We start from the raw sequence: 111,879 nt of genomic DNA, 5'->3' as shown, positions 1-111,879 counted from the left end.
GGCGACTTCGGTGATGCCACCGAGTCGGCGGTGCGTGATTACCAACGAAAAGTTGGCTTGGTAATTGATGGTATCGCGGGCTCGAAAACCGCCTTGGCATTGGCCGGCGCGGATTGTTCGAACCTGCTGCAGCACGCCTTGTTGGTGAGCGCCGCCGCACGTCTGGGCGTTGAGCTCGCCGCGATCATGGCCGTCAACGAAGTTGAGAGCCAGGGCAGCGGTTTCCTGGACAACGGCAAGCCGAAGATTCTTTTCGAACGCCACATCATGTATCGCCAGCTGGGCACGCCTCGCCTGCCAGGTGATGACGCAGCCGAGCTGAAGGCCCACGCCGATCAATTGGCAGCTGAGCAGCCCAGCCTGGTCAACCCAATACCCGGTGGTTATGCGGGCGGCACGGCTGAGCACCAGCGCTTGGCCAACGCTCGATTGATCGATGACCTTTGCGCATTGGAGTCGGCTAGCTGGGGCGCTTTCCAAGTGATGGGCTATCACGCTGAGCGCCTCGGCTACACGAGCGTGACGGATTTTGCCGATCGAATGGCCCGCGACGAAAATGAGCAATTCGAAGCGTTCGTGCGCTTTATCGAAGCGGATCCCGCGCTGCTGAAGTCGCTGAAGGGTAAAAAATGGGCAGCGTTCGCAAAAGCCTATAACGGCCCCAACTTCGCCCGCAATTTGTACGACATCAAGCTGGAGCGTGCCTATCAGCGTCACGCTGAAGGCTATCCTGTGCCGGAGGCGTCATGATTGATCAAGAGCAAATCCGAAAATTCAGACCCGCCGATGGCGATCTTTTCGTCGTACCCGAAGATACTCCAATCGATCTGGTGAAAGCCTTGGCAGAGGCGATCGCTGTCGCGGCCCCCGGCGTCAAAGCCATGGTATTCCGGGGCGACTTACAGCGGCTCTCGCTAGCGGAGATGAACGCCGCAGGCTGGTACCGCGCATGAGCACGTTGCGCCAGGCGCTCTACGGGTTCGCCTTGCTCGCCTCGATCGCACTTCTTATCTGGGGCCAGTCGAAGCGGATCGAGGTCGCCGATATGAAGGCTGATCTGGCCGATCAAGCGGCCTCGACCGCCCGCGATCGAGCGACGCGAAGCGAGGAGACGGCCGCTCAACTCCAGACCTCCCTGCAAGAAGAGCGGGCCGTTCAGGCCATGTTGCGCAGCGCGCAAGACCAACTGCGCCAAGGGCTGACCGCCCGTCAACGAATGATCGAGGACTTGAAATATGAGAATGCCGACCTTCGCCTGTGGGCTGACCAGCATCTGCCTGACGCTGCTCGCCGGATGCGCGAGCGCCCCGCCATCACCGGAGCTGCAGCTTATCGCGAATGGCTGTCCGGCCGTGGTGCCCTGTACCCTGTCGGCGACCAAACCGGAAAAGAATGGAGCCCTGCTCAACGACCAAGAGCTGATCGAGAATGATTGGGCCCAATGTGCTGCCCAAGTAGACATGGTCTACCAGTATCAGCAGGCACAGGCGCGTAAACCATGAATAAACCAGAGTCGCTACGCGCTCACCTGCTTGCCTCGGTACCGGAATTAAAGAAAAACCCCGACCGCCTGATGGTGTTCATCGACAACGGCACCATGCGCAGTACCGCTGCCTTTGGCCTGTCATTCGAATACAGCTACACGCTGAATCTGATTTTCACGGATTACGCTGGCCACCCCGATGCGATCGCCATTCCGCTGTTCGCATGGATCCTGGTGAATCAGCGTGAGCTGATGGAAAACGTCGAGCGCAGCAAAACCGCCGTCGCTTTCGAGGCAGATGTCTTGGACAACAGCAAAGTCGACCTGTCGATCAAGTTGCCGCTCACCGAGCGGGTTATCGTCAAGCGCCAAGACGACGGCAAACTGGTCGTCAGCCATCCGCCAGAGCCTGTGGTCGACGACGATCCGTTCACCATGCCCGGGCTCGAGTTATGGACCGCCGACGGCGAGTTCATTACACGGTGGGAGTCGCCATGAGCAACGACCTGCAGGTCTTGGAAACTTGGGTCGCAGCATTGCTCGCGAAACTCGATGAGGGCGAACGCCGCAAGCTGCTCGGTGCTGTCGCCCGGGACTTGCGCCGTAGCCAGTCGAAGCGCATCACGACACAGCGCAATCCGGACGGCTCCGCGTTCGCGCCGCGCAAACCGAAAGACCTGCGGGGGAAGAAGGGTCGGATCAAGGGGAAAATGTTCGCCAAATTGAAGACAGCCCGCTACCTGCGCACCGAAAGCACAGCAAATGGTATGTCTGTAGGATTCGTTGGCCGGGTGAGTCGCATAGCTCGGGTTCACCAGTACGGCCTCAAGGACCGACCAGAACGCGGCCAAGCGGACGTGCAGTACGAAAAACGCCAGTTACTGGGATTCAGCGGCGACGAGCTGGAGAACATCCGAAACCTGCTCATCGACCACCTCGCTGGCTAACTCTCCCCTGTACAAACACGCCTTACAGCCCACCGTCGATGCACCTCGCACGCGCGACCTGCAACATCGGCGGCATGGACTCTCTTACTGAACTGACCCGACGCCTCGAAAACCTGATCCGTGCCGGCACTATCGCCGAGCTCGATCCGGGAAAACCGCGTTGCCGTGTGAAAACCGGCGGCCTGCTTACCGACTGGCTGCCGTTCTTCGCCCTGCGTGCCGGCGAGGATAGCGACTGGGATCCGCCCTGCGTGGACGAGCAGTGCCTGGTGCTTTCGCCATCAGGCAACCCGGCTCACGGTTTTGTCATTTTCGGTCTGTACAGCGATCGCTTCCCGGCTCCAGACAACGTGCCAACTCGACGCCGGCGCAAGTACCGCGACGGGGCGATTGTCGACTATGACACCGCTAGCCACACGCTGACCGCCACGCTGCCTGGGGGCGGCAAAGCCAATCTCATTGCACCAGGTGGCGTACATGTCACCGGTGATGTCGTGATTGATGGCCTGGTGACCGTCACTGTGGACGTCGTCGCGGGCGCCCAGAAAATCAGCCTGGTGAATCACCGCACATCTGGCGTTCAGGCAGGTAACGGCACCTCACAGGGGCCTGTCCCATGATCGGCATGAACAGCAAGAACGGCCGCAGCGTCGTTGGGAACAATCACCTGGTGCAATCGATCGCCGACATTCTGACTACCCCCATCGGCACGCGCGTTATGCGGCGTGAATACGGCAGCCAGCTTGCCGACCTGATTGATTGGCCGCTTAACAACGCAACCCGCCTGCAGGCGTATGCGGCGACCACCATCGCGCTCATGCGCTGGGAGCCGCGGATACGCTTGAGTCGTGTCCAGCTCACGCTCGGCGATATCGCTGGCCAGGCGATGCTCGATATCGAGGGCAGCCTGGTGGACACGAATGAACCATTGAGCCTTCGCGTTCCGCTGAGCTTGGGAGCAACAGCATGAAAACTTTCACTCCCATCGACCTGGCCCAGCTTCCGGATCCGGACGTCGTCGAGCAGATCGATTACGAGCAAATCCTCGCCGAACGCAAGGCGTACGCGGTCAGCCTCTGGCCGGTAGAACAGCAAGCCGAAATCGCCGCCACATTGGCCCTAGAGTCGGAACCTCTGACAAAGCTCCTGCAGGAGAACGCCTATCGCGAAATGCTGCTGCGTCAACGCGTGAACGAAGCATCGCTGGCCAACATGCTGGCCAAAGCCAAGGGCAAAGACCTCGAGCAGCTCGCAGCCAATGTCAACGTCGAACGCTTGGTTGTGACCCCGGGTAACAGTGCCGCTATTCCGCCGATCGTCGCAGTGATGGAATCGGATGAATCATTGCGTGAACGTGCGCAGATGGCATGGGAAGGCCTTTCCACGGCTGGCCCTCGCAACAGCTACATCCTGCACGCCCGCAGCGCAGACGGCCGCATCGCCGATGCGACGGCGGAGAGCCCGTCGCCGGCGGTGGTGGTCGTCACTGTTCAAGGCTTGACCGGAGATGGAAGCGTCGACCAGGCGTTACTGAACATCGTCAGCCAATACCTCAGCGACGATGACCGTCGTCCGGTCGCCGATCGGCTCACGGTGCAGTCGGCAACTGTGCTGCCCTACCAGGTCGACGCCGTTCTCTATCTCGCCACGACGGGGCCAGAAGCGGAGCCCATACGCGAAGCGGCGCAAGCGCGCCTGGTCACGTTCATCAACCAGCGCCGGCGCCTCGGCGTGGAGATCTCCGAGTCAGCTATTCACGCTGCACTTCACGTCGAGGGCGTGCGAAAAGTGGTGCTGCACGACTGGGCAGATATCACCCCCAGTGAGGCCGAGGCCGCGTTTTGCACCAGGTATAGCGTCACCATCGGTGCACTGACATGACGGTCCTGCTGCCGCCGAACGCACAGCCGCTCGAGCAACTGGCGGCCGAGGCACTGGCCCAGATCGAGCGGGTGCCGGTACCGATCAGGGATTTGCTGAATCCCGATCGGTGTCCGGTCCTTATGCTGCCCTATCTGGCTTGGGCATTTTCGGTCGACCGCTGGGATAGCGAGTGGTCAGAAGCCACGAAGCGGCAGGTCATCAAAGGCTCTTACTTCATCCACTCTCGCAAAGGAACGATCGGAGCTCTGAGACGCGTAGTCGAGCCGCTGGGGTATTTGATCGAGATTGTCGAGTGGTTCAAGACCGTGCCTGAAGGCGTGCCGGGCACCTTCGCGTTGAAGGTCGGCGTTCTCGACACCGGCATCACCGAAGAAATGTATCAGGAGCTTGAGCGCCTGATTGACGACGCCAAGCCCGTCAGTCGGCACCTGACCGGGCTGGCGATCAGCTTGGAGTCACAAGGCGACTTGAATATCGCCGTGTCCCTCTACGAAGGCGACGAAATCGACGTTTACCCGCCCGTCCTGCGTGACATTGAAGTCACTGGCAACTTCGGCGTGGTCGGTCGCGAACACACCATAGACACTCTGGACGTTTATTATGATTGATGCGAATTCGCAGTTTTTCGCGATCCTCACGAACGTGGGGATGGCCAAGCAGGCGAACGCCGACGCGCTCGGCATTGCCTGGAAGATCACCGAAATGGGGGTGGGTGATGCGAACCCAGGCGGGTTGGCCGACCCGCCGAATCCAATCCCGTCGGCCACTCAGACCAAGTTGCTCAAGGAGTGGCGCCGCAAGCCGTTGAATCAGCTTCGCGTTGACCCGGTGAACCCGGCGGTGATCATCGCCGAGCAAATCATTCCGGCCGACGAGGGCGGTAATTGGATTCGCGAAATCGGCCTCTACGACGCGGACGGGGATCTGGTGGCGGTGGCTAACTGTGCGCCGAGCTTCAAGCCGCTGCTGTCGCAAGGCTCCGGTCGCACGCAAGTGGTGCGGATGAACTTCGTGGTCAGCAACACGGGCAACATCACACTCAAGATTGACCCGGCCGTGGTGCTGGCTACTCGTGAGTTTGTCGAGCAACGGATCATGGAGGAGCTTTACAAGCTCGATAGCAAACAGTCAGTGCGGGCGGCTACCACGGCCACCATCGCGTTGACGGGCTTGCAGACAATCGACGGTGTTGTGTTAGCGGCTGGTGATCGGGTGCTGGTGAAAAACCAGACCGTGGCAAAGGACAATGGTCTGTACGTCGCGGCGGCGGGTGCGTGGGCGAGGACGGCGGATGCTGACAGCAATGCGGAAGTGACATCTGCGCTTTTGGTATCGGTTGAGCAGGGAGCCGCCCAGGCGGACACCCGATGGCAACTGATTACAGACGGCGCGATCGTGCTAGGGACGACGGCGCTGACGTTTCAGAACGTCACGCAAGGCTTTGCGCCGATCAATTCGCCGGCGCTGATCAACCCTACAGCGAACACTCCGGCTCAGTTCGACAGCAGCAAAGCATTGGCGACTACTGAATTCGTCCAGCGAGCGCTGGGCAGCTATGCGGATCTGGTGACGTACCCCGGGAGCGTTGATTTGACGCCGTCCGATGTCGGGCGGCTGGTGTCGGTTGGCGGGTCGGGGTCAACAATTACCCTGCCGGACGCGAGCATGGTTCCACAGGGGTCTGTCATTACGGTTCTCGCAGGGCTGAATGGGGCTACCTTCAAGGCGAAAAGCGCGCAATCGTTAATTGCGATCAATGGCGCCTTGGGGCCTTTCACGCAGCCTCAATCGACAATATCGGCTTTCCGTCGCTTGAATAATGGCCTCGGTTGGGCGCTAGAGGGCGGAGACGGTGCGCTGAAGTATTCGCCGATTTTGCGGGGGGCGCATTGGGAGACGCAGCCGCAATTCGACAGCAGCAAGTCATTGGCGACTACCGAGTTTGTGCAGCGTGCGGCGGGTAGTTTGGCCGGTTACGTGACCTACTCAGCAAATACGGTTTTGACGGCTGCCGATGTCGGCAAGTACGTCTATGCCAACGCCCCGGTAATTACTCTTACGCTGCCTGATGCGTCGCTGTTGCCTGCTGGGAGCCGCTTTTACATTCAAGCGTCAGCCACGGCCACCTGCACTGTAAGGTCGATAAACGGCAACTTTGCCGGGCCTAATGGCAATGCGATTGTTTCGTCCAGCGTCGTTCTGGGGAACGCCGTTGCGAGTGAATTTATCTCCACGGGTTTGAACTGGCTGGCCGTTGGCGGTTCTGGACTCGCCGGGCTTTTTGCCAATGGCTATCAACGGTATCCGTCGGGTCTGATCGAGCAGTGGGGTACCGTTACGATCAATGACAACACTGAGTCGTACATTACGCTGCCCATCGCATTCCCTGCGGCAATTCTCGGGGCGATGGCGTCAGTGTCCAACTCATTGGCGATCTCTGGTGGTGAGTTCGCGATTGCCGGCGCGAGAAAGAACGGTGCCAGCCTGAGCACCATTGCTATCAACGCAAACACGGGGCCTCAGACCTCGGTAAGTCAACTCGTAACTTGGCGCGCGTGGGGGTATTGATCATGATTTTTTTTAGTGCTTCTGAGTGTGGTTTTTACGATGACGCCATTAACAGTCGCGTACCTGATGACGGGGTCGAGGTCTCCGATGAGCAGCGTCGCGCGATTCTGGAGGGTCAGTCTGCCGGAATGGTTGTCGCTGCTGACGAGTTCGGCGGCCCTATCCTTGTCGAGCGGCCGGCGCCTAGCGCTGAGGTGCTGGCCGCCGCTGAGCGTGTTTGGCGTGACCGGCAGCTGGCGGCTACCGATCCTTTGGTTTCGCGCCATCGCGACGAGATCGAGGAGGGCGGGTCGACCACGGTCACCGCTGAGCAATATGCCGAGCTGCAAGGATATCGCCGCCTGTTGCGCGACTGGCCGCAAGGCGAGCAATTCCCGCTGAGCGATCACCGCCCGATCGCGCCGCCTTGGCTAATCGATCAGATCTAAACGCTCCTGCAATCGGCCGCGCTCAATAGATCCTTTTGTGGGGCTTCGCCTTACAAGCCTCTGTTCTCGCGGATTTAGCACGCGCGCGGCAGCCTGTGCAGTGTCATTCAACTACTGCACAGGCACTTTCCCATGGCCACCGATTACCATCACGGCGTACGCGTCCTCGAGATTAACGAGGGCTCCCGCCCAATCCGTACCGTCGCAACCGCCGTCGTCGGCATGGTCTGCACCGCCGAAGATGCGGACCCGGTGGCATTCCCACTCAATCGACCTGTTCTGTTGACCGACGTACTTACCGCCAGTGGCAAAGCTGGTGTGAAAGGCACGCTTGCAAAAAGTCTCGACGCCATCGCTGACCAGGCTAGCCCGGTTACCGTCGTCGTTCGTGTTGCCGAAGGGCAGGACGCCGCTCAGACCACTACGAACGTGATTGGTGGTGTAACCGCCGGTGGTCAGTACACGGGCATGAAAGCTCTGTTGGCCGCAGAAGCGCAGCTGGGAGTGCGGCCGCGCATCCTCGGTGTGCCTGGCCTGGACTCGTTGCCGGTGGCAACTGAACTGGTACTCACCGCACAAAAGCTGCGCGGCTTCGCATATGCCAGCGCCTGGGATTGCAGCACCGTCTCCGAGGCCACCGCCTACCGAGAAAACTTTGGCGCGCGCGAGCTGATGACCATCTGGCCCGACTTCGTGAACTGGGACACCACCCTGAATGCCGATGCGCCGGCGTCGGCGATCGCCCGCGCATTGGGTCTGCGCGCCAAGCTCGATGAGCAGGTGGGCTGGCACAAAACACTGTCCAACGTGGCCGTTAACGGCGTGTCCGGACTGAGCCGCGATATCTACTGGGATCTGCAGAATCCGGCTACCGATGCGGGCCTACTGAACGCGGCGGACGTCACCACGCTGATTCGTCGCGACGGTTTCCGCTTCTGGGGCTCGCGCACCTGCAGCGACGACCCATTGTTCGCCTTTGAAAACTACACCCGTACCGCCCAGGTGCTGGCTGACACCATGGCAGAGGGGCAATTCTGGGCGATCGATAAGCCGATGCACCCGAGCCTGGTACGCGACATTGTCGAGGGTATCAATGCGAAATTCCGCGAGCTGGTACGCCTTGGCTACCTGATCGGTGGCGAGTGCTGGTACGACGAAGCCGCCAACGACAAGGACACCCTCAAGGCCGGCAAGCTGTACCTCGATTACGACTACACGCCAGTGCCGCCACTGGAGAATTTGGGGCTTCGCCAGCGCATCACCGACCGTTACCTGGTCGACTTCGCAAGCCGCGTAAACGCCTGATCATTCATCCGCGCGGCAATGGCCGCGCCTTTAGGAGAGCGCCCATATGGCTCTGCCCAAAAAACTCAAGAACATGAATTTGTACAACGACGGCGTCAGCTACGTCGGTGAGTGCAAGAGCGTCACCCTGCCCAAGCTCGCCCGTAAGCTTGAGGCATTCCGGGGCGGCGGTATGGACGGTGCGGTGAAGGTCGACCTCGGTCATGGCGACGACGGGATTCAGCTCGAATGGACTCTCGGTGGCTGGGATCTGACGGCGCTGCGTCAATACGGCGCGGTATCGGCCAGCGGCGTGATGCTGCGCTGGGCGGGATCGATCCAGCGAGACGACACCGCCGAGGTTTCGGCTGTCGAGGTGGTTGTGCGCGGCCGGCATGAAGAGATCGACATGGGCGACTCGGAAAGCGGTGAAGACACCGAGCACAAGTTCACCACCACCTGCAGCTATTACAAGCTGACCATTGATGGCAATGAAGAGATAGAGATCGACTTGCTCAACTTCATTTTCAAGGTCAACGGCAAAGACATGCTGGAAGAACATCGTAAGGCGATCGGCCTGTAATCCCTCCCCTTCCCGCCGGCTCCGCCGACCCCCATTTCATTGTAGGAATTCAACATGAGCACCAACCAAAAGAACGAAGCTGCAGAAGCACCATTAGTGAAGAACCCAAACCGCCCAGTCATCACCCTGGACACGCCGATCATCCGAGGCTCGACCGAAATCACCGAGGTGACACTTCGCAAACCCGTCTCAGGTGAACTGCGCGGCGTTTCGCTGACCGATCTGCTGCAGATGGACGTGCTCGCGTTGCGTAAGGTGCTGCCGCGAATCACCACACCGACCCTGACCGATCACGATATCGGCCAAATGGATCCGGCTGACCTGGTGCAGATGGCCACCGAGGTTGCCGGTTTTTTGCTGCCGAAGTCGGCGAAGGTGGATGCATCCCTCGTTGCGTAGATGACGCCATGGCGGACATCGCCGTGATTTTCCACTGGGGGCCAGTGGAGATGGATCCGCTCCCCCTGACCGAACTGATGGAATGGCGCGAACGCGCTCGCAAGCGAAGTGGGGCGAAAGATGACTGACAAGCTGCGGCTGGAATTTATGCTGTCGGCGATCGACAAGGTCACCGCGCCTCTCAAGCAAATCAGCGCTGGGAGCAATGCGACGTCTCGTGCATTGAAGGCGGCGCGGGATCAGCTGAAAGAGCTCAACGCCCAGCAGTCCAATATTTCCAGCTACACCCGCCAGCGCGAAGCCGTCCGCCAGTCCTCTGAGGAACTGGCAAAGGCGCAGGACAAGTTGCGCGGCCTGCGTGAGCAGCTGCAGAAGATGGACGCCCCCACCGCGGCCTTTCAGAAGGCGTTCGTTAATGCCTCCGCCTCGGTGGAAAAGCTGACAAACAAACACACAGCGCAGCGATCGGAGCTGCAGCGCCTGATCCCCCTCATGAAATCGACCGGTGCGGACACCCGCGACCTCGGTACCACCGAGCGCCGGTTGAAGACCGAGATCGAGGCGGCGAACAAAGCCATCCAAACTCAGCGGGAACGCCTCGCTGCCCTTGCCAAACAGCAGGAACGGGTCTCGAAAGCACAGCGAAACTATTCCAAGGGAAGAGAGTTCGCTGGCAATGCCGCCGTCGCCGGCGCAAGTGCTGGAGCAGTGGGAGCTGCGACAGGCATGCCCATCCTCGGGATGATCAAGAACTACTCTCGCTTCGAAGACGCAATGGCAGGCGTAGCGAAGCAAGTTGCCGGCGCCCGTGACGATAACGGTCAACTCACCCAGACGTATTACGAAATGGGGGACGCGATCAAGAAGATGTCCGAAACAATCCCGATGGCTACTACCGACATCGCCGCCCTGGTAGAAGGCGGCGCGCGAATGGGCATCCAGGGTAAAGATGACTTGCTGGAATTTGCGCGCGTCGCGGCAACTGCAGCGACCGCGTTTGAACTGCCGGCAGATCAGGTCGGTGAAAGCCTGGCGCGCATCGCCAACCTCTATAAATTGCCAATCAAAAACGTAAGCCAGCTCGGGGACGCGATCAACTACCTTGACGATAATGCGATGTCGAAAGGCGGCGACATCATCGACGTCATGCAGCGCACAGCAGGCATCACTGCGTCGGTAGGTATGTCGTTTAAGGACGCCGCTGCGCTGGGCTCGACATTCCTGACACTCGGGGCTTCATCAGAAATCGCCGCCACCGCGACCAACGCAATGATTCGAGAATTGGCAATCGCTACTCAGCAACCAAAGCGATTTGTCACAGGCCTGAAATCGATCGGATTGGAGGCCAAAGCGGTTCAGGACGGCATGAGCAAGGACGCCACGGGCACCATTCAGAAAGTGCTCGAGGCTGTGAACAAACTGCCGAAGAACCAACAGCTCGGTGTGATGACCCAGCTCTTTGGCAAAGAATATGGCGATGACGCGGCAAAGCTCGCGTCTAACATCGAGGAGTATCGTCGACAGCTTGACCTGGTAAACGGCGCCGATAACGCTCCGAAGCGCGAAGGCTCGATGCAGCGCGAAGGAGACATCCGTGCGGACCAGTTGTCAGCTCGATGGGAGATGTCCCAGAACCGCATGTTCAACCTGAGCAGCGCACTTGGCGCCACTCTGCGGCCCGCCCTGATACAGCTCGTCACTGGATTAAACGGTGTCCTGGAGCGAGTTAATGCTTGGGCGACCGCGAACCCGGGTTTAGTGTTGGGCATTCTCAAAGTTGCTGCCGGCATCGCGGCACTGTCGATCGGCTTCAGCACTGTCGCTTTGGCGCTGGCCACCACCCTTGGCCCCTTCCTCGCCGTTCGGTACGGACTTTCCCTGATAGGCATCCGTCTGCCATCTGTAATCGGCCTGCTGTTCAACCTGGGCTCCAAGGTATTGCCCTTCGTCGGTCAGGCGTTTATGTGGTTGGGAAGATTGTTCCTGACCAATCCAATCGGCTTGGCTATTACGGCGATCGCAGCGGCGGCTTATCTGATCTACGCAAATTGGGACAAGGTGAAGGCTTACTTCGTCAGCGCCTGGGCAGAGATAAAACTTGGCTTCAGTGGTGGCATAAGCGACATCCTGCGCACGATCGTCAACTTCAGCCCCATTGGACTGTTCTACCAAGCGTTCTCGGCCGTGATGAATTACATGGGCATTGAGCTTCCGAGCAGGTTCACCGAGTTCGGCGGGATGATCATTTCAGGGCTCGTCAATGGCATCACCGGGGGGATGGGCGCGGTTAAGACCGCGATCTCAGATGCTGGCAGCAGCACTGTGGACTGGTTCAAGGAAAAGCTCGGTATCCACAGCCCCTCCCGTGTCTTTGCCGAGCTAGGCGGCTTCACGATGGCCGGCCTGGCACAGGGTGTAAATGACGGCCAAAGCGGCCCGATGGAAGCCGTCAAAGCCGTGGGCGAGCTTATGACCCAGGCGGGAACAGTGACTATTGGTGCCATTACCAACGCTGGAGCGTTGCTAAACCCAGCCTCTGATGTGCCTGGAGTGACTGCTTCGGCGCTGACACCCGCCGCATCCGTGGCGGGAGCGAAGCCTGAAAGTGGCGGCATGCTCGAATCAATTCTCGGAATGGGCAAAAAACTGGCTCAAGCAGGCGCAATGGCTGTCGGTATCGGCGGCGCTCAGCAAGCGATCGCTATCGATAACCGTCCACCTATCGCTACCGCTGCAGCTCCTGCAGCGGTGCAGATGGCCCCTCAGCAAATCGTCATCAATATTCACCCAGCCCCGGGGATGGACGCAGCGGCGATCGCACGTGCGGTGTCTGCCGAACTGGACAAACGCCAACATGCAAAACAAGCCAAGGGGCGCAGTGCCCTCTTTGACCAGGAGTAAACGGCAATGATGATGGCTCTCGGCATGTTCATCTTCAGTCTGGAAAGCTTGGCGTACCAGGAGCTGCAGCGACAGACAGAATGGCGTCACAGCTCGACGTCGCGTATAGGCACCAACCCATCCCGCCAGTTTCTTGGCCGTGGTGAAGACTCAATCAGCATGCCAGGCATTCTCTTGCCGGCACTCGCAGGCACCCCGCTGAGCCTGGACACACTCCGCGCTATGGCCGATACCGGCAAGGCATGGCCGTTGATCGAAGGCACCGGCAGGATCTTGGGCATATGGGTGATCGACAACATTACCGAGAACAAAACTTTGTTCTTTTCGGATGGCGCAGCACGCCGTATCGAATTCACCATCGCGCTCAAACGGATTGATGACGGTCGGGTTGATCTGCTCGGCGCCGGTGTGAGCACAGCCGGCAATATCCTGAGGAAAATCCTTTGATCGACCAAGCACTCAGCCGGGTCGACGGCTATCTGAACGACGCGCAGGCCTCCATCCGCGAAGCGAGGGCCTACCCTCGTCCGATCTGTCGGCTGGAGGTCGACGGACGCGACATCACAGCGGCGATCGAGAAGCGCCTGATGAGCATCGAGCTCACCGACAACCGCGGACTCACAGCGGACCAGCTCGACGTCACCCTGTCGGACCATGACGGTCGCCTGGCAATCCCACCGAAAGGCGCGACCCTGCGGCTGTGGCTTGGCTGGAGCGATACCGGGCTGGTCGACAAAGGCACATACACGGTCGATGAAACCGAGCACAGCGGGGCGCCAGATCAGCTGAGCATCCGGGCTCGCAGCGTGGATCTGACTGCAGGGTTGAAAGCAAAACGGGAGCGAAGCTGGCACGACGAGACGATCGACACCGTTGTGCAAGCCATCGCCGGTGCCTATGGTCTTGGTCCTTTGGTTAGCGCCGCGCTGAGTGCCATCCAGGTGGTTCACCTTGATCAGGCCAACGAATCAGACGCGAACCTGCTTTCACGCTTGGGACAAGAGCACGATGCGATCGCAACGGTGAAAGCGGGCAAGCTGCTGTTCATGCCGATCGGCAATGGCACTAGTGCCAGCGGCCTGGCACTGCCACACATCACTCTGACCCGCCGGGATGGCGACCAGCATCGATTCCTGCAGGCGAACCGTGACAGCTACACGGGTGTGCGAGCGTTCTATTACGACGTCAACAGTGCTCAGAAAAAGGAGGCAATCTCTGGAGGCGGCGACAACATCAAGGACTTGCGTCATTCGTACACGGATCAGCAAAGCGCCCTGGTGGCTGCCCGGGCCGAGTGGAACAAGCTGCAGCGTGGAAGCGCGACGCTCAGTTACTCGCTGGCGCGCGGCCGTCCAGACCTCACACCGGAGCTCACCTATTCGCTGATCGGCATCAAGCAGGAAATAGCGGACGTCATCTGGTTGGGCGGCAACGTGAAACACAGCTTCACTTCGGATTCGTTCACCACGAGTCTTGAACTCGAATCGATGCTGCCAGACGGTGACGAGGTAGCCGAACTGGCAGACGATAGCGGCGAGTACACAGGAGTTTTGGCGTGGTATCGAGACGCGAAAAGCGGTAAGCAGCAGAAGTTGAGCGAGGGTGATCAGAGCAATCCTAAGCGGTTGACCCACCTTTATGAGAGCAAGGCTTCGGCACAACGGGCGGTGGATAGGGAATACAAGCGGCTGCAGGCCAAGAATGGGGCAGATGCTCCAGGCACCCCGACATGATGAGCCGGGGTGAGGTGAAAGGGTCGGAGGTCAATCCGTCTGGGCCATCATCTCCGCGATACGAAGGATATGGCTTTGATCGGCCTGCGACATTTTCCGGTACAAGCTCAACAGAATGCATTCCAACTGCGTCAGCTGAGAAGCGGCAGACTCCACGGCCCGAACGTCCTGCTCAAGTTGCTCCAAAACGCCTCGATCCAACATGCTCACTACTCCTAAAAGCCGCAGAGGATCGTCTAAATCGCGACTTTCCGAAGCCCCAAGCGAGCACTCCTTCATTTGGCTGTGCTGCCTCGTCCTACGAGAGGTCATTCCAGTGGGAGGTTGTCCTGCGACTTTTTCGCAGCAGCTTCGGCCAAGCCTGTAGCGACTCGGTGAACCACGATCTGATCGCCTGGACTCAGCGAACGAAAGCAGTTCAAAACCTCATTTTCGACAGTGGTTTGCGTTCCAGCCACCGTGTCCCTCCGGCCGAAAAGAACATACATCACGTCCACGCCAATCTTCGAAATTGCCAACAGGTAAGCCGTGTCCGGTCTCTGTCGATCGTTCTCGTAATTGCCTTGGGAGTTCCGTTTCACACCGCCTATATCTGCGAAATCGTTTTGATTGATTCCAAGCCGGTCGCGCTCTTCCCGGAGCCGCTCGCCCAAAGTTTTTTCCAAGGATTCTCCGGTTACACAAATTTTTGGCATGCATCGCTTTACACAGCCAATTTCTTGGGCATAATGATGGCACACACAACACGATTGAACACACATGAACACTATGCCCGTCCTCCTTACAGCCGAGCAAGCCCGCGCAGAACTTGACCGCAACGGGATAACCATTGCGCATTTCTGCCGCGAACACGGCCTGAACAAAAATTTGGTCAGCGATTTGTTGAACGGTCGCAAGAAGGGGGTTCGAGGCGAAGCCCGACGAGCAGCTGTGCTTCTCAAAATCAAAGACGGTGTGATTTCAAATTAATGGCATTAGGCCAGGCGAGAAACCAGAAGATGAAACGCACCGTTCTAGAAACCCGTCGGCAGGTCGTAAGCGCAGTGATTTGTGCGTATCCAGGCGGACGTGATTGCGCGGCTCCACGCTTGGGTATGTCGGTGAAGAAGTTCGACAACCATGCCTATGAGAACGCAGGCAGCCGGCCGCTTACTGACGAGCAGATTTGCTTACTGGAGTCACAGACCGGGACCACTCACCTACCCGACTTCGTCTGCAACCTGTACGGCGGCGTTTTCGTTCCGGTTGCCGAAGCCGAGCAGTTGGACAACCTCGACCTCTACGCCCGCTCGATCAACACAGCGGTGAAGCGCGGCATGGTCGACGCGATCATTTCCAAAGCACTCCAAGACGGCGTCATCGACGACGAAGAAGTGCAAGCCATTCTTGCGGCTCACCGTGCGCACGTTGCAGCCAGACATGAAGAGATCACCGCCGTGATCGTTCTGCATCGGGAAAATCCGGGCAGCTAGAAATCGAAATAGGCGCTGGAAGCGTCGCCATTTTTCGGCGTCAGCCGAGGGCCGCGATTAGCGGCGGGGAGAAAAAAGTGAGCACTTATAAGCTGGTATGTCCGCACTGCCGTGAGCGAATGCGTATCCGGACCAGTGAGGGCACGCATATCTTTTTGCGTATTGCCTACCTGCAATGCATCAACGAGGCCTGCGGTTGGTCGGTCCGGGCTGAGTTTGAAATGACTCACGAAATGAGCCCATCAGGCATGCCGAACCCGGCTGTTTGTTTGCCAGTGGCTCCCGTCGCTATTCGCCGGCAGGCAATGAAAAAGGAAGGCGAGCAGCAAATGGACCTACTTGGATTGGAGACGGCCTGATGAACACATTGATCAGCGAACAAAACCCCGAGCGTGAGTACCGCGCCTCCATGCAAGACGCCGCGCTCTGCTACATGCAGCGCCACCAGGCAGAGCACCTTGGCAACGATCAGCAGCTCTTTACCCGAACGGTCGCCCATCTGCAGACAACTCTGGAGGTACCCACTTTCCTTGCCGAGAATCTGACGGGCTTGGCATACGGACAACTGCGCGCAGGCGCTGGCCAGCGACGCCTTGATCTGAAAAACAGCAGTGAATCGGTTGCAGTCTTTGCCGACCCAGCCAGCGGCAAATCTTACGCCATCCCCGTCGCGCTGATCTTCCAGTACCTGGTCGAGGCCTCGGAGCCCCGACCGAAAGCCCTCAACAACTGACCGAATCGCTCCACCGTCTGCGTGTGGGTTTGGGTGAATTGCGCCCGGAATAAGGGAAAAAGCCATGAACACAGCACTTTCCATACAAATGAGCCTGAGCGAAAGCCTCGCCGAAGCCTTGTTGCAGGAGCTCCGAGAGCGGCTGCGCCTGGGCATTCAGGAGCACTGGTACTCGGATCGGTTTCGCTGCGTTCCTGATGGTCTGCGCACCGGCGCCATTCTCTCGGCCTACCCCGCACTGGCGGCTCAAAAGACAACTCTCGGCGCCCTCCGGGTCGCTATCAAAAAGCAGGCATGAAGATGGAAGAGAAAATCCGGGCCGACGTATTGACCCGACTTGAGTTCGATTACGGCCTGAAACACCGGGTCGGCACCGATTTCATGCGAGGTGGCACCTGCCCGGCCTGCAACAAGAAAGAGCTGTACTCCAGCTTTGCAAACCCGTTCTTCATCAAGTGCGGCCGCGAGAGCAAGTGTGGTCAACAGTGGCATGTCAAAGAGTTGTATGCCGATCTGTTTGATGACTGGAGCAAACGTGCGCCGGCAACAGATGACCAACCGACCGCTAGCGCACGCGCCTACATGGAGTTCGCTCGCGGATTCAAGATTGATCTAGTCGCGGGTCTGTTCACCCAGGAGAACTACTTCGATCGCACTTTGAATATCGGCTCGGCCACAGTGCGGTTTGCGCTCGAGCACGGCGGCTATTGGGAGCGCCTGATCGACCAGCCTCAGCGCTTCGGTAAAAAGAAGGCACGCTTCAAGCCGGGCGAATCCTACAAGGGCTATTGGTGGTGCTCCCCCTACGTCGACCTCACACAGACCTCGGAGCTTTGGATCGTTGAGGGGATCTTCGACGCGATCGCTCTGCAGCACAACGAGATCGACGCGGTAGCAGCGATGTCGTCAAACGCCTTTCCCGAGGCCTCACTCAAAGCACTTGCCGCTGATCGGGCCGGCAACTTGCCAAGATTGGTCTGGGCTCTGGACAACGAGCCTGGCGCACACCGCTACACGCGTAAATGGGTCGTCATGGCTAGAGCCATGGGCTTTGAATGCACCGCTGCACAAATACCGCAGCGCGACGCGCGGAAAGTCGATTGGAACGACCTGCATCAGCGATGGGCCTTTATTGGTGACGAAGCCGAACGACGCAAGCGCACAGAAGCGGATCTGAATGAGGCTCGCCACCATGGCGCCCTGCTGATCGCTGAAAGCGCCTCAGAGAAAGCGCTGCTGATGTACAACTGGCGCGAGCGCGAAGAATTTCACTTCGGGTTTGAGTCTCGCCTGTACTGGTGGAAGCTGGACATCAGCAAGTTCAACAATGCCATGCAGGCGCTCGAAACGAGCGAGAACCACGAAGAGCAGCAGTTGAACAACAAGGCGATGCGAGAAAAAGCGTTGCGCATGTCCGGCTGTGTTGTTGAGATCGCCAACTGCTATCCCCAAGCGCTGTACTTCCAACGCAATGAGATCACGGACGAGTCCTGGTACTTCTTCCGCGTCGACTTCCCACACGACGGCGGCTCAGTGAAGAACACCTTCACCGGTGGCCAGGTCGCGGCCGCGAGCGAATTCAAAAAACGGCTGCTCGGCATGGCCGCCGGCGCCGTGTTCACCGGCAGCGGTCAGCAGCTCGACAAAATCATGAAGGACCAACTGTTCGCGATCAAAACGGTCCAGACGATCGACTTTGTCGGGTACAGCAAGGAGTACGCCTGCTACGTGTACGGCGACCTAGCCGTAAAAGATGGTCAGGTGGTCGACGTCAACGATGAAGAATTTTTCGAGTTCGGCAAGCTGCGCCTGAAAACCCTGCAACGTGCCGTGCCGGTGCGGATCCAGCGCGACCCGAAGGAATACAGCGACGAGTGGATAAAACTGCTGTGGACGTGCTTTGGCGCGCAGGGCGTTGTCGCGCTGACATTCTGGTTCGGTTCGCTGTTCGCCGAGCAGATCCGGGCACGCTATCAGTCCTTTCCCTTCCTTGAAGCGACCGGCGAGGCCGGAGCCGGTAAGACCACTCTGCTCAACCTGCTTTGGAAGTTGCTCGGCCGCGCCGGCTACGAAGGATTCGACCCGTCCAAATCCACCAAAGCCGGCCGCAGCCGGTTGATGGGCCAGGTATCCGGCATGCCTGTGGTTTTGCTTGAGTCGGATCGGAGCGGCGACGACAAATCACACGCAAAAAACTTTGAATGGGACGAACTGAAGGACTACTTCGGCGGCGGCACACTGGCGACCAAAGGCGTTAAAACCGCCGGCAACGAAACCTACGAGCCACCGTTCAGAGGCACGATCGCCATCAGCCAAAACGCGCCCGTGATTGCGTCAGAAGCCATCATGACGAGGATCGTGAAACTGCATTTTGTGCGGCCTAACGTGACACCAGAAAGCCGAGCGGCAGCTGATCGACTGACAGCCTTTGATGGCTCCAAGTTGAGCTACTTCCTGCTGCAGGCGGTGAAGCGCGAGAGCGACGTCATGTCCACCCTCGCCGATAAGATCCCGGCCCACGAAGCGCGCCTGCGCCGGCTACACACCCACTGCGTCACCTGCGACAACGAATACCCAGCGAATAACGAAAAAGCGGCATGCCAGCACTGCGGAAATCAGTTGCGAGGCTACATCCGCGTTGAGCGCATCGTGAAAAACCACGCACAGCTGCTCGGCCTGGTGGACTGCATTCGCTCGCTGGTACCGCTGAGCGATGCCCAGATCAGCGCAACCCAGCGCTGCATTGTCTCGATGGCCATCGAGCGCCAGAGCTCGATCAGCGCAGACCATCCGGTTGTCGCGGAGTTCTGGGAAGTCTACGAGTACCTGCAGGGCCTTGATGCCGAAGGGCCGGTGGTCAATCACAGCAAGAAAGACAACGTCATCGCTATCAACCTCAACGAGTTTGTCGAGCGCGCCGCAGAACACCGCCAGAAGCTGGCCGACGTCAGCGAATTGCGCGATCGCCTGAAGGAATCTCGCTGCCGCAAATTTCTGGAATCGAACAAAGCCGTCGACAGCGCGGTGCGCGCCTACCAGGCCACGCGCAATAACAACACGATCACCAAGTCACCCACGGTCAAGTGCTGGATGTTCCAGGCGTAGGGCTGCAACCCGCGTCGACAGCCAGGAAAGGAGAGAACCATGCAGATTCAAGTCGTCGCCGGCACCGATCGTAGCGGTACGCAAAGCCTGCAGGATCGCATCACCCAACTGCTCAATGAGTTTGGGAACACGGTGCAGGCGGAAGCCTACGGTGCGAACGGGTTGGTCGACATTTTGGAGGTACGGGCTACGGATGGTCAGCGCGAGATCTTGGTGCTGAATTGTTCCCGACTGCAAATCCAAGCGGTTTTGGACTGGCAGTCATGTAGCGAAGACACGAACGAATTCGAAGACCTGGTGCTGCACCTGGTGCGATCGCCAGACAGCCACCAATAACGCCGGCTGCAACCGGCACATTTGAAAGGAGAGAACCATGCGCAACACAGAGCAGCTTGAACAAACCGAACGCGGAGCACTGATTGGGCAGTTGATAGGCGCCCTCGTGACGGTGGTGTTGATTGCCATCGTCGCGGTGCAGGTACCGGATTTGATGATTTGGATTCTCAGCTAAGCGACCGAGAAGTCGGTGCCATGGGGCTGCAACCCCATGGCACCTGCCACCCCTGAAAGGAGAGAACCATGCAAGACCAATCCCACAACGGCAGCGTCGCCGAGGCTAACGCACCTCGTCTACGGCCGACAATGGCCAGCCACCGGCTCGATCTGCCGAGCATCTGCGATATCTGCGGAAAAGCGCGATCGACGCGCACTCATCGAAGCTGTAGCCGCATTCGACAGAAACGGAAAGCTGAGGAATGGGCCGCGTTAATGGCGGAAAGAATTGCTGCACGGATGTCGCGAGGAAAGCGCTACTCACGCTGAAGCACTGCTAGTAGATGGACAGCAATGTTCTAACCACAACGCCTCAGCGCAAGAACTACACTGGCTAAGGCGTCACCAAACCGAAGGATGACCATGTCGAGCAATGTCTTGATATTTGAAGACCTGCAGCGCATCACCGGATACCAGCGCCGATCGGACGTAGAGAAGACGCTGATCGAACAAGGTGTCCGGCTTTTTCGCGGCCGCACAGGGCCGTGGACGACGCTAGATCTAATCAACCAAGCTGCCGGCATGAAGTCGGTCGCAGCAGAGCGATACGAAGCCGATATCCTATGAGGAAAGCTCGGAAGCGGAAGCACAATCCGCATATACCCACCCACATCGACCAGGCCGCTCTTCCAGCGGCCGTTTACTTCGATCACCGAAAAGGTCGAGTCTGGTACACGTTGCACTATGACGAGACGGGAAAACAACGCCGGCGCAACATCGCGCCGGCAGACGTTTCGCTGGCCGAGCTGCACCAGATCATGGACGAGGCATCCAACGTCGACCGTGGCACGCTGCGCTACGTTTGCAGCCAGTTTCATGAGAGTGACCGGTATAAGAAGCTCAGTCCGAAAACCCACGATGACTACTGCTACTCGCGTGATGTTCTGCTGAAACTGCCCACAAAGCTGGGAAAGCCGCTCGGAGACTTGGCGGTGCGCAAGTTCTCTTCTGCCCTAGTGCAGCGCATCGTTGATCGGCTCGCAGACGAGGGTACTCCGTCGAAGGCTGCGCACGCTCTCCGCTACTTGCGGCGCGTATTGCAGTGGGGTCGCAACCGGGGGTTTCTGGATGTGAATCCCGCGCTGGGCATCGAAGCCCCTGTTGAACGAAAACAACGTCGCCTGCCAAATCACCTAGTCATGGATACGCTCATTGATCGAGCAATTGCCCGAGGCTTGCTGATTAGGGGTGAAAAAGGCGGCTGTCCGGAGTACCTCGGCTACGTGATGGAGCTGGCATATCTCTGCAGGCTACGCGGAATCGAAGTGGTCACTCTGACCGACGCGAACGAGCTGGAAAGTGGCGTTCTCACCAACCGCCGCAAAGGCAGCCGTGACAACATCGTTCGCTGGACACCGCGACTGCGCAAAGCCTGGGATCACGCCAAAGCCTATCGAGCCAAGGTATGGGCCAAACGCAAAACGGCGATACCGATCGCACCGTCACGACGGCCCATCATCGTGGCCAGTCACGGCGGGCCGCTACGCAAGTCGAGCTTGGACACGGCGTGGCAACGATTTATCACATTGGCTTTGGCAGACGAGATCATCACACCCGAACAACGGTTTGCGCTTCACGACTTGAAACGACGTGGCATCACCGACACGGCAGGTACGCGAGCGGATAAACAGGAGGCGAGCGGCCACCGCGACCCGAAGATGATGGACGTCTACGACCACAGTGTGCCGACCGTTTCTCCTTCTGCAGAATGAGCAAACCGGACGTAACAAGCGAAACAAGGCCCGCTATTCACGCGGGCCTTGGCGTATCTGGACGTAACAAGGAATCGCATAAGTGCTTGATTTCTATGCTTGAAGCACCTTCCTTGTAATCAGTAGGTCCCGGGTTCGACTCCTGGTGCCGGCACCATATATAAATCAAAGGCTTGCAGCGATGCAGGCCTTTGTTATTTTTGCTGGACGTAAAAAGGGGCGTGATAAGCCCATCATTTCCAGCATCAGCGGCATGCGAGGGAAGCGCCGTGGAGTGGATCGACAAAGCTTTGCACTTTTTTGGACTGGGCTGGCTGAACGGCATGATTGCGGTTGGCAGCGTAGCCTTTGCCGTTCTCGCTTATGTTTGGGCCCGAAAGCGCACCAAAATCTCCCACGTCTATTTAGGCGAGCATTTATTAGGCAGTGCATCTGATTCGCTGCCGCCTGCAATCGTCGTTCAGTACAACGGACATAGCATTCCTCGCTTGACCAAATCACTTTTGGTTATCTGGAACAGTGGCGAAAACACTATTACTGGCGACGCCATCGTCGAAAAGGATCCGCTTCGTGTCCAAGTAGGCGAGGATGGGAAAATACTTTCGGTCTCAGTGCTGAAGAGCAGTCGGGCCGTGAACGATTTTAGAATCGTTCCCTACGTCAATAAACAAGCGAATGAGGCTATCTTATCGTTTGATTTCCTAGACTCGAACGACGGAGCAGTGATTGAAATCCTTCACACAAGCACCGATCGGAAACCACGTCTAAAGGGTACGTTGAGAGGTCTTCCAAAAGGTTTTAGTAACTACGGTCAGTTCACACGTCCGAAGCCTCAGAAGAAATCCAAGACCGGGAAACTGGTCGATGTGATTTTTTCACCGCTCGTTTTAGGAGCAGCAGGTTTCCTATTCGCCATGTACGGTCCCCGACCGATCTTTCTGACTCCTGATGGTGCGAACTCCTTTATCCCAGGCCTGCTCGGTGGTTTTTTTGGCATGTGGGCCGTCCATGCGTATAGCTCTCGGCGTAAGTATCCGAGGGTGCTTCACTTGGAAGCGCTCGAATAGAGCCACCACTACGTAAGCAGGAGCGGCCGCGCGCTGGTAAGCGGCGATGAGAAATTAAGGGATAGACCCGTTTATAACCTGGCTCAACTTTCACTACTTGCACCACGCAAAGCAAAGCCCCTGCATAAATGCAGGGGCTTTGCTATTTCTAGATTGTAGTAGATGCTTCTGTGCCTGAGACTTACTCCCTGTACGTAAACAATCTCAGGCAGGGTACAAATCCCGCAACGCTTCAGGATGCTGACTGGCAACCCTCAGGAGAGTTTGCGCTGCACCCGTCGGCTGCCGGCGACCCTGCTCCCAATCCTGCAAAGTCCGCAGACTCACACCGATAAGTTTGGCAAACGCACTTTGTGAAACGCCCACCTTGGCACGCGCTTCTGCTGCCGCAGAAAGCGGCACCTGCGTTACGCGCGCGGCCTTTCCGGCCTTCATCTGACGTACAGATTCCAGCAAGTCCTGCTGGAATTGCTCCAGTTCATCGACCATCGCTGATTTCCTCCTTCAGTTGCTTAAGGAAGGCTATGGGTAAATCGTCAAACTTTGCCTTGGTGTAGGCAATGAGTAACCAGATCGAGCCTTCAGAAAGCGTATTGTAATAAATGACCCGTGCGCCGCCTCGTTTACCCATGCAGCTACGAGTCCAGCGCACCTTGCGCATACCACCACTGCCAGGCACGACATCACCATCCAACGGATTTGCAGCAAGCCAATTTATGAATTCATCGCGCTCACCCTCTTCCCATATGGCTTCGGCATAGCGCTTGAAAATGTCCGTTTCGATAATTGTATACATGAATCGCACTGTACGGCCATGCCGTATAAACAAACGATAAACGTTTTCCAGGAAAATGCGACGAAATATGTAGCGGGAAATCCTGAGAAATCTGCTGTAACGAGAAGCCAAGCAAAGCCACTACTGGCCACGATTGTGCATCGGCTTTTCCTCAAGCTACCGTCAAACCCGTCGCTGCCAATTCAGCGACCGGGCCTGATAACCCGCGTAAGATACAGGCGCACTAGCGCCCCAACTCACGTTTGCCGGCGCATTTTTTGTGTCTGCATTACCGTGCAATGGCGGCTGTGCGTGGGAGACCTTCGGGTCTGCCGGGTTCCTGTATCTCCGGTTTATCAGCCCGCGCATAGCTGCCACCCATTCGCCTGATAACGAATCGGCAGCTCTCATTTGATACAGGGAGTTCACAAATGAATGCCATCGATCCATCCGTAATCCGCCGCGCTGCCACACCGGTTACCTCACTCCACGCCTTACGTACGGCAGGTGAAGCGATATGACCGACTACCTCGATTTGAAAACCCCAGGCCTTACGCACTTTTCCTTCCAGGCCAATCAAGCGCTGTTCCGCACCAATCGTGGTGTTCCAGTGATGGCCGCCCTCTCGCACGCCTCACACTTGCTTCACATCTCCAAGCTACTGACCACCGACTCCACAGTTTCTCGCGATCCTGACCTTCACTCTTATGCCTCTCAGTATCTGCAGGAGTTGAGCAAGGCGCTGATCGACGATGTGGTGAAAGTGCTGGATGCGCCAACAGCAAGCCATTGACGTTAACTACCAATAAGAGGCCCTCGCCATACAGCGAGGGCTTCTTGCGATTCACACCTGACTGATCTCAAACACAAATGAAATCCTTCTCTGACTCGCACTCCACACATAACGCAAATGCTTACCCTGCTTCGGAACCGACACCGCTGGCGGGCGGAACGCAGCAACACATTCGTGACCCGGCAGGCGAACACTGTTGTAGAGCAGTCCCCAGGATGCAGACTCACGCAGTTGTCGAGCAAACGCCTGGGATGGGCCATAGGCGTCTGGATCGGGTTGATGCAAATCGGGAAAGTCATCACGAACATCATGCAGCGGCTTAACCACACGATTGACGTAAGTACGCATGGTCAACTCAAGATCCGCCTCGTTGGTGGCCGCGAGGAAACGTTCCTGGTGATAGCAGGTTTCGGCGATGGCCGCGGCCTGGCTGCTGGCGGCGTAGTAGACGCCGAAGGCGCCATCGGTGAAGCGGCTGCTTTTGCCGATGTGGGTAAACGCCGCCATCACCGGAGTTGAACCGGGGCCGGAGAGCCGGTCTTCGGGACGCACGCGGGCGAGGACGCCGGCCTGCTCGATCAGGCGATCGTTGGTCAGCGCTTCCAGCGCGTAGGCGATTTCCAGGTCTTCGGGGTCGAGCACGTCTTCGAACAACGCAATCGGCGGGAAGCTGCTGTTGACGATCCGGTAGGCCTTCGGCCATTGCGGCTCAGCCAGCGGCGGGGCCTTCAACCGCGCACCCCATCGAGGTAGCGGCGCACGTCGGCGATATCGACCACCCTCCCCGCCAGCATGTAATCCAGCGCGGTCCGGCCATTGAATGGCGCAGCCGTGTTGGGGCTGCTGACCCACGTATAAGCGCGCTCGCGGCTGTTGCTGAAGATGATGCTCAAGGCCTTGTGAATACCCATCAGATACGAGATTCGCTCCAGCGTGTCGTGTGGCAGGCGAATGTTCGGCGGCAGGTGTTTGTACTTGTAGAACGTGGTGTTGCCGACGCCGCCCAGCAAAGTGCGCTGCTGTTCGGCGTTGCAACCCCAGCGCTCCATGAGATTGAAGAAAAACTTCAGCGCGACGCGCCCGGCCTCGGGGACGTCGAGTTGTTCACGCGGGGTGAGGGCTGGGGATGAGGTAGGCATGATTGTCCTTCTAAGCGGGTCCGCAAGATGAGCGTAGTACACATATGAATTTTTTACATGAAATTATTCGCATACGAATAAACGCCTAAGAATTTCCAAGTTGACACGTTAATGTTCCGTGGCAGAGGATCTGCCTCAAGAGCGCGAAACCGACTGCCATCAGGTGGCGATAGTCGGCGTTAGGAACCCCGTTGATGACCTGAAGATCAGCGCTCGGGTGAGACCTCTACCCTTGTTCAAGGGAGCAAAAAGCCGACAGCAATGTCGGTTTTTTATTGCCTGGTTTATTTGAGCATTTCGCTTGCCTAGTCGAAGTGCTGGCGAACTTTGCCTATGTGCATTCACATGCGGACGCTCTTCAGCGCCCCGTGAATGGCGGCTCTAGAGTCGCAACAAACTGGTGAAGACGAAATTGGAAAGCATCCCTGATGCTAAGGGCACTCGCGCTCAAAGCTGAAAAATATGCGCATATCTCGCCGGGGGAAATTACAGGAGCCATAAGCCGTTTCTCCTCGAAAAACCCTCCCTGCGCACCAAAACCACGCACTTTTCTTGACCCCAATCACCCCCACGTCATCAAAAATCCCGATCCTGTGTCAGCTTCCAGCCATCGGCGGGGACATCAATTCGCTACTAAACCCGCGACAACTATGCTCAGGTGCTGGAATATAGCCGGCATATGACGCCGGATCGGCAGTCTCGTAAACAACAATACCCAGCCCACTTCAGAGGGCATTACCCATGGATAGCAGAACCTTACGCAACCTCATGCGCATCGTGCAGACCGGCTCGTTGTCGGCCGCAGCCGAGCATTCGTGCCTGACTGTGCAGGCCCTGGCCGCGCAGTTGAACAAGGTCGAAGAGCAGTTCGGTTTCCGCTTGTTTCGACGTTCCAACAAAGGGCTGACGCTGACGCCGCAAGGCACGGAGCTGACGCCTTACATGGACAAAGTGCTGATTGCCACGCGACAGATGGAAGAAAAGGTCGAGGCGCTCAAGGTGCCGGGACAGCGCACATTGAAGGTCGCGTTGAACAACACGTTGTCGTCTGACTTCAACCGGCGAATGATCGGACGCCTGATCGAGGTGTTTCCCGATTACCAGATGGAATTCAGCTACGCCGAGTCGATGGAGAACCTCAGCAAGCTGAAGAATGAAGACTTTGATCTTGCGGTGTTGATCGGCCCGCAGCGGCCGGGTCTGCCGAGCATTGTTTTGCCGGATGTGCAGGTGCAGGTAGTCGGTGCCCATTGCGGGCAGGAAAACGATCCACTGACGTTGCTGGGCAACAAGTTTCAGGTGCGTCCTGCGGAAGATTGTCCGTATTCCCACAGTTTCCTGCGTTTTCTCGACGCCGGACTGGGCAATCACGAGAACGGTCAACGCATGGTCTATTCCTGCAGCGAAACCCTGACCCTGTCGCTGATCACGCAGATGGACGCGGTGGGCATGGTTTCTCGTGAGGCCGCGCAAAAGAACGGCCTGACGATTTTCCCCGGATTCGAGGATTTCCTCGAAGTGCGTCTGGCGGTGAACAACCCGAACCTGTCGGGGCAGGCCCTGAATGACGTGGTCGATCTGCCGCTACATGAACGAGCCGAGCGCAATGTACGCAGCCGTCCCAACCGCCACACTGAGAAAGAGGTTTTTGCTGAAATACGCACATAACAACGTCGGAATGGCTGCATAAAATTCCGGGCGATCGAGCTGTAGGTGCTGATCCTTGATCAACAAGGGTGTCAGGCTGATCGCAGCGACGATCGCCACCGGCAGGTATTCCAGCGCCCGCGCAACGAACGGCGGCCAGTGCTCGGTGTTGACTTGCAGCGGCAGCGCGCGTGGCAGGAAGGTCACGGCCATCATCAGCGCGACCACCAGAATCAGGAACGTTTGGTCAGGCATACACCCACTCCGCAGCCCACGAACGTGGCGATGAAAACGTTGAACGGCGAAGTACCGACCAGGCTCAGCGCGCCCATGCAGACGACGGCAGCCGCGGCGGCGATGAGTTTGTTGCGGGTGTTGCACAGCGACACCAGCACGTAGAGCATCATCGCGGTCAGTGCGTAGTCGAGCTGATATTTGATCAGGTGCGATGCATATTGCGCGCAGACAGCGCCCAACAATCCGCCCAGCACCCAAGAGGTGTGGCAGAACAGGTTGAAGCCGATCAGGTAACGAATGTTGACCGGCGCGCCGGTACCCAGTTTGACGCTGTGGAACGCGAAGGACTCGTCGGTCAGGCCACCGGCGTAAGCCCAGCGTTCCATGCGGCTGAGCCCCAATGCGCGCAAGGCCTTGGCCATGTACACCGACATCAGCATGTGCCGCGCATTGATCAGGAAGGTGGTCAGCACGATGGTGGTCAGCGAAGCGCCGCTGGAGATCAGCGCCAGTGCGGCGAATTGCGAAGCGCCGGCGTAGACGAACAAGCACATCGCCACCGGCAGCCACATCGGCAGCCCGGCGTTGACCGCCATCAGCCCGAACACGAACGACACCGTGAAGTAACCGGCCACCACCGGGCTGGCTTCGGCAAACGTGCGCGATGGCTGATGAGCAGCCATCAGCGGCGCACTGCCGGACGTTTCATTCATAGATCCCTCTCAAATGTCCGCTCGCCGTGGGGTTCGCAAAAACCCTGGGCAGTCCAGAATCGCTTGCCCGCGAGGTTAGCATCGTCGACGAACAGAAACATCCGTAATACACCGACCCGTTTCATGTCGGATGACGCCGCTTCCACCAACCGCTGGCCGACGCCCTGACTGCGATAGCGTGGGCTGACCGCCAAGTGGTTGATGGTGCCGCGACTACCGAGCATGCCGCCGAGCACCGCACCGACGATTTCGCCTTCGACGTCGAAGGCCAGATAGGCCGTGGTGGTCTTCTGGATCAATACACCGCGCAGGCATTTGGCGTCCTGCCATTCGCAGAACGACACTTCGTCGAACTGCCGGAAGAAGCGCTCCATGCGCTGCGCGTCCTTGGCGGTGGCGCGTCGCAGCACCACCGGCGTCGAGCACTCGACGCCATCGATTGGGGTGATCTGATTAGCGAACAATGTCGAAAGCGGTCCCGGGCCGCGAGAAGGAAATCGCCAGAATCTGCCGGTACGCCATGGCATGCGTGTGGGTGTTGCGCGCCGGAGTCACGTAATGGCGCATGTCGCGATCAAGGAAGTACGTGGTGTCGAGGATTTCCTTGTAGGTGGTCGACGCCAGTTGATGCTCGTGAACATCGTACAAACGGCTTTCCGCGCCCTCGACATTGTTGCGCCCCCAGAAGTGCACACCGCTGAACGGATAGCCGTCGCAGTGAATCCCTTCCGGGGTGATTTCCAGTTGCTTGCCGGGTTTGATCTCGATGCGGATCTGATGAATCTGGCACTGCCAAATCTCATCGTGCAATTCTTCCGGCAACACGCTTTTGTACACTTCAAAATCGGTGTCGATCAGGCTGCGCATTACCGGCGAAGTGATCACTTCATCAGAGAAGTCCTGAAAGTGCCGCACAACACCGCCCACGTAGGCGTTGTTCTCTTTCGACTGCACGTAGGCGCGATGCTCGAGTTGCTTCAATTCACGTGTTTTCGGGTTGTACTCAAAGTCGCTGTAACGACGGTAACGCATGCCGGCTTCGGCCTGACCGTAGTAACTGTCTGGCTCCATGTTTTCCCAACTTTTGGTCAGTCTGACGAAGTCGGCAAAATGACCGTAGAGATTGAAGTCACCACCCTGGACGTTGACATATTTGTCGCGCCGTAGCGATTCGCCCACTTCTCTGTTCAAAACGATCATTACCAAATTCTCCGCTGCGTTGAGCGGCCTAATCTATTAGGTGGAGAATTTGCGTCCATGAGAAAGAATTTCAGGCATTTAAAGCCCTGCTTGAAACGGTACTTGAAGACGCTTCAAAACAACTTTTACGTGACAAAAACACGGGTTTTTTACGGTTTTTGCGAAAAAGACGTCGAAAAAAAACCCCGAGCCAGTCGGGGTTTTCTCATGTTTCTTACACCGGATCGTTCATCAGAAGATGTTGATCGGGTAGTCCACGAACACACGCACTTCGTTGCCGCTGCTGTTGTAGTCGGCGGATTTCTGCGACACGCGCAGAATCGAGCTGCGCAGTTTCACGCTAAGGTCTTTCGCCGGACCGCTTTGCACGACGTATTTGACCTGGTTGAAGATCTCACGCTCGGTGCCACCACTGCTGGTGTCGGTGGTGATGTTGTCGCCACGCACGTAAGCAAAGTTGTAGCTCAGGCCAGGTACGCCAAAGGCACCGAAGTCCAGGCCGTAGCCCAGTTGCCAGCTGCGCTCGTCTTCAGCGTTGAAGTCCGACCAGTACGAGTTGGCCAGGTAAATGGTGTTGCCACCGTCGCCCTGACGACGACCATCGTTCTGATAACCGCCGTACGGATAACCCAGGTTGCTGTCACCGGTACTGCGCTGGTGCGCCACGGTGAACGAGTGCGGGCCGGTGGCGAATGTGGCCGCCAGGCTCCAGATCTTGTTGTCCTGGCCGCCGGTGTTCTTGATGTCGGCATAAGACTTGTCGAGCTTGGTGCGATAGCCGTTGAAGTCCAGGGTCAGGGACTGATCCTTGTCGATCGGGAACACGTAGTTGGCGTTCACGTACTGCTTCTTCATGACGTCTTCAACGTCGGAAGCGTACAACGCCGCCTTGAACTGTTCGGTGAACTGGTAGCTACCGCCCAACACGTTGATCGACTTCAGACCACCGCTGTCACGGCCTTCAGCGCTTTTACGCGATTCGGCAGTGAAACGACCGGCGTCCAGTTGCAGGCCTTTGATCTCTTTGGAGGTGATCAAGGTACCGGTGTAGCTTTCCGGCAGCAGACGCGAGTTGTCGTAGTTCAGCACCGGCAGGGCCGGCATCTGGTCGCCGTACGTCAGCACGGTGTTGGACACGCGGAATTTGACCGCAGCGCCACCCTTGGACAGGTCGTCAGCCGCATTGCCGCTGTCACCCTGTTTGAAGAAGTCGATACCACCGGCGCCGCTGCGGCCCTTGCCGCCATCCAGACGCAGTGCGTAAAGACCGAAAGCATCGACACCCACACCAACGGTGCCTTGGGTGAAGCCGGAAGAGAACGTACCGATGGCCGCCTGGCCCCACTCGGCTTTGTCCGGGTTGCCGTCTTTGTAATCACGATTGATGTAGGCATTGCGCAGCAGCACTTTCAGGCTGCTGTCTTCAACAAAACCCTTGGATTCGGCCTGGCCGTCAGCCATTGCCGAAGTGGCACTCAACATCCCCAGTGCGATCAGACTGATTCGCTTGTTCAACATTTTGTTTTCCTTATTACGGGTTGAAACGCGCTGTGTCGAACGGCTGAAACGGCGCTATTGCACTCTTTTTTCACCCCGAAACAAAAAGACCCGCCCACGGCAAAACCGTGTCGGGCCCTTTTATTATTTTTGAGTCATGGCGGTTGGCCACAGGCGTTGGGCCGAATCGTAGCCGCGCCCTCAATAATGTGTCAATTTCAAGAATCGTCTTTAAATAGGTAAAAATCGTCTAAGAATCGTAGATTTTGCGATAGCGCATTGCTCGGAAATGCGCTCAACCAGTGAATCCAGTGCGATTACGCGCAACCGTCGAGACCGCATTGCGCGGCGGATTGCCCCGGCTCAACCGCGACCACCGCTTGCCCCAACCAGTCGGCGAAAGCCTGAGGATTGCCAAGCCATGGGCTGATGTCGATCAAGGTGAACTGCCCGTCCTGCTCCAGCGCCAATGTCGGAAAACCTTGGCCACCCAGTTGCGCCAAGAGTGCGCGGCTGGCCTTTACATGCGCTGTCGTATCAGCGGACTTAAACGCAGCCGCGAAGATGTCACGGGTGTAGCCCAACTCACGGGCGAGTTCGAAAAGTACGGATTCATCGGCAATCCGCCGTCCTTCCACGTAATGCGCCGTCTGCAAACGTCCGAGCATCTGCAAACCGCGACCGTCGATGGACTCTGCCGCCATCACCGCCGCAATCGGCGGCGTCGAATCGAAAACCGCCGAGTGATCACGCAGCAGACCCTCGAAATACGCTTCGCCAAAGGGTTGTCCGGTGTATTCGGCAATGCGCCGATCGTGGGGCATGACGTAATCGCGCAATTGCGGCGAAACTTGCTGGCGATTCGCACCGCTCATCATTCCGCCCGCATGGACAACGACCGGCAACACTTGCTGCGCCGCTTGCACCAGCGGTTTGGCGCCGTAGCACCAGCCGCACAATGGATCGTAAATGTAGTGAAGGATCATGGGAGAACTCCGGCAACAAAGTAGAAATATTCGATGCCGGCAGACTATTCCTACGCGTGTTGGGGAAAAACGCCGGAATGGCTCTCAGACTGTTTCGAGAATCGGTCGAATGGATCGACCGGTCAGGATGTATCGAAATCGACATAAATTGAAACAATCTGACAGGGGAACTTCTCAGGAATAAATTACGGGAGCAAATGCAAAGCATTACCATTTGCGCGTTTGAATTTCCTCACCCTTTCGGATGCGCTTTTCCATGCCTGCCCCGTTCCGCCTCACGCCTGTCACCCTTGGATTGTCTGCCTTTCTGTCCAGCGGTTTTGCTTACTCCGCCACCGCACTGCCCGCCACCGCGATCAGCGCCGAAGAACAAGCCGAGGACCCGCGCGTCAAGATCAGCAACACCGCGACTCGCACCTCCACCCCGGTGCGTTACGTGCCGCAGGCCATCGACTCGATCAAGACCGCGAACGTCGCCGACTACGGCACCAATGACATCGGTGATGCCCTGAGCGGGATTCCCAACGTCAGCAGCAGCGCCGACACGCGCTTCGACAGTCTGCGTATCCGCGGCTTCGACGCCAGCAACGACTTCTATCTGGACGGCATCCGCGACGACAGCCAGTACAAGCGTGACCTGCACAACATCGAGCGGGTCGAAGTGCTCAAAGGTCCGGCGGCGGTACTTTACGGCCGTGGCAGCCAGGGCGGGATCGTCAACCGCGTGAGCAAGCTGCCCGAGTTCGGTCGTCGTTCGACCATCGAGGCCCAGGGCGGCAGCGACGATCTGCGCAGCCTGTACGCCGACCTCAGCACCGACCACAGCGAAAACCTCAGCCTGCGCCTGAACATGGGCAACATGGATGAAAACAGCTTCCGCGACGGCGTCAGCGGCAACCGCCAGCTGTTCGCGCCGTCGATGAGCTGGCAACTGACCCCAGACTTGAACTGGCTGGTGCAATACGAATACAGCCGCTACAACCGCACACCGGATCGCGGCATTCCCGGTGTGAATGGCCGCCCGGCGGATGTCGGTCGCGACACCACCTACGGTAACGATCACGATTTCATCGACGACAAGGCGCAGTCCCTGCGCTCGAAACTCACCTACGAGATCAACGACAACTGGCAGCTGCGCCAGACCCTCGGCGTGTTCAAGCTCGACAGCGATTTCGACAACACCTACCTGACCAGCTTCGATCCGAAAACCAACAAGGTCGCGCGCCAGCACTGGCAGCAGGATCTGACCACCCGCAACGTCTACAACAACCTCGAACTGGAAGGTGGTTTCGATACCTTTGGCCTTGAGCATCGCCTGTTGACCGGCGTCGAGATCGGCAGCCAGCGCCGCGATCCGAAGTTGTACAACGCCGCGACTGGCAAGACCCCAGGCGCACAACCGGTGCCATCGCTCGACCTGTTCAACCCCAACCGCGAGCTCCGTCACACCGGCAGCATGCAGGTGTTCAGCGACAGCCACACCGAAGTCGAAAGCCGCGCGGTCTACGTGCAGGATCAGTTGCGTCTGAACGATCAATGGCAACTTCTGGCCGGCTTGCGCTACGACACGTTCGATATCGAGTCGACCAACCAGCTCAAGAACCTCACTGAGGATCGTGACAGCCACAGCACCAGCCCGCGCTTCGGGATTGTCTGGACGCCACTGCAGGATCATTCGTTCTATGCCTCGTGGTCGAAGACCTTCTCGCCCGTTGGCGGCGGCCTGATCGGCATCACCCCGGGGGCTGCCGGCAATAGCAACGACTTGAGTCCGGAGCTGACCAAACAGAAAGAAATCGGCGTGAAAAGCGACTGGCTGGATGATCGCTTGAGCACCACGCTGGCGGTCTACGACCTGGAACTCTACAACCGCCGCACCAGCGACCCGAACGATCCGACCCTGACCGTCATGACCGGTCTTCAGCGCTCACGGGGTGTGGAGCTGACCGCCACCGGCAAACTGGTCGGCAACTGGTACATGCGCGGTGGCGTCGGCGTGCAGGACACCACCATCGAGAAGGACAACAACGGCCTGGAAGGCAAACGCGTCAACAACGTGGCCAAACACAACGGCAGCCTGTTCCTGACCTGGAAACCGGAGATGGGCTGGTACGGCGAAACCGGTCTGACCCTGGTCGGCCAGCGTTATGCCGACAACGCCAACACCACCGTGCTGCCGGGCTACGGCCGCTGGGATGCGCTGGTCGGCTACCGTTTCAAGGACTGGGACTTGCGCGCGGCACTGAACAACATCACCGACCGCGAGTATTACGCCTCGGCCACCAGCCAATATCAGATCCAGCCAGGCGCACCGCGCAGCGTGGTGATGACCGGTACTTACAGCTTCTGATTTCACACAAATCCTGTGGGAGGGGGCTTGCTCCCGAAGGCGTCGTGTCAGGCAACACCATCGTCACTGACTGATTGCATTCGGGAGCAAGCCCCCTCCCACAGGTTCAATGTTCGCAATGGTTTCCATCGTGCATAAAAAAGCGCCACCATCCCGGCAGCGCTTTTACCAATCCTTGTTGTTGTTCTTATCCTTCCATTACAGCCCATAACGCTTCCAGTTCGGCCTCGCTGAAAAGGCCAGCGGGGTAGCGCTCGATCATCATCCGGCGCGGATCAGGTTCCCTGATCTGACGCGTTCCATTGGACTTCAAAAAGTGCGCGACAATCTGGAGCGATTCGCCGTTGACGGCCATGGGATGCAAAGTCCGCTCGCTGACTACGTTCACTTCGGCGTTCATTTCAGCGCTCTCTCCCCGTTCGTGAGCGGCTACGTTATCCAAGGTATATGACAGAACTGTTGAAGTTCCCCCCTCTCCCTAGTGCACTTTGTCCGATACAAGAGCTATGCCAAGGTTTCCGATTTGTCGACAGGCGGATACAAACAAGCCCGCGGTCCAACAGGGCCGCGGGCTTGTTTGAATGTGTAGCAAGCTAATCTTTGCCTGGCCGATTTATGAATCAACTCAAGCTGTTACGTCTCAACTCACTCTTTGTGCGGGGCTGGCTGTTGTTGGGTAAGGCAGTGGATATTGCCGCCGCCCAGTAACAGTTCACGGCCCGGCACCATCACCACTTCGTGTTGCGGGAACAGCTTCTGCAGGATTTCCCGCGCAGGCGCGTCCATCGGATCGTCGAAGCTCGGCGCGATGATGCCACCGTTGACGATCAGGAAGTTCACGTAGGAACCGGCCAGGCGCACGGAAGGGTTGCGCTCCTGCGTACCGTCGACCGGATCGACACCGGCGCACTCCTCTTCGGTCGCGTACAGCGGCCCCGGAATCGGCATCTTGTGCACCGTGAACGGGCGCCCCTTGGCGTCGGTGCTGCTTTGCAGCACGTTCATCGCCGCCTGGCAGCGCGGGTAGTTCGGATCCTGCGGATCGTCGGTCCACGCCAGCAGCACTTCGCCCGGGCGCACGTAGCAGCAGAAGTTATCCACATGACCGTCGGTTTCGTCGTTGAACAGACCATCCGGCAGCCAGATGATCTTATCCACAGACAGATTGTCGCGCAGCACCGCTTCGATCTCTTCGCGGCCCAGGTGCGGGTTGCGGTTGTGATTGAGCAGGCACTCTTCAGTAGTGATCAGCGTGCCTTCGCCGTCGACGTGAATCGAACCGCCTTCAAGCACAAAACCTTCGGTGCGATAACGCGGGCTGCGCTCGATTTCGAGAATCTTGCCACCGACCTGCGAATCACGGTTCCACGGCGAATACAGACCGCCTTCAAAACCACCCCATGAGTTGAAGTCCCAGTTCACACCGCGCACTTCGCCGCTGTTGTTGATGACGAACGTCGGGCCGGTATCACGTACCCAGGCATCATCGCTGGACATCTCGACCACGCGGATATTCGGCACGTCGAGACGTGCGCGTGCGTTCTCGTACTGGCCGGCCGACACGGCAACGGTAACCGGTTCGAAACGGGCGATGGCCTTGGCCACTCCAACATGCGCGGCCTGCGCCGGCTTGCCACCCAGGCGCCAGTTGTCCGGGCGCTCTGGCCAGATCATCCAGGTCTGGGTCTGCGGCGCCCACTCGGCCGGCATGTAGAAGCCATCGTCACGCGGGGTACTTTTCAAAGTGGTCATCGGATCAGGACTCCTGGGAACCGTCGAAGGGTTGCAAAGCAATGGCGACTTTATAACCGATAAATATCGTATTTTAAATGCTTTAAAATGACGCTCGTCTAAAAAAAACAGTTAAATACCGATACAAATCGAATTAGCACTGAACCCATGTGGGAGCGGGCTTGCTCGCGAAGGCGGCACATCCGTCGATATCAACTTTGAATGAAGAACCGTATTCGCGAGCAAGCCCGCTCCCACAAAAGCAGCGTTTACAGACCTTCTTCGAGCACGCGATCCAGCATGTCGACAAAGAAGTCGACGCTGCGGCGCGAGGTGACCATCGGCGGTTTGATCTTGAGAATGTTCAGGTCATCCCCGGTCGGTTGCATGAAGATCCCCAGCTCGCGCAGGCGATCGCACAACAACGTGGTCTCCTCGGTGGCCGGCTCCAGCGTCTCGCGGTTGCGGATCAGCTCTACCCCCAGATAGAACCCGGAACCATGCACCGCGCCCACCAGCGGGTGTTTATCGATCAACGCCTCCAGCCGCGTCTTGAAATGCCCGCCAACCACCTGGGCGTTTTCCCAGAGCTTTTCTTCTTCCATCACATCCAGCACCGCCATGCCGATCTGGCAGCTCACCGGACTGCCGCCGGCCGACGAGAAGAAATAGCCTTCGGCCTCCAGCGCTTCGGCGATTTCCCGACGCGTAATGACGGCGCCCAGCGGCTGGCCGTTGCCCATGCCCTTGGCCATGGTGATGATGTCCGGCACCACGCCTTGCTCTTCGAAGCCCCAGAAAAAGTGACCCATGCGCCCGTAACCGACCTGGACTTCGTCGGCGATGCACACCCCGCCCTGGGCCCGCACCAATGCGTAAACCTGCTTCAGGTAACCGGGCGGCAGGGAAATCCCGCCGGCGTTGCCGTACACCGGTTCACAGATGAAACCGGCCAATTGGCGCTCCTGCGCGGCGATATGCGCCAGTTGCGCTTCGACGCTGCGCACATAGTCCGGCGCCGAATCGAGGCCGCGAAACTCGCCACGGTAGGTATTCGGCGCGGTCACCGGGTGCACCCAGTCCGGGCGGCTTTCCAGCGCGCGCGGGTTGTCGGCAACCGAGGTCGACACCGCATCGGCCCCGACCGTCCAGCCGTGATAAGCCTCCAGCACGCTGAGCATGTCGCGCCCGCCGCTGTAGGCCCACGCCAGACGGATCGCCAGGTCGTTGGCCTCGCTGCCACTGTTGACCAGAAACACCCGATCCATGCCTTCCGGCGCCAGCTTCAGCAAGCGTTCGGAGAACTGCGCCACGGCTGCATAGTTGAAGCGCGAGTTGGTGTTGAGCAGCGACCACTGTCGCGCCGCCACCTGAGCCATGCGCGGATGACCATGGCCGAGCACTGCAACGTTGTTGAGCATGTCGAGATAGGAACGGCCCTGCATGTCGATCAGGTGATTGCGCCAGCCACGCTCGATGCGCGGCGGGTCGACGTAATAATGTTTTTGCGTGCGGGCGAAACTGGCGTCGCGTCGTTCGAGCAAGGTTTTGGCGTCCAGCTCCGGCTCGGCATCGCAGGACAGCCCCAGCAGTGCTGCCGGCGACGGGCACAACGCCTGCCACGCCGCAGCGCGCGCAGGACTGCAGAACAATGGCGCATCCAGCGATGCAACGCGGCTCAACTGCACCTTCAATGGGCCATCGACCGTACCCAGCACCTGACCTTTGACCAGCGCCGCGCCGCTGTGCAGCGAGGCGTACACGCCCCACAGGCGCACGCTGAGCTGCGGTCCGTCGAGTTGCAGCACTCCCTCCGCCGCGTGATGCAGCACACCGGCAAACGGCGCTTCCACCGCCGAGCCCTGCGGCACGCGCAACTCAACGTGCAGCGGGAACGTCTCCGGTTCGACGGCACTGTCTACTCGCGTCTGCGACAAGCGATATTGCCCGTAACGACTGGCAGCCAGGCCATGCGCGGCCGCGGCTTCAGTGAGCAGTCGTTGATCGATACCCTCCTGCTCCCAGTTGCCCGCCTCGAAATGCGGACTCAGGACGCCAAGGTCGATCAACGCAAATTCGCGCCCGACCAGCTCCGGCAGCAGCGGTGCGAAGCCTTCACTGCCGATGGCTGGAAGAGACTGGCCGACAGACGTGAGGATCGCCGCCTCCATCAATGCCAGCGGCACCGAAGTCGCCACGTGGAAAATTTCCCATTCGTGACCAAGGTTGTCACGGCTGTAAGTGTTGCCCGGATCGATGCTGACCTGTTGCTCGCCACTGAGCACCAGCACCGCCGCCCGCGCCACGATCAACGGCCACAACGCCAGCAATTCCTCATGTTGCAGTGGATTGACCGCGTGATAGGCCTGCACCGCCGGCAGAATCACAAACGGATCACCGCCGGCATGGTGCAGCAGCGCCGCGCACGTCACCGACAGATCGGTGATGCGCCAGGTGCGCACCAGATCACCGAAGTCGATCACGCCCTGCAATTGCCAATGACGCTTGGCATCGCGTTGCCAGACAGCGTTATCGTCGGTGATGTCCATGTGGATCGCCTGCACCGGCAGCTTGTCCTGCAACGGCTGCAAGCGCAGCTCAGCCTGTTCGGCGGCTTGCGCGATCAAGGCGCGCTGGCGCTCATCCCGAATCACCGGCAGCAGGTGGCTGATCAGCGCACTGGCGTGGCGCGCGTCCCATTGCAGCGTGCGCTGAAGGCCCGGGTGATCGAAGCCGGCCAGTGCCAGATCCATCTCGCCACACAACTGACCGAATCCAGCCACCACGTCATGGCCCAAATGCTCAAGATGAGTCAGCGACTGACCCTCGATGTAGTCCAGCAACCGCACGTGCACCGGCTCGCCGTCGGTTTCCAGCGATAGCAGATCCTCACCATTACTGGCCGGGATCACTCTGGGCACGTGCACCGACGAGTGCTCGGCAAGGTACTTGAGGCCTGCATGCTGAGCCTGCAACTCCACAAGTGCATAGTCGCCGCGGCAGATTTTCAGGACAAAGCGCCCACGCTCACTGTCGACCCGATAATTCAGGTCCTGCTGACTGCCCAGCGCCTGTAGCGTGCCGCTGAGCCCGTAATGCTCGGCCAACCACTGCCGTGCCTGCGCTTCAGAAACCTGCGGGCTGGGCAAACTGGCGCGATGAATCAACGTGGCGAGCGGCATGGGACGACCCCTGAGATTTTATCAGGTGCCTATATCGCCATTGCTGCAGTGGATGCGCAACCCCCGACCGGAGATATTCAAGCGCTCGCATCCGCCGGCACTTTGCGCAAGAATGTCGGCCATTCACCCCTATCTGGAAAAACCTCATGAATGTAATCACCACCGATCTGCCCGGTGTTCTGATCATCGAACCCAAGGTATTTGGTGACGAGCGCGGCTTCTTCTACGAGAGTTTCAATGCCAAGGCGTTCCAGGATGCAACCGGTCTGGACACTCAATTCGTTCAGGACAACCATTCGCGCTCGCAGAAAGGCGTGCTGCGCGGCCTGCATTACCAGCTGCAAAATACCCAGGGCAAACTGGTTCGGGTGACCGCCGGTGAAGTGCTCGATGTAGCCGTGGACATCCGTCGCAGCTCGCCGCACTTCGGCAAGTGGGTTGCCGTGCGACTGTCGGCTGAAAACCACCGTCAACTGTGGGTTCCGGAAGGCTTTGCCCATGGTTTCGTGGTGCTGAGCGAGTTCGCCGAATTCCTCTACAAGACCACCAACTACTACGATCCATCGTCCGAACGCAGCATTCGCTGGGACGACCCGGCTCTGGGCATCGACTGGCAACTGGACGAAGTGCCGAAGCTGTCGGCCAAGGATCAGGTCGGCGCCTTGCTCAAGGACGCTGACGTCTTCGCCTGAGCCTAGGCATAATGCGCCTGTTCACTCAGGCGCATCCGGCTCATGAAACCTACCCTTCCCCGCAGACCCCGCTGGCGCAGCCTCGCCCTGCTGGCGCTGTGCCTGGCGCCGCTGCTGTGGCCGCTGGAGCATCTGGCCGAGCGCTATTACCGCAGTGAACTGGCCGGACAAAACCGCCAGACCCTCGACCTCTACGTCGCCAACCTGCTGGGCACCCTGCACCGTTATGAAGTGTTGCCGCAGATTCTCGGCGACCTGCCGGCCCTGCGCGCCGTGCTCGGGGCGCCGGACGACGGCGTCACCCAGGGCAATGCCAACCGCCTGCTGAAAAACATTGCCGCACAAACTGGCGCCGAAGTCATGTACCTGATGGACACCAGCGGCCAGACCCTGGCGGCGTCGAACTGGGACAAACATGACAGCTTTGTCGGGCGCAATTTCGCTTTCCGTCCGTATTTCAGCGAAGCCATGGCTGGGCGTCTCGGACGCTTTTTCGGCCTCGGCACCACGTCGGCCAAACGCGGTTATTTCTTCGCCGCGGCGGTGCGCAACGGCGAAAAAATCATCGGCGTGCTGGTGATCAAAGTCGACCTCGATCACACCGAAAGCCTGTGGGGCAAAACCCCGGAACAACTGTTGGTGACCGACCACAACGGCGTGGTGATTCTCACCTCGCGCCCGGAGTGGCGCTTTCGCTCGACCCGTATCTTGAGCGACACCGAGCGCTCGGCAATCACCGCCATCCTGCCTTATCCGACCCGCGAGCCACGTCCGCTGAACCTCAGCGACAGCGCCTGGCTGACCCAAACCGTCGATATCGCCGAAACCGGCTGGAGCGTCAGTATTCTTGCCCCGCGCACGCTGATCGATCGTCCGGTGCGCACCGTGGTCGCAATCGGCGGCGCCACGCTGTTGGTGGTGATGCTGTTGCTGGGGCTGATGATGCAGCGCCGTCGGCATTATCTGGAACGCATCGCCTTCGAGGCCAAGGCCCGGCGTGAACTGGAAGGTCGGGTGGCCGAGCGGACCAGCGATCTGGAAGGCCTCAACCGCCGACTCAAGCAGGAAGTGCTGGAGCGCGAACAGGCCCAGCAGGAACTGGTGCGCGCTCAGGACGATCTGGTCCAGGCCGGCAAACTCTCGGCGCTAGGCACGATGTCGGCGAGTATCAGCCACGAACTCAATCAGCCGCTGGCGGCGATTCGCAGTTACGCGGAAAACGCCGAAGTACTGCTCGATCATCAACGCACCGACGATGCTCGCGGCAACCTCAAACTGATCAGCGAACTGACCGGGCGCATGGCCTCGATCATCGCCCACCTGCGTGCCTTCGCCCGCCGCGACCGCCATGCCCCGGAAAGCGTGGCCCTGCAACCGGCGCTGGACGATGCGCTGGCATTGCTGGCCAAACGGCGCCGCAGCATGGAAGTCGAACTGATCCGCGACCTGCCCGCCGCCACGCTGTGGGTCGAGGCCGGGGAAACCCGTTTGCGTCAGGTGCTCGGCAATCTGCTGGCCAACGCCCTCGATGCGCTGACCGAAAAAGGCCCGCCGCGCAAACTGTGGCTGAGTGCCGAATCCACGGCCGAGGGCGTCAATCTGTACATTCGCGACAACGGCCCGGGCTTTTGCATGGAAGCCCTCGGCCGCGCCAGCGAGCCCTTCTACACCACCAAGACCCGCACTCAGGGCCTTGGCCTGGGGCTGGCCATCTGTGAAACCCTGATGCGCGCCTTCGGCGGTGAACTGTCGTTCGCCAACCACAAGCAAGGTGGCGCCTTGATCACCCTGCGGCTGCGCGCCGGTGCGCCCGGGGTCAGCCTGCAACCGTCCGAGGATCGAAGTGCATGACCATCGACAATCGCATTCAGGTGGTGTTGATCGACGACGATCCGCACCTGCGTCAGGCCCTCGGCCAGACCCTGGACCTGGCCGGGCTGAAAATCCTTCCGCTGTCCGAAGCCAAAGGTCTGGCCAGGCAACTGGAGCGTGACTGGCCCGGCGTGGTGGTCAGCGACATCCGCATGCCGGGCATGGACGGCCTGGAGCTATTAAGCGAATTGCACGCTCAGGATCCGGAGCTGCCGGTGCTGCTGATCACCGGCCACGGCGACGTGCCGTTGGCGGTGCAGGCGATGCGTGCCGGCGCCTATGACTTTCTGGAAAAACCGTTCGCCAGCGACGCGCTGCTCGACAGCGTGCGCCGCGCCCTGGCCCTGCGCCGGCTGGTGCTGGACAACCGCAGCCTGCGCCTGGCCCTGAGCGATCGCAACGAACTGAGCGCACGCCTGGTCGGCCACTCGGCGCCAATGTTGCGCCTGCGCGAGCAGATCGGCGCGCTGGCGGCGACCAAGGCCGACGTGCTGATCCTCGGTGAAACCGGCGCCGGTAAAGAGGTCGTGGCCCGTGCGCTGCACGATTTGTCGAGCCGGCGCAACGGCCCGTTCGTGGCGATCAACGCCGGGGCACTGGCCGAATCGGTGGTCGAAAGCGAGCTGTTCGGGCATGAGCCGGGCGCGTTCACCGGCGCGCAGAAACGCCGGATCGGCAAGTTCGAATTCGCCAACGGCGGCACGCTGTTCCTCGATGAAATCGAAAGCATGAGCATGGACGTGCAGGTAAAACTGCTGCGCATGCTGCAAGAGCGCGTGGTCGAACGTCTGGGCGGCAATCAGTTGATCCCGCTGGACATCCGCGTCATCGCCGCGACCAAGGAAGACCTGCGTCAGGCTGCCGATCAAGGGCGTTTTCGCGCCGACTTGTACTATCGATTGAACGTTGCACCGCTGCGCATTCCGCCACTGCGCGAACGCGGCGAAGATGCGCTGGTGCTGTTCCAGCATTACGCCGACGAAGCCAGCGCCCGACATGGCTTGCCACCGCATGAACTGCAGCCGGCCCAACGCGCCTTGCTGTTGCGCCACACCTGGCCGGGCAATGTGCGCGAACTGCAGAACGCTGCCGAGCGCTTCGCCCTCGGTCTGGAACTGGCGCTGGATAACAGTGGAAACGAAGGCGGCGGCACCAGCGTGGAAGTCATCAGTGGTGGCCTGAGCGAGCAAGTGGAAAACTTCGAGAAGTCGTTGATTGCCGCCGAGCTGGCGCGCTCGCACAGTTCGGTGCGCAGCCTCGCCGAAGCCCTGGGTATTCCGCGCAAGACCCTGCACGACAAACTGCGCAAGCACGGCTTGAATTTCGCCGACAGTAACGCCCATGGAGACGAAGCCGAATGAGCCGCGACAGTCACTATCTGGAATCGGTGCTGCATCACGACATTCCCCTGACCCGCGAGATGGGCCTCAAGGTCCTCGCCTGGCACGAGCAGCAGTTGAGCCTGCACTTGCCGCTGGAGCCGAACGTCAATCACAAAAGCACCATGTTCGGCGGCAGTCTCTACTGCGGCGCGGTGCTGGCGGGTTGGGGCTGGCTGCATCTGCGCCTGAAAGAAGAAGGCATCGAAGACGGGCACATCGTGATTCAGGAAGGACAGATCAGCTATCCGCTGCCCGTGACCGGTGATGCCACAGCGATTTGTCCGCCACCGGAAGCGGCGGTCTGGAAGAAGTTTCTGGCGATGTATCAGCGTTATGGACGCGCACGGTTGACGCTCAATACGCGAATCGTCAACGCCGGCAGTGATGAGAATGCAGTGACGTTCAGCGGGCAATACGTTCTGCACCGCTGAGTCTTCGTGATGCAGCGATCATTTGTGGCGAGGGGATTTATCCCCGATCGACTGCGCAGCAGTCGCAATTCATGTCGTACGTAGAGTGGGGCCGCTACGCGGCCCATCGGGGATAAATCCCCTCACTACAATGCGATGTGCAGGACTCAGGAGCGAGCCAGCTCCAACAGTCTTGAACGCCACGCCGCCTTTGCCGGCAACGCCAGAAAGAACTCATTGAGCAGCGATTCCCGCGCCGGATAACAGAACGCTTCGCCCTGCAGATCCAACACTTCGCCGCCAGCACCTTCGAGCACGCCCTGCGCCGCCGCGGTGTCCCACTGCGAAGTTGGCGCCAATCGCGGATAACAATCCGCCGCCCCTTCAGCCAACAGACAAAACTTCAACGAACTGCCGATGTTTGCCAGTTGCAACTCGCCCAGGCTGGCGCTCAGACCGGCAAGCAGCCGCTCTTGCTCCGGACTCGAGTGCCGACGGCTCGCCACCACGGTGAACGCTTCACCGGGCGCGAGCACCTCACGCACCTCAATCGCCACCGGCGAACCACCTTTGTCCCCACGCCACGCGCCGAGACCGGCTCCGCCGACATAGAACCGGCCATTGGTCGGCATCGTCACCACGCCAAACACCACCCGCCCGTTTTCGATCAGGGCGATGTTCACGGTAAATTCTTCACTGCCGCTGATGAACTCCTTGGTGCCATCCAGCGGATCCACCAGCCACCAGCGCTGCCACCCGGCGCGCACGCTCTGCGGAATGTTGGCGTCTTCCTCGGACAGAATCGGAATACTGGAGTCCAGCGCGGTCAGCCCGGCGACGATGACATGGTGCGCGGCCATGTCCGCTGCGGTCACCGGTGAATCATCGGACTTGGCGGTGACCTCCACGCCAGAGCGCCAGAACGGCAGAATCGCCTCGCCAGCCTGCAACGCCAGCTCAACCACCGGCGCCATCAACGGATGGGAAAACTTCATCGACATCTCACTCATGACTGAAAGAACCCGCGCTGCGTCAGCAGATCACGCGCCAGATACAGCGCCGCCAGGGCACGGCCTTCGGTAAATTGCGGGTTCTGCGCCAGCGCCGCCAGTTCACGCAGGTTGACCTTGTCGACGCGCATCGGCTCCGGCTCGTCGCCCTCCAGACGCTCCTCGTACAAATCGGTGGCCAACACCACCTGGATCTTCTGGCTCATGTAACCGGGCGACAGCGACAACTCGGTCAGATGTTCCAGCTGGCGCGCGCCGAAACCGGCCTCCTCCTTGAGTTCGCGCTCGGCCGCTGCCAGCACATCTTCACCCGGCTCGATCAAGCCTTTGGGTAGGGACAGTTCGTACTCGTCAGTGCCGCCGCAGTATTCCTCGACTAGCACCGCGTGTTCGCTGTCGAGCATCGCCACAATCATCACCGCGCCATAACCCGCGCCTTTGCCGACCAGACGCTCGTAAGTGCGTTCCACGCCATTGGAAAAACGCAGCTTCAGTTCTTCGACGCAAAACAGACGACTGGTGGCGACAATCTCGCGGGCGAGTACAGTGGGTTTCTGGCGCATGCAAAGCTCCTTGGCGTGAACGCGCTACTATAACGCGGCTTTCCCGATTGTTTGTGTCGGATATCTTTCTACCGCTCGAGACGTTGCCATGCCTTCTTTACCGTGGTCTGACATCGATACCGTCCTGCTGGACATGGACGGTACGTTGCTGGATCTGCACTTCGACAACCATTTCTGGCTGGAACACCTGCCGCAACGCTACGCCGAACTGCACGGGGTGAGCCGGGCCATGGCCGACATGGAGTTGCAGCCGCTGTTCGAGCGCCATGCCGGGCAACTGCAGTGGTACTGCCTGGATTTCTGGAGCACCGAACTGAAGCTGTCGGTGCGTGAACTGAAACTGGAAACCGCGCACCTGATCGCACTGCGCCCGGATGCCGACACCTTTCTGCAGGCGATCAAAAAGGCCGGCAAACGGGTGATCATGATCACCAATGCGCACCGGGATTCACTGTCGCTGAAACTGGAGCGAATCGAACTGGCGCCGTATTTCGAACGGCTGATCAGCTCCCACGATTACGGTTTCCCCAAAGAGAATCCGCAGTTCTGGGATGCCTTGCAGGCGGATATCGGTTTCGATCCGGCACGCAGTCTGTTCATCGACGACACGTTGCCGATTCTGCGCAGTGCGCGGGAATTTGGTGTGACGCATTTGTTGGCGGTGAAAGAGCCGGACAGTCGCAAGGGGCCGAAGGACACGGCTGAGTTTGCGGCGGTTGAAGACTACCGCGATTTGATTCGGGGACTCTGATTCCTGTAGGAGCTGCCGAAGGCTGCGATCTTTGATTTTAAGAAGCAAGATCAAAAGATCGCAGCCTTCGGCAGCTCCTACAAGAGTTTTGAGTTACTCAGGGATACGCAGGGTTTGGCCCGGGTAGATTTTGTTTACATCCTTGAGCATTGGTTTGTTGGCCTCAAAGATCTTGTTGTACTGATTGGCGTTGCCATACACCGCGAGGGAAATCGCACTGAGGGTGTCGCCTTTTTTCACCACGACAAAACGTGCGGCAGCCACAACCGGCCCGGTCACGGTGATCTGATCATCAACACTGCCCACGCCTTCGATGTTACCCACCGCCAGCAGAATTTTTTCCTTCTCCTCCTGACTTGCAACTTCACCGGTGACCGTCACCTTGTCGCCGTCCACGGTTGCCTGAACATTCGGGTTGCCCAACCCGACCTTGCTGATATGTTCCTTCAACTGTTCGCTGGCATTGGCATTACCCGGGGTCAGCAGGTCGATCAGCTTTTCACCGGCTTCTTTCACAAAGCTCAACAGACTCATAGCGCACACTCCTTGATTGGGATTCCAGACGTCCAAGCCTAGACCACACCAGACCAACCCGGTTCCGGGCCGACCAATGACCCGGCAGCCGCTTGATCGACGCCATCTATCAATAGATCGACAGTACCGATTAGACGCGACAAGTTGCCGCGCCTAGTCTTAGCGTTGATCAATCCGTCGGTGATGCCATGAACGCCAAGCGCCCAACTTGCGCGGCGCCTGCACTCGAAACGCCCGCGCCCGCCGCCAGCCAGACCTACAGCTATAGCGATCTGCCCCTTGTGGAATCGGCCAGCACCGCGCTCGCCGAGGAAGTTGCGTTGGCGATCGCCTACAACGGCATCAGTCAGGCGGTGATGCTGGTGACGCCGACGGATCTGGAAGATTTCATCGTCGGTTTCAGCCTCGGCAGCGGCATCATCGAAGACGCCAGCGACATTTATGACCTGCAACTGACCGGCGCGGGCTCGGCGCAATACGCGCAGGTGACCATCGCCAACCGCGCGTTCTGGAACCTCAAGCAACAGCGCCGACAACTGGCCGGCACCAGCGGTTGCGGGCTGTGCGGCGTTGAAGCCGTCGAGCAAGCCTTGCCCGATCTGCAAGTCCTGCCCGGCGCACCGTTGCCGCCCGCTGCATGGCTCGACGGTCTGCGCCAGCGCATCGGCGCGTTCCAGCCGCTCGGTCAGCACTGCGGCGCGGTACACGCGGCGGTGTTCATGAACGCCAGCGGTGAATTGCTGCTGGGCCGTGAAGACATCGGCCGGCACAACGCCCTCGACAAACTGATTGGCGGACTGATCCGGCAGAAAATTTCCACCGAAGGCGGCCTGGCGATTGTAACCAGCCGTTGCAGTCTCGAATTGATCCAGAAAGTTTTACGCGCCGGCATCCAGACCCTGGTCAGCCTGTCCGCGCCCACGGGCCTTGCCGTGCAATGGGCCCGTCGCCACAACCTCAATCTCATCCACCTGCCGCAGAAGAATGCGCCGCGGGTCTACAGCCCAGCGATGGAGAATCAAGCGTGAGCCAACATCATCAAGCCGACCAGAAACCTGTCCCGCGCTACAAACCTTACAAAGGTGCAGCCGGCGGCTGGGGTGCGCTGATCAGCGTGGCCCAAGCCTGGTTGACCAGCGACAACGCGTTGAAAAACCTGCGAATGATGCTCAAGACCAACCAGAATGGCGGCTTCGACTGCCCGGGCTGCGCCTGGGGCGATTCGCCGGAGAGCGGCATGGTCAAGTTCTGCGAGAACGGCGCCAAAGCGGTGAACTGGGAAGCGACCAAGCGTCGGGTGGACGGCAAGTTCTTCGCCAAACACAGCGTCACGTCGTTGCTGGAGCAGAGCGACTACTGGCTTGAATACCAGGGCCGCCTGACCGAGCCGATGGTCTACGACGCCGAGACCGACCGCTACAAACCCATCGCCTGGGACGATGCCTTTGCAATGATCGGCAAACACCTGCAAGCGCTGTCGAGCCCGGACCAGGCCGAGTTCTACACTTCGGGCCGTGCCAGCAACGAAGCGGCGTACCTGTATCAGCTGTTCGTGCGCGCCTACGGCACCAACAACTTCCCGGACTGCTCGAACATGTGCCACGAGGCCAGCGGTGTGGCGTTGGCGCAGAGCGTTGGCGTCGGCAAAGGCACCGTGACTTTCGACGACTTCGAACACGCCGACGCGATTTTCGTCTGGGGCCAGAACCCCGGCACCAACCATCCCCGGATGCTCGAACCCCTGCGTGAAGCGGTGAAGCGCGGCGCGCAAGTAGTGTGCATCAACCCGCTGAAAGAACGTGGCCTGGAACGCTTCCAACACCCGCAGCACCCGATCGAAATGCTCACCAACGGCGACAAGCCGACCAACACCGCGTACTTCCGTCCAGCACTGGGCGGCGACATGGCGGTGCTGCGCGGCATGGCCAAGTTCCTCTTGCAGTGGGAGCGCGATGCGCAGAAGGCCGGCACGCCGGCAGTGTTCGATCATGACTTCCTCAATGCGCACAGCGCCAACGTGCTGGAGTATCTCGGCGTGGTCGATGACACGCCGTGGGAGCAGATCGTCGCGCAGTCCGGCCTGACTCTGGTGGAGATCGAGCAAGCGGCGCGCATGTACGCCAAAGGCAAGAACGTCATCATGTGCTGGGCGATGGGTATCACTCAGCATCGCCATTCGGTGCCGACCATCCAGGAAATCGCCAACCTGATGTTGCTGCGCGGCAACGTCGGCAAACCCGGCGCTGGCCTGTGCCCGGTGCGCGGTCACAGTAACGTGCAGGGCGACCGCACCATGGGCATCAATGAGCGTCCACCGGTGGCGTTCCTCGATTCACTTGAGCGGCGCTTCCAGTTCAAGGTGCCGCGTGACAACGGGCACAACGTGGTCGAGGCGATCCACGCCATGGCCGAGGGCCGCGCCAAGGTCTTCATCGGTCTGGGCGGCAACTTCGCCCAGGCCACGCCGGACAGCCCGCGTACCTTCGCGGCGCTGAGCAATTGCGACCTGACCGTGCAGATCAGCACCAAGCTCAACCGCAGCCACCTGGCCCACGGTAAAGATGCGCTGATCCTGCCGTGCCTGGGTCGAACCGACATCGATATCCAGGCCGAAGGCCCGCAAGCGGTCACCGTGGAGGACTCGTTCAGCATGGTTCACGCCTCCAATGGCCAGTTGCAGCCGCTGTCGAACCAGATGCGCTCGGAGCCTGCGATCATCGCCGGCATCGCCGCCGCCACCCTGGGCAGCAAACCGGTGGACTGGAACTGGCTGGTGGCCGATTACCGGCGCATCCGCGACCTGATCGCCGATACCATTCCGGGCTTCAAGGACTTCAACGAGAAGGTCAAGAACCCGGGCGGTTTCTACCTCGGCAACAGTGCCGGTGCACGCAAGTGGAACACCCCGTCGGGCCGGGCCAATTTCCGCGCGAACATGCTGCCCAAGGATCTGGTGCACGAGCGTACCCGCGCCACCGGGCAACTGCCGGATCTGATCCTGCAATCGATGCGCTCCCACGACCAGTACAACACCACGATCTATGGTCTCGACGACCGTTACCGCGGGGTCAAGGGCCAGCGCGATGTGCTGTTCGCCAACGAGGCCGACATCATTCGCCTGGGCTTCCGCCCGGGGCAGAAGGCCGACATCGTGTCGATCTGGGATGATGGCCGTGAGCGTCGGGTGAAGGGCTTTACCTTGCTGGCGTTTGATATTCCTGCGGGGCAAGCGGCGGCTTATTACCCGGAAGTGAATCCGCTGGTGCCGCTGGAAAGCACCGGGGATGGCAGCCATACGCCGACGTCGAAGTTCATTGCGATCCGGCTGGAGGCTGCAAGCGAGACTGGGTTGATCATGGCCAAATCTGCGTAAAGCGTTGCCTGGACTGACCCCTTCGCGAGCAAGCCCGCTCCCACATTGGAATGCATTTCAAATGTGGGAGCGGGCTTGCTCGCGAAAGCGGTGGCACATTCAACAAAAATCTTTGTACCCTGCACCCTTCCAACGCCCACAAAAAAGGCCGCTTTTTCACAAAAGCGGCCTGTCCGAAGTAGCTAAAGACCGGCGAAAATCGCTTAAGTTCCGCATACAAAACAGCAACTTGCATAATTGTATACAAGTCGTGTTATTCGTCGGATTTCGATTGTCAGCCTTGTTACACAGCCTCAGGATCGGCGCCGTCATCCCTTTGAGGCTCCTCTATGAAGTTCTCCTCGATTCTCTTGTTGTCCCTTGGCCTGGTCAGTGGCTTCGCTTCTGCCGGAGGCACCACCGAAGCAGGTGTGGGCGGCGCATTGGGCGGGGTTCTTGGCTCGGTCGTCGGTCAGTCTTTAGGCGGCAGCACAGGTTCAACCATTGGCGCAGCCCTGGGCGGCGCGGGTGGTAGCGCGGTCGGCGCCAACAAACACAGCCGTGGCGAAGCGGCCATTGGCGGTGCGTTGGGCGCAGCCGGCGGTAACGTGGTTGGCCGCAGCATGGGCGGCACCACCGGCAGCCTGATCGGTGCCGCAGCAGGTGGCGGCGCCGGTGGCGCGCTGGGCAATTACATGGGTAACCAGAGCAATGACGAGGGTCGTCATTACGATCGCGGCCGTGACGACCGTCGCTACTATCGCGACCGTCACCCTGGCCGTGGCCACGCTTATGGCCACCGCAAGCATCACCGCTACTATCGCGACTAATCCGTTGCGTTAAGCGCGAAAGCAAAAATCGCAGCCCAAGGGCTGCGATTTTTTTTGCTCTGGTTCAAACCACCAGACGCTCCAGCGCGTCACGCAATCTGCCTGGAATCGGCACCGGCTGATTGCTCGTCCGGTCCACGAATACATGGACAAAACGCCCCGCCGCACACGCCTCGCTTTCACCAACCTTGAACACCGCCAGTTCATATTGCACCGAACTGTTACCCAGCTTGCCGACCCGCAGACCGATCTCGATCAGGTCCGGGAAAGCGATCGAGGCGAAATAATCGCAAGATGAACTCACGACAAAACCCACTACCTCGCCGTCGTGGATATCCAGGCCACCGACCTGAATCAGGTAAGTGTTCACGGCAGTATCGAAAAAGCTGTAGTAGGTGACGTTGTTGATGTGGCCATAAGCATCGTTGTCGTGCCAGCGGGTGGTGATCGGCTGGAAATGCGGGTAATCGGCGCGTTGCGCCATGGTGCTGGACATCGGTATCGACTCCTTGAGTTATCTGTCCAGTCTAAAGGTAAAAACCTTTGCCTCGCGCCGCCAGCTCGCCAATCAGTGGCGCCGGCCGCCATTGATCGCCCTGTCGCGTCTCCAGCGCCAGCAAGCGCTTGTGAATGTCCGCCAGCCCCTGATCGTCCGCCCAGGCCATCGGGCCGCCTCTGTCCGCCGGGAAGCCGTAGCCATTGAGGTACACCTGATCGATGTCATGCGCCGATTCGGCAATGCCTTCCTGCAGAATTTTCGCGCCCTCGTTGACCAGCGCCAGAAGACACCGCTCGAGGATTTCCTCGGACCCAATCTCCCGGCGCTGAAAGCCGAGGCCTTCGCTGACGCTCAATATCAGCGCATCGACCTCGGGATCATGCTCGGCCTGACGACTGCCTGGCTCATAGTGGTAATAACCATTGCCGGATTTCTGCCCGAATCGGCCCATCTCGCACAAGCGGTTGTCGACCTGAACCTCTGGCGCATCCTGCCCCTTGCCGGCCAATTCGCGCGCGCGCCATTCCAGATCGATGCCCACGACGTCATACATGCGGAACGGTCCCATGGCGAAACCGAAGCCCTGCAAAACCGTATCGACCTGCTGTGGATAAGCGCCCTCGAGCAGCATCTTGCGCGCCTCCAGCACATACGGATGCAACATGCGATTGCCGATAAAACCGTGGCAGTTGCCCGACACCACACTGACCTTGCCCATGCGCTTGCCCAGAGTCAGTGCGGCTTCCAATACCGCCGGTGAAGTCTGCGCCCCGCGAACGATTTCCAGCAGTTTCATGATGTGCGCGGGGCTGAAGAAATGCAGGCCGAGCACTTGCGATGGACGTTTTGTTGCAGCGGCAATCGCATCAATATCCAGTGCCGAGGTGTTGCTCGCCAACAACGCCTCAGGCTTGAGCAGGCCATCCAGTTCGCGAAAGATCTTCTGCTTGAGCGCGAGGTTTTCGTACACCGCTTCGATCACCAGATCGACATTACGGATTGCCGGGTAATCCGCCGCCGCGCTGATCCGGGCAAGACGTGCATCCGCTTCGACCTGATCGATCCGGCCCTGGCGCACGTTGTGTGCATAAGTCTGCGCCACGGTGCCCAGCGCCTGTTCGAGCATCTGTGGATTGTTATCGACCCACTGCACGGCGATGCCGGCATTGGCCAGGCACATGACAATACCGCGGCCCATGGTGCCCGCGCCGATCACGGCAGCTTGCTGAATATCGAAGGATGTCTGGCTCATGTTGTTCTCTTGTTGGCGATCCGAAGACAGCCTTCACCATAGTCAGGCACCGGGCGTTTTTGAAGTTTATTACCGTGATGAGCGACATTCAGCGCATGGATACAGGCCGCCATGGCATCACACGCGCCTGTGGGCGCGGGCTTGCTCGCGAAGGCGTCATGTCAGTTGAAATTTCCATGCATGACACTCCGTTTTCGCGAGCAAGCCCGCTCCCACAGGGTTTGTATTTACTCGAGCAGATGATTGTCAGCCCAACTGCGGACCTCCGCGTACGGATACTGCTCCAGCGCCGCATACCCCGAGATCGTCCGCGCCTTCAACTTGGTAAACAGCGGCACGCTGATCCCGCACAGAAAACGCGTCAGGCGCTCCGCCGTCGGCACGCTGCCGGTGTGCTGTTCGTGCCTGTGGATAAAATCACCGCACAACGCCGCAAAATTTTTATCCACAAGCGCTGGCAACTCGGGAGGTGCCGGCAGCCGCGCGACATCACCGTGGCACACCGAACAGTGCCCGCAGTGCTCGGGCGCATTGTGGTCGCCGAAGTACTCGGCCAGGCGATAACCCAGGCAGCGCTCAGTGGCGAACAGTTCGAGCATGGCGTGAATCCGCGCGACTTCAGTCTGTTCATGCCGGGTGAAGTACTCGTGCAACTCGGCGCTCAGCACAGCGCTGTCGAAATCGCTGTGCAGCACGTTGTAGACCTCGGTCATCTGCTTGCTCTCAAGCTCGACCCAGCCCTTCTCCTGAAAATAATCCAGCGCCGTCACCACCCGATTGCGCTCAGCCGAATACTGCGTGTACATCGCCTCAAAATTCACCGTGGCCCAGGTACGTGCGCGGCTGGAGGTGTGAATGATGGCCGCGACAAACTCCCTGCGCTCTCCCTCGAAACGCTCAAGCAACGCTTCCGGCTCCAGCAGGTATTTGAAACGGTACTCGGCGTAATAGGCATAGCGCGGAGCAATCAGGCCGCGCAGCTCCATTTGCACCAGCAAAGTCTTCAGCGGCAGCGTGCGAATGTTGCTCTGATCCGCCAACGGCCCGAGCAGAAACTCCCACTGTCCTTCAGCTGCGGCAGCCTGCATTTCCTCCAGCACACAACGTATCCCCTCGCGCTCCGGGGTATCGCCGTAGACGAAATTTTCCAGCACGTTGAGGCTGTCGCGGTTGGCCAGCACCAGGCAATCCGACGGCTGTCCGTCCCGTCCGGCGCGACCGATTTCCTGACTGTAGTTCTCGATGGATTTCGGCAGGTCGAAATGCACCACGTTGCGGATGTCACTTTTATCGATGCCCATACCAAAGGCAATGGTCGCGACAATGCAATTGGACTGTCCGGCCATGAAGCGCTTCTGGATCGCCTCGCGCTGATCGTTGGGCAACCCGGCGTGATAGGCCTCGGCCTGTATGCCGTTGCGCCCCAGATGTTCGGCGATGTGCTCGGCGGTTTTCTGCAGCGTGACGTAGACGATGCTCGGCTGGCTCGCGCGCTCGCTCATCCACTCCACCAGCCGCCGGCGCTTGTCCTGGCCACGCACCGGTTCTACCAGCAGATTGAGGTTTGGGCGATAGAAACCGGTGGTCACAACATCTTCGGCAGCGATGGCGAATTTGGCTTGCATGTCGGCGATGACTTTCGGCGTCGCCGTGGCCGTCAGCAGCAGCGTTTGCGGGATATTGAACTGACGCTGGTAGTCCGGCAGCTTCAGGTAGTCGGGGCGGAAGTTGTGGCCCCATTCCGAGATGCAGTGCGCCTCGTCAATCACCAGCAGCGAGATCGTCACCTGCTGCAAAAAATTGCGAAAACGCTCGTTCTTCAGGCGCTCCACCGAGATCATCAGGATCTTCAATTCACCCGAACGGGCGCGAGCCATCACATCATTGGCGTCATCGCGGCTTTGTGCCGAATCGATGCTGCCGGCACTGATGCCGTGACGCTTGAGGAATGCCAGTTGATCCTGCATCAACGCCAACAGTGGCGAGACCACCAGGGTCAGATGTGGCAGCAACAGTGCCGGTACTTGATAGCACAGCGACTTGCCAGACCCGGTGGGGAAAATCGCTGCCGCCGAGCGCCCGGCCAGTACTGCGCTGATCGCGGCTTCCTGCCCGGGTCGAAACTGTGGATAACCGAAAACCTGTTCCAGGGTGTTGTGCATGCGCTGTCACTCCGTTGACCGCTGTGATGCCAACAGCCTAGCGGGCGATCGCAGCGAGTCGAGAAAAGGCCGGGGTCAATTCAATACGGGATGATACAGCCAATAGCGCAGATAACTCGGTCCACTGCAGGAGCGAGCCTGCTCGCGAAGGGGCACAAAACAGCGATACAAACTTACCCGTTCAGGGCCGCAAAACCGCCACTCGCAGTTGCTCGTTCAACACCTGCTCATGCACGCCCTGGCTCTTGCTCGCCCACAACGCATGAGCCGGGCTGATGTCACCGGTGAAGGCCGCCGCCAATTGCCGCAGTTCCGCAACACTGCGCACGCGCGGGCAGAACGGCTGCCCGTCACAGTCAACGCTGGCGTTGCGATAGGTGCTCAGCAAACGATCCCACAGACCGTCACGCACCTGCCTGATCGACTTGAGCTGCACATGCGGCACACCCAGTCGCTGCTCCAGCCCTGCCTCGTCCAGCGCTTCACTGGCGAGCAAGGCCCTGCCGAACATCAACACCTCGGCGCGCGAGGCGGTATCGATGCCAGTCTGGCTGGAGAGCGCATCGGGCCAACCGGTGCGTTCGAGGTCGGCAAACGTCCAGCTGTTGCCGACACCAGACGCCATGGCCAAACGGCAACCACTGGCCCACAGCAATAAAATCGAGGCCATACGTAGCCACTGCATACTCAATTCCCTTTAAGCGCGTATCGGACGTTTGGAAACGTCCTACAGATTCTGGCGCGCACCATACATAGATCTGCCAAGAAACGCCTGTGAATCCTGTGGGAAATTTCTGCGCTAGGGGTTTCACCCCGAAAAAACCGCAAAACCTTGTAGGGCATATGCCCGGCCCTCGGAAAATCCCCTACGAACGGCGTCCATTGCGGCGCTCTTGTGAGTGCTCGCCACGCACTTCTATAGTGGCCGGCGCGACTGACCACTGAATCAGCCCCGCCCGAGTGCCTTTGTAAAGGACAAGCCTCACCATGATTACCCGCTATCGCCCTTTGAAGACTTGTTACAACGAAAATCCCGTATTGGTCATCGACACTCAGTCCAGCCATCGCGATCTGCTTGATGCCGCTGACCAGCGACTGCGTGCCGCCAGCGATCTGCTGGAAACCCTTTACTGTTTATGTTTCAAACAGGCCGACGTGAAAGATATACCTAACATCGTCAATGCTCTTTATTTATTAGTGCAGGATGGCTGTGACTTGCTCGAAGTAGCAAAACACAAACCCCAACAACAGACCGACACTGAAAACAACTAAAATCCAGAAACAACAGAATGCTTTAATAAACAGCCAAAAAAGACCTAAGTTGTTGACTCTTACTTTCACCGAGAGCAACACAATGACTGTTTTAACCATATTTTTCTGCGGCACAGGCTCCAACAAGTTTGATACCACCCACGAAAACTTCTGGAACGGCGAACTGATTTCCACCTTGGCTTCCAATCATTTGGGCCACGAGTTTGCCGAGTGGATCGTGGTGGACGGCCCCGGCAGCGGCAACCTGCAGGCCGACGATCTATTCACCAAGACCAAGGAATACGGCATGAGCGGCACCTTGTTCGGCAAGGGCTGGGAAGAAAACGTGTTGCATGCGCTCAACATCATCAAGGGCAAGTGCGACTGGCAACGCGAGCAACTGACTGAAGCCGAATACAATCGCCTGAAAGCTGCCGGCATTCCGATCGAAGATGTAAAAGTCGAGGGTTCCTGGTTCTGGCGCAAATATAATTACGGTAATCGCAGCATTACCCAGCAGCAATTACAGGAAGGAATCATCAAAACCCACCGCAAGGATGGTGTTATTCCGACTCAAGTCAATCTCGTCGGTTGGAGCCGGGGCGGCATCAGTTGCCATATGTTGGCCAATGCAATGTTCAAGGACAGTCTGCTGAAAAACATCCCGGTCAATATCTTTGCACTTGATCCCGTGCCAGGCATTGGTAACTTTCAGGAAGAGCGCGTCAAACTCGCGGGCAATGTCAAAGAGTATGTAGCGTTCTATGCTCGTGACGAACGCTCCAAAGGTTTCAGCTGCGTCATCCCACAGACCGCTACCGGCACTAAAACCTACATCTATCCTATGGCTGGCCGCCACGCCACCATGGCCGGCAATGCCACCAGCAGCGGCGGCGTCCCGACCGGCGCCAGTGATCTGAAAGCGCTGTCCGAGCCCGGACGCATCGTGCGCCACCTCGCCGAAACCTGCCTCAAACGCTGGGGCGTGCAACTGCAAAAAACGTTGAATCTGACCCAGGCCGATCTGGAAAACCTCACCAACGGCATCGTACGCGATGAGACCAAATACAAACTGATGCACAAACATTCCTACACCTATTTCACCGAACTGGACCAAGGCGAACGCTACGTTTCGCTGGGCAGTAAAGGTGTGCCGTTCAGCAGCGTGAAAGGCGAGATCTACAAGCCGGCGACCGGCCTGGCAACCAGTTTGCTGGATATTTCGGCGTATCAGCATTTGCGTTGAAAAACGATGAAAGACCGGTAGGAACGTCCGATGAAATCTTCATCCCGTTCCTACACGCCACGACTCTTTGTCGCCTATCGCGGCTTGAGGGCACAAATCTATAGTCGTGGCTGTCGCTGACAAATCAGCGGCTCGGGCTTGGTCACCTGAATGGATCGTGCATACGCGTCCGCTGTATGCTGCCGGCACTCAATTGCCTGCAGTTTATGGTGGCTGTGTTTATTTGAGGATCAACCAAATGAAAACATGGAATCAATTAGCCGCTGATCGCTACTACTCACTCGAATCCAATCTCACCGACACCAAGCCCCTGATCATCGACACAGAGGCCAATCCGCAAGACATCCTCGAATGCGCCGTCCAGCGCCTGCGCGCCTCCAGCGATCTGCTGAAAACCCTCTACTGCCTCAGCTTCAAACAAGCCGACATCGAAGATATCCCCCACATCACTCACGCTCTTTACCTGCTGACCAAAGACGGCTTTGACCTGTTGCAGGTCGCCCAACAACGAATGCTCAACTGGAAAGCTCCAGTCTGAGGTTGAGTGATCAGATCGTTCCCATGTTCGACATGAGAACGATCACTTACCAGTGATCTACTCAAATTCGTTTCGGCGTCACAAATCGGGTTATTGATGATCTACCCTAAAAATGAACAACACGATCTGTCCAGCGATGAGCGTAAAGCACTCAAGGTCTTGATCGAAAAATGGAGATGACCATGAGCAAATTTTTTGATGAGCTGATGGAAAGTGTGCAAGAGATGGACGAGATCGTACGAGGCGAGCGCACACCTTCTCGCGAACTCCACGTTGATGCATTGCAGGTCAAAGAAATTCGTAAAGCTACCGGTTTGACCCAGGCCAAATTTGCGGCACTGATCGACGTCCAACTCGGCACTCTACGAAATTGGGAACAGGGTCGTCGCGAGCCAACCGGGCCGGCAAAAGCTTTGCTCAAGGCCATTCATAACGACCCGGTTCATGTTTTGATTGCATTGGCTCATTGAGAAAATGAACACCCACAAAAAAGCCGCCCCTAAGAGGCGGCTTTTTCATTCACCAGAACTAAATCTTACAACTTAGGCCCGGCAGCCTTGATCGCATCGCTCACTTCGAACTTCTTGAAGTTCTCGATGAACAGACCGGCCAGCGCCTTGGCCGCTTCGTCGTAGGCAGCTTTGTCAGCCCAGGTGTTGCGTGGGTTGAGCAGGTTGGTTTCAACGCCCGGTACGGCCAGTGGCACGTCGAGGTTGATGGTGTCGAGGTGCTCGGTGGCGGCACCGATCAGCGCGCCGCTCTGGATCGCTGCGATCACCGCACGGGTGGTCGGGATATTGAAGCGTTTGCCGACGCCGTAGCCGCCGCCGGTCCAGCCGGTGTTGACCAGGTAGACCTTGGAGCCGAAGCCGCGGATGCGCTTGATCAGCAGCTCAGCGTATTCGCCAGCCGGACGCGGGAAGAACGGTGCGCCGAAGCAGGTGGAGAAGGTCGACTTGATGCCGCTGCCCGAACCCATTTCAGTCGAGCCCACCAGCGCGGTGTAGCCGGACAGGAAGTGGTAGGCCGCTTGTTCTTCGTTGAGGATCGACACTGGCGGCAACACGCCGGTCAGGTCGCAGGTCAGGAAGATCACCGCGTTTGGCTCGCCGCCCAGGTTCTTCTCGGAACGCTTGGCAACGTGCTCCAGCGGGTAGGCCGCGCGGCTGTTCTGGGTCAGGCTGACATCGGCGTAGTCGGCATGCTTGGCGTCGTCGATGACCACGTTTTCCAGGACTGCGCCGTGCTTGATGGCTTTCCAGATGACCGGCTCGTTCTTCTCGGACAGGTCGATGCACTTGGCATAGCAGCCGCCTTCGATGTTGAAGACAACGCCTTCGCCCCAGCCGTGTTCGTCGTCACCGATCAGGTAACGGCTCTCGTCGGCGGACAGGGTGGTTTTACCGGTGCCCGACAGACCGAAGAACAGGGTCACGTCGCCTTCTTCGCCGATGTTGGCAGCGCAGTGCATTGGCAGCACGTCAGCGGCCGGCAGCAGGAAGTTCTGCACGGAGAACATGGCTTTCTTCATTTCACCGGCGTAACGCATACCGGCGATCAGCACTTTCTTCTGCGCGAAGTTGATGATCACGCAACCGTCGGAGTTGGTGCCGTCACGCTCAGGCACGCACTCGAAGTTGGCCACGTTGAGCACTTGCCACTCGTCACGACCGGCCGGGTTGTACTGGGCCGGGTTGATGAACAGGCAACGACCGAACAGGTTCTGCCAGGCAGTCTGGGTGGTCATTTTCACGGCCAGGTAGTGATCTTCAGCCGCACCTACATGCACGTGGGAAACAAAGTGCTCTTGCGCGTTGTTGAACGCCTCGACACGAGCCCACAGCGCGTCGAACTTGTCGGCCGGGAACTTACGGTTGATCGGGCCCCAGGCGATAGCGGCCTGGGTGGAAGGCTCTTCAACGATGAAACGATCGACTGGCGAACGGCCGGTGCGATGACCGGTGCGGACTACCAGAGCGCCGGTATCGGCAAGCTCGCCCTCACCGCGTTGCAGGGCTTCTTTAACCAGATCATCAACACTCAGATCGGTGTACACGGCGTTATTGGCTTGCGTCATGAGGTTCCCCGTCGGCCAGTGGCCGAGTGTGCTCCAAACGTTTTGTAGTAGAAAGTCGTGCACTACTACCGCGAAAAAAGTGGGCCGGATTATGCCAGAAAAGCCCAAAAAGAGTAGGGTCCTCCCGTCGTAACGGCGAAATTCCGTCGTTACGCAGTGAATTTACCTGCGCTGAACCGTTTTAGTGCCGGGTATCTGACGGCGTGTCGACGCCTGCGCCAGCAAACAATTGAGCAATATCGGCCGCATCGAACAGGTAACGCTGGTTGCAGAACTGGCAATCGATCTCGACTTCGCCACCGCGTTCAGCCACCAGTGCCTGCGCATCTTCCAGACCCAGACTGACCAGTGCATTGCCCGAGCGTTCCCGCGAGCAGCTGCAACGGAAGCGCAGGTTCTGTACATCGAACAGGCGCACCTGCTCTTCGTGGTAGAGGCGATGCAGGACAGTTTCGTTGTCCAGGCTGAGCAATTCATCGGCGGTCAGGGTGCTGGCCAGGGCGGTGATGTGCTGCCAGCTTTCGGCGCGCTCTTCTTCGTCTTTCAGGCGGTCGGCCGGCAGTTGCTGCAGTAGCATTCCGCGAGCACGGCGGCCGTCGGCGAACAGCTTGAAGCGGGTGCCGACCTGTTGCGACATGACGAAATAATTGGTGAAGCACTCGGACAGGGTTTCACCATCGAGGTCGACGATACCCTGGTAACGCTGGCCGATCGTCGGGTCGACGGTCAGGGTCAGGTCACCGCCCGGCATCAGGTCGGCAAGGGTCGCGTCCGCGGCGATCTGCTCGGCGTTATAACGCGCCAGGCCACGGATCTCGCGCTCGCTGGAGCATTCGATCATCAGCAGCGGAATCGGCCCTTCGGAGCGTGCCTGCAAAATCAGCAAGCCGTCGAACTTCAGGGTGCCCACCAGCAGCGAGGCGGCCGCCATCAGTTCGCCCAGCAATTGCGCGACCGGCTCCGGGTACGGGTGCTTGGCGAGAACTTCGGCGTAGCTGCGTTCCAGCGCCACCAGTTCGCCGCGAGTGTCGCTGTCATCGAAGATGAAGCGTTGGGTGTAGTCGGTATCCGGTAGGTCGGTCATAGGTCTGGGTATCTGAATTGATGACAAAAAGGTTACAAAAGATGAAAATCCCGCGCTTCTCCGCACCCGTTTGGTGCGAAATGTTCAGCCACGGGAGGCATTTTATGAACAATCCGGGTTTGTTCCAATCAAGGTGGAACCTCGGCCGGCTGGTTCTGTGCAACATAGTGCCATTAGCGCTACTGGCTTTCTGGTTATGGCCTACGGGCCAGATGCTGTGTGTGATTTTCGACGAGTGGCTGTTCCGCTCGCTCAATGCACCACTGGCCAGCAACCCCATATGGCTCCACATCTGGGCAATTGCAAGTCTGCGTCCGTTCGACATTGTCGTCGGACTGATTCTGCTGACGCTGCTGATCAAGGGCGACTGGGTGTTCAAGGCGATTGATGTACGTCGCGCCTTCTTCGGTTTTTTCTCGATTCTGCTGCTGATGGTGGTGATTCGCGCGCTGTTTTCCAAATTCGCCGACTACATGGACTGGCAGCACAGCAGCCCATCGATGGTGCTGGAAGGCGCGGTGCACCTGAGCGACTATTTCCCGCATCTGGAAAAAGCCTGGGAGCTGAAGGATCGCTCGAGCCAGAGCTTCCCCGGTGACCACGCTTCGGTGTTGCTGATCTGGGCGCTGTTCATGGGCGTGTTCAGTCGCTCAGTCGGCCAGTTCCTGACGATCTGGGGCCTGGCGTTGCTGTTCATGCTGCCACGTCTGGTAGCCGGCGCGCATTGGGGCCAGGACGATTACATCGGCGGCATGCTGCTGGCAGTGTGGGCGTTGGGCTGGGGTTACTACACGCCGTTTGCCTATCACGCCGCCAACTTCTGGCTGAAGGTGACTGCGCCGGTTTTCGCTTTACTGGGCAAGCTGCCGCTGGTTTCGCGGATGAGTGTGGTGTCTGCCGCGAACTGACAGTTTGCACACACCTGCGGTGAGGGAGCTTGCTCCCGCTTGGCTGCGTAGCAGGCACTGAACCAGTCGACTCGGTTGTACTTTGAAATACATGATCGACTGGATAGGGAGTCCTTCGGCCTCCAGCGGGAGCAAGCTCCCTCGCCACAAGTGTGTTCGTCGCACACTACTCGTTGCTGCTGCCACGAAATTTAAACAGATCCCGCCGCTGCTTCTTGCTCGGTTTGCCGTCGGTACTCACACCTAATGCCCCGGCCTTGCGCATCGCCGCAGCCGCTTCACGTTTGGCAATACTCGCCTCGGTCTCGGTATACAGCGTCTGCGCCTCGGGTGCGCCGCGACGTACGATCGACAAGGCTTCAACCCTCACCGTGCGCTCTTCAAAGCCGGTACGAATCTCGAATTCATCGCCAATGCGTGGCTCTTTGCCAGGCTTGCAGCGGTCGCCTCGGCAATGCACCTTGCCACTCTCGATGGCCGCTTTGGCCAAGGCCCGGGTTTTATAAAAGCGCGCCGCCCACAACCACTTGTCGAGACGGACCTTGTCGTCCTCTTCGCTTTTTTGTGCCATGGAATTTCCTCATTCTGAAATATTGATGAACTGTACTACCGTTTCTGTCGTGCCATGAATGACCCCGTCCCGGATTACAATGCACACCAGCCGACACCTGCTTGAGGGGTCGGCGATCCGGGCCGTAGATATCTGTCGCCTTTTAACCCTTATTCTGCGTGAATACCGCGAATTCGGCCGCACGCGGCCCGAGCGGTTTCTGCCGGTTGAGCACCTTTGAAGACATTTGACCATTTGACCGTTGTCGGTCTGCGCGAGTGGGTGGCGCTCCCTGATCTGGGAGTCGCCGGCCTGCGGGCGAAAATCGATACCGGCGCCAGCACCTCCAGCCTGCATGCCACCGACATCGAGCCGTTCGAACGCGACGGCGAGAAGTGGGTGCGTTTCACCGCGCACCTGGGCACGGTGGTGCAGTTGCGTCACCGGCGCTGCGAAGCACCGCTGGTGACGCGCAAAACCATCAAAAGCTCCAACGGCCAGGCGCAGGTGCGCTATGTGATCAGCACCACCCTGGCCCTCGGTGATCGGGTCTGGGCAGTCGAGTTCACCCTCGCCTGTCGCAAGTCCATGCGCTATCGCCTGTTGCTCGGTTCCAAAGCCCTGATCGATGGCCAACTGGTGGTCAATCCGGGCATCAAATATGTACAAGACAAGCCGGTGTTCCCGGTATCTACCTCCTCCACAGGTGTTGCATGAAGATCGCTGTGCTGTCGCGGAATCCGCGTCTGTATTCCACCCGTCGTCTGGTCGAGGCCGGCACCGAGCGCGGGCATGAAATGGTGGTGATCGACACTTTGCGCGCCTACATGAACATCGCCAGCCACAAGCCGCAGATCCACTATCGCGGCAAGCCGCTGGAAGGCTTCGATGCGGTAATCCCGCGGATCGGTGCGTCGGTGACGTTCTACGGTTGCGCCGTGTTGCGCCAGTTCGAAATGATGGGGGTGTTTCCGCTCAACGAATCGGTGGCCATCGCCCGCTCGCGGGACAAATTGCGTTCGCTGCAACTGCTGTCGCGTCGTGGCATCGGCCTGCCGGTCACCGGTTTCGCTCACTCGCCGGATGACATTCCCGACCTGATCGACATGGTCAACGGCGCGCCGCTGGTAATCAAGGTGCTGGAAGGCACCCAAGGCATCGGCGTGGTGCTGTGCGAAACCGCCACGGCCGCCGAGTCGGTGATCGAAGCGTTCATGGGCCTGAAGCAGAACATCATGGTCCAGGAATACATCAAGGAAGCCGGCGGTGCCGACATCCGCTGCTTCGTGGTCGGCGACAAGGTGATCGCAGCGATGAAGCGTCAGGCCAAGCCTGGGGAATTCCGCTCCAACCTGCACCGAGGCGGCAGCGCCAGCCTGATCAAGATCACCCCGGAAGAACGCATGACCGCGTTGCGCGCGGCCAAGGTCATGGGGCTGGCCGTGGCGGGTGTGGATATCCTGCGTTCGAACCACGGGCCGCTGGTGATGGAGGTGAACTCGTCGCCGGGCCTGGAAGGGATCGAGACCACCACCGGCAAGAACGTGGCGGGGATCATCATCGAACACCTTGAGAAGAATGGCGGGCCGAACATGACCCGGACCAAAGGCAAAGGCTGATCCGTTTGAAATGTGGCGGCTGACAGGCCGCCTTCGCGAGCAAGCCCGCTCCCACATTTTGGAATGCGTTCCCCTGTGGGAGCGGGCTTGCTCACGAAGGGGCCATCAGCCCCGCTGAATATCCCGACTGTCAGACCGCATCCCGCGGCAACATCAACCCCAATGGCAACCGCACCCGCGCTTCCAGTCCGCCCCCGGAGCGGTTGCGCAGCTCGACATTGCCGCCATGCATCGACGCAATCCGCTTCACGATCGCCAACCCCAGCCCGGTACCTTTCCCGCCCCGGGCACGGTCGCCACGGGTGAACGGGTTGAAGATCGCCTCAAGCTCCGACGGATCGATCCCCGCGCCACGGTCCATCACGCTTAGCACCACGTACGGCGCGCTGGTATCGCCGGACACATAAGCCGCGACCTCGACGCCGCTGCCGGCATGGTTCAGCGCGTTGCCGATCAGGTTGTTCAGCAGGCGTTTCATCGACACCCGGCGCAGCGGAAACGGCTGGATCGGTTCCAGACGCAGACGCACTTTCTCTTCGCTCTGGTTGTACGGCGCGGCCACTTCACGCACCAGATCGCTCAGATCGACTTCCTCCACCGACTCGTCACGACCGTCGCGAATGAACGCGAGGAACTGATCGAGAATCGCGTCCATGTCTTCGATGTCGCGCACCATGTCGTCGGTCAAATCGTTGCGATCGCCCATCAGTTCCAGCGACAGACGCAAGCGGGTCAACGGTGTGCGCAAGTCATGGGAGACCCCCGCCAGCATCAGCTCACGCTCACGGCCGGCCTGCTCGACGTCTTCGGCCATCTGGTTGAAGGCGCGATACACCTCGGTCATCTCACTCGGTGTGTCGCTGATCGGCAAACGCACGCTGCGGCCCTGACCGAGTTGTCGGGCGGCGTACACCAGGCGCTTCAAGGGCTGGTTGAGCTGGCTGACGAAAATCCACGCCGAGGCCGTGGACAGCAAACCGATGGCGAGGAACCAGCCGAGTACGTTCCAGATTTTCTGGCCGCGCAATGGATGCGGGTACAACGGCACTTTCAGCCAGCCGTCACCGAGGCTTGGCGCACGCACCCACAGCGCCGGCGGCGAGTGCATGCGCAAGCGCACTTCGGTGTCGGCGCCCAGTTCCGCCTGCATCTGCCGCTGATAGATTTCACTGTACGGCCAGTGCTGCTCGCCCTCTGGCACACCAGCACCGACCACCCGGATCAGGGTCGCGGCATCGGCGATCTTCGCGCGATTTTCTTCATCGGCCGCCCAATAGGCGCGCAGCGTCAGGGCGACGCCGTGGCTGTATTGGCGATCCACCAGCACGTCCTCGTTCATCAACAGATAAACCAGGGTCAGCGCCTTGGAAAACAGCACGACGATGAGCACCAGCCACAGGGTGCGGGAGAAAAAACTTTGGGGGAACCAGACGGGGGTTTTCATCGATAACCGTTACACACTTGCAGGAGCGAGCCATGCTCGCATATTGCGGATTGCGAGTCTGCGTAGAGGGTCGATCAACCCGATGCGCAGACCCGCTCCTACAAATCGCCGATCACTTGGTGGCGGCGCCGTCCGGTACGAACACGTAGCCCACACCCCAGACCGTCTGGATATAGCGTGGTTTCGACGGATCCGGCTCGATCATCCGGCGCAGGCGGGAAATCTGCACGTCGATGGAACGCTCCAGGGCATCCCACTCGCGGCCACGGGCCAGGTTCATCAGTTTGTCGCGGGTCAGCGGCTGACGCGCGTTCATTACCAGCGCCTTGAGTACCGCAAACTCACCGGTGGTGAGCATATGCACTTCTTCGCCACGCTTCAGCTCGCGGGTGGCCAGCGACAGCACGTAATCACCGAAGGTGACGTTTTCGTCTTCGCTGCCCGGCGCGCCCGGCACCGGTGCGGCCTGACGCCGCAGAACGGCTTTGACCCGTGCCATCAGCTCGTCCGGGTTGAACGGCTTGGCCAGATAGTCATCGGCGCCCAGTTCCAGGCCCTTGATGCGGCTCATCTCATCGCCCTTGGCGGTGAGCATGATGATCGGAATCTGATTGTTCGCCGCCCGCAGGCGACGGCAGGCGGTCAGGCCGTCTTCGCCCGGCAGCATCAGGTCGAGGACGACCAGATTGAACACTTCACGCGACAGCAGACGGTCCATTTGCTCGGTGTTCGGTACGGCACGGGCACGGTAGCCCTTGCTGACGAAAAAGCGTTCCAGCAGGCTGCTCAGCCCCGGATCGTCGTCAACAATTAGAATTTTTTCGCCTTCAGCATTGTTTGCAGTGCTGCTCATTGGATGCTCCTTTTAGCTCGGCGCGCATTATGGCGTAGCTGCCGTTATACGCACCGTGTGCATTGTTAGCAGATTTTTCCTTCACTGCCAGAAAACCGGGGTTTCTACCTACAGACTGCTACACCCCCGAATGACAGAACGCTGGTTATAATGCGCGGCGTTTTGTGCCAGGCAACGTCTGAATCGTTACCGCAGGTGGCCGCGATATTTTCCGGGCCTGCGCAGTAATTATTCGATTTCACGGGTCAATGGGGTGCCTTTTGACCCAGGCAGCGGCAATTTTCTAGCCGCTCAACCAGACTCCGGGCCTTTATTTCCGTGCCTGCGAGCCTGCTTTCACAATATGTCAGGTGGTTTTATGGACAGCATCAACAGCCGCATCGCCGAGGAACTCGGCGTACGCCCGCAACAGGTCGAAGCGGCCGTCGCGCTACTCGATGAAGGCTCTACCGTTCCCTTCATCGCCCGTTACCGGAAAGAAGTCACCGGCAGCCTCGATGACACCCAGTTGCGTCATCTGGAAGAGCGTCTGCGCTACCTGCGAGAACTCGACGAACGGCGCATCAGCATCCTCGCCAGCATCCAGGAGCAGGGCAAACTCACCCCTGCCCTCGAACGCGACATCAAGCTCGCCGACACCAAGACCCGCCTCGAAGACTTGTACCTGCCGTACAAGCAGAAGCGCCGCACCAAGGGCCAGATTGCCCTGGAAGCCGGCCTCGGCGAGCTGGCCGACGGCCTGTTCAACGACCCGAACCTGACGCCAGAAACCGAAGCCGCACGCTTCGTCGACGCCGAGAAAGGCGTAGCCGACGTGAAAGCTGCGCTGGAAGGCGCCAAGTACATCCTGATGGAGCGCTTCGCCGAAGACGCCAGCCTGCTGGAGAAGCTGCGCAACTTCCTCAAGCAGGAAGCGACCATCAGCGCCCGCGTGATCGCCGGCAAGGAAGAAGAAGGCGCGAAGTTCCGCGATTACTTTGAACACGACGAGCCGCTGAAAAGCATGCCGTCGCACCGCGCACTCGCGATTTTCCGGGGCCGCAACGAAGGCATCCTCAGCTCCGCGCTAAAAGTCGGCGACGAACTGCCGGGCACCATGCACCCGTGCGAAGGCATGATCGGCCAGCAATTCGGCATCCAGAATCAGAACCGCCCGGCCGACAAATGGCTCGGTGAAGTGGTGCGCTGGACCTGGAAGGTCAAGCTCTACACGCACCTGGAAACCGACCTGCTCGGCGAGCTGCGCGACGGCGCCGAAACCGAGGCGATCAACGTCTTCGCCCACAACCTGCACGACCTGCTGCTGGCCGCGCCGGCCGGCCCGCGTGCAACTCTGGGCCTCGACCCGGGCCTGCGTACCGGCTGCAAAGTCGCGGTGGTCGACTCCACCGGCAAGCTGCTCGATCACGCCACGGTTTACCCGCACGTGCCGCACAACAAATGGGATCAGACTATCGCGATTCTGGCCGCCCTGTGCGCCAAGCACTCGGTTGACCTGATCGCCATCGGCAACGGCACCGCCAGCCGCGAAACCGACAAACTGGCAATCGAGCTGATCAAAAAGTATCCAGCGATGAAGATGACCAAGGTCATGGTGTCCGAGGCCGGCGCCTCGGTGTACTCGGCATCGGAACTGGCTGCCAAGGAATTCCCGGATCTGGACGTGTCGATCCGTGGCGCCGTTTCCATCGCCCGTCGTCTGCAGGATCCACTGGCCGAACTGGTGAAGATCGATCCGAAATCCATCGGTGTCGGCCAGTACCAGCACGACGTGTCGCAGCTGAAACTGGCGCGTGGTCTGGACGCGGTGGTCGAGGACTGCGTGAACGCCGTCGGCGTCGATGTGAACACTGCCTCGGTGGCCTTGCTGGCGCGGATCTCCGGCCTCAATGCGACCCTGGCGCAGAACATCGTCGCCCACCGTGACGAGCACGGCGCCTTCAAGACCCGTGCAGCGCTGAAGAAAGTCGCGCGTCTGGGCGAGAAAACCTTCGAACAGGCCGCAGGCTTCCTGCGCGTGATGAACGGCGACAACCCGCTCGATTCCTCGGCCGTTCACCCGGAAGCCTATCCGCTGGTACAGCGCATCGCCGCTGAAACCGACCGCGACATTCGCTCGCTGATCGGCGACGCCGCGTTCCTCAAGCGTCTGGACCCGAAGAAGCTCACCGACGAGACCTTCGGTCTGCCGACCGTCACCGACATCCTGCAAGAACTGGAAAAACCCGGTCGCGACCCGCGTCCGGAGTTCAAGACCGCAGAGTTCCAGGAAGGCGTCGAAGACCTGAAAGACCTGCAACTGGGGATGATCCTCGAAGGCGTCGTCACCAACGTGACCGCGTTTGGCGCATTCGTCGACATCGGCGTGCATCAGGACGGCCTGGTGCACATCTCGGCGCTGTCGGAGAAGTTCATCAAGGACCCACGCGAAGCAGTGAAGGCCGGTGACGTGGTGAAAGTGAAGGTCATGGAAGTCGATATCCCGCGCAAACGCGTCGGTCTGTCGATGCGCATGAGCGACACCCCGGGCGAGAAGATCGACGGTGCCCGTGGTTCGCGTCCGGGCTCGGCACCGCGCCAGTCTTCGGGCAACACGCCGCGCAAGGAAACGCCCGCAGCGGCGCCGGTGAACAACGCCATGGCTTCACTGTTCGCCAACGCCAAGCAGTTGAAGAAACGCTGATGGAGATTCCGGCCGGGCTCGTCGAGAGCGCGTTTTTCAAGCTGTTGGGCTGCCGCCTGCACAGCCTGGAAACCGGGGTGGCGCAAGTCGCCCTGGTGCTGGAACCGCAACTGCGCAATCGCGGCGGCAAATTGCACGGTGGCGCGCTGTTCAGTCTGGTCGATATCGCCATGGGGCTGGCCTGTTCCAGCACCCACGGCTTCGATCAGCAGAGCGCGACCATCGAGTGCAAGATCAACTACATCCGCGCCGTATCCGACGGCGAGGTGCTGTGCACGGCGCGGGTGATCCACCCGGGCCGCCGCACGCTGGTGGTCGAGGCCGACGTGATGCAGGGCGACAAACTGGTCGCAAAAGCGCAAGGCACGTTCGCTGTCCTGTAGATGTTGTTCATCATTTTGAGTTAATTTCGGCGCTGTGATCGCAGCGTCGAGCTTTTCTGTGGGAGCGGGCTTGCTCGCGAAGGCGGTGTGTCAGGCAAATTGATGTTGACTGACACGCCCTCTTCGCGAGCAAGCCCGCTCCCACAGGGATCGCATAATCTTCGCGTGCATCTGCCAGATTCAGGGATTGAAGTCGGCGGTTCGAAAGGGGCTTCGTGAGCCCGAAAAACCAGGCGAAAACGCCAGTTTCAACTTCACCCTTGTAGACCGTCCTGCCCACCCCCATATTGGGGCGACTGACGCGTGAAGGAATCCAAATTGAGCGAACTTCTCAACCGCCGCCTGGCTCTGCTCGGCGAGCGCGCCAACCTCTCTCTGCTCGAACAGTGCCTCCACGGTATCGAACGTGAATGCCTGCGCGTGACCAGTGAAGGTCGTCTGGCGCAAACGCCGCACCCGGAAGCCTTGGGTTCCGCGCTGACCAATGAACAGATCACCACCGACTATTCCGAGTCGCTGCTGGAATTCATCACCCCCGCCCTGCCCGATCCGGCCGATACGCTGGCGAGCCTGGACAAGATTCATCGCTTTGCCTACAGCAAGCTCGGCAACGAGTACCTGTGGAGTCCATCGATGCCGTGCCCGTTGCCGGCCGAGGAAGACATCCCGATCGCCTATTACGGCACCTCCAACATCGGTCAGCTCAAGTACGTCTACCGCAAGGGCCTGGCCCTGCGGTACGGCAAGACCATGCAGTGCATCGCCGGGATTCACTACAACTTTTCCCTGCCGGAAAAGCTCTGGCCGCTGCTGCGCGAAGCCGAAGGTTTCGTCGGCACCGACCGCGATTTTCAGTCGTCGTCCTACATCGCGCTGATCCGCAACTTCCGCCGCTACAGCTGGCTGCTGATGTACCTGTTCGGTGCTTCGCCAGCGCTGGATGCGGGCTTCCTGCGCGGCCGTTCGCACCAGTTGGAACAACTGGATCCGGACACCCTGTACCTGCCGTACGCCACCAGCCTGCGCATGAGCGACCTCGGTTACCAGAGCAACGCCCAGGCCGGCCTGACGCCGTGCTACAACGATCTGGCGAGCTACACCGACAGCCTGCGCAAGGCCGTGGCCACGCCATACCCGCCGTACGTGGAAGTCGGCACGCACCAGGATGGCGAGTGGGTACAGCTCAACACCAACATCCTGCAGATCGAAAACGAGTACTACTCCAACATCCGCCCGAAACGCGTGACCTACACCGGCGAGCGGCCGATCCAGGCGCTGATGGCCCGGGGCATTCAGTACGTCGAAGTGCGTTGCCTGGATATCAACCCGTTCCTGCCGATGGGCATCGACGTCACCGAATCGCGCTTCCTCGACGCGTTCCTGCTGTACTGCGCGCTGAACGACAGTCCGCTGCTGACCAACACTTCGTGCGGCAATGCCACTTCGAACTTCCTCAGTGTGGTCAAGGAAGGTCGCCGTCCGGGCCTGCAATTGCAGCGCGACGGTGAAGCGGTCGAATTGAAGGTTTGGGCAGCCGAGCTGCTGGAAAAAATCGCACCGCTGGCGGCATTGCTTGATCAGAGCCATGGCGGCGACGCACACAGCAAGGCGCTGGACGCGCAACTGGCCAAGGTCAAGGATTCGTCCCTGACCCCTTCGGCCCAAGTGCTGGCGGCCATGGCCGAGCACAAGGAAAGCTTCGCGCAATTCTCCCTGCGTCAGAGCCAGGCGCATGCCGAGTTCTTCCGCAGCGAGCCGTTGGCTGCTGATGAACAGGCGAAGTTCGAGGAGCTGGCGCGCTCGTCGCTGGCGCAACAGGCGGAGCTGGAGCAGAACGAGGTCGGCGATTTCGATGTGTTTGTCGGGTCGTATCAGGCGAGCATTCTGGCGATCAGCAACTGACATCAGAAGGCTCTTCGAACCTTTTCGCGAGCAGGCTCGCTCCCACATTAGATTGCAATCTCCTGTGGGAGCGAGCTTGCTCGCGAATGACCGCGCAGCGGCCAGGCTTAGATTTTTCCGCTCATAAGCTAAGTCTAAAAAGTTATTTATTTTTAGATTCTTAGATCATTTAGTCTCCTTTCACGCCGATCGTCGGTTGCCTGATTTGGAGCACTCCCCCCATGAAACTGAATTTCCCGCTTCGCCTGCTGGCCGTGGCCTCGTTGGCTGCTGCGAGCTTTCTGGCGCAGGCCGCCGACCTCACCGTCGCCTACCAGACCACCGTCGACCCGGCGAAAGTCGCCCAGGCCGATGGCGCCTACGAAAAAGCCACCAAGGCCGACATCAGCTGGCGCAAGTTCGACAACGGCGCCGACATCATCGCTGCCATCGCTTCCGGTGACGTGCAGATTGGCTACCTCGGTTCCAGCCCGTTGACCGCCGCCATCACCCGCAAGGTTCCGGTGGAAACCTTCCTCATCGCCACCCAGATCGGCGCCGCCGAAGCACTGGTCGCCCGCGACGGTTCCGGAATCAAGAGCCCGCAGGATCTGGTCGGCAAGAAAATCGCCGTGCCGTTCGTGTCCACCGGACACTACAGCCTGCTCGCGGCGTTGAAGCACTGGAACATCGATCCGTCGAAAGTCACCGTGCTCAACCTCGCCCCGCCAGCGATCATCGCCGCGTGGAAACGCGGTGATATCGACGCCACTTACGTGTGGGATCCGGCCCTGGGTGTGGCCAAGGAAAACGGCAAAGTGCTGATCACTTCCGGTGAACTGGCCAAGTTCGGCGCGCCGACCTTCGATGCCTGGATCGTGCGCAAAGACTTCGCCGAGAAGCACCCGGAAATCGTCACCGCATTCGCCAAGGTCACCCTCGACGCCTACGCCGATTACCGCAAGGATCCACAAGCCTGGCTCGCCGACCAGTCAAACGTCGACAAGCTGGTGAAGCTCTCCGGCGCCAAGGCCAGCGACATTCCATTGCTGCTGCAAGGCAACGTCTACCCGCTGGCGGCTGATCAGGTGATCAGCCTCGGCGCGCCAACCACCAAAGCCATTACCGACACCGCCGCGTTCCTCAAGGAACAAGGCAAGGTCGAAGCCGTACTGCCGGACTACGCGCCGTACGTCAGCGCCAAATACATCACCCACTGATCGGGAGTTAACTGCGATGGCCTTGCTACAGCTGGAGCGCATCAGCGCACAGTATCCCGGCAGCCCGGAACCGGTGCTGGCGGACATTTCCCTGACCCTCGGGCCGCAGCAATTGCTGGTAGCCCTCGGCCCGTCCGGCAGTGGCAAGACTTCGCTGTTGAACCTGATTGCCGGCTTCGTCGAACCCAGCGCCGGGCGCATCACCCTCGACGGCGTGCCGGTCAAAGGCCCGAGCGCCGAACGTGGCGTGGTGTTCCAGGATGACGCGCTGTTGCCTTGGCAGGATGTGTTGGCCAACGTCGCGTTCGGTCTGGAACTGGCCGGTGTCGCCAAGGACAAACGTGAAAAGATCGCCCGGGAAATGCTCGCACTGGTCGACCTTTCCGGTTTCGAAAATCGCCGCATCTGGCAACTCTCCGGAGGCCAGAAACAGCGCGTCGGCCTGGCCCGCGCCCTCGCCGCCGACCCGCGCGTGCTGCTGATGGACGAACCTTTCGGCGCCCTCGACGCATTCACCCGCGAGCAGATGCAGGAGCTGTTGCTGCAAGTCTGGCAGCGCACTGCAAAACCGGTGTTCCTGATTACCCACGACATCGAAGAAGCGGTATTCCTCGCCACTGACCTGATTCTGCTGGCGCCGAATCCGGGGCAGATCGTCGAGCGTCTGCATCTGGATTTCGGTCAACGCTACGCTGCCGGTGAGTCGGCGCGGGCGATCAAATCCGACCCGCGTTTTATCGAAACCCGCGAGCACGTGCTGAGCAAAGTGTTCTCGCAACGCAGCGCCGTGCAACGGCAGGAGCGCGCATGAGCAGTTACGACGTTTCCGCCCCCACCGTGAAAAGCCCATCGGTGGCGATCCCGGTACGGCGCAGCCTCAGCACCCGCTGGATCAGCCTGCTGACCCTGTTCGCCTTGCTGGTGATCTGGTGGGCCGTGACCGCGACCGATTTGATCGAACCGCTGTTCCTGCCGCCACCGTCCGCCGTGTTGCAAAAAGGCTGGTTGCTGGCGACCACCGGTTACATGGATTCGACCCTGTGGCAGCACCTGGGCGCGAGCCTGAGCCGCATCGGTCTGGGCCTCGGTTTCGCGATTTTGACCGCAGTGCCGGTGGGCATTGCCATCGGTGCCAACCGTATTGCCCGTGGGGTGCTTGATCCGCTGATCGAGTTCTACCGGCCGATTCCGCCGCTGGCGTATCTACCGCTGATCGTGATCTGGTGCGGCATCGGCGAGTTGTCGAAAGTGCTGCTGATCTACCTGGCGATTTTTGCGCCGATCGCCATCGCTACCGCGACCGGCGTGCGCACCGTTGACCCGGCAAAATTGCGCGCTGCGCAGTCGCTCGGTGCCACTCGCGCACAACTGATCCGCCATGTGATTTTGCCGAGCGCCCTGCCGGACATTCTCACCGGTGTGCGCATTGGTCTGGGCGTTGGCTGGTCGACCCTGGTCGCCGCCGAACTGATCGCCGCCACCAGCGGTTTGGGGTTCATGGTGCAGTCGGCTGCGCAATTTCTGGTCACCGATGTGGTGGTGCTGGGGATTCTGGTGATCGCCCTGATCGCCTTCGCCATGGAAATGGGCCTGCGCGCCCTGCAGCGCAAACTGGTGCCGTGGCACGGCCAAACCCACTGACAAATTTCATGTGCCCCCTGTGGGAGCGAGCCTGCTCGCGAAAGCGTCGGATCAGTCACCGCACTGTCGCCTGACACTCAGCATTCGCGAGCAGGCTCGCTCCCACAAAAGCATCACACCCCGAATTCGAAGAGAAAGACCATGAGCAGCCTGACCATCACCCCATTAAGCTCGGCTCTCGGCGCGCAGATCAGCGGCGTCGACGTCAGCCAGCCGTTGAACCTGGAACAGCGCGACGCCATCGAGCAGGCGCTGCTCAAGTACCAGGTGCTGTTCTTCCGCAACCAGCCGATCGAGCCTTCGCAACAGGCGCGTTTCGCCGCGTATTTTGGCGACCTGCACATCCATCCGATTTACCCGAACGTGCCGGAGCAGCCCGAAGTGCTGATCCTCGACACCGCGGTCACCGACGTGCGCGACAACGCGATCTGGCACACCGACGTGACCTTCCTGCCGACCCCGGCGATGGGGGCGGTGCTCAGCGCCAAGCTGCTGCCAGAGTTCGGCGGCGACACCCTGTGGGCCAGCGGGATTGCCGCGTATGAAGCACTGTCGGCACCGATGAAAAAGCTGCTCGAAGGACTGACCGCGACTCACGATTTCACCCGCTCTTTCCCGTTGGAACGCTACGGCAATACGCCGCAAGCACTGGCCCAGTGGGAAGAGGCGCGACGCAAGAATCCACCGTTGTCACACCCGGTAATCCGCACCCATCCGGTCAGTGGACGGCGCTCGTTGTTCGTCAACGAAGGCTTTACCTCGAAGATTAACGAGCTGTCGGAAACCGAGAGCGAAGCGATTCTGAAATTCCTGTTCGCTCATGCAACGCGGCCGGAATTCACCATTCGCTGGCGCTGGCAGCAGGACGATATTGCGTTTTGGGACAACCGTGTGACCCAGCATTATGCGGTGGATGATTACCGTCCGGCGCGGCGGGTGATGCAGCGAGCAACGGTGTTGGGGGATGTGCCGTTTTTCAAATAAGGCCTGATTGCTGTGTTGTTTTCAAAGGCCCCTTCGCGAGCAAGCCCGCTCCCACTGTGGGATTGTGGTGCACACGAAACCAGTGTTCACCATCGATCCAATGTGGGAGCGGGCTTGCTCGCGAAGGCGTCAAAGCAGGCGCCGAATAATTCGGCGCCAGTCACTTATTCAGCGGTCGACGGCTTCTCCCACAGATTGATCCCGCCCTCCTGGGCAAACCGGTCGATCTCCGCCAGTTCCTCAGCACTGAAACTCAGATTCTTCAACGCCCCGACGTTCTCGATGATCTGCTCTGGCCGGCTCGCGCCGATCAGCGCGGAGGTCACCCGTGGATCACGCAGGGTCCAGGCCAGTGCCAGTTGCGCCAGGCTCTGGCCGCGACGTTTGGCGATCTCGTTCAACGCACGCACGTGCGCGATGTTGGCTTCAGACAGGTGCGAAGCCTGCAACGAACCACCACCCGGACGATTGACCCGCGCATCCGCCGGCACGCCGTTGAGGTATTTGTCGGTCAGCAGACCTTGCGCCAGCGGGGTGAAGGCGATGACGCCAGTACCGAGCTCGTCGGTGGTGTCGAGCAGGTCTTTTTCCACCCAGCGATTGAGCAGGTTGTACGCCGGCTGATGAATCAGCAGCGGCACTTTCCATTCCTTGAGCAGCGCAGCGATCTCGCGGGTTTTTACCCCGGAGTACGACGAGATACCGATGTACAACGCCTTGCCCTGTTGCACGGCGGTGGCGAGGGCGCTGGCGGTTTCTTCCAGCGGAGTGTCCGGGTCGAAGCGGTGCGAATAGAAGATATCCACATAGTCCAGACCGAGGCGCTGCAGGCTCTGGTCCAGACTGGCCAGCACGTATTTACGCGAGCCGCCGCCCTGGCCATAAGGGCCGGGCCACATGTCCCAACCCGCCTTGCTCGAGATAATCAGTTCATCGCGGTACTGCTTGAAGTCTTCGCGCAGCAGGCGACCGAAATTAATCTCGGCGCTGCCGTACGGCGGGCCGTAATTGTTGGCCAGGTCGAAGTGGTTGATGCCCAGGTCGAACGCGGTGCGCAGCAGGGCGCGCTGGGTGTCGATCGGCGTGCTGTCGCCGAAGTTGTGCCACAGGCCCAGCGACAGCGCCGGCAGCACCAGACCGCTGCGGCCGACGCGGCGGTAAGGGATGGAGTCGTAGCGGTTTTCGGCAGCGGTGTAAGTCATCGAATCCTCTCTTGTCTGTCTTGAATGGGTGTCGACTTCTTCGCGAGCAGGCTCGCTCCCACATTTGGAGTGCACTCCCCTGTGGGAGCGAGCCTGCTCGCGAAGGGTGTTACACAAATCTATTGCCGGGTCGGGCAAGGCCCAGGTTTTCGCGCAAGGTCCGGCCCTCATACTCGGTTCTGAACAGCCCACGCCGCTGCAGTTCCGGGACCACGCCATGGGCGAAATCTTCGAGCCCGCCCGGCAGGTGCGGCACCAGCACATTGAAGCCGTCCGCCGCGCCCTGTTCGAACCACTCCTGCAAGCGGTCGGCGATCTGCGCCGGCGTGCCGACCAGGCTGTAATGCCCGCGCCCACCGGCAATCCTGCGGCCCAATTCGGCGAGGGTCAGATTCTCCTGCCCCGCCAGTTCAGTCAGCAATTTCTGCCGGCTCTGCTGGCCGCTGTCGGTCAGCGGCAAATCCGGTAGCGGGCCGTCCAGCGGGTACTTCGACAAGTCGAAGTTGCCCAGCATACGCCCAAGCAACGCCACGCCAACCTCCGGTTCGACCCATTGCTGAAACGTTTCACATTTTTCCTGCGCTTCGGCTTCTGTCTGGCCGACGACGACAAACACCCCGGGCATGATTTTCAGCGAATCGGCACTGCGTCCGTACTTGGCCAGGCGGCCCTTGAGGTCGGCGTAGAACGCCTGCGCGCCCGATAGCGAAGTCTGCGCGGTGAACACCACCTCAGCGGTCTGTGCCGCCAGTTCACGCCCGGTCTCCGATGAACCGGCCTGCACGATCACCGGTTGTCCCTGCGGCGAGCGCGCCACGTTCAGCGGGCCTTTTACCCGAAAATGCTCACCGACGTGATCCAGCACGTGCAGCTTCGACGGGTCGTAATACGCGCCACTTGCCTTGTCGCGGACAAAGGCATCGTCCTCCCAACTGTCCCACAGCCCGGTGACCACCTGATGAAACTCGCGGGCACGGCTGTAGCGTTCGGCGTGGCCGATGTGTTCGTCGCGACCAAAATTCAGTGCCTCGGCAGCGTTGTCCGAGGTCACCAGATTCCACCCGGCGCGGCCGCCGGACAGATGATCGAGCGAAGCGAATTTACGCGCCACGTGGTACGGCTCGTTGTAGCTGGTGGTCGCCGTGGCGATCAGGCCGATGCGCTCGGTCACCGCGCTCAGAGCCGAGAGCAAGGTCAGCGGTTCGAAGTGATCGGAGCGCGCCATGCGGCTGGCGATGTCCTGCGTCGGCGCGGCCACACTGTCGGCGACGAACAGCGTGTCGAACTTCGCCGCCTCGGCAATCTGCGCCAGACGCTTGTAGTGGGCGAAATCCAGACCGGCATTGGCCGGTACCTGCGGGTGCCGCCACGCGGCGACGTGGTGCCCGGTGGCCATGAGAAAGGCGCCAAGTTTCAGCTGTCTGCTCATCTCAGAAATCCTTGCGCAGTTGCACGCCGAAGTAGCGCTCGTCATCCCGTGGCACGGCGCGGTAGATGTAGCTGCCGCCGCTGGCCAGCAACGGTGAGTAGGACTTGTCGGCGAGATTCTTGCCCAGCAGCGCCACGCGCCAGCCGTTGCTGTAGTCGGCGAGCGCGACGCTGGCGTTCCAGATGCCATAGGCACCCTGTTTGGTGTCGGCGTTCTGGCTAATGTCGTACTGCACTTCGCTCTGCCAGCTGTAGTCGGTGCCGAGCTCGATATCGAGGCCGTTGTCCAGCGGGATGCTGTAGTCGGCGCGCACGTAGCTTTTCCAGTCGGGGCTGAACGGCAGTGGCTTGCCATTGACGTTGCACGAGGCTGCAGCGCCCGCCGGGCAGCTGAATTGGTCGATGCGCGCGCGGGTGTAGGCCAGCGCCCCGGAGAACTTCAGTTGCTGGGTCGCCTGCAAGGCGTAATCGAGTTCGACGCCTTCGGTGCTGACACTGCCGGCGTTGATCAGGCGCGTCACCACTTGCCCGGCAACGGTGTCGAAAAAGTTCGCCTGATAGTTGTCGTAATCGCTGTGGAACACCGCGAGGTTGGTGGTCAGCCGGTTGTTCCAGCTGGTGGCCTTGATCCCCGCCTCCCAAGTATTCGAGGTCTCCGGCTTCAGCGCTTCGGTGTCACGCGGCTGCATGTTGAAGAACACGTTGTACGCCGGGCCTTTGTAGCCGCGCGAATAGGTCAGATACGTGGTGACCGCATCGCTGAGGTCGTACTGCACGCCGAGCCGGCCGGACCAGCCGTCCTCGTCTACCGAACCGGAACTGCTGGTTGCAGGTTGAATACCACTGACCGTGGTCGCCGAGGTCGAGACGCGACGGTGATCGTATTCAAGATCATCGTGGGTGTAGCGCAGGCCGGCGATGCCACGCAAGTCCGAGGTGAAGTTCAGCGTGGCTTCGCCGAACGCGGCGTAGCTGTCGCTGGTGGTGCTGTAATCGGCGACGCCACGGTCGGTGCGTGTGGTGGTGGTCAAGGTGCGCTGATAGGTCTCGTCGTCCTTGCCGTGCATGTAGAACAGGCCGCCAACGTATTCGAGGAACTCACCTTTCGGCGAGGCCAGGCGCAGCTCTTGCGAGTACTGGTCGAAGGCCAGCTCGCCCTTGTCGGCGGTGCCGGGGAACGCTGCAGTGATCGTGCTCAGCCGATCGCCATCCTGATATTGGGTGTTGTCCCAGCCGCGCCACGCGGTGATCGAGGTCAGTGTGTAATCGCCCAGTTGCCAGTCGAGCTGGCCGGACAGGCCCTTGTTGGTGTCCTCGACATGGCTGCGGGTATCGGTGTTGATGTCGCGGTTGTGGTTGCTCGCATAGACCGGGCTCAGCGCGTTGGCGAAGGCCGGGGTCAACGACTTGCTGACGACGCCGTTGGGACCGTCGTCGTGGGACTGCATGTAGTCGGCGATCAGGGTGAAGGTGACGTCATCGTTCGGGGTGAACTCGAGTTTGCCGCGCACCCCGCGATGGTTGTAGCCGTTGACCTCCTGGCCGTTGTGCTGGTTATCGACGTTGCCGTCGTAAGTGCCGAACAGGGTGCTGATCGAACCCTTGAGCGTGTCCGGAATCAGGCTGCCGCCAATGCCGAAGCGGGTGCGGCTTTCATTGCCGCTGTAGTACGACTGGTCGATGTAACCGTGGGTCTCGTTGGTCGGCGCCTTGCTGGTGATGTTGAGCACACCGGCCGAGGCATTCTTGCCGAACAACGTGCCCTGCGGGCCGCGCAGCACTTCGACGCGCTCCAGATCCAGCAGGTCTAGGGTCGATTGACCGGGACGCGCATAGACCACGCCATCGATCACCGTGGCCACTGTTGGCTCGACGCCGGGCGAGGTGGAAATCGTGCCGACGCCTCGCACAAACAACGAGGTGTCCTTGTTCGACGCACCGGTACGGAAATTCAGCGACGGCACTTGCTGGACGATGCTCGCCACGCCGTTGCGGTTGTCGCGTTCCAGTTGTTCGCCGTCGATCACCGAGACTGCCACCGGCACCTTCTGCAGCGACTCTTCACGGCGGGTGGCGGTGACCGTGACGGACTTGAGGGTCGGCTCTTGATCGCTGCTGTCGGCGGCAAAAGCATCGGGCAGCGGCAACACCGCCAGCCCGGTGAAAATCCAGCCAGCGGCGCGAATCGACTGCGCCAGTTTGTGTGTCGCCCCAGGAATGTTGTGCATGATTGCCCGCTCGAAATTGGCCCTGAACCGCTGCCGTTCTGCGACGACAGCGCCTGAATCGGTGTCTTGGGCATTCGCTCGAGCGAGTAGCAGACAATGCGCTTTGTTAGCGCTAACATCGGCAGTATTGGCAAGCTTGGCATAGAGCGTCCAATACTGAAAAATTACTTTTATATGCGTTTTGGTTTTTAAGAAGGATCGAGCCTTGACCCAGGAAAAGCCCCGCAAACGCCGTGGCGCCGGACGCGTGACCCTGAATGCAGTGGCGCGCGAGGCTGGCGTTTCGGCGATTACCGTGTCGCGCTACTTCAATCAGCCGGAATCGGTCTCGCCGGAGCGCCGCGAGCGGATTGCAGCGGTGGTGGCCGAGCTGGGTTACGTGCCAAATCTGGTGGCCGGCGGACTGGCCTCGGCGCGGGGCAAAATCGTCGGCATGGTGATTCCGAACATCTCCGGGCCGATCTTTGCCAACACCATTCAGGGCTTCAGCGACACCCTCAGCCGCCACGGTTATCAGCTGCTGCTGGCGTCGAGTTACTTCAGTACCGAGCAGGAAGAAAACGCCGTGCGCGCGTTTCTCGGCTGGTCGCCGGCAGCGTTGGTGCTGACCAGCCATTTCCATAGTGCGGGCACGGAAAAGATGATCGCCGAAGCGGACGTTCCGGTGATCGAAACCTGGGATTACCAGCCGGATCGCGAGCCGATGCAGATCGGCTTTTCGCACTATGAAGTCGGCGTGACCGCCGCACGTTATCTGCACGATAAAGGCTATCACCGCATCGCCTTCGTGCAGAACAGCGCCCCTGGTGACCTCAGTGCCCTCGAACGTCGCGACGGTTACGCCGCCACCGTGCGCGAGTTCGGACTGCAGCCGTGGGTATTCGCCCCGGACGCCGACCGCGCGCCGTTCGAAGCCGGCAAGCAAGCGATGGAAGCGCTGATGAACGCCTCCCCGCGCCCCGACGCGATCATCTTCGCCAACGACAACCTCGCCGCCGGCGGCTTGCTCGCCGGGCAACGCGCAGGCATCAAGATCCCCGAAGACTGCGCCGTGCTCGGCTTCGGCGATTACCCGTTCGCCGAGATGCTGTTGCCCAGCCTGAGCACGATCAAGCCACCGGCACTGGAGATCGGCGTACTGGCGGCAACGCGGGTATTGGAAAGCCTTGGGGTGTTGCCGAGCGATGATGTGCAGCGCCTGAATCTGTTGCAGTGCAACGTGATTGAGCGCGAGAGCACCTGACATACATGCCTGCGGCAGCCCCTACAGGTTGTTCGTCATGCCGACAATTCGCGTAACGCAGCTGCGGCCAGAAATCCGGAGCGGGAACTGTAGCGTTGATCACGCCGGACTGTTTGATCAATACGCTCCAGCAGTTGCTCGGGCAGCGTGGCGTTGAAGCGTACCGACTTGCCGAAATAGGGCGTGATATCAAAGTCGACAACACCCCAGATTCCACCCGCGTAATCCGGGTTGTCGAGATGTGCATCAATGTCCTGAACTCGAGGCAACGGTGCACCATCAGCCACCAATCCCTCATAGTGCAGGGCCAGAGCCTCCTGAGTGTTTTCAAAAGCTTCGGCTACCGTGCTCCCTGCGGAGAAGCACCCCGGTACATCCGGGACAATCACTCCGTAGTCCGAGTCGGCATCCTTGTGCAAAACGACCGGGAATTTCATAAACGTGAATCCTTCCTCTGACGTGTCCATAAAAGGACTTTCACTTCCAATAACGGGATTCATTTCAACCCCGCCTGTTTCAAAATGCTGTTGATCGTCCCTTTGGGAAGGTCTGAATCCGGATGCTTGATCGTCACCCGACCCGGCTTGCGCGGATGCTTGTACTGATGGTGACTACCCTTCACTGCAACCAGATACCAACCATCCTCCTCGATCATCCTGATCATTTCCCGACTACGCATTTCCTTCGCCCTTTTCGACAGCAAGAGCTGGTCACTCTAGGGCGTGGACAACCGATTGATACACACAATACACACTCGGATAAATATTAGCTGAGTGAACAAACACCCGATTATTGGTTCGACCAACGGCAGACGCGGGCCAGCGAGAAAGGGCCTTCTCGTCCAGATACATTTGAATGAGTCGCGAAATATGTCGATCGAGAAGGGTTGGCTCGTATGGTTGTGGGCTGACTTGTCTATGCTCTAAATGACACCGAGGTGGCCCTTTCGCGAGCAAGCCCGCTCCCACAGGATCTTGGTTGTACGCAGAATCTGTGAATGACCGAGATCACTGTGGGAGCGGGCTTGCCCGCGAAAGCGTCCGATGAAGCACCGCATAACCCGCAGGCACGCCTATGCACACCGCCATCATCATCTTCTTCGGCCTGGTCCTGCTGGCCCTGATGCTCTACATCGGCGAGCGCATTGGCTTCAGTCGGCAAACGTTGGCCTACAGCTTCGCCGCGCTGTGGCTGGCGTTGACGGTGATCAATGGTGCGGTGGGGGTGGTGCATGCCGGGCAGCCGCTGGGTTCGGAGATCGCGGTGGGCAGTGCGGTGTTCGGGGTGCCGATGGCGGCGATGGTGTTGTTTATGGTGCTGAGCGCCGAGTCGTGAAACGTCCCGGCGCTCAGTTGCCGATCAACGCACCAGATGCAGGAACTGCATGTGGCGTTCGTACTGGTCGAGGATGTCGTTGATGATCTGTTCCTTGGTGTAGCCGACCAGATCGTAGTCCTGACTGCCCTCGCTCAAGTGCACTTCAGCGCGGTAGTAGCGGCGGTTGTTGAGTTGCTTGGAACCCATGCCGCCACGGGCGAACGACGGCGTGAAGTAGCCGCGCATCTGCACCTGGTAGATGAACGGATGCTGCTCACCGTGGCCTATTTCCAGGCTGATGTTGTCGTGCGCCGGGTCCGGCTGGGTGACCACGTTCAGACCCTTCTCGACAAATACCGCCGTCACTTCTTCAATCGCCGGGCGCACCGTGGTGTCCATGAAGCGGTACACCTCGTCGCGTGACGGGAAGTGCACCGCCTGACTCAGGCGCTGGCGCCAGCCGCCCGTGCCACGCCGCGAACCGGAGACCGGTGCCAGCGAATGCAACTGCGCGATCTGCTTCTGCGACTCCAGATAGAACGCCTTGTGCAGGCCCCACATCATCAGCAGCAAAATCATCGAGAACGGCAGCGAGGTCAGCACCACCGCCGATTTCAGCGCATCGATGCTGCCGGAGAACAGCAGCGCACTGGTGATCAACGCGGTCATCGCGCCCCAGAACACTCGCAGCCATTTCGGCCCGTCTTCGTCCGGGTTGCCGCCCTTGGCCGACAGGGTCGAGAGCACCACGGTGCCGGAGTCGGCGGAAGTGACGAAAAACACGAAGCTGATGAACACCGTCACCGCGATGACAGTCTTGCTCCACGGGTAGGTTTCCAGCAGCAGGTAAAGGCTCATCGACGGATTGTCGAGGGCCGACATGCCCAGTGCCGACATGCCGTGATTGAGCACCTGATCGATCGCACTGTTGCCGAAGATCGACATCCACGCCAGGGTGAAACCGAGCGGAATCAACAGCACGCCGAAGACGAATTCGCGGATGGTCCGACCACGGGAAATCCGCGCGATGAACAGGCCCACGAACGGCGACCATGCAATCCACCAGGCCCAGTAGAACACCGTCCAGCCACCGAGCCAGTCGCTCGGTTTGTCGTAGGCGTAGAGGTCGAAACTCTTCATCGGCAACGCGCCGAGGTAATCGCCGAGGTTCTGGATCAAGGTGTTGAGCAGGTGCTGGGTGGGACCTGCGAACAACACGAACAGCAGCAGCGCACAGGCCAGCAGCATGTTGATGTCGGACATCACCCGCACACCCTTGTCCACACCCGACACGGCGACGATGATCGCCGCACCCATCATCAACGTGATCAGGCCGACCTGAATCCACTGGGTGTGAGCGATGCCGAACAGGTAGTCCAGACCGGAATTGAGGTGCAATACGCCGAAGCCCATGTCGGCGCCCAGACCGAACACCGTGGCGATGATGCCGAAGCCGTCCACCGCGTAGCCGATGGGGCCGTTGATGCGCTTGCCGATCAGCGGGTACAGGGCCGAACGCAAGGCCAGCGGCAGGTTATGCCGGTAGGCGAAATAGGCCAGCGCCATGCCGACGAAGGCGAACACGCCCCAGCCGTGCAGGCCCCAGTGCAGAAACAGAATCTGCATCGCCTGGCGCGCCGCATCGGCGGTGCCGGCCTCGCCTTGCGGCGGTTGGGCCAGGTGCGTCAGTGGCTCGGATACGCAAAAGAAAAACAGCGTGATGCTGATCCCGGCGGCGAACAGCATGCCGGCCCAGGACAGGTAACTGAACTCGGGTTCGTCGTGGTCGGCACCGAGTTTTATCTTGCCGTAGCCCGATAACGCGGTGACCACCACGAAGACCAGATACAGGGTCATCGCGAGCATGTAGTACCAGCCGACCGTGTTGGCCGCCCAGTTTTGCGCAGCCAGCAACCAGGCGCCGGCCTGCTCCGGCATGGCGATGACAACCAGACCAAACAGCAGAATCACCGTCGCGGCGAAGTAGAACACCGGCGGATTCATGCGCACCAGACCGCTGGCGGGGGTAGACGATGCACTCATGAAACGTGCACCTCAAGGGGTTGAAACGTGGCTGAAATGATCGGACTCAGCAAAGGCAAGCCTCCTGTTGTGAGCGGGCAGCGAACCACCGGTTTAACTTGAATGAACGTTCAAGTTAAACATGGATAGGGTGGTAAGGACTAATCGCAGGGCCAGGCGGTAGTTTTCCTACAGTAGCCCAAGGAGGGGTATGACGCGGGTTTGAGGGGATTCGTTCAATGGAGAATTGGCTGAATGCCATTATCTCGATCTGACCCAAAAAACCATTCGCGAGCAGGCTCGCTCCCACATTTGAAACGCATCCCAGTGTGGGAGCGAGCCTGCTCGCGAAGAGGCCTGACGCGGCAACGCAGATTCAGGAACTTACTTCTGCGTCCCGTCATCATGCTGCAGATTGGCCTGAGTCAGGTTGCTCCCCGCCGGCACGCTGCGCGTCAGCCACACATTACCGCCGATGGTCGACCCCTGGCCGATAGTGATCCGTCCCAGAATCGTCGCGCCGGCATAAATCACCACGTCGTCCTCGACAATCGGATGGCGTGGATGGCCCTTCTGCAACTGCCCGTCTTCATCCGCCGGGAAGCGCTTGGCGCCCAAAGTCACGGCCTGATAGATCCGCACACGCTCGCCGATGATCGCGGTCTCGCCGATCACCACACCCGTACCGTGGTCGATGAAGAAACTGCGGCCGATCTGCGCGCCCGGATGGATATCGATGCCGGTGGCCGAATGCGCAATCTCCGCGCTGATTCGCGCGAGTAACGGCAACCCGGCGCGGTACAAATGGTGCGCCAGACGATGGTGAATCACCGCCAGAATTCCCGGATAGCACAGCAACACTTCATCGACGCTGCGCGCCGCCGGATCGCCGTGATAGGCCGCCAGCACGTCGGTATCGAGCAGGCTGCGCAGGCCCGGCAAGGCCAGGGCGAAATCCTGAATGATACGGATCGCCTGAGCTTCGACGTCGGCATCGCCTTGAGCGCTGTGCCGCGCGACATAACGCAACTCCAGCCGCGCCTGCGCCAGCAAGGCATTCAATGAGGTATCGAGAGTGTGGCCGACATAGAAGTCCTCACTTTCCTCACGCAGATCCACCGGCCCCAGCCGCATCGGGAACAACGCGCCACACAGCGCTTCGAGAATCTCGGCCATCGCCGCGCGGGACGGCAACTCACGACCACCCTGCTCGCCGCTGGCCCGGCCATTCTGGGTACGCCACTGATCCCGCGCGGTACGCAGTTGGCTGACGATGGTCTGCAATTGCCAATGGCTGGAACGCTCGCTCACGGTAAAGACTCCTCACGGGCGGCCGGACGGTCTGGCCGCGTCAACGGCGACTACTTTACGGCATGCCCGTGAGGGCGAATTAAGAACCGATAGTGCTGGACTAAGCACATTTGGCTATAAGCGATTCACGGTTGCCCCGGTAAAACGGCGTGCCTATAGTCCTGTCATCTTTCTCCGCCAGTACGGACTCATGATCAAACAACAGCTGGATCGCTTTAACCGTCTCGACCTGCTCGGCCAACCCACGCCGCTGGAAAAACTTGAACGTCTGTCCGCCTGGCTGGGCCGCGATGTGTACATCAAACGCGATGACCTGACGCCGCTGGCCATGGGCGGCAACAAGCTGCGCAAACTCGAATACCTCGCCGCCGATGCCCTCGCTCAGGGCGCCGACACGCTGATCACCGCCGGCGCCTTGCAATCGAATCACGTACGCCAGACCGCCGCATTGGCGGCCAAACTCGGCTTGGGTTGCGTGGCGCTGCTGGAGAATCCGCTGGGCACCGACGACAGCAACTACACCGGCAACGGCAACCGCCTGCTGCTCGATCTGTTCGACACCAAGGTCGAGCTGGTGGACAACCTCGACAACGCCGACGAACAACTGGCCGCACTCGCCGTGCGCCTGCGCAGCAATGGCAAGAAACCGTATCTGGTGCCGATCGGTGGCTCGAATGCCCTCGGTGCATTGGGCTACGTACGTGCCGGTCTGGAACTGGCGGAACAGATCAAGGACACCGGCCTGAATTTCGCCGCCGTGGTGCTGGCCTCGGGCAGCGCCGGGACCCACAGCGGTCTGGCATTGGCCTTGAGCGAAGCACTGCCGAAATTGCCAGTGATCGGCGTAACGGTATCGCGCAGTGAAGAAGACCAACGCCCGAAAGTGCAGGGTCTGGCCGAACGCACGGCGGAGCTGCTGGGTGTGAAATTACCAGTGAACTTCAAGGTCGAGTTGTGGGACGAATACTTCGGCCCGCGTTACGGCGAACCGAATGCCGGGACACTGGCGGCGGTGAAACTGTTGGCCAGTCAGGACGCGGTGCTGCTCGACCCGGTATACACCGGCAAGGCCATGGCCGGCCTGCTCGACGGGATCGGCCGCCAGCGTTTCGACGAGGGCCCGATCATCTTCCTGCATACCGGTGGGGCGCCGGCGTTGTTTGCCTACAAGGATTCGCTGACAAGCTGATCCTCCCAGCTGCAAGAATTTCTGTGGTGAGGGGATTTATCCCCGTTGGACTGCGCAGCAGTCCCCTGCTCTTCAAGTCAGAAGAGAGGGCCGCTTCGCGCCCCATCGGGGATAAATCCCCTCGCCACAATTGATCACATATATTCGAAACTGGAATAACAGAAAGATCATTAAGTATTTTCAAGTCTAAAGCAGACATCTTATAGTCTCGCCGCAGGCGAATTTCGGGCAAGACGCATAAGCTGCTTTAGGGCACGATAACGCAGTCGTTCAACTCCCGGATTCGCCAACCTTCCTTAAGCGTCTTCCATAAGAAAACACAGGGGCTTGTCATGAATTTTTCCGCACTACGTCGCAATCTGCTGGTAGGTTCGCTGGGCCTTGCACTGAGCGCCGGCCTGATCGGCCAGGCAACCGCCGGTGAGCAGCTGCAACAGATCAAGGACAAAGGCGTCATCAACGTCGGCCTGGAAGGCACTTATCCACCGTTCAGCTTCGTTGACGAGAACGGCAAACTGTCCGGTTTCGAAGTCGAACTCTCCGAAGCCCTGGCGCAGAAACTCGGCGTCAAAGCCAAGATTCAGCCAACCAAGTGGGACGGTATCCTCGCTGCACTGGAATCCAAACGTCTCGACGTCGTGGTCAACCAAGTGACCATCTCCGACGAACGCAAGAAGAAGTATGACTTCTCCGAGCCGTACACCGTTTCCGGGATTCAGGCGCTGGTGCTGAAGGACAAGGAAGCCAAGTTGAACATCAAGACTGCCGCCGACCTGTCCGGCAAGAAAGTCGGTGTCGGCCTGGGCACCAACTACGAACAGTGGGTCCGCGCCAACGTGCCGGGCGCTGACGTGCGTACCTACGACGATGATCCGACCAAGTTCGCCGACCTGAACAACGGCCGCACCGACGCCATCCTGATCGACCGTCTGGCTGCACTTGAATACGCCAAGAAAGCCCCGAAAACCGTGGCTGCCGGTGAAGCGTTCTCCCGTCAGGAATCCGGTATCGCCCTGCGCAAAGGCGAGCCTGAGCTGCTGGCTGCGGTGAACAAGGCTCTCGACGAGCTGCGTGCCGACGGTACCCTTGAGAAGCTGTCGAAGAAATACTTCAACGCTGACGTCACCAAATAATGGAAGAAGCTTTCCAACTCGCACTGGACTCCGCGCCCTTTCTGCTCAAGGGCGCGTATTACACGGTCATCCTCAGTCTGGGCGGCATGTTCTTCGGCTTGCTGCTGGGCTTCGGCCTGGCCTTGATGCGCCTGTCGCGCTTCAAACTGGTGAGCTGGATTGCCCGCATCTACGTGTCGTTCTTTCGCGGCACGCCGTTGCTGGTGCAACTGTTCGTGATCTATTACGGCTTGCCGCAATTGGGTCTGGAACTGGATCCACTGCCAGCGGCGCTGATCGGCTTCTCGCTGAACATGGCTGCCTACGCCTGTGAAATCCTCCGTGCGGCAATCGGTTCGATCGAGCGCGGCCAGTGGGAAGCCGCCGCAAGCATCGGCATGACCCGCGCGCAAACCTTGCGCCGGGCCATTCTGCCGCAGGCCATGCGCACGGCACTGCCGCCGCTGGGCAACAGCTTCATTTCGCTGGTCAAGGACACGGCACTGGCCGCCACCATTCAGGTGCCGGAACTGTTCCGTCAGGCGCAACTGATTACCGCCCGGACTTTCGAAGTCTTCACCATGTATCTTGCCGCCGCGCTGATCTACTGGATTCTGGCCACGGTGCTGTCGCACCTGCAGAACAAGCTGGAAGAGCGGGCCAATCGGCATGACCAGGAGTCCTGACCCATGATTGTCGTGGAAAAACTGACAAAGCAGTTCAAGGGTCAAGAGGTGCTCAAGGGCATCGATCTTGAGGTGAAGGAAGGCGAGGTCGTGGCCATCATCGGCCCCAGCGGTTCGGGCAAGACCACGTTCCTGCGCTGCCTGAATTTCCTTGAGGAGCCCACCAGCGGCCGGATCAAGGTCGGCGATATCGAGATCGATACCCGCCGCCCGCTGAGCCAGCAGCAGAGTCTGGTGCGCAATCTGCGCCAGCACGTGGGTTTCGTGTTCCAGAACTTCAACCTGTTCCCCCACCGCACCGCACTGGAAAACGTCATCGAAGGGCCGATCGTGGTCAAGAAGATGCCGCGCGAGCAAGCCGTTGCCCTGGGCATGAAGCTGCTGGCCAAGGTCGGTCTGGCCGGCAAGGAAGATGCGTATCCGCGTCGTCTGTCCGGTGGTCAGCAACAGCGCGTGGCGATTGCCCGGGCGCTGGCGATGGAGCCGGAAGTGATCCTGTTCGACGAGCCGACTTCGGCCCTCGACCCGGAACTGGTGGGCGAAGTACTGGCGACCATTCGCGGTCTCGCTGAAGAAAAACGCACCATGGTCATCGTCACCCACGAAATGGGTTTCGCCCGCGACGTGGCTAACCGTGTGGTGTTTTTCGACAAGGGCGTGATCGTCGAGCAAGGCGGAGCCAAGGCGTTGTTTGCCAACCCGAAAGAAGAACGCACCAGACAGTTTCTCAGCAAGTTCCTGAATCACGCCTGAGATACTTATTGTCTTGAGTCATCAACTTCCATGGACGGAAGTTTTACTTGCCCCGCCTGAAAACTTCTAAATTCCTCCATCTTAAACCTGTCAAAACAATACATATATGTTCTGCAACAGATACAAGTAATCTGCGGCGCGCTTTCGTGCCTGTGAAATGATCTAAATCGACCGGCACAAAAATCGCGAAACTCGCGAAAAACCGTAGTTCCATTCGCCATCACCGCTAGGCAGGATGCCTCATCAGCGTAGGACGCTTCTGATTAATCGGTAATTCACAGATTAACTAAGGCACTCTATTGACACTCTTTCCGGCACGCTCTTATCTAGTCGCCAACCGGCACCCATTAGTTGAATCAACGCTTACTCAGCCCGAACAAAGTTCACGGTTGTATTACCGATTCATCACGCCTTTTGTTGTTTCAAGAAACGGACTTCGCCGCAAGACTTCAAGGAGAGAACCCGATGACCCGCACTTCGCACGCCCCCGAACTGGCAGCGCCGAATCTGGCGTCCGCATCCAAAAACGCCATCAATCTGGCCGCTGCCGCGCATTTGCTGATCGATGTCCTGCCCTACCCCGGCATGGACGCCGGTGATCTGATCGAACTGTTCTGGAACAACTGCTACGTCGCCTCGCGAGTCTTGACCAGCGAAGACGTCGGCGCCTCGATCAGCCTGCGGGTGCCGGAAAGCTTTATCGCCAGTGGCACCGCACGGATTCACTATCGAGTGATGCAGATCGGTCAGGGACCGGCGTTGTCGGCGGCCACGCGGGTGCAGGTCAAGCTCGACTGCCCTGGCGGCCAGCCTTCGCCACTCTGCGGTGACGAGAATCAGCAACTGGCACCCGTCTCGCTGCCCGACACCATTCGCCGCCAGGGCGTGAACCCCAGTCAGATCAAACGCGGTGTGCCACTGACCATCGAACCCTACCTGAACATGGCCGAGGACGACGCCATTACCTTGCGCTGGGGCGACGTGCGTATGGACCTGGCCCGGATCACCGCTGCCGATGTCGGCCTGCCGATTCAGGTCTGGGTGCCACCGGCAGTGATCGTCGAGGGGGGTGAGGATCTGCGTCTGGACGTGACCTACTGCGTCATCGACTGGGTGGGCAACAACTCACGCTGGGCGCCGCCCCGGACGCTGAAGATCGGTTGCGTGAATCCTTATCTGAAAGTGCCGCTGCGCCAAGCGCTGAAGGCTGCTGAATCGACCAAGGATTGATGCCGCATTCCTGTGCTCATGGGGCTTTGTAGTGAGGTGATTTAGCGAAACGTCGCACCGCCCCGATGGACTGCGAAGCAATCCCGTTTTTTATGACTCAGAAAAGGCCGCTGCGCGGCCTGTCGGGGATGAATCCCCTCACCACAGGTTGTATTGCCACGGCTGAGAGCCTGTTAACCAACCCGACCACCGCCCCTTCTATACATATTCCTAAAAGTTAGTTTATTTAATATTTATACACGCTTAGGGTATATGAACCGGACCACCGGACATTCTTTCGTTCGCCGCACTTTTGCGGCGTTTTTCATGAGATGTGAGGTAGGTAGTATGGTCCGGAACACAATCACCCCAGTGCAGATCGCCAGGGCATTGCGTGCAGCCAAGGAGCGGCACTGATGTCCAGTCTGGCAGACGCAAATCTCCAGTCTGATCTGGACATCGCCCCACTGTTGTTGCCCGCGCAGGTTTTGCGCAACGACGCCCAAGCCATCAAGGCTGCCCACGAACTGGCGCAAGTCGCCCGCGCGCAGGCCGCCAAACGTGATCGTCAGCGCAAGCTGCCGTGGTCGGAAATCGAACAGTTCACCCGCAGCGGCCTCGGCAGCATTGCCATTCCGCGCGAATACGGTGGCCCCCAAGTTTCATTTGTCACATTGGCCGAAGTGTTCTCGATCATTTCCGCGGCCGATCCGGCGCTGGGACAGATCCCGCAGAACCAGTTCGGCATCATCAATCTGGTACTCGGCAGCGCCACCGAAGCGCAGAAAAAACAGCTGTTCCAGAGTGTTCTGGAAGGCTGGCGCATCGGCAATGCGGGTCCTGAGCGCGGAACCAAAAATACCCTGGAATTGAAAGCGCGCATCACCGCCGACGGCGATGACTACGTGATCAACGGCCAGAAGTTTTATTCAACCGGCGCGCTGTTCGCGCACTGGGTGGCGGTCAAGGCGCTCAATGACGACGGCAAACAAGTGCTGGCCTTCGTCCGCCGTGGCACCCCGGGCCTGCGCATCGTTGATGACTGGTCGGGCTTCGGTCAGCGCACCACCGCCAGCGGCACGATTCTGCTGAACAACGTGCGCGTCGAGTCGAGCCTGGTCGTCGATAACTGGAAGATCAACGAGAAGCCCAACACTCAAGGCGCGGTGTCGCAGCTGATTCAGGCAGCCATCGACGCCGGCATCGCCCGTGGCGCCATCGACGATGCCATCGAGTTCGTCAAAACTCGCGCGCGGCCCTGGATCGACGCGAAGGTCGAGCACGCCAGCGATGACCTCTACGTGATCGCCGACATCGGCAAACTGAAAATCGAACTGCACGCGGCTGAAGCACTGTTGCGCAAGGCCGGCAAAGTGCTCGACCAAGTCCATGCCGCGCCGCTGACCGCCGAGTCCGCCGCCCGCGCTTCGATTGCGGTGGCCGAAGCCAAAGTGCTGACTACCGAGATTTCCTTGCTCGCCAGCGAGAAGCTTTTCGAACTGGCCGGCAGCCGCGCGACCCTCGCTGAATTCAACCTCGACCGCCACTGGCGCAACGCCCGGGTGCACACCCTGCACGACCCGGTGCGCTGGAAATATCACGCGGTCGGCGCCTATCGCCTCAACGGCACTCTACCGGCTCGCCATTCCTGGATTTAACGACCAGACATCTGGAGAAGCATATGACTTATTCTCACCCCGTCGCGGTCATCACCAGCGATGAGCAAGCCCTGATCGTCGCCAGCGACCTGGCCGAAGATTTCAAACGCGACAGTGCCGTGCGCGACCGTGAACGCCGCCTGCCACTGCCGGAGCTCGACGTATTTTCCCGCTCTGGCCTGTGGGGCATCAGCGTGCTCAAGGAATACGGCGGCGCCGGCGTGTCCAACGTGACCCTGGCCAAAGTCATCGCCCTGATCGCTCAGGCCGACGGCTCCCTCGGACAGATTCCGCAGAACCATTTCTACGCCCTCGAAGTGCTGCGGGTTAACGGCAGCCAAGAGCAGAAACAGCGGCTGTACGCCGAGGTGCTGGCCGGCCAGCGCTTCGGCAATGCTCTGGCGGAACTCGGTACCAAAACCGCCCATGACCGCGTCACCAGCCTCAAGCGTGACGGTGACGGCTATCGCATAAACGGGCGCAAGTTTTACGCGACCGGCGCGATCTACGCGCAGCGTATCCCGACCTCCGTGGTCGATGAAAATGGCGTGCAGCAACTGGCCTTCGTCCCGCGTGACAGCAAGGGCCTGACGGTGATCGACGACTGGAGTGGTTTCGGTCAACGCACCACCGGAAGCGGATCCGTGGTGTTCGAAGACGTCTACGTTGCCGCCGAGGACGTAATACCGTTTCAGAGCGCTTTCGAGCGTCCGACCACGGTCGGCCCGCTGGCGCAGATCCTTCACGCCGCCATCGACACTGGCATCGCTCGCGCCGCTTACGAAGATGCCCTGCACTTCGTGCGCAGCAAGACCCGTCCGTGGATCGACTCCGGTAACGACAAGGCCACCGAAGACCCACTGACCCTGAAGAGCTTCGGCCACCTGAGCATTCGTCTGCACGCCACCGAAGCACTGCTGGAACGCTCCGGCGAATTCCTCGACAAGGCCCAGGCCGAGACCAATGCCGAAACCGTCGCTGCCGCGTCGATTGCCGTCGCCGAAGCACGGGCGATCAGCACTGAAATTTCCCTGGCGGCCGGCAGCACCCTGTTCGAACTGGCCGGCAGTCAGGCCACCCTGATCGAGCACGGCCTCGACCGTCACTGGCGCAACGCCCGGGTGCACACCCTGCACGACCCGGTACGCTGGAAGTATCACGCGGTGGGCAATTACTACCTCAACGATGAAAAGCCGCCACTGCGGGGCACCATTTGATGAGTAAGAAAAAGATCCTGCTAAACGCGTTCAACATGAACTGCATCGGCCACATCAACCATGGCCTGTGGACGCATCCGCGCGACACCTCAACGCGCTACAACACAATCGAGTATTGGACCGAACTGGCACAGTTGCTGGAGCGCGGGCTGTTTGACGGGCTGTTCATCGCCGACATCGTCGGCGTGTACGACGTCTACCAGAACTCGGTGGACGTCACGCTCAAAGAGTCGATCCAGTTGCCGGTCAACGACCCGCTGCTGTTGGTGTCGGCGATGGCCGCCGTGACGAAAAACCTCGGCTTCGGTCTCACTGCCAACCTCACTTACGAGCCGCCCTATCTGTTCGCCCGCCGCATGTCGTCGCTCGATCATCTGAGCCGTGGTCGGGTCGGCTGGAACATCGTCACCGGTTACCTCGACAGCGCCGCCAAGGCCATGGGCCTGCGCGAACAGGTCGAGCATGACCGTCGCTACGATCAGGCCGACGAGTACCTCGAAGTGCTCTACAAACTCTGGGAGGGCAGTTGGGAAAACGGCGCGGTGCTCAATGACCGTGAGCAGCGCATCTACGCGCAGCCGGAGAAGGTGCACAAGGTCGAGCACCACGGCGAGTTCTATCAAGTCGAGGGTTATCACCTCTGCGAGCCGTCGCCGCAGCGCACGCCGGTGCTGTTCCAGGCTGGCAGTTCGGACCGCGGTTTGCTGTTCGCCGGACGTCACGCCGAGTGCGTGTTCATCAGCGGCCAGAACAAGCCGTCGACCAAAGTGCAGGTGGACAAGGTCCGCGCCAGCGCCGTCGAAGCCGGACGCAATCCCGAGGACATCAAGGTGTTCATGGGCCTCAACGTGATCGTCGGCGCGACCGAAGAGGCCGCATGGGCCAAGCACGCCGAGTACCTGAGTTATGCCAGCGCCGAGGCCGGCGTCGCGCATTTCTCAGCCTCCACCGGCATCGACTTTTCCCAGTACGAAATCGACGAACCGATCCAGTACGTCAAGAGCAATGCCATCCAGTCCGCGACCAAGAACCTGCAGAACAACGACTGGACCCGACGCAAATTGCTCGAGCAGCACGCCCTCGGTGGCCGCTACATCACCGTGGTCGGCTCGCCTGAGCAAGTCGCGGATGAACTGGAAGCGTGGATCGCTGAAACCGGGCTGGACGGCTTCAACCTCACGCGCATCGTTACCCCGGAAAGCTATGTCGATTTCATCGAGCTGGTGATTCCGGAGCTGCAACGGCGTGGGTCGTACAAGACTGCGTATGAGAGTGGCAGCTTGCGCGAAAAGCTGTTTCACGGGGCGGCGCATTTGCCTGAGCAACACACCGGCTCTTCTTACCGCCGCTAAAAGCATCGCTGGCAAGCCAGCTCCCACAAGGGTCTGTGGCGTTCACAAAACCTGTGGGAGCTGGCTTGCCAGCGATGAGGCCCGACCAGACACCACAAAATTCATGCACTGACTGGAAACCACACCATGACCCAGAAATTCCTGTCCCACCCAGTCAAAGCACTGGCCCTGGCCTTCGGCCTGTTCAGTTCGGCGGTGTTCGCCGCCGATGCCCCCCTTAAAATCGGCACCACCGCCGCGTTCGCCATTCCACTGGAAGCCGCCGTCGAAGAGGCCTCCAGACAAGGCCTGAAAGTCGAGCTGGTGGAGTTCACCGACTGGATCGCACCAAACGTCAGCCTCGCTGCCGGCGACATCGATGTGAATTACTTCCAGCACATCCCGTTCCTCGAAAACGCCAAGGCCGCCTCCGGTTTTGACCTGGTGCCGTTCGCCCCGGGGATCATCAACAACGTCGGCCTCTATTCGAAAAAATACAAAAGCTTCGACGAGTTGCCGGAAGGCGCCAGCGTCGCCATCGCCAACGACCCGATCAACAGCGGTCGCGGTCTGCAACTGCTGGCCAAGGCTGGTCTGATCACCCTGAAACCGGGGGTCGGCTACAAGGCCACCGAAGACGACATCGTTGCCAACCCGAAGAAGATCAAGATCCTGCAAGTCGAAGCCGTGCAACTGGTGCGCGCCTACGATGACGCCGATCTGGTGCAGGGCTACCCGGCCTACATCCGTCTGGCGAAGACTTTTGACGCCGGTTCGGCGCTGCTGTTCGACGGTCTCGACCACAAGGAATACGTGATCCAGTTCGTCATCCAGCCCAAGAGCAAGAACGACCCGCGCCTGATCAAATTCGTCGACATCTACCAGCACTCGCCGGCCGTTCGCGCCGCGCTGGATAAGGCTCACGGCAAGCTGTATCAGGCCGGTTGGGAAAGCTGAACATGACGGCCGCGATCCAACGGCGACTGGAGATTCCAGAGCCAGAAAATGCTGAAAAAACCGAACTGCATCCCGAGCTGAATCGCGCCCATGTGCGCTTCATCGGCCTGGGTAAAACCTACGCGGGTCGGCAAGGCCCGGTCGCGGCCCTGCAAGGCATCGATCTGGCGATCCAGCGCGGCGAGGTGTTCGGCATCATCGGGCGCAGCGGCGCCGGCAAGTCGTCGCTGATCCGCACGATCAATCGTCTGGAACAACCGACTGCGGGGCGGGTGCTGATCGATCAGGTCGACATCGGCGAGTTCGATGAAGACCGGCTGGTCGCCCTGCGCCGAAGGATCGGCATGATCTTCCAGCACTTCAACCTGATGTCAGCCAAGACCGTGTGGCAGAACGTCGAACTGCCGCTGAAAGTCGCGGGCGTACCGAAGGCGCAACGCGAGCAGAAGGTGCGTGAACTGCTCGAACTGGTCGGCCTGCAAGCCAAGCACAAGGCTTACCCGGCGCAGCTCTCCGGCGGGCAGAAACAGCGTGTCGGCATCGCCCGCGCATTGGTGCATGACCCGGACATTCTGCTGTGCGACGAAGCCACTTCGGCGCTCGATCCCGAGACCACTCAGTCGATCCTCGGCCTGCTGCGCGAGATCAATCAGCGCCTGGGCCTGACCATTGTGCTGATCACTCACGAAATGGCGGTGATCCGCGAAATCTGCGACCGCGTGGTGGTCCTGGAACACGGGCGGATCGTTGAGCAAGGCCCGGTCTGGGAAGTGTTCGGCAATCCGCAGCACGAGGTCAGCCAGACATTGCTCGCGCCGCTGCAACACGCACTGCCGGAAGAATTGCAAAGCCGTCTGCATGCTCAGCCACCCTCCCCGGGCGCGGCGGTGGTGCTGCGTTTGCAGTTCACCGGTGGCGCCGCCGACGAGCCGGATCTGGCGGCGCTGTTCGCCGCTCTCGGCGGACGCGTGAAGTTGCTGCAGGGCGGCGTCGAACGGATTCAGGGGCATGCGCTGGGACAACTGTTGCTGGCGGTCAGCGGCTCGGCCCTGAGCGCCGAACAATTGCGTGAGCGCGCCGGGCAGTGGGCGCAACGAGTGGAGGTATCGGGTTATGTGGTTTGATCGTTTGCTGCAGGGATTCATCGACACCTTCCTGATGGTCGGCGTGTCGTCGCTGATCGCGTTGCTGGTGGGGATCCCGATGGCGGTGATTCTGGTCACCAGCGACAAGGGCGGGATCTATCAGGCGCCGCTGCTCAACCGGGCGCTGGGCGCGTTCGTCAACCTGTTCCGCTCGATCCCGTTTCTGATTCTGATGGTCGCGCTGATTCCATTTACCCGACTGATTGTCGGCACCACGTACGGTGTGTGGGCGGCGGTGGTGCCGCTGACCATCGCCGCGACGCCGTTCTTTGCGCGGATTGCCGAAGTGAGTCTGCGTGAGGTCGATCACGGCTTGATCGAGGCGGCGCAGGCCATGGGCTGCCGACGCTGGCACATCGTCTGGCATGTGCTGTTGCCTGAAGCGCTGCCGGGGATCGTCGGCGGGTTCACGATTACGCTGGTGACCATGATCAACTCGTCAGCCATGGCCGGGGCGATTGGTGCCGGCGGTTTGGGCGATATCGCTTACCGCTACGGGTATCAGCGTTTCGACAGCCAGATCATGCTGACGGTGATTGTGTTGCTGGTGGCGTTGGTGGCGGTGATTCAGTTGGGTGGAGATCGTCTGGCACGGGGCCTGAACAAGCGCTGATTTCAGCAGGGCTCATTCGACGCTTTTGAAACCGCTTTCGCGAGCAGGCTCGCTCCCACATTTGGAATGCGTTCGCCTGTGGGAGCGAGCCTGCTCGCGAATGGCTGCGCAGCAGCCCCAGACCTGATGGCGTATATTCGGCAAATCCTCATTGCCCGCGCAGCCCTCGACCATGAAGCAAACGCCCTCCGATCTGGAACAGATCACCGCCACCACCCTCGGCCACTACAACGCGGTGGCCGAAGACTTCCGCGAAGGCACCCGCGATCACGATGTCAGCCAGAACATCGACGCGCTGCTACGGCACATCCACGGCGCTGCACCGCTCACGATTCTCGATTTCGGCTGCGGCCCGGGGCGCGACTTGCAGGCGTTTACCCGCCTGGGCCATGTCGCGGTCGGTCTCGATGGCGCGGAAAAATTTGCGCAGATGGCCCGCGAAGACAGTGGCTGTGAAGTGTGGTGTCAGGACTTTCTGAAACTCGATCTGCCAGCTGAGCGCTTCGACGGGATCTTCGCCAATGCGGTGCTGTTTCATGTGCCGTTGCAGGAATTGCCGCGAGTGCTCAAGCAGTTGCATGGCACGCTGAAACCGGGCGGGGTGTTGTTCAGTTCCAATCCGCGCGGGGATAACCGTGAGGGCTGGAATGGGCCACGCTACGGCTCATATCACGACCTGGACGCGTGGCGCGGGTTGCTCACGGCAGCGGGGTTTGTCGAGCTGGAGCATTACTACCGGCCGGCGGGATTGCCGCGCGAGCAACAGCCTTGGCTGGCCAGCGTCTGGCGTAAATCTGCGTAGTCAGTTCTGACGCCTTCGCGAGCAAGCCCGCTCCCACAGTTGGAATGCGTACCCCCTGTGGGAGCGGGCTTGCTCGCGAATAGAGTGCGTAGCGCTCGCTCTTTAGCGGGTCTCTTTCTGCGGCTCGCGAATCTTGTACCAGGCCACATACAGCGCCGGCAAAAACAGCAGGGTCAGCAACGTCGCCACCACGATCCCGCCAATCATCGCGTAGGCCATCGGCCCCCAGAACACTTCCCGGGCAATCGGAATCATGCCCATGCTCGCCGCCGCCGCGGTCAGCAGGATTGGTCGGCGGCGGTGCTCAGTCGCTTCCACCACTGCATCCCACGGCGCGGAGCCGTTGCGCTCGAACTCATCGATCTGCGTCACCAGAATCACCGAGTTGCGAATGATGATGCCGATCAGCGCCAGAATCCCGAGGATCGCCACGAAGCCCATCGGCGTACCGGTCGGCACCAGCGCCAGCACCACGCCGATCAGCCCCAGCGGCGCGACACTGGCCACCAGGAACATCTTCTGCACGCTGTGCAGCTGGATCATCAGGAAGGTCGCCATCAGGAACAGCATCAACGGCAAGACCTTGGCGATCGGCCCTTGGGCCTTGCCGCTTTCCTCGACCGTGCCCCCGGTGGCGACCTTGTAGCCGACCGGCAGTTTTTCCGCGAAGGCATCGATCGACGGCTTGAGCAATTTCACCAGGTCGGTCGGCTGGATCTCGTCACGCACCGAAGCCTTGATGGTGATGGTCGGCAAACGGTCGCGACGCCACACCAGCGGCTGCTCGAGCTCATACCGCACGGTGGCGAAGGCCAGCAGCGGAATCGACGTGCCGTTGGGTGTGACGATCTGCAGGTTCTGCAGGGTTTCCGGCGTGCCGCGTTCCGAGTTCACCGCCCGGCCGACCACGTTGATCAGGTAAATGTCGTCGTTGACCTGGGTCAACGGCGAGCCGCTGACGATGCTGTTCATCAACTTCGCCACATCTTCCGAGGACAGCCCGAGCTGACGCGCCTTGTCCTGGGCGATGTCGATGCGCAGGACTTTACCCGGCTCGTTCCAGTCGTAAATGATCTCGCCGATGTGCTCGTTTTTGTCCAGCTCGGTCGCCAGATCGATGGCGTGCTTGCGCACCTGATCAATGTCCTTGCCACTGACCCGGTACTGGATCGGACGTCCCACCGGCGGGCCCATTTCCAGCGCCTGCACGTAACTGCCGATGCCGACGAAGTCCTTGTGCAGACGCTCGCGCAAGCGTTGGCTGAGGGCTTCGCGGGCCTCGAAGTCTTTGCTGACGATCACCAGTTGCGCGTAGTACGGGTTCTGCAATTGCTGGTCGAGCGGCAGGTAGAAACGGATCGCGCCCTGACCGATGTAAGTGCTCCAGCGCACGATGTCCGGGTCGCCCTTGAGCGTGGCTTCGAGCTTGTCGACAGCCTTGCGGGTTTCGTCGATCGAGGCGTTTTGCGGCAGGTTCAGATCGACGAGGATTTCCGGGCGGTCGGAGGACGGGAAGAATTGGTTCTGCACAAAGCGCATGCAGAACACCGCCAGCACAAACAGCAGCACGGTGATGCCGATCGCCCACCAGCGGTTGCGCATGCACCACAGCAAACCACCGTTGAACGCCCGACCGATGCGGCCCGGCTCGGCTTCATGGGGTTTCACGTTGGTGCTGAGGATGTGCACGCCGATCACCGGCGCAAAGAACACCGCCACCACCCACGACACCAGCATCGCCACCGCGATCACCGCAAACAGGGTGAAGGTGTACTCGCCGGCGGAGCTGGCGTTGAGGCCGATGGGCACGAAACCGGCGACGGTCACCAGCGTACCGGTGAGCATCGGGAATGCGGTCGAGGTGTAGGCGAACGTCGCCGCCTGCTCCTTGGTCTCACCCATTTCCAGGCGCGTGACCATCATCTCCACGGTGATCATCGCATCGTCCACCAGCAGGCCGAGGGCGATGATCAGCGCCCCGAGGGAAATCCGCTGCATGGTGATGCCGCTGTATTCCATGAACACGAAGACCATCGCCAGCACCAGCGGAATCGAGCACGCCACCACCAGCCCGGCGCGCACGCCGAGGCTGATGAAGCTGACCACCAGCACGATCACCACCGCTTCGAACAGCGCACTGGTGAAACCGCCGACCGCCTCTTCCACCACCACGGCCTGATCGGACACCGTATGGACGCCGACGCCAACCGGCAAATCAGCGGTGATCTGGTCGATCCGCTGGTGCAGCGCCTTGCCGAATTCCTGGACGTTACCGCCCTTCTGCATGGCAATCGCCAGACCGATTGCCGGCTTGCCGTCGAAACGGAATTCCGGGGTGGCCGGGTCAACGTAACCGCGACTGATGTCGGCGACATCGGCCAGACGATAGAAGCGGTCATTGAGCTTGAGATTGACCTCGGCCAGATCCTTCTCCGAAGCGAACTGCCCCGAGGTGCGCACCGAAATGCGCTCCGGGCCGGCCTCGATCACCCCCGCCGGGGTCACCGCGTTCTGCGATTGCAGGCTCTGCACCACCTGACGCTGGTCGATGCCCAGCGCGGCGAGTTTGCGGGTGGAGAAGTTCAGGTAAATCACTTCGTCCTGCTGGCCGATCATTTCGATCTTGCCCAGCCCCGGGACGTTGCGAATCTCGGCGCGGGCCTGCTCCACATAGTCGCGCAACTGGCGCATGGTCAGGCCGTCGGCGGTAAACGCGTAGACCGAGCCGTACACATCGCCGAACTCATCGTTGAATCCGGGTCCCTGAATCCCTTGGGGAAACTGCCCGCGAATGTCATCGATCTTCTTGCGCACCTGGTACCAGATCTCCGGGATGTCCTTGGCGCTGGTGGTGTCGCGCAGGTACACGTAGACCGTAGACTCACCGGGGCGTGTGTAGCTTTTCACGTAGTCGAGGGAGTCGAGCTCCTCGAGTTTTTTCTCGATGCGGTCGGTAACCTGCTTGAGGGTTTCCTCCTGGGTCGCACCCGGCCATTTGGTCTGGATGACCATGGTCTTGATGGTAAACGAGGGGTCTTCTTCGCGGCCCAGATTGAAATACGAAAACACCCCCATCAGCAGCGCGACGAACATCAGGTACCAGACAAACGACTGATGCTTGAGGGCCCATTCGGAGAGATTGAAAGAGCCTTTCATTGACTGTCCTCGTCGAGTTTCACGGCTTGTCCGGGTTTGAGACTGTTAACGCCTGCGGTGACCACCTGCTCGCCGGACTTGACCCCGCCGGCCAGCACCACCGTGCCGTCTGTACGGCTGATCACGCTGACGTCACGGGGCGCGACGGTTTTGCTTTGGGTATCGATTACCCAGATGCGGGTCTTGCCGTCGGCTTCCTGCAGGGCGGTGGCAGGCAATTCGATGCGCGGCTTGATCGCCGAACTGAGGGTCACGCTGATCGCCGTGCCGAGGCGGAAACCGTCTGGCGTGTTGGCCAGGGTCAGCCGCGCGCGGCGGGTGCGCGTGGCGCTTTGGGCCTGTGGTTCGATTTCGCGAATGGTTGCGGTGGTGTTGATGCTCGGGTCGAGTTGCCCGGCCACCAGAAACACCACGTCGGAAGGAATTTCATCGACCAGCGTGTCCGGAAGATCGATCACCGCCTCCTTGATGTCCGGTTGCGCCAGGGTCACCACTTGCTGACCTGCTGTCACCACTTGACCGGCCTCGGCATTCCACGCGGTGACCACGGCTTTGTGATCGGCGCGCAATTCGGTGTAACCGAGTTGATCCTGGCTCTGGTTGACCGCCGCGCGCGCCTGATCGAGCGAGGCCTGGGTGGTTTTCAGGTCGGTGGTGGCGATGTCCAGTTGCGCCTGCGCGCCAACCCCGCGATCGAACAGCGCCTGCTGCCGACGGGCATTGGCCTGGGCGTTGATCAGTTGTGCCTGGACCTTCGCCAGATCGCCTTGGGCCGAACGCAACTGGTTCTGCTGATCGGACGGGTCGAGGGTCGCCAGCAGCGTTCCCTTTTGCACCTCGGCGCCGACATCGACGTTGCGACTGGCAATGCGCCCGCCGACACGGAACCCGGTGTTGCTCTCGTAACGCGCCTGAATGCTGCCGGCGAAACGCCCAAGGGTTTCCTCGTTCAGCGCCTGTACCTTGATCGACAGCACCGGCCGCACCGGCTCCGGTGGCGGCTCGCTTTTCGAGCAGGCGGCCAGCAACACGCCGATGGACAACAGCCCCAGACGCTTCATGGCTGTGCTCCCGGTTGCAGACCTTCGTAGGTATTTTCGGCGATTTCGACTTTCATGCCCGGGTGCAGCAGTTGCCCACCCGCGACAATCACTTTCTCACCGCCCTTGAGGCCGTCGCTGATGATGACCTTGCCGATCAGGTAGCGGCTGACGGTGACGTTGTGCAACTGCGCTTCGCCCTTGTCGTCAACCATCCACACCGCCGGATCGCTGATGTTTTTGGTCAGCGCCGACCACGGCAATTCCACCGCCGACTTGCCGCTGCCCTTGGCCGTGGCGCTGACCACCGAGCCGAGCTGCATGCCCTGCGGCAGGCTGTCGAGGGTGACTTTGACTTGCACCGTGCCAGACTGCGCCGACACCGCCGGGGTGATTTCGCGCACGGTGCCGGTGGTCTTGATGTTGGGGTTGTCGAGCAGGCTGACGACAATCGAACGCTCCGCCGGGCGCTCAGCCAGCAACGACTCATAAACGTTGAACACCGCGTCACGATCGCCATCGCGGGCCAGTTTGAAAATCGGCGCGGTGGCCTGGACCACCTGGCCGACTTCGGCTTGGCGCTCGGTAATGATGCCGGGGGCGTCAGCGACCAGCGAGGTGTAACTGAGTTGATCCTTGGCATTGGCCAGTTGCGCCTGCGCTGCGCTCAGGGCACTCTGGCTGCTGCGCAACGCGGCTTGTGCGGAATCGAATTCGCTCTGGCTGGTGTAGCCCTTGGGCAGCAGCTTCTGCTGACGCACGAACGCCGCCGCACTCTGCTTGACCCGCGCCTGTTCGGCGATGACCTGGGCTTGCGCGGAATCGACGTTGGTCTGCAAATCCTTGGGATCGAGTTTGGCCAGTACCTGCTTGGCGCTGACTCGGTCGCCGACATCCACCATGCGCTGAATGATCTTGCCACCGACCCGGAACGACAGCTCGGTCTGCACCCGCGCCTGCACGTCACCGGTGAGGGTCACGGCAGCGGCATAGTCCGCCGGTTTGACCTCTTGCACGAAGACCCGTGGCAAGTACTCCGCCGGGGCTTCTTTCTTGCCGCAAGCGGTCAGCAACGTGAGCAGGCTCAGCACGACAACTGTTTTCAATCCGGGACTCGCCATGCAGACTCCTTCCTGTGTACGAACGTGCAAGTGACGATACGACTGTGAGCTTAGAACAGGGTTCAACGTTCGCCTGCGTGATCTCTATATTTCCCCTGTAGGAGCTGCCGCAGGCTGCGATCTTTTGACTTTACAAAAGCAAGATCAAAAGATCGCAGCCTTCGGCAGCTCCTACAATGGTCGCCTCAAGAGAAGGATTTTCATGCTCAAGACCCTCGCGGTGGCCAATTACCGCTCGATCAACAAACTGGTGATTCCGCTGGGCCGGCTGAACCTGATCACCGGCCCCAACGGCAGCGGCAAGTCCAATCTCTATCGGGCCTTGCGCCTGCTGGCGGAGACCGCCCAGGGCGGCGTGGTCAATGCACTGGCCCGCGAGGGCGGGCTGGATTCGACCTTCTGGGCCGGGCCGGAAACCATCAGCCGGCGCATGCGCAACGGCGAAGTGGCGATCGAGCCGACGGTGCGTCAGGGCGTCAAACGTCTGCGCCTGGGGTTTGCCGGCGAGGATTTCAGCTACTCGATCAGCCTCGGATTGCCCGACTCCAACGGACATTTCATGCTGCCGGGGGACACTCATCCCAGCCCCTCGCGCTTCAGTCTCGATCCGCAGATCAAGCGCGAATGCATCTGGGCCGGGCCGCTCTATCGCCCGGCCAGCCTGTTGGTGGATCGCAACGGCCCGATGATTCGCGCCCGCGAAGGCCGCAGCTGGGACGTGCTGGCACAGCACACGCCGAATTTCGACAGTCTGTTCGATCAGATCGGCAGCCTGCGCAGTTCGCCGGAAGTGTTCCAGATGCGCGAGTTCATTCGCCGCTGGCGCTTCTACGATCACTTTCGCAGCGACGCCGACGCCCCGGTGCGCCAACCGCAACTGGGTACGCGCACGCCGGTGCTGCACCACGACGGTCGCGACCTCGCCGCAGCCCTGCAGACCATCAATGAAATCGGCGACCCCGAGGCGTTGCAGGCGGCGATCAGCGACGCGTTTCCCGGCGCAAGACTGAACATCGCACCGCTGGCCGGCGGACGCTTTGCCATCGAGTTCTTTCAGGAGGGGTTGCTGCGGCCACTGTCGGCGGCGGAGCTGTCGGACGGCACCCTGCGTTATCTGTTGCTGATCGCCGCGCTGCTGACGCCACGCCCGCCGTCATTGATGGTGCTCAACGAACCGGAAACCAGTCTGCATCCGGATCTGTTGCCGGCGCTGGCGCGCTTGATCATTCGCGCTTCGCAGGCGTGTCAGGTGTGGGTGGTGTCGCATGCGCGACGGTTGATTTCGGCGTTGCAGGAAGATTCCGAATGCAACTGCATCGTGCTGGAGAAGACGCTGGGGCAGACCGGAATTGTTGGCCAGCGGGTGCTGGATGAGCCGGCGTGGAACTGGCCGGATTGAGCGGCACCTGAGCGAGCGCTTTCGCGAGCAGGCTCGCTCCCACAGTTGGAATGCGTACCCCTGTGGGAGCGGGCTTGCTCGCGAAGAGGACCTTCAGGTCAGCGCAGATTTAACGGCCAATCACCCCTGCCACTTGCCACCCTCGACAATCACACTCTCAGGCTGGGTGTCATCGCTCAGTTCTTTACGCACATATTGGTCATACAGCTTGAGCAGATATTTCTCCTCACCCAACTTGGCCAGCTCGGTATTCACCCAGTCACGCAGCTCGACGTTGCCCTTCTTCACTGCCGGGGCAATCGGTGCTTCGGCGCCGAGTTTTTCGTCCAGCACGCGGTAGCCCGGGTTCTGCTTGGCCCAGCTGAACAGCACCAGATTGTCCTGCGCGTAGGCATCGCCGCGACCGTTGGCCAAGGCTTGCAACGACTCGGAATTTTTCTCGAACTTCAGCAGTTTCCAGTCCGGATGATTCTTGGTCAGCCAGATGTCGGCGGTGGTGCCGGTGGTGACGATGGTGGTGCGGGTCGCCAGGTCATCGAGTTTTTTCACCGAACTGCCTTGCGATACCAGTGCCTGCACCGCGACCTTGAGGTTCGGGTTGGTGAATTCAACCGCTTCCTTGCGCTCCGGGGTCACGGTCATGTTGGCGAGGATCAGGTCGACCTTGTCGCTCTGCAGGAACGGAATGCGGCTCGCCGGCTCCACGGCCACGAACTCGACCTTGTTCTCGTCGCCCAGCAGATCCTTGGCGAAACGCCGACCGATATCGGTGTCGAAGCCGACGTAGCGCCCGGCTTCATCGACGAAACCGAACGGCGGCTTGTCGGTGAATACGCCGACGATCAGTTTGTCGCGGGCCTTGATCTTGTCCAGGTAACCGGCTGGCGCGGTGCTTTCGCTGGCGACTTTCGGCTTGGCCGGTTCTTCGGATTTGTTGCAGCCGGCGAGCAGCGCGAGCCCCAGCAGCGGCAGTAAAAACAGGGATGACTTGGCAGTTTTCATAGCGGTTCCAGTTCCTTTGTCGGATTCGTTTCAGGCAGTGTTGCAACGAAGGAGAACTTCTCCAGAAACTGCTGCGCGCGTGCGGTTTGCGGGTTCGTAAAGAAAATCTCGGGCGGGTTCTGTTCAAGGATGCGTCCGGCATCCATGAACACGATGCGGTCGGCCACCGCGCGGGCGAAGGCCATTTCGTGGGTGACGATCAGCAGGGTCATGCCCTCGCGGGCCAGGCCCTGAATCACTTGCAGCACTTCCTTGACCATCTCCGGATCAAGGGCGGCGGTGACTTCATCAAAGAGCATGACCCGTGGGTTCATGCACAACGAGCGGACGATGGCGATGCGTTGCTGCTGGCCGCCGGAGAGCTGGCGCGGGAAGGCGTCGCGCTTGTCCGCCAGGCCCACCCGTTCGAGCAAGGCTTCGGCTTGCTGCTGCGCTTCACGGCGCTGGCGCTTTTGCACCTTGAGCGGGCCGAGCAGCAAATTGTCGAGCACGCTCATGTGCGGGAACAGGTGATAACTCTGGAACACCATGCCGATCTGCTGGCGCACGTCGCGCCAGTCGGTGGCCTTGTCCAGCAGCTCGCGGCCGACAAACTTCAGGCTGCCGCTGTGGGCTTCTTCCAGACCATTGAGGCAACGCAGCAGCGTGCTTTTGCCACAACCGCTGGGGCCGAGGATGACGATCACTTCGCCGCTGCGCACTTGCAGGTCGATGCCCTTGAGCACCTGCTGCTCGCCGTAGAATTTGTTGAAACCCTGAAACTCGACCAATGCGCTCATGCTTGCGTCCAGCGCCGCTCCAGCACGCGCGAAGCGGCCGACAGCGGGTAGCAGATGAAAAAGAAAAACAGAAACAGCGCGCCGTAGATCAGCACCGATTCGTAGGTGCGCTCGATGATCTGCTGGCCGACCTTGATCACATCGACCACGCCAATCAGCACCGCCAGCGAGCTGGTCTTGATGATCCGCGTATAGACGTTGATGGTCGGCGGCGTCATGCGCTTCAGTGCCTGCGGCAGCAACACGTAGCCGTACAGTTGCGCCGCGTTCAGGCCGATCGACAGCCCTGCTTCACGCTGCCCGCGCGGCAAAGAATGCAACGCACCGCGCGCCACTTCGCCAACCTCGCTGGCGCCCCACAGCGACAGCACCAGCACCGCGCACCAGAAGCTCGGCAGACTCAGTCCGAAGAAAATCGGCAAGCCGAAAAACAGCAGGTACAGCCAGACCAGCACCGGAATCGCCCGGAACAGTTCCAGATAGATCCGCAGGATCGCGTTCAGCCACGCCACGTTGAGCGTGCGCAGTACGCCGTAGAGCACCCCGCCAACGGTGCTGATAGCGATGCTCAGGAACGAGATCGACAGGGTTTGCCCGGCGCCTTTTGCCAGTTGCGGCAACGACACCCAGAGCAGTTCAAGACCCGAACTGGCCATGCTGGAGCCTCCTTTCCAGACGGCTGAGCAACAGCGACAGCGGCAAGAACAACAGCACGCAGATCAGCGTCAGCACGGCGAGCATTTCGTAGGTTTTGTAGTAGAGCGCGATGTAGCTCTTGGTGGTGTAGAGGATTTCCGGCACGGCCACTGCCGAGACCACGGTGGTTTCCTTGAGCAGGAAAATGAAATTGGCGAACAGCGAGGGCAGGCTGAGAATCCCCGCCTGCGGCAGGATCACGTAGCGCAGCAACTGGCCATGGGACAGGCCGATGGAGCGACCCGATTCCAGTTGCGCCTGCGGTACCGCATCGACGCCGGCGCGCAGCACCTCGGTGAGGTAGGCGCCGCCGAGAAAAGTCATGGTGATGATTGCCGCGGTAAATCCGGAAACCTGGATGCCGATGGCCGGCAAGGCGAAGTAGACGAAGAACAGTTGAATCAGCAGCGGCGTGTTGCGCGCCAGTTCCACATAAAGGCCCACCAGTTTTTGCAGGTACGGTGTGCGGAACACCAGAATCGTCGCGTTGAGCAGCGCCACCAGCAGCGACGTGCCGATGGCGATGAACCCGACTTGCAGCGTCACGCCCACAGCCTTGAGAAAGGCCGGCAGGGTACTGAGGATAAATGCGTAATCGAAAGTCATGAAGCATCCTGGACGTCGCTCGGTAAGCAACGGTCATGCAGTCCATGGACAGCGGGTAACTGTCCGGCAGGCGCTGACTTTATAGGTATAAAAACAAGAATTTAAATACCGTTAAAGCATATTGATATCACGCAAAAAACTATCCTGTGGGTTTGCCGGGAAGGAATAAGAAGGCTATTTTCCCTTGCGCTGTAGGAAGGATCTTTTTTGCATGAAAGCCCTCCAAGGACGAACAGCTTTTGGCCAGACTCCCCCGGCCAAACCATTACAAGGAAGACAACATGGACGTAAAAGTGCCGCAGCGACTGGATCCGCAGGACATCGTGAAATTGTTGGTGGCGTTGAGACGGGCGTTGAAGGCGCAGGTAACCTGAGGTCAGGATCAACAGCACCCTCACCCCAGCCCTCTCCCCGAGGGAGAGGGGGCCGACCGCAGTGTCTGGCGATTAACATCGACCTGAAAGATCGAGTCGATTATGGATTCGGCAGAAAACTTTCACGTCGGTGTACTTCTACAGCATCCCCCAATCAGTCCCCTCTGCCTTTGGGAGAGGGCTAGGGTAAGGGGCTTTTCAACGCACGCACAAAAACGCCGATGACCATCGCTGGCCATCGGCGTTTTCATACCTTGAAGGGGTGGTTCAAGCGTCGGATCAGAACGCCGGCAATACCGCGCCGTTGTACTTCTTCTCGATGAACGCTTTGACTTCCGGGCTGGTCAGGGCAGCGGCCAGTTTCTTGATGGCGTCGCTGTTCTTGTTGTCCTCACGGGCCACCAGGAAGTTCACGTAAGGCGAGTCAGCGCCTTCGATCACCAGCGCATCCTTGGTCGGGTTCAGCTTGGCTTCCAGCGCGTAGTTGGTGTTGATCATGTCCAGATCAACTTCTTTCAGCACACGTGGCAGCAGGGCCGATTCCAGTTCCTTGAACTTGAAGTTGTGCGGGTTCTTGGCGATATCTTTCGGGGTCGCCAAGGCGTTTTTCGGATCTTTCAGTTCGATCAGACCCGCCTTCTGCAGCAGGATCAGCGCACGGCCGCTGTTGCTGCCTTCGTTCGGGATGGCGATGGTCGCGCCGTCTGGCAGATCAGCCAGTTTCTTGTACTTGCTCGAGTAGCCACCGAACGGTTCAACGTGGACGCCTTGCACGGTCACCAGGTACTTGGACTTGTCGTCCTTGTATTTGCCGGCGTTGAAGCTGTCCAGGTAAGGCTTGGTCTGGAAGTAGTTGGCATCCAGACGCTTCTCGCCAACCTGCACGTTCGGCTGCACGTAGTCGGTGAAGACCTTGATTTCCAGATCCACGCCTTCTTTGGCCAGGGTCGGTTTGATCAGCTCGAGAATTTCCGCGTGCGGCACCGGAGTCGCCGCCACCACCAGTTTCTCGCCGGCCTGGGCCAGGGAAGCAGTCAGAGCAGCCGCCAATGCGGTAAACAACAGAACCTTTTTCATGCAGTGTCCTTATCGAGAATCACGGTCGCGAATGGCGACGGCTATTAATACGAGTGCCAGTGAAGTGCTATCTCTGGCGTGATGCGGACAATACCGGGATTTTTTATTCCCTGACAATAACGTTTATTCACTTTGATATTCCATTTCGTTCATACAGAAGCAAACGGCTACAACTGCTGGCTCAAACCAATCAGCAGATCTTTCAAAGCCTTACGTTCGTCGACGCTGCCGCCGATTTTGATTTGTGCCACCAGTCGTTCGATCTGAAGCTGCGGCCCAGACACCTCGGGCAGGTTCAGGTGCTCCGGTAGGATTTCGTCGCCAGTGCTGACCAGCAGCGCAAAGTGAATGACGTTTTCCAGCTCACGGGTGTTGCCCGGCCAACTGTGGCGCTCCAGCAGGTGCTGCGCCGCTTCGCTGATCAACGGCACCGGCAGATCAAGGCGCTGGCTGTAGATGCCGAGGAAATATTCCGCCAGCGACAGGATGTCGCCAATCCGCTCGCGCAGCGCCGGCAATTCCAGCTGACCTTCGCTGAGGTAGTGATAGAGCCGTTCGTGAAATTTCCCCGCGTCCACCGCTTGCGCCAGATCAATGCTGGTTGCCGCCACCAGCCGCACATCCACCGGGCTTGGCTGATGTGCGCCGACGCGGGTGACTTCGTGGTTTTCCAGGGCGGCGAGCAGTTTGATCTGGATCGGCAACGGCAGATCGCCGATTTCGTCCAGATACAAGGTGCCGCCGTTGGCCGAACCGAACCAGCCGGCGCGACTGCTCGCCGAACCGGTGTAACTGCCGGCGGCATAGCCGAACAGTTCGGCATCGGCGTAGGTCGGACTGATCGCGCCGCAATTGACCGAGACGAACAGACCGCTGCGATCACTGGCACGGTGGATGTGGCGCGCGAGCAGCTCTTTACCGGTGCCGGTCTCGCCACGAATCAACACCGAAATGGCACGCGGCGCCAGGTGTTCCAGCTCTTCGCGCAACTTGCGGGAGCGGGGATCGACGAACACCAGCGCCTTGGCGCGAATGCTCAGGGGACTTTTTTCCGCATCGGGAAAGGTCAGCAACGGCTGACCGAACGTTTCGAAACTCATGGCAGACTCCCGCCCAGAACCGCCGGCAGACGGGGGCGTTCAGAAAAGAAAAAGGTTCAAGCGCGACGCCGGGCGTGGTGTTCCATACGGTTTTGGAGGCGATACAGATAAGCGAAACCCTGCTCCCAGCGCTGATGCCCAGACTTGACGTTGATGTGCCCCGCCCCGGCAAGAATTCCCGCCTCGGCGCCCCAGTTGCGCGCCAGCTCAAGAGCGCGCGGAGCGCTGACGGCGGCGTCGTTGTCGGAACTGACCACCTGGCTGGGGAACGGCAACAGATCGGTCGGGATCGGCGCGAAATTGCGCAGTGCCGGCGCGCAGGCCGGACGCTCGACATCGGCAGGTGCGACCAGCAACGCACCGCGCACCTGACGCAGGTATTGCACAGGCGCGGTAGCCGCCCAATGTGCAACGGTGATGCAACCCAGGCTGTGAGCAATCAGGATCACCGGCGTGCTGTCGGCAGCAATCGCTTCGGCCAGCGCCGCGACCCAGTCTTCACGGCGCGGCGTCAGCCAGTCGGCCTGCTCCACGCGTGCGCTGTTGGGCAGACTGTTCTGCCAGTGGGTTTGCCAATGATCTTCTGGCGATCCTTGCCAGCCCGGCACAATCAGGTAGCGGATTGATTCGTTGCGCATGGGGAGCTCTCCTGCGTCGTGTCTGTTCCTGATCGAGTATAGGGACGGGATTTATATTCGTTAAGGAATAAGAAGCTATTTATTAAGACCCAAAAAGAATATAAGAGATTCATCTGTGGCAGCGGGCTTGCTCGCGAATGCGGTGTCTCAGTCAACATTGATGTCGATGCAGCTGACGTTTTCGCGAGCAAGCCCGTTCCCACAATAGGTCGGTGGTGAGGCTGGTTTTGCGGAATAAAAAAAGGGCCGCACCCTGCCAAGGAGACGGCCCCGGAAAAACGTAAATCCTGTTTACCGCGCAGTGATCACCGACAATTTGGTAATCCCCGCCCGTTCAATCGAAGCCATGGCCCGCGCCACTTCGCCGTAGTTCACCCCGTCGTCGGCCTGCAATTGCACGCGCACTTCCGGGTCTTTTGCCTTGGCCGACTTAAGGTTGAATTCCAGCAAGTCCGGCTGAATTTCATCCTTGTTGATAAACAGTTTGCCGGCGCCGTCGATGCTCACCACCAGCGGATCTTTCTGCTCGACCGGCGCCACCGCTTCGGTTTTCGGCAGGTTGATCGGGATCGCATTGGTCAGCAGCGGCGCGGTGACGATAAACACCACCAGCAGCACCAGCATCACGTCCACCAGCGGTGTCACGTTGATCTCGCTCAGCACCTCATCGCTGTCTTGCGTGGAGAAGGCCATATC

At 59.9% G+C, this 111,879-nt stretch carries 115 protein-coding genes and 2 pseudogenes (2 of these 117 cut by a window edge); 71 read left to right on the top strand and 46 right to left on the bottom strand.

Annotation, left to right across the window (positions count from 1 at the left end; all coding sequences use genetic code 11):
• The 19 genes and pseudogenes from ACOYXG_RS01030 to ACOYXG_RS00940 form a co-directional block, all read left to right on the top strand.
• Positions 1 to 750, top strand: the 3' portion of a protein-coding gene (locus ACOYXG_RS01030) for an N-acetylmuramidase domain-containing protein (protein WP_460355422.1). The gene continues 90 nt to the left of window position 1, outside the view; 750 of the gene's 840 nt are visible here — the last part of the coding sequence; its start codon lies beyond the left edge, outside the window; it ends in the stop codon at positions 748 to 750.
• Complete coding sequence (locus ACOYXG_RS01025; RefSeq protein WP_460355420.1) at positions 747 to 953, top strand: hypothetical protein; 207 nt, start codon at positions 747 to 749, stop codon at positions 951 to 953. The genes ACOYXG_RS01030 and ACOYXG_RS01025 overlap by 4 nt, the downstream gene beginning before the upstream one ends.
• Positions 950 to 1,309, top strand: a pseudogene (locus ACOYXG_RS01020) (Rz-like lysis system protein LysB); the annotation flags it as partial. The gene ACOYXG_RS01025 and the pseudogene ACOYXG_RS01020, both read left to right, overlap by 4 nt.
• Positions 1,236 to 1,502, top strand: a complete 267-nt coding sequence (gene lysC / locus ACOYXG_RS01015) for an Rz1-like lysis system protein LysC (protein WP_460355417.1) — start codon at positions 1,236 to 1,238, stop codon at positions 1,500 to 1,502. The pseudogene ACOYXG_RS01020 and the gene lysC, both read left to right, overlap by 74 nt.
• Positions 1,499 to 1,981, top strand: coding sequence for a phage tail protein (locus tag ACOYXG_RS01010; RefSeq protein ID WP_460355415.1), 483 nt, complete (start codon positions 1,499 to 1,501; stop codon positions 1,979 to 1,981). Before lysC ends, ACOYXG_RS01010 begins: the two co-directional genes overlap by 4 nt.
• Positions 1,978 to 2,430 (top strand): phage virion morphogenesis protein, encoded by a 453-nt coding sequence (locus tag ACOYXG_RS01005; protein WP_460355413.1) that lies wholly within the window; start codon positions 1,978 to 1,980, stop codon positions 2,428 to 2,430. The genes ACOYXG_RS01010 and ACOYXG_RS01005 overlap by 4 nt, the downstream gene beginning before the upstream one ends.
• Before the next feature lie 74 nt (positions 2,431 to 2,504).
• Positions 2,505 to 3,050 carry a phage baseplate assembly protein V gene (locus ACOYXG_RS01000; RefSeq protein WP_460355410.1) on the top strand — a complete coding sequence of 182 codons (546 nt, stop codon included), beginning with the start codon at positions 2,505 to 2,507 and terminating at the stop codon, positions 3,048 to 3,050.
• The gene (locus ACOYXG_RS00995; RefSeq protein ID WP_460355407.1) at positions 3,047 to 3,400 is read left to right on the top strand and encodes a GPW/gp25 family protein; all 354 of its coding nucleotides are present in this window, start codon (positions 3,047 to 3,049) and stop codon (positions 3,398 to 3,400) included. Before ACOYXG_RS01000 ends, ACOYXG_RS00995 begins: the two co-directional genes overlap by 4 nt.
• Positions 3,397 to 4,311 (top strand): baseplate J/gp47 family protein, encoded by a 915-nt coding sequence (locus tag ACOYXG_RS00990; RefSeq protein WP_414904359.1) that lies wholly within the window; start codon positions 3,397 to 3,399, stop codon positions 4,309 to 4,311. Before ACOYXG_RS00995 ends, ACOYXG_RS00990 begins: the two co-directional genes overlap by 4 nt.
• On the top strand, positions 4,308 to 4,922 hold the full coding sequence (locus ACOYXG_RS00985; protein WP_460355403.1) for a phage tail protein I: 615 nt from the start codon (positions 4,308 to 4,310) through the stop codon (positions 4,920 to 4,922). The genes ACOYXG_RS00990 and ACOYXG_RS00985 overlap by 4 nt, the downstream gene beginning before the upstream one ends.
• The gene (locus tag ACOYXG_RS00980) at positions 4,915 to 6,882 is read left to right on the top strand and encodes a phage tail protein (RefSeq protein ID WP_460355400.1); all 1,968 of its coding nucleotides are present in this window, start codon (positions 4,915 to 4,917) and stop codon (positions 6,880 to 6,882) included. Before ACOYXG_RS00985 ends, ACOYXG_RS00980 begins: the two co-directional genes overlap by 8 nt.
• Positions 6,883 to 6,884: 2 nt before the next feature.
• A complete protein-coding gene (locus tag ACOYXG_RS00975) occupies positions 6,885 to 7,310 on the top strand; it encodes a phage tail assembly chaperone (protein ID WP_460355397.1) in 426 nt (141 codons plus the stop codon).
• 132 nt (positions 7,311 to 7,442) lie between these two features.
• Positions 7,443 to 8,615 carry a phage tail sheath protein gene (locus tag ACOYXG_RS00970; RefSeq protein WP_460355394.1) on the top strand — a complete coding sequence of 391 codons (1,173 nt, stop codon included), beginning with the start codon at positions 7,443 to 7,445 and terminating at the stop codon, positions 8,613 to 8,615.
• Between the two features lie 46 nt (positions 8,616 to 8,661).
• Entirely contained in the window at positions 8,662 to 9,177 is a 516-nt protein-coding gene (locus tag ACOYXG_RS00965) for a phage major tail tube protein (protein WP_460355391.1), read from the top strand.
• Positions 9,178 to 9,231: 54 nt separating this feature from the next.
• Positions 9,232 to 9,576: a phage tail assembly protein gene (locus ACOYXG_RS00960; protein ID WP_460355388.1), complete on the top strand. Its 345-nt coding sequence runs from the start codon at positions 9,232 to 9,234 to the stop codon at positions 9,574 to 9,576.
• Between the two features lie 8 nt (positions 9,577 to 9,584).
• Positions 9,585 to 9,704: a GpE family phage tail protein gene (locus ACOYXG_RS00955; protein WP_114881052.1), complete on the top strand. Its 120-nt coding sequence runs from the start codon at positions 9,585 to 9,587 to the stop codon at positions 9,702 to 9,704.
• Positions 9,697 to 12,477, top strand: coding sequence for a phage tail tape measure protein (locus ACOYXG_RS00950; RefSeq protein ID WP_460355385.1), 2,781 nt, complete (start codon positions 9,697 to 9,699; stop codon positions 12,475 to 12,477). The genes ACOYXG_RS00955 and ACOYXG_RS00950 overlap by 8 nt, the downstream gene beginning before the upstream one ends.
• Before the next feature lie 6 nt (positions 12,478 to 12,483).
• The gene (locus ACOYXG_RS00945; RefSeq protein WP_460355382.1) at positions 12,484 to 12,924 is read left to right on the top strand and encodes a phage tail protein; all 441 of its coding nucleotides are present in this window, start codon (positions 12,484 to 12,486) and stop codon (positions 12,922 to 12,924) included.
• Entirely contained in the window at positions 12,921 to 14,210 is a 1,290-nt protein-coding gene (locus ACOYXG_RS00940) for a phage late control D family protein (protein WP_460355378.1), read from the top strand. The genes ACOYXG_RS00945 and ACOYXG_RS00940 overlap by 4 nt, the downstream gene beginning before the upstream one ends.
• Before the next feature lie 30 nt (positions 14,211 to 14,240).
• On the opposite strand, the gene ACOYXG_RS00935 is transcribed toward ACOYXG_RS00940, so the two are convergent.
• On the bottom strand, positions 14,241 to 14,414 hold the full coding sequence (locus ACOYXG_RS00935; protein WP_460355375.1) for a hypothetical protein: 174 nt from the start codon (positions 14,412 to 14,414) through the stop codon (positions 14,241 to 14,243).
• Positions 14,415 to 14,518: 104 nt separating this feature from the next.
• A complete protein-coding gene (locus tag ACOYXG_RS00930) occupies positions 14,519 to 14,875 on the bottom strand; it encodes a helix-turn-helix domain-containing protein (RefSeq protein ID WP_222017241.1) in 357 nt (118 codons plus the stop codon).
• A 103-nt stretch (positions 14,876 to 14,978) separates the two neighbouring features.
• Here ACOYXG_RS00930 and ACOYXG_RS00925 point away from each other — a divergent pair, with 103 nt between their 5' ends.
• The 11 genes from ACOYXG_RS00925 (at position 14,979) to ACOYXG_RS00875 (ending at position 22,851) form a co-directional block, all read left to right on the top strand.
• Positions 14,979 to 15,179 carry a DNA-binding protein gene (locus ACOYXG_RS00925; protein WP_222019459.1) on the top strand — a complete coding sequence of 67 codons (201 nt, stop codon included), beginning with the start codon at positions 14,979 to 14,981 and terminating at the stop codon, positions 15,177 to 15,179.
• 29 nt (positions 15,180 to 15,208) lie between these two features.
• Positions 15,209 to 15,682: a YmfL family putative regulatory protein gene (locus tag ACOYXG_RS00920; protein WP_460355371.1), complete on the top strand. Its 474-nt coding sequence runs from the start codon at positions 15,209 to 15,211 to the stop codon at positions 15,680 to 15,682.
• 77 nt (positions 15,683 to 15,759) lie between these two features.
• Complete coding sequence (locus ACOYXG_RS00915; RefSeq protein ID WP_186646292.1) at positions 15,760 to 16,041, top strand: Ogr/Delta-like zinc finger protein; 282 nt, start codon at positions 15,760 to 15,762, stop codon at positions 16,039 to 16,041.
• On the top strand, positions 16,041 to 16,415 hold the full coding sequence (locus ACOYXG_RS00910) for a hypothetical protein (RefSeq protein WP_460355367.1): 375 nt from the start codon (positions 16,041 to 16,043) through the stop codon (positions 16,413 to 16,415). Before ACOYXG_RS00915 ends, ACOYXG_RS00910 begins: the two co-directional genes overlap by 1 nt.
• A 64-nt stretch (positions 16,416 to 16,479) precedes the next feature.
• Complete coding sequence (locus ACOYXG_RS00905; RefSeq protein WP_460355365.1) at positions 16,480 to 16,713, top strand: hypothetical protein; 234 nt, start codon at positions 16,480 to 16,482, stop codon at positions 16,711 to 16,713.
• 2 nt (positions 16,714 to 16,715) lie between these two features.
• A complete protein-coding gene (locus tag ACOYXG_RS00900; protein WP_460358377.1) occupies positions 16,716 to 19,520 on the top strand; it encodes a toprim domain-containing protein in 2,805 nt (934 codons plus the stop codon).
• Positions 19,521 to 19,559: 39 nt separating this feature from the next.
• Positions 19,560 to 19,856, top strand: coding sequence for a hypothetical protein (locus ACOYXG_RS00895; RefSeq protein ID WP_460355362.1), 297 nt, complete (start codon positions 19,560 to 19,562; stop codon positions 19,854 to 19,856).
• 37 nt (positions 19,857 to 19,893) lie between these two features.
• Positions 19,894 to 20,031: a hypothetical protein gene (locus tag ACOYXG_RS00890; RefSeq protein ID WP_460355359.1), complete on the top strand. Its 138-nt coding sequence runs from the start codon at positions 19,894 to 19,896 to the stop codon at positions 20,029 to 20,031.
• 398 nt (positions 20,032 to 20,429) lie between these two features.
• Positions 20,430 to 20,639 (top strand): hypothetical protein, encoded by a 210-nt coding sequence (locus ACOYXG_RS00885; RefSeq protein ID WP_460355356.1) that lies wholly within the window; start codon positions 20,430 to 20,432, stop codon positions 20,637 to 20,639.
• Complete coding sequence (locus tag ACOYXG_RS00880; protein ID WP_460355353.1) at positions 20,636 to 21,784, top strand: site-specific integrase; 1,149 nt, start codon at positions 20,636 to 20,638, stop codon at positions 21,782 to 21,784. The genes ACOYXG_RS00885 and ACOYXG_RS00880 overlap by 4 nt, the downstream gene beginning before the upstream one ends.
• A 269-nt stretch (positions 21,785 to 22,053) precedes the next feature.
• On the top strand, positions 22,054 to 22,851 hold the full coding sequence (locus tag ACOYXG_RS00875) for a hypothetical protein (RefSeq protein WP_460355351.1): 798 nt from the start codon (positions 22,054 to 22,056) through the stop codon (positions 22,849 to 22,851).
• Positions 22,852 to 23,055: 204 nt separating this feature from the next.
• On the opposite strand, the gene ACOYXG_RS00870 is transcribed toward ACOYXG_RS00875, so the two are convergent.
• Together ACOYXG_RS00870 and ACOYXG_RS00865 are read right to left on the bottom strand one after the other, a co-directional pair.
• On the bottom strand, positions 23,056 to 23,340 hold the full coding sequence (locus tag ACOYXG_RS00870; RefSeq protein ID WP_164979401.1) for a helix-turn-helix domain-containing protein: 285 nt from the start codon (positions 23,338 to 23,340) through the stop codon (positions 23,056 to 23,058).
• Positions 23,330 to 23,647 carry a transcriptional regulator gene (locus ACOYXG_RS00865; protein WP_460355348.1) on the bottom strand — a complete coding sequence of 106 codons (318 nt, stop codon included), beginning with the start codon at positions 23,645 to 23,647 and terminating at the stop codon, positions 23,330 to 23,332. The genes ACOYXG_RS00870 and ACOYXG_RS00865 overlap by 11 nt, the downstream gene beginning before the upstream one ends.
• A 496-nt stretch (positions 23,648 to 24,143) precedes the next feature.
• Here ACOYXG_RS00865 and ACOYXG_RS00860 point away from each other — a divergent pair, with 496 nt between their 5' ends.
• Positions 24,144 to 24,419 (top strand): DUF3077 domain-containing protein, encoded by a 276-nt coding sequence (locus ACOYXG_RS00860; RefSeq protein WP_096796706.1) that lies wholly within the window; start codon positions 24,144 to 24,146, stop codon positions 24,417 to 24,419.
• A 51-nt stretch (positions 24,420 to 24,470) separates the two neighbouring features.
• Here ACOYXG_RS00860 and ACOYXG_RS00855 read toward each other — a convergent pair whose 3' ends face one another.
• Both ACOYXG_RS00855 and ACOYXG_RS00850 read right to left on the bottom strand, forming a co-directional pair.
• Positions 24,471 to 25,151: an RES family NAD+ phosphorylase gene (locus ACOYXG_RS00855; RefSeq protein WP_096796707.1), complete on the bottom strand. Its 681-nt coding sequence runs from the start codon at positions 25,149 to 25,151 to the stop codon at positions 24,471 to 24,473.
• A complete protein-coding gene (locus tag ACOYXG_RS00850; protein ID WP_007961687.1) occupies positions 25,148 to 25,558 on the bottom strand; it encodes an MbcA/ParS/Xre antitoxin family protein in 411 nt (136 codons plus the stop codon). Before ACOYXG_RS00850 ends, ACOYXG_RS00855 begins: the two co-directional genes overlap by 4 nt.
• A 741-nt stretch (positions 25,559 to 26,299) precedes the next feature.
• Between ACOYXG_RS00850 and ACOYXG_RS00845 the strand changes: the two genes are divergently transcribed.
• On the top strand, positions 26,300 to 27,226 hold the full coding sequence (locus ACOYXG_RS00845) for a LysR family transcriptional regulator (protein ID WP_007961685.1): 927 nt from the start codon (positions 26,300 to 26,302) through the stop codon (positions 27,224 to 27,226).
• On the opposite strand, the gene ACOYXG_RS00840 is transcribed toward ACOYXG_RS00845, so the two are convergent.
• From ACOYXG_RS00840 to ACOYXG_RS00815, 6 genes are all read right to left on the bottom strand, one after another.
• Positions 27,143 to 27,460 (bottom strand): AzlD domain-containing protein, encoded by a 318-nt coding sequence (locus tag ACOYXG_RS00840; protein WP_003220702.1) that lies wholly within the window; start codon positions 27,458 to 27,460, stop codon positions 27,143 to 27,145. The genes ACOYXG_RS00845 and ACOYXG_RS00840 overlap by 84 nt on opposite strands.
• Positions 27,439 to 28,155, bottom strand: coding sequence for an AzlC family ABC transporter permease (locus tag ACOYXG_RS00835; RefSeq protein ID WP_027611235.1), 717 nt, complete (start codon positions 28,153 to 28,155; stop codon positions 27,439 to 27,441). Before ACOYXG_RS00835 ends, ACOYXG_RS00840 begins: the two co-directional genes overlap by 22 nt.
• Entirely contained in the window at positions 28,152 to 28,529 is a 378-nt protein-coding gene (locus ACOYXG_RS00830) for a GNAT family N-acetyltransferase (RefSeq protein ID WP_003220700.1), read from the bottom strand. Before ACOYXG_RS00830 ends, ACOYXG_RS00835 begins: the two co-directional genes overlap by 4 nt.
• A 79-nt stretch (positions 28,530 to 28,608) precedes the next feature.
• Positions 28,609 to 29,355, bottom strand: a complete 747-nt coding sequence (locus ACOYXG_RS00825) for a 2OG-Fe dioxygenase family protein (RefSeq protein WP_003220699.1) — start codon at positions 29,353 to 29,355, stop codon at positions 28,609 to 28,611.
• A gap of 231 nt (positions 29,356 to 29,586) precedes the next feature.
• Positions 29,587 to 30,873 (bottom strand): OprD family porin, encoded by a 1,287-nt coding sequence (locus ACOYXG_RS00820; protein ID WP_027611233.1) that lies wholly within the window; start codon positions 30,871 to 30,873, stop codon positions 29,587 to 29,589.
• A 296-nt stretch (positions 30,874 to 31,169) separates the two neighbouring features.
• The gene (locus ACOYXG_RS00815) at positions 31,170 to 31,838 is read right to left on the bottom strand and encodes a DsbA family protein (RefSeq protein ID WP_097086929.1); all 669 of its coding nucleotides are present in this window, start codon (positions 31,836 to 31,838) and stop codon (positions 31,170 to 31,172) included.
• 256 nt (positions 31,839 to 32,094) lie between these two features.
• Between ACOYXG_RS00815 and ACOYXG_RS00810 the strand changes: the two genes are divergently transcribed.
• Complete coding sequence (locus tag ACOYXG_RS00810) at positions 32,095 to 34,188, top strand: TonB-dependent receptor (RefSeq protein WP_460355339.1); 2,094 nt, start codon at positions 32,095 to 32,097, stop codon at positions 34,186 to 34,188.
• 187 nt (positions 34,189 to 34,375) lie between these two features.
• On the opposite strand, the gene ACOYXG_RS00805 is transcribed toward ACOYXG_RS00810, so the two are convergent.
• The 3 genes from ACOYXG_RS00805 to ACOYXG_RS00795 all read right to left on the bottom strand — a co-directional run bounded on the left by ACOYXG_RS00805 (position 34,376) and on the right by ACOYXG_RS00795 (position 39,101).
• The gene (locus tag ACOYXG_RS00805) at positions 34,376 to 34,588 is read right to left on the bottom strand and encodes a hypothetical protein (RefSeq protein WP_007961849.1); all 213 of its coding nucleotides are present in this window, start codon (positions 34,586 to 34,588) and stop codon (positions 34,376 to 34,378) included.
• Between the two features lie 245 nt (positions 34,589 to 34,833).
• Positions 34,834 to 35,940, bottom strand: coding sequence for an agmatine deiminase (aguA, locus tag ACOYXG_RS00800; RefSeq protein ID WP_097086926.1), 1,107 nt, complete (start codon positions 35,938 to 35,940; stop codon positions 34,834 to 34,836).
• Between the two features lie 248 nt (positions 35,941 to 36,188).
• Positions 36,189 to 39,101: an aminotransferase gene (locus ACOYXG_RS00795; RefSeq protein ID WP_460355335.1), complete on the bottom strand. Its 2,913-nt coding sequence runs from the start codon at positions 39,099 to 39,101 to the stop codon at positions 36,189 to 36,191.
• A 146-nt stretch (positions 39,102 to 39,247) separates the two neighbouring features.
• Between ACOYXG_RS00795 and rfbC the strand changes: the two genes are divergently transcribed.
• The 4 genes from rfbC to ACOYXG_RS00775 are packed head-to-tail and all read left to right on the top strand — an operon-like array spanning position 39,248 to position 43,478.
• Positions 39,248 to 39,793 carry a dTDP-4-dehydrorhamnose 3,5-epimerase gene (gene rfbC, locus ACOYXG_RS00790; protein WP_097086922.1) on the top strand — a complete coding sequence of 182 codons (546 nt, stop codon included), beginning with the start codon at positions 39,248 to 39,250 and terminating at the stop codon, positions 39,791 to 39,793.
• A gap of 42 nt (positions 39,794 to 39,835) precedes the next feature.
• Positions 39,836 to 41,644: a sensor histidine kinase gene (locus tag ACOYXG_RS00785; RefSeq protein WP_027611227.1), complete on the top strand. Its 1,809-nt coding sequence runs from the start codon at positions 39,836 to 39,838 to the stop codon at positions 41,642 to 41,644.
• Positions 41,641 to 43,026 (top strand): sigma-54-dependent transcriptional regulator, encoded by a 1,386-nt coding sequence (locus ACOYXG_RS00780; RefSeq protein WP_460355331.1) that lies wholly within the window; start codon positions 41,641 to 41,643, stop codon positions 43,024 to 43,026. Before ACOYXG_RS00785 ends, ACOYXG_RS00780 begins: the two co-directional genes overlap by 4 nt.
• Positions 43,023 to 43,478 carry a YiiD C-terminal domain-containing protein gene (locus tag ACOYXG_RS00775; RefSeq protein WP_285373147.1) on the top strand — a complete coding sequence of 152 codons (456 nt, stop codon included), beginning with the start codon at positions 43,023 to 43,025 and terminating at the stop codon, positions 43,476 to 43,478. The genes ACOYXG_RS00780 and ACOYXG_RS00775 overlap by 4 nt, the downstream gene beginning before the upstream one ends.
• Positions 43,479 to 43,624: 146 nt before the next feature.
• On the opposite strand, the gene cysQ is transcribed toward ACOYXG_RS00775, so the two are convergent.
• Together cysQ and nudE are read right to left on the bottom strand one after the other, a co-directional pair.
• A complete protein-coding gene (gene cysQ, locus ACOYXG_RS00770; RefSeq protein ID WP_097086917.1) occupies positions 43,625 to 44,458 on the bottom strand; it encodes a 3'(2'),5'-bisphosphate nucleotidase CysQ in 834 nt (277 codons plus the stop codon).
• Between the two features lie 5 nt (positions 44,459 to 44,463).
• Positions 44,464 to 45,030 (bottom strand): ADP compounds hydrolase NudE, encoded by a 567-nt coding sequence (gene nudE / locus ACOYXG_RS00765; RefSeq protein WP_047600934.1) that lies wholly within the window; start codon positions 45,028 to 45,030, stop codon positions 44,464 to 44,466.
• Between the two features lie 88 nt (positions 45,031 to 45,118).
• Here nudE and yrfG point away from each other — a divergent pair, with 88 nt between their 5' ends.
• Positions 45,119 to 45,781: a GMP/IMP nucleotidase gene (gene yrfG / locus ACOYXG_RS00760; protein WP_095137928.1), complete on the top strand. Its 663-nt coding sequence runs from the start codon at positions 45,119 to 45,121 to the stop codon at positions 45,779 to 45,781.
• A 93-nt stretch (positions 45,782 to 45,874) separates the two neighbouring features.
• Here the strand turns inward: yrfG and lysM are convergent, their stop codons facing one another.
• Positions 45,875 to 46,315, bottom strand: a complete 441-nt coding sequence (lysM, locus tag ACOYXG_RS00755; protein ID WP_027611221.1) for a peptidoglycan-binding protein LysM — start codon at positions 46,313 to 46,315, stop codon at positions 45,875 to 45,877.
• Positions 46,316 to 46,503: 188 nt separating this feature from the next.
• On the opposite strand from lysM, the gene fdhD reads away from it, so the two are divergent.
• The 3 genes from fdhD (at position 46,504) to ACOYXG_RS00740 (ending at position 50,497) form a co-directional block, all read left to right on the top strand.
• Positions 46,504 to 47,343: a formate dehydrogenase accessory sulfurtransferase FdhD gene (gene fdhD, locus ACOYXG_RS00750; protein WP_096796718.1), complete on the top strand. Its 840-nt coding sequence runs from the start codon at positions 46,504 to 46,506 to the stop codon at positions 47,341 to 47,343.
• Positions 47,340 to 49,688, top strand: a complete 2,349-nt coding sequence (locus ACOYXG_RS00745) for an FdhF/YdeP family oxidoreductase (protein ID WP_210556834.1) — start codon at positions 47,340 to 47,342, stop codon at positions 49,686 to 49,688. Before fdhD ends, ACOYXG_RS00745 begins: the two co-directional genes overlap by 4 nt.
• A gap of 329 nt (positions 49,689 to 50,017) precedes the next feature.
• Positions 50,018 to 50,497 (top strand): glycine zipper domain-containing protein, encoded by a 480-nt coding sequence (locus tag ACOYXG_RS00740; RefSeq protein WP_027611218.1) that lies wholly within the window; start codon positions 50,018 to 50,020, stop codon positions 50,495 to 50,497.
• Positions 50,498 to 50,561: 64 nt separating this feature from the next.
• On the opposite strand, the gene ACOYXG_RS00735 is transcribed toward ACOYXG_RS00740, so the two are convergent.
• The 4 genes from ACOYXG_RS00735 to ACOYXG_RS00720 form a co-directional block, all read right to left on the bottom strand.
• Entirely contained in the window at positions 50,562 to 50,993 is a 432-nt protein-coding gene (locus tag ACOYXG_RS00735) for an acyl-CoA thioesterase (protein ID WP_097086913.1), read from the bottom strand.
• Positions 50,994 to 51,024: 31 nt separating this feature from the next.
• The gene (locus ACOYXG_RS00730; RefSeq protein ID WP_285373149.1) at positions 51,025 to 52,248 is read right to left on the bottom strand and encodes a 3-hydroxyacyl-CoA dehydrogenase; all 1,224 of its coding nucleotides are present in this window, start codon (positions 52,246 to 52,248) and stop codon (positions 51,025 to 51,027) included.
• Positions 52,249 to 52,475: 227 nt separating this feature from the next.
• Positions 52,476 to 54,410: a RecQ family ATP-dependent DNA helicase gene (locus ACOYXG_RS00725; RefSeq protein WP_460355324.1), complete on the bottom strand. Its 1,935-nt coding sequence runs from the start codon at positions 54,408 to 54,410 to the stop codon at positions 52,476 to 52,478.
• 181 nt (positions 54,411 to 54,591) lie between these two features.
• A complete protein-coding gene (locus ACOYXG_RS00720; RefSeq protein WP_103368284.1) occupies positions 54,592 to 55,095 on the bottom strand; it encodes a polysaccharide deacetylase in 504 nt (167 codons plus the stop codon).
• A 302-nt stretch (positions 55,096 to 55,397) separates the two neighbouring features.
• Between ACOYXG_RS00720 and ACOYXG_RS00715 the strand changes: the two genes are divergently transcribed.
• The 5 genes and pseudogenes from ACOYXG_RS00715 (at position 55,398) to nadS (ending at position 57,915) form a co-directional block, all read left to right on the top strand.
• Positions 55,398 to 55,682 carry a hypothetical protein gene (locus tag ACOYXG_RS00715; RefSeq protein ID WP_460355321.1) on the top strand — a complete coding sequence of 95 codons (285 nt, stop codon included), beginning with the start codon at positions 55,398 to 55,400 and terminating at the stop codon, positions 55,680 to 55,682.
• Between the two features lie 82 nt (positions 55,683 to 55,764).
• Complete coding sequence (locus ACOYXG_RS00710; protein ID WP_460358373.1) at positions 55,765 to 56,907, top strand: hypothetical protein; 1,143 nt, start codon at positions 55,765 to 55,767, stop codon at positions 56,905 to 56,907.
• Positions 56,908 to 57,145: 238 nt separating this feature from the next.
• Positions 57,146 to 57,445, top strand: coding sequence for a hypothetical protein (locus ACOYXG_RS00705; RefSeq protein ID WP_027611211.1), 300 nt, complete (start codon positions 57,146 to 57,148; stop codon positions 57,443 to 57,445).
• A 66-nt stretch (positions 57,446 to 57,511) separates the two neighbouring features.
• A pseudogene (locus ACOYXG_RS00700) lies at positions 57,512 to 57,625 on the top strand (type II toxin-antitoxin system RelE/ParE family toxin); the annotation flags it as partial.
• 2 nt (positions 57,626 to 57,627) lie between these two features.
• Entirely contained in the window at positions 57,628 to 57,915 is a 288-nt protein-coding gene (nadS, locus tag ACOYXG_RS00695) for a NadS family protein (RefSeq protein WP_027611210.1), read from the top strand.
• 65 nt (positions 57,916 to 57,980) lie between these two features.
• Here the strand turns inward: nadS and ACOYXG_RS00690 are convergent, their stop codons facing one another.
• Both ACOYXG_RS00690 and hslO read right to left on the bottom strand, forming a co-directional pair.
• The gene (locus tag ACOYXG_RS00690; RefSeq protein WP_027611209.1) at positions 57,981 to 59,522 is read right to left on the bottom strand and encodes a phosphoenolpyruvate carboxykinase; all 1,542 of its coding nucleotides are present in this window, start codon (positions 59,520 to 59,522) and stop codon (positions 57,981 to 57,983) included.
• Positions 59,523 to 59,703: 181 nt separating this feature from the next.
• Positions 59,704 to 60,606 (bottom strand): Hsp33 family molecular chaperone HslO, encoded by a 903-nt coding sequence (gene hslO / locus ACOYXG_RS00685; RefSeq protein ID WP_098966688.1) that lies wholly within the window; start codon positions 60,604 to 60,606, stop codon positions 59,704 to 59,706.
• Between the two features lie 104 nt (positions 60,607 to 60,710).
• Here hslO and ACOYXG_RS00680 point away from each other — a divergent pair, with 104 nt between their 5' ends.
• Positions 60,711 to 61,514, top strand: coding sequence for a phosphatase PAP2 family protein (locus ACOYXG_RS00680; protein WP_460355318.1), 804 nt, complete (start codon positions 60,711 to 60,713; stop codon positions 61,512 to 61,514).
• Positions 61,515 to 61,680: 166 nt separating this feature from the next.
• Here the strand turns inward: ACOYXG_RS00680 and ACOYXG_RS00675 are convergent, their stop codons facing one another.
• Entirely contained in the window at positions 61,681 to 62,085 is a 405-nt protein-coding gene (locus tag ACOYXG_RS00675; protein WP_003220645.1) for an RNA-binding S4 domain-containing protein, read from the bottom strand.
• A gap of 216 nt (positions 62,086 to 62,301) precedes the next feature.
• Here ACOYXG_RS00675 and rimB point away from each other — a divergent pair, with 216 nt between their 5' ends.
• Both rimB and rimK read left to right on the top strand, forming a co-directional pair.
• Positions 62,302 to 62,781 (top strand): retropepsin-like aspartic endopeptidase RimB, encoded by a 480-nt coding sequence (gene rimB, locus ACOYXG_RS00670; protein WP_003220644.1) that lies wholly within the window; start codon positions 62,302 to 62,304, stop codon positions 62,779 to 62,781.
• Entirely contained in the window at positions 62,778 to 63,683 is a 906-nt protein-coding gene (gene rimK, locus ACOYXG_RS00665; protein WP_007949201.1) for a 30S ribosomal protein S6--L-glutamate ligase, read from the top strand. The genes rimB and rimK overlap by 4 nt, the downstream gene beginning before the upstream one ends.
• 130 nt (positions 63,684 to 63,813) lie before the next feature.
• On the opposite strand, the gene ACOYXG_RS00660 is transcribed toward rimK, so the two are convergent.
• Entirely contained in the window at positions 63,814 to 65,127 is a 1,314-nt protein-coding gene (locus ACOYXG_RS00660) for an ATP-binding protein (RefSeq protein ID WP_027611205.1), read from the bottom strand.
• A 112-nt stretch (positions 65,128 to 65,239) separates the two neighbouring features.
• Positions 65,240 to 65,980, bottom strand: coding sequence for an osmolarity response regulator transcription factor OmpR (ompR, locus tag ACOYXG_RS00655; RefSeq protein ID WP_003220637.1), 741 nt, complete (start codon positions 65,978 to 65,980; stop codon positions 65,240 to 65,242).
• A gap of 358 nt (positions 65,981 to 66,338) precedes the next feature.
• On the opposite strand from ompR, the gene ACOYXG_RS00650 reads away from it, so the two are divergent.
• The 7 genes from ACOYXG_RS00650 to tauD all read left to right on the top strand — a co-directional run bounded on the left by ACOYXG_RS00650 (position 66,339) and on the right by tauD (position 74,772).
• Positions 66,339 to 68,663, top strand: coding sequence for a Tex family protein (locus ACOYXG_RS00650; protein ID WP_460355312.1), 2,325 nt, complete (start codon positions 66,339 to 66,341; stop codon positions 68,661 to 68,663).
• A complete protein-coding gene (locus ACOYXG_RS00645) occupies positions 68,663 to 69,046 on the top strand; it encodes a PaaI family thioesterase (protein WP_086793980.1) in 384 nt (127 codons plus the stop codon). The genes ACOYXG_RS00650 and ACOYXG_RS00645 overlap by 1 nt, the downstream gene beginning before the upstream one ends.
• A gap of 318 nt (positions 69,047 to 69,364) precedes the next feature.
• Entirely contained in the window at positions 69,365 to 70,948 is a 1,584-nt protein-coding gene (gshA, locus tag ACOYXG_RS00640) for a glutamate--cysteine ligase (protein ID WP_204894271.1), read from the top strand.
• A gap of 221 nt (positions 70,949 to 71,169) precedes the next feature.
• The gene (tauA, locus tag ACOYXG_RS00635; RefSeq protein ID WP_460355309.1) at positions 71,170 to 72,147 is read left to right on the top strand and encodes a taurine ABC transporter substrate-binding protein; all 978 of its coding nucleotides are present in this window, start codon (positions 71,170 to 71,172) and stop codon (positions 72,145 to 72,147) included.
• A gap of 16 nt (positions 72,148 to 72,163) precedes the next feature.
• On the top strand, positions 72,164 to 72,958 hold the full coding sequence (gene tauB, locus ACOYXG_RS00630) for a taurine ABC transporter ATP-binding subunit (protein WP_097086895.1): 795 nt from the start codon (positions 72,164 to 72,166) through the stop codon (positions 72,956 to 72,958).
• A complete protein-coding gene (gene tauC / locus ACOYXG_RS00625; RefSeq protein WP_097086893.1) occupies positions 72,955 to 73,788 on the top strand; it encodes a taurine ABC transporter permease TauC in 834 nt (277 codons plus the stop codon). Before tauB ends, tauC begins: the two co-directional genes overlap by 4 nt.
• Before the next feature lie 141 nt (positions 73,789 to 73,929).
• The gene (gene tauD, locus ACOYXG_RS00620; RefSeq protein WP_115988447.1) at positions 73,930 to 74,772 is read left to right on the top strand and encodes a taurine dioxygenase; all 843 of its coding nucleotides are present in this window, start codon (positions 73,930 to 73,932) and stop codon (positions 74,770 to 74,772) included.
• A gap of 164 nt (positions 74,773 to 74,936) precedes the next feature.
• Here tauD and mgrA read toward each other — a convergent pair whose 3' ends face one another.
• From mgrA to ACOYXG_RS00605, 3 genes are all read right to left on the bottom strand, one after another.
• Complete coding sequence (gene mgrA, locus ACOYXG_RS00615) at positions 74,937 to 75,974, bottom strand: L-glyceraldehyde 3-phosphate reductase (protein WP_007917913.1); 1,038 nt, start codon at positions 75,972 to 75,974, stop codon at positions 74,937 to 74,939.
• 109 nt (positions 75,975 to 76,083) lie between these two features.
• Positions 76,084 to 77,403 (bottom strand): LLM class flavin-dependent oxidoreductase, encoded by a 1,320-nt coding sequence (locus ACOYXG_RS00610; protein WP_460355305.1) that lies wholly within the window; start codon positions 77,401 to 77,403, stop codon positions 76,084 to 76,086.
• A 1-nt stretch (position 77,404) separates the two neighbouring features.
• Positions 77,405 to 79,630: a TonB-dependent receptor gene (locus tag ACOYXG_RS00605; protein WP_097086888.1), complete on the bottom strand. Its 2,226-nt coding sequence runs from the start codon at positions 79,628 to 79,630 to the stop codon at positions 77,405 to 77,407.
• Between the two features lie 205 nt (positions 79,631 to 79,835).
• On the opposite strand from ACOYXG_RS00605, the gene ACOYXG_RS00600 reads away from it, so the two are divergent.
• On the top strand, positions 79,836 to 80,873 hold the full coding sequence (locus ACOYXG_RS00600) for a LacI family DNA-binding transcriptional regulator (RefSeq protein ID WP_460355302.1): 1,038 nt from the start codon (positions 79,836 to 79,838) through the stop codon (positions 80,871 to 80,873).
• A 35-nt stretch (positions 80,874 to 80,908) separates the two neighbouring features.
• On the opposite strand, the gene ACOYXG_RS00595 is transcribed toward ACOYXG_RS00600, so the two are convergent.
• Entirely contained in the window at positions 80,909 to 81,310 is a 402-nt protein-coding gene (locus ACOYXG_RS00595; RefSeq protein ID WP_003220616.1) for a type II toxin-antitoxin system HicB family antitoxin, read from the bottom strand.
• Positions 81,311 to 81,369: 59 nt separating this feature from the next.
• Complete coding sequence (locus ACOYXG_RS00590; RefSeq protein WP_027611194.1) at positions 81,370 to 81,552, bottom strand: type II toxin-antitoxin system HicA family toxin; 183 nt, start codon at positions 81,550 to 81,552, stop codon at positions 81,370 to 81,372.
• Between the two features lie 395 nt (positions 81,553 to 81,947).
• Here ACOYXG_RS00590 and ACOYXG_RS00585 point away from each other — a divergent pair, with 395 nt between their 5' ends.
• Positions 81,948 to 82,208 (top strand): hypothetical protein, encoded by a 261-nt coding sequence (locus ACOYXG_RS00585; RefSeq protein WP_025110994.1) that lies wholly within the window; start codon positions 81,948 to 81,950, stop codon positions 82,206 to 82,208.
• A 24-nt stretch (positions 82,209 to 82,232) separates the two neighbouring features.
• Here ACOYXG_RS00585 and betT read toward each other — a convergent pair whose 3' ends face one another.
• Both betT and epsC read right to left on the bottom strand, forming a co-directional pair.
• On the bottom strand, positions 82,233 to 84,194 hold the full coding sequence (gene betT / locus ACOYXG_RS00580) for a choline transporter BetT (protein WP_166496387.1): 1,962 nt from the start codon (positions 84,192 to 84,194) through the stop codon (positions 82,233 to 82,235).
• Positions 84,195 to 84,596: 402 nt separating this feature from the next.
• Positions 84,597 to 85,523, bottom strand: coding sequence for a serine O-acetyltransferase EpsC (gene epsC, locus ACOYXG_RS00575; protein WP_095137901.1), 927 nt, complete (start codon positions 85,521 to 85,523; stop codon positions 84,597 to 84,599).
• 190 nt (positions 85,524 to 85,713) lie between these two features.
• Here epsC and ACOYXG_RS00570 point away from each other — a divergent pair, with 190 nt between their 5' ends.
• The 12 genes from ACOYXG_RS00570 to ACOYXG_RS00515 all read left to right on the top strand — a co-directional run bounded on the left by ACOYXG_RS00570 (position 85,714) and on the right by ACOYXG_RS00515 (position 98,195).
• Complete coding sequence (locus ACOYXG_RS00570; protein ID WP_460355297.1) at positions 85,714 to 86,712, top strand: D-cysteine desulfhydrase; 999 nt, start codon at positions 85,714 to 85,716, stop codon at positions 86,710 to 86,712.
• A 332-nt stretch (positions 86,713 to 87,044) separates the two neighbouring features.
• Positions 87,045 to 87,845, top strand: a complete 801-nt coding sequence (gene tcyJ, locus ACOYXG_RS00565) for a cystine ABC transporter substrate-binding protein (RefSeq protein ID WP_027611190.1) — start codon at positions 87,045 to 87,047, stop codon at positions 87,843 to 87,845.
• On the top strand, positions 87,845 to 88,510 hold the full coding sequence (gene tcyL, locus ACOYXG_RS00560; RefSeq protein WP_003220607.1) for a cystine ABC transporter permease: 666 nt from the start codon (positions 87,845 to 87,847) through the stop codon (positions 88,508 to 88,510). Before tcyJ ends, tcyL begins: the two co-directional genes overlap by 1 nt.
• A gap of 3 nt (positions 88,511 to 88,513) precedes the next feature.
• Positions 88,514 to 89,263, top strand: coding sequence for an L-cystine ABC transporter ATP-binding protein TcyN (gene tcyN / locus ACOYXG_RS00555; protein WP_460355294.1), 750 nt, complete (start codon positions 88,514 to 88,516; stop codon positions 89,261 to 89,263).
• A gap of 465 nt (positions 89,264 to 89,728) precedes the next feature.
• On the top strand, positions 89,729 to 90,493 hold the full coding sequence (locus ACOYXG_RS00550; protein ID WP_027611188.1) for a hypothetical protein: 765 nt from the start codon (positions 89,729 to 89,731) through the stop codon (positions 90,491 to 90,493).
• Positions 90,494 to 90,888: 395 nt separating this feature from the next.
• A complete protein-coding gene (locus ACOYXG_RS00545) occupies positions 90,889 to 92,130 on the top strand; it encodes an SfnB family sulfur acquisition oxidoreductase (protein WP_460355291.1) in 1,242 nt (413 codons plus the stop codon).
• A 23-nt stretch (positions 92,131 to 92,153) separates the two neighbouring features.
• Entirely contained in the window at positions 92,154 to 93,347 is a 1,194-nt protein-coding gene (locus ACOYXG_RS00540; protein WP_460355288.1) for an SfnB family sulfur acquisition oxidoreductase, read from the top strand.
• Complete coding sequence (locus tag ACOYXG_RS00535) at positions 93,347 to 94,699, top strand: LLM class flavin-dependent oxidoreductase (RefSeq protein WP_460355285.1); 1,353 nt, start codon at positions 93,347 to 93,349, stop codon at positions 94,697 to 94,699. The genes ACOYXG_RS00540 and ACOYXG_RS00535 overlap by 1 nt, the downstream gene beginning before the upstream one ends.
• Before the next feature lie 126 nt (positions 94,700 to 94,825).
• On the top strand, positions 94,826 to 95,635 hold the full coding sequence (locus tag ACOYXG_RS00530; protein WP_460355282.1) for a MetQ/NlpA family ABC transporter substrate-binding protein: 810 nt from the start codon (positions 94,826 to 94,828) through the stop codon (positions 95,633 to 95,635).
• Between the two features lie 2 nt (positions 95,636 to 95,637).
• Positions 95,638 to 96,759: a methionine ABC transporter ATP-binding protein gene (locus ACOYXG_RS00525; RefSeq protein WP_333989295.1), complete on the top strand. Its 1,122-nt coding sequence runs from the start codon at positions 95,638 to 95,640 to the stop codon at positions 96,757 to 96,759.
• Positions 96,749 to 97,393: a methionine ABC transporter permease gene (locus ACOYXG_RS00520; RefSeq protein ID WP_027611182.1), complete on the top strand. Its 645-nt coding sequence runs from the start codon at positions 96,749 to 96,751 to the stop codon at positions 97,391 to 97,393. Before ACOYXG_RS00525 ends, ACOYXG_RS00520 begins: the two co-directional genes overlap by 11 nt.
• 172 nt (positions 97,394 to 97,565) lie before the next feature.
• Positions 97,566 to 98,195 (top strand): class I SAM-dependent methyltransferase, encoded by a 630-nt coding sequence (locus ACOYXG_RS00515; RefSeq protein ID WP_460355278.1) that lies wholly within the window; start codon positions 97,566 to 97,568, stop codon positions 98,193 to 98,195.
• A gap of 102 nt (positions 98,196 to 98,297) precedes the next feature.
• Here the strand turns inward: ACOYXG_RS00515 and ACOYXG_RS00510 are convergent, their stop codons facing one another.
• From ACOYXG_RS00510 to ACOYXG_RS00500, 3 genes are read right to left on the bottom strand one after another with little or no spacing between them, the layout of a single operon-like run.
• A complete protein-coding gene (locus tag ACOYXG_RS00510) occupies positions 98,298 to 101,351 on the bottom strand; it encodes an efflux RND transporter permease subunit (RefSeq protein WP_027611180.1) in 3,054 nt (1,017 codons plus the stop codon).
• Positions 101,348 to 102,412 carry an efflux RND transporter periplasmic adaptor subunit gene (locus ACOYXG_RS00505; protein WP_135294733.1) on the bottom strand — a complete coding sequence of 355 codons (1,065 nt, stop codon included), beginning with the start codon at positions 102,410 to 102,412 and terminating at the stop codon, positions 101,348 to 101,350. The genes ACOYXG_RS00510 and ACOYXG_RS00505 overlap by 4 nt, the downstream gene beginning before the upstream one ends.
• Complete coding sequence (locus tag ACOYXG_RS00500) at positions 102,409 to 103,512, bottom strand: efflux RND transporter periplasmic adaptor subunit (RefSeq protein WP_096797448.1); 1,104 nt, start codon at positions 103,510 to 103,512, stop codon at positions 102,409 to 102,411. Before ACOYXG_RS00500 ends, ACOYXG_RS00505 begins: the two co-directional genes overlap by 4 nt.
• 202 nt (positions 103,513 to 103,714) lie before the next feature.
• Here ACOYXG_RS00500 and ACOYXG_RS00495 point away from each other — a divergent pair, with 202 nt between their 5' ends.
• Positions 103,715 to 104,911: an AAA family ATPase gene (locus ACOYXG_RS00495; RefSeq protein WP_247840744.1), complete on the top strand. Its 1,197-nt coding sequence runs from the start codon at positions 103,715 to 103,717 to the stop codon at positions 104,909 to 104,911.
• A gap of 120 nt (positions 104,912 to 105,031) precedes the next feature.
• Here ACOYXG_RS00495 and ACOYXG_RS00490 read toward each other — a convergent pair whose 3' ends face one another.
• The 9 genes from ACOYXG_RS00490 to ACOYXG_RS00450 all read right to left on the bottom strand — a co-directional run.
• Complete coding sequence (locus tag ACOYXG_RS00490) at positions 105,032 to 105,913, bottom strand: transporter substrate-binding domain-containing protein (protein WP_460355273.1); 882 nt, start codon at positions 105,911 to 105,913, stop codon at positions 105,032 to 105,034.
• Positions 105,910 to 106,692: an amino acid ABC transporter ATP-binding protein gene (locus ACOYXG_RS00485; protein ID WP_460355271.1), complete on the bottom strand. Its 783-nt coding sequence runs from the start codon at positions 106,690 to 106,692 to the stop codon at positions 105,910 to 105,912. Before ACOYXG_RS00485 ends, ACOYXG_RS00490 begins: the two co-directional genes overlap by 4 nt.
• Entirely contained in the window at positions 106,689 to 107,348 is a 660-nt protein-coding gene (locus ACOYXG_RS00480; RefSeq protein ID WP_095137883.1) for an amino acid ABC transporter permease, read from the bottom strand. The genes ACOYXG_RS00485 and ACOYXG_RS00480 overlap by 4 nt, the downstream gene beginning before the upstream one ends.
• Complete coding sequence (locus ACOYXG_RS00475; RefSeq protein WP_027611173.1) at positions 107,329 to 107,994, bottom strand: amino acid ABC transporter permease; 666 nt, start codon at positions 107,992 to 107,994, stop codon at positions 107,329 to 107,331. Before ACOYXG_RS00475 ends, ACOYXG_RS00480 begins: the two co-directional genes overlap by 20 nt.
• A 653-nt stretch (positions 107,995 to 108,647) precedes the next feature.
• Complete coding sequence (locus ACOYXG_RS00470; RefSeq protein WP_027611172.1) at positions 108,648 to 109,445, bottom strand: MetQ/NlpA family ABC transporter substrate-binding protein; 798 nt, start codon at positions 109,443 to 109,445, stop codon at positions 108,648 to 108,650.
• 167 nt (positions 109,446 to 109,612) lie between these two features.
• Positions 109,613 to 110,545 (bottom strand): sigma 54-interacting transcriptional regulator, encoded by a 933-nt coding sequence (locus ACOYXG_RS00465; protein WP_460355266.1) that lies wholly within the window; start codon positions 110,543 to 110,545, stop codon positions 109,613 to 109,615.
• A 56-nt stretch (positions 110,546 to 110,601) separates the two neighbouring features.
• Positions 110,602 to 111,183, bottom strand: coding sequence for an alpha/beta hydrolase (locus ACOYXG_RS00460; RefSeq protein WP_003220572.1), 582 nt, complete (start codon positions 111,181 to 111,183; stop codon positions 110,602 to 110,604).
• A 291-nt stretch (positions 111,184 to 111,474) separates the two neighbouring features.
• Positions 111,475 to 111,876 (bottom strand): ExbD/TolR family protein, encoded by a 402-nt coding sequence (locus ACOYXG_RS00455; protein WP_003220570.1) that lies wholly within the window; start codon positions 111,874 to 111,876, stop codon positions 111,475 to 111,477.
• Position 111,877: 1 nt separating this feature from the next.
• Positions 111,878 to 111,879, bottom strand: partial view of a MotA/TolQ/ExbB proton channel family protein gene (locus ACOYXG_RS00450; protein WP_096797442.1) — a 2-nt sliver only. It continues 724 nt past the right edge of the window; a 2-nt sliver of its 726-nt coding sequence is all that appears in the window; the start codon falls outside the window, past its right edge; the stop codon is cut by the window's right edge — 2 of its three bases fall inside, at positions 111,878 to 111,879.

The organism is Pseudomonas sp. G3-39, from assembly GCF_054790485.1.
The sequence above is the reverse complement of the archived record's forward strand: the minus strand, read 5'-3'. Positions and strand labels throughout refer to the sequence as shown.

Coding starts and splice junctions, on each gene's coding strand:
- ACOYXG_RS01025 (WP_460355420.1), top strand. CDS start 747: ATGATTGATCAAGAGCAAATCCGAAAATTCAGACCCGCCGATGGCGAT.
- lysC (WP_460355417.1), top strand. CDS start 1,236: ATGAGAATGCCGACCTTCGCCTGTGGGCTGACCAGCATCTGCCTGACG.
- ACOYXG_RS01010 (WP_460355415.1), top strand. CDS start 1,499: ATGAATAAACCAGAGTCGCTACGCGCTCACCTGCTTGCCTCGGTACCG.
- ACOYXG_RS01005 (WP_460355413.1), top strand. CDS start 1,978: ATGAGCAACGACCTGCAGGTCTTGGAAACTTGGGTCGCAGCATTGCTC.
- ACOYXG_RS01000 (WP_460355410.1), top strand. CDS start 2,505: ATGGACTCTCTTACTGAACTGACCCGACGCCTCGAAAACCTGATCCGT.
- ACOYXG_RS00995 (WP_460355407.1), top strand. CDS start 3,047: ATGATCGGCATGAACAGCAAGAACGGCCGCAGCGTCGTTGGGAACAAT.
- ACOYXG_RS00990 (WP_414904359.1), top strand. CDS start 3,397: ATGAAAACTTTCACTCCCATCGACCTGGCCCAGCTTCCGGATCCGGAC.
- ACOYXG_RS00985 (WP_460355403.1), top strand. CDS start 4,308: ATGACGGTCCTGCTGCCGCCGAACGCACAGCCGCTCGAGCAACTGGCG.
- ACOYXG_RS00980 (WP_460355400.1), top strand. CDS start 4,915: ATGATTGATGCGAATTCGCAGTTTTTCGCGATCCTCACGAACGTGGGG.
- ACOYXG_RS00975 (WP_460355397.1), top strand. CDS start 6,885: ATGATTTTTTTTAGTGCTTCTGAGTGTGGTTTTTACGATGACGCCATT.
- ACOYXG_RS00970 (WP_460355394.1), top strand. CDS start 7,443: ATGGCCACCGATTACCATCACGGCGTACGCGTCCTCGAGATTAACGAG.
- ACOYXG_RS00965 (WP_460355391.1), top strand. CDS start 8,662: ATGGCTCTGCCCAAAAAACTCAAGAACATGAATTTGTACAACGACGGC.
- ACOYXG_RS00960 (WP_460355388.1), top strand. CDS start 9,232: ATGAGCACCAACCAAAAGAACGAAGCTGCAGAAGCACCATTAGTGAAG.
- ACOYXG_RS00955 (WP_114881052.1), top strand. CDS start 9,585: ATGGCGGACATCGCCGTGATTTTCCACTGGGGGCCAGTGGAGATGGAT.
- ACOYXG_RS00950 (WP_460355385.1), top strand. CDS start 9,697: ATGACTGACAAGCTGCGGCTGGAATTTATGCTGTCGGCGATCGACAAG.
- ACOYXG_RS00945 (WP_460355382.1), top strand. CDS start 12,484: ATGATGATGGCTCTCGGCATGTTCATCTTCAGTCTGGAAAGCTTGGCG.
- ACOYXG_RS00935 (WP_460355375.1), bottom strand. CDS start 14,414: ATGTTGGATCGAGGCGTTTTGGAGCAACTTGAGCAGGACGTTCGGGCC.
- ACOYXG_RS00925 (WP_222019459.1), top strand. CDS start 14,979: ATGCCCGTCCTCCTTACAGCCGAGCAAGCCCGCGCAGAACTTGACCGC.
- ACOYXG_RS00920 (WP_460355371.1), top strand. CDS start 15,209: ATGAAACGCACCGTTCTAGAAACCCGTCGGCAGGTCGTAAGCGCAGTG.
- ACOYXG_RS00910 (WP_460355367.1), top strand. CDS start 16,041: ATGAACACATTGATCAGCGAACAAAACCCCGAGCGTGAGTACCGCGCC.
- ACOYXG_RS00905 (WP_460355365.1), top strand. CDS start 16,480: ATGAACACAGCACTTTCCATACAAATGAGCCTGAGCGAAAGCCTCGCC.
- ACOYXG_RS00900 (WP_460358377.1), top strand. CDS start 16,716: ATGGAAGAGAAAATCCGGGCCGACGTATTGACCCGACTTGAGTTCGAT.
- ACOYXG_RS00895 (WP_460355362.1), top strand. CDS start 19,560: ATGCAGATTCAAGTCGTCGCCGGCACCGATCGTAGCGGTACGCAAAGC.
- ACOYXG_RS00890 (WP_460355359.1), top strand. CDS start 19,894: ATGCGCAACACAGAGCAGCTTGAACAAACCGAACGCGGAGCACTGATT.
- ACOYXG_RS00885 (WP_460355356.1), top strand. CDS start 20,430: ATGACCATGTCGAGCAATGTCTTGATATTTGAAGACCTGCAGCGCATC.
- ACOYXG_RS00880 (WP_460355353.1), top strand. CDS start 20,636: ATGAGGAAAGCTCGGAAGCGGAAGCACAATCCGCATATACCCACCCAC.
- ACOYXG_RS00870 (WP_164979401.1), bottom strand. CDS start 23,340: ATGGTCGATGAACTGGAGCAATTCCAGCAGGACTTGCTGGAATCTGTA.
- ACOYXG_RS00865 (WP_460355348.1), bottom strand. CDS start 23,647: ATGTATACAATTATCGAAACGGACATTTTCAAGCGCTATGCCGAAGCC.
- ACOYXG_RS00860 (WP_096796706.1), top strand. CDS start 24,144: ATGACCGACTACCTCGATTTGAAAACCCCAGGCCTTACGCACTTTTCC.
- ACOYXG_RS00850 (WP_007961687.1), bottom strand. CDS start 25,558: ATGCCTACCTCATCCCCAGCCCTCACCCCGCGTGAACAACTCGACGTC.
- ACOYXG_RS00845 (WP_007961685.1), top strand. CDS start 26,300: ATGGATAGCAGAACCTTACGCAACCTCATGCGCATCGTGCAGACCGGC.
- ACOYXG_RS00840 (WP_003220702.1), bottom strand. CDS start 27,460: ATGCCTGACCAAACGTTCCTGATTCTGGTGGTCGCGCTGATGATGGCC.
- ACOYXG_RS00835 (WP_027611235.1), bottom strand. CDS start 28,155: ATGAATGAAACGTCCGGCAGTGCGCCGCTGATGGCTGCTCATCAGCCA.
- ACOYXG_RS00830 (WP_003220700.1), bottom strand. CDS start 28,529: ATGGAGCGCTTCTTCCGGCAGTTCGACGAAGTGTCGTTCTGCGAATGG.
- ACOYXG_RS00825 (WP_003220699.1), bottom strand. CDS start 29,355: ATGATCGTTTTGAACAGAGAAGTGGGCGAATCGCTACGGCGCGACAAA.
- ACOYXG_RS00820 (WP_027611233.1), bottom strand. CDS start 30,873: ATGTTGAACAAGCGAATCAGTCTGATCGCACTGGGGATGTTGAGTGCC.
- ACOYXG_RS00815 (WP_097086929.1), bottom strand. CDS start 31,838: ATGATCCTTCACTACATTTACGATCCATTGTGCGGCTGGTGCTACGGC.
- ACOYXG_RS00810 (WP_460355339.1), top strand. CDS start 32,095: ATGCCTGCCCCGTTCCGCCTCACGCCTGTCACCCTTGGATTGTCTGCC.
- ACOYXG_RS00805 (WP_007961849.1), bottom strand. CDS start 34,588: ATGAACGCCGAAGTGAACGTAGTCAGCGAGCGGACTTTGCATCCCATG.
- aguA (WP_097086926.1), bottom strand. CDS start 35,940: ATGACCACTTTGAAAAGTACCCCGCGTGACGATGGCTTCTACATGCCG.
- ACOYXG_RS00795 (WP_460355335.1), bottom strand. CDS start 39,101: ATGCCGCTCGCCACGTTGATTCATCGCGCCAGTTTGCCCAGCCCGCAG.
- rfbC (WP_097086922.1), top strand. CDS start 39,248: ATGAATGTAATCACCACCGATCTGCCCGGTGTTCTGATCATCGAACCC.
- ACOYXG_RS00785 (WP_027611227.1), top strand. CDS start 39,836: ATGAAACCTACCCTTCCCCGCAGACCCCGCTGGCGCAGCCTCGCCCTG.
- ACOYXG_RS00780 (WP_460355331.1), top strand. CDS start 41,641: ATGACCATCGACAATCGCATTCAGGTGGTGTTGATCGACGACGATCCG.
- ACOYXG_RS00775 (WP_285373147.1), top strand. CDS start 43,023: ATGAGCCGCGACAGTCACTATCTGGAATCGGTGCTGCATCACGACATT.
- cysQ (WP_097086917.1), bottom strand. CDS start 44,458: ATGTCGATGAAGTTTTCCCATCCGTTGATGGCGCCGGTGGTTGAGCTG.
- nudE (WP_047600934.1), bottom strand. CDS start 45,030: ATGCGCCAGAAACCCACTGTACTCGCCCGCGAGATTGTCGCCACCAGT.
- yrfG (WP_095137928.1), top strand. CDS start 45,119: ATGCCTTCTTTACCGTGGTCTGACATCGATACCGTCCTGCTGGACATG.
- lysM (WP_027611221.1), bottom strand. CDS start 46,315: ATGAGTCTGTTGAGCTTTGTGAAAGAAGCCGGTGAAAAGCTGATCGAC.
- fdhD (WP_096796718.1), top strand. CDS start 46,504: ATGAACGCCAAGCGCCCAACTTGCGCGGCGCCTGCACTCGAAACGCCC.
- ACOYXG_RS00740 (WP_027611218.1), top strand. CDS start 50,018: ATGAAGTTCTCCTCGATTCTCTTGTTGTCCCTTGGCCTGGTCAGTGGC.
- ACOYXG_RS00735 (WP_097086913.1), bottom strand. CDS start 50,993: ATGTCCAGCACCATGGCGCAACGCGCCGATTACCCGCATTTCCAGCCG.
- ACOYXG_RS00730 (WP_285373149.1), bottom strand. CDS start 52,248: ATGAGCCAGACATCCTTCGATATTCAGCAAGCTGCCGTGATCGGCGCG.
- ACOYXG_RS00725 (WP_460355324.1), bottom strand. CDS start 54,410: ATGCACAACACCCTGGAACAGGTTTTCGGTTATCCACAGTTTCGACCC.
- ACOYXG_RS00720 (WP_103368284.1), bottom strand. CDS start 55,095: ATGCAGTGGCTACGTATGGCCTCGATTTTATTGCTGTGGGCCAGTGGT.
- ACOYXG_RS00715 (WP_460355321.1), top strand. CDS start 55,398: ATGATTACCCGCTATCGCCCTTTGAAGACTTGTTACAACGAAAATCCC.
- ACOYXG_RS00710 (WP_460358373.1), top strand. CDS start 55,765: ATGACTGTTTTAACCATATTTTTCTGCGGCACAGGCTCCAACAAGTTT.
- ACOYXG_RS00705 (WP_027611211.1), top strand. CDS start 57,146: ATGAAAACATGGAATCAATTAGCCGCTGATCGCTACTACTCACTCGAA.
- nadS (WP_027611210.1), top strand. CDS start 57,628: ATGAGCAAATTTTTTGATGAGCTGATGGAAAGTGTGCAAGAGATGGAC.
- ACOYXG_RS00690 (WP_027611209.1), bottom strand. CDS start 59,522: ATGACGCAAGCCAATAACGCCGTGTACACCGATCTGAGTGTTGATGAT.
- hslO (WP_098966688.1), bottom strand. CDS start 60,606: ATGACCGACCTACCGGATACCGACTACACCCAACGCTTCATCTTCGAT.
- ACOYXG_RS00680 (WP_460355318.1), top strand. CDS start 60,711: ATGAACAATCCGGGTTTGTTCCAATCAAGGTGGAACCTCGGCCGGCTG.
- ACOYXG_RS00675 (WP_003220645.1), bottom strand. CDS start 62,085: ATGGCACAAAAAAGCGAAGAGGACGACAAGGTCCGTCTCGACAAGTGG.
- rimK (WP_007949201.1), top strand. CDS start 62,778: ATGAAGATCGCTGTGCTGTCGCGGAATCCGCGTCTGTATTCCACCCGT.
- ACOYXG_RS00660 (WP_027611205.1), bottom strand. CDS start 65,127: ATGAAAACCCCCGTCTGGTTCCCCCAAAGTTTTTTCTCCCGCACCCTG.
- ompR (WP_003220637.1), bottom strand. CDS start 65,980: ATGAGCAGCACTGCAAACAATGCTGAAGGCGAAAAAATTCTAATTGTT.
- ACOYXG_RS00650 (WP_460355312.1), top strand. CDS start 66,339: ATGGACAGCATCAACAGCCGCATCGCCGAGGAACTCGGCGTACGCCCG.
- ACOYXG_RS00645 (WP_086793980.1), top strand. CDS start 68,663: ATGGAGATTCCGGCCGGGCTCGTCGAGAGCGCGTTTTTCAAGCTGTTG.
- tauA (WP_460355309.1), top strand. CDS start 71,170: ATGAAACTGAATTTCCCGCTTCGCCTGCTGGCCGTGGCCTCGTTGGCT.
- tauB (WP_097086895.1), top strand. CDS start 72,164: ATGGCCTTGCTACAGCTGGAGCGCATCAGCGCACAGTATCCCGGCAGC.
- tauC (WP_097086893.1), top strand. CDS start 72,955: ATGAGCAGTTACGACGTTTCCGCCCCCACCGTGAAAAGCCCATCGGTG.
- tauD (WP_115988447.1), top strand. CDS start 73,930: ATGAGCAGCCTGACCATCACCCCATTAAGCTCGGCTCTCGGCGCGCAG.
- mgrA (WP_007917913.1), bottom strand. CDS start 75,974: ATGACTTACACCGCTGCCGAAAACCGCTACGACTCCATCCCTTACCGC.
- ACOYXG_RS00610 (WP_460355305.1), bottom strand. CDS start 77,403: ATGAGCAGACAGCTGAAACTTGGCGCCTTTCTCATGGCCACCGGGCAC.
- ACOYXG_RS00605 (WP_097086888.1), bottom strand. CDS start 79,630: ATGCACAACATTCCTGGGGCGACACACAAACTGGCGCAGTCGATTCGC.
- ACOYXG_RS00595 (WP_003220616.1), bottom strand. CDS start 81,310: ATGAAATTCCCGGTCGTTTTGCACAAGGATGCCGACTCGGACTACGGA.
- ACOYXG_RS00590 (WP_027611194.1), bottom strand. CDS start 81,552: ATGCGTAGTCGGGAAATGATCAGGATGATCGAGGAGGATGGTTGGTAT.
- ACOYXG_RS00585 (WP_025110994.1), top strand. CDS start 81,948: ATGCACACCGCCATCATCATCTTCTTCGGCCTGGTCCTGCTGGCCCTG.
- betT (WP_166496387.1), bottom strand. CDS start 84,194: ATGAATCCGCCGGTGTTCTACTTCGCCGCGACGGTGATTCTGCTGTTT.
- ACOYXG_RS00570 (WP_460355297.1), top strand. CDS start 85,714: ATGATCAAACAACAGCTGGATCGCTTTAACCGTCTCGACCTGCTCGGC.
- tcyJ (WP_027611190.1), top strand. CDS start 87,045: ATGAATTTTTCCGCACTACGTCGCAATCTGCTGGTAGGTTCGCTGGGC.
- tcyL (WP_003220607.1), top strand. CDS start 87,845: ATGGAAGAAGCTTTCCAACTCGCACTGGACTCCGCGCCCTTTCTGCTC.
- tcyN (WP_460355294.1), top strand. CDS start 88,514: ATGATTGTCGTGGAAAAACTGACAAAGCAGTTCAAGGGTCAAGAGGTG.
- ACOYXG_RS00550 (WP_027611188.1), top strand. CDS start 89,729: ATGACCCGCACTTCGCACGCCCCCGAACTGGCAGCGCCGAATCTGGCG.
- ACOYXG_RS00545 (WP_460355291.1), top strand. CDS start 90,889: ATGTCCAGTCTGGCAGACGCAAATCTCCAGTCTGATCTGGACATCGCC.
- ACOYXG_RS00540 (WP_460355288.1), top strand. CDS start 92,154: ATGACTTATTCTCACCCCGTCGCGGTCATCACCAGCGATGAGCAAGCC.
- ACOYXG_RS00535 (WP_460355285.1), top strand. CDS start 93,347: ATGAGTAAGAAAAAGATCCTGCTAAACGCGTTCAACATGAACTGCATC.
- ACOYXG_RS00530 (WP_460355282.1), top strand. CDS start 94,826: ATGACCCAGAAATTCCTGTCCCACCCAGTCAAAGCACTGGCCCTGGCC.
- ACOYXG_RS00525 (WP_333989295.1), top strand. CDS start 95,638: ATGACGGCCGCGATCCAACGGCGACTGGAGATTCCAGAGCCAGAAAAT.
- ACOYXG_RS00520 (WP_027611182.1), top strand. CDS start 96,749: ATGTGGTTTGATCGTTTGCTGCAGGGATTCATCGACACCTTCCTGATG.
- ACOYXG_RS00515 (WP_460355278.1), top strand. CDS start 97,566: ATGAAGCAAACGCCCTCCGATCTGGAACAGATCACCGCCACCACCCTC.
- ACOYXG_RS00510 (WP_027611180.1), bottom strand. CDS start 101,351: ATGAAAGGCTCTTTCAATCTCTCCGAATGGGCCCTCAAGCATCAGTCG.
- ACOYXG_RS00505 (WP_135294733.1), bottom strand. CDS start 102,412: ATGAAGCGTCTGGGGCTGTTGTCCATCGGCGTGTTGCTGGCCGCCTGC.
- ACOYXG_RS00500 (WP_096797448.1), bottom strand. CDS start 103,512: ATGGCGAGTCCCGGATTGAAAACAGTTGTCGTGCTGAGCCTGCTCACG.
- ACOYXG_RS00495 (WP_247840744.1), top strand. CDS start 103,715: ATGCTCAAGACCCTCGCGGTGGCCAATTACCGCTCGATCAACAAACTG.
- ACOYXG_RS00490 (WP_460355273.1), bottom strand. CDS start 105,913: ATGAAAACTGCCAAGTCATCCCTGTTTTTACTGCCGCTGCTGGGGCTC.
- ACOYXG_RS00485 (WP_460355271.1), bottom strand. CDS start 106,692: ATGAGCGCATTGGTCGAGTTTCAGGGTTTCAACAAATTCTACGGCGAG.
- ACOYXG_RS00480 (WP_095137883.1), bottom strand. CDS start 107,348: ATGGCCAGTTCGGGTCTTGAACTGCTCTGGGTGTCGTTGCCGCAACTG.
- ACOYXG_RS00475 (WP_027611173.1), bottom strand. CDS start 107,994: ATGACTTTCGATTACGCATTTATCCTCAGTACCCTGCCGGCCTTTCTC.
- ACOYXG_RS00470 (WP_027611172.1), bottom strand. CDS start 109,445: ATGAAAAAGGTTCTGTTGTTTACCGCATTGGCGGCTGCTCTGACTGCT.
- ACOYXG_RS00465 (WP_460355266.1), bottom strand. CDS start 110,545: ATGAGTTTCGAAACGTTCGGTCAGCCGTTGCTGACCTTTCCCGATGCG.
- ACOYXG_RS00460 (WP_003220572.1), bottom strand. CDS start 111,183: ATGCGCAACGAATCAATCCGCTACCTGATTGTGCCGGGCTGGCAAGGA.
- ACOYXG_RS00455 (WP_003220570.1), bottom strand. CDS start 111,876: ATGGCCTTCTCCACGCAAGACAGCGATGAGGTGCTGAGCGAGATCAAC.